This is a genomic window from Sphingomonas sp. TREG-RG-20F-R18-01, from assembly GCF_022662475.1.
In the GTDB taxonomy this organism is placed as follows: domain Bacteria; phylum Pseudomonadota; class Alphaproteobacteria; order Sphingomonadales; family Sphingomonadaceae; genus Sphingomonas.
In genome coordinates, this window is record NZ_JAKNQQ010000001.1 from 958737 (window position 1) to 1074079 (window position 115343).

Genomic DNA, 115343 nt, shown 5'->3' on the forward strand with positions numbered 1-115343 from the left:
CGTAGAACCGGCGGTCTCCCCATCCGATCGCGACGTGGTCATAACCGGCATAGCGCGGGTCAGCGAGATCTTCCGCCCGCGCAAGCGCGCGCCAGTCGACTCCGGCCGCCACTTTCGGCAGCACCAGTCCGGTATGGACGCCATTGCTCTCGACCAGAATCCGCACGCCGTCCACTGGCGCGGTCCACCCGGTATTGGCCGGGACCGCGCCGCCGACCATCCCTGCCGCACCATAGCCCGCCAAGGCGAGCATGACGACGAAAAGTCCCGTGCCGATTGAATGGATTACTTGTGGCATTCGCTTCCTGTTTCATCCCCGGCGGGCGCTATGATAGGGACGTTCCATGACCGAAGATACGCATGTTCTCGACGCCCCTCCCGAAGGCGCCAACGCCGACTGGACGATCCCGCAAAACTGGGCGCATTTCACGGCGGAAGAACATCGCGTCTGGGACACGCTGTTCGAACGGCAAGCGAAACTGCTCCCCGGCCGGGCATCGGACGCCTATCTACGGGGTCTTGATGTACTGAAGCTGTCCAAACCCGGGATTCCCGATTTCGAGGAATTGTCCGAACGCCTGATGAAGCTGACCGGCTGGCAAGTGGTGGCCGTCCCCGGTCTGGTACCCGACGACGTCTTTTTCGACCATATGGCGAATCGCCGCTTCGTGGCCGGCAATTTCATCCGCCGCGCGGACCAGCTCGATTACCTTCAGGAGCCCGACGTCTTCCACGACGTGTTCGGCCATGTGCCGATGCTCGCCGATCCGGTCTTCGCCGATTATCTGGCCGCCTATGGCCGCGGCGGGCAGCGCGCACAGGGGTTGGACGCGCTGAAATATCTCGGCCGACTCTATTGGTATACGGTGGAGTTTGGCCTGATCGCCGAGCCGGAGGGCCTGCGCATCTACGGGGCCGGCATCGTGTCGAGCTTCGCCGAGAGCCGCTTCGCGCTCGACGATGCCAGTCCCAACCGCATCGCCTTCGATCTGAAGCGCGTGATGCGGACCGAATATCGCATCGACGATTTCCAGCAGAACTATTTCGTGATCCCCAGCCTGGAGGAGTTGCTCCGCGTCACGGTGGAAACCGATTTCGGCCCGCTATACCAGGAGCTGGCAAGCGTTCCCGACGTGCCGGTGGCCGATGTCTTGCCGCAGGACAGGATGATCACGAACGGAACCCAGGCCTATGCGTTGTGCAAGCGGTAGACGTTCTCGAAAGGAATCCATCGTGATCATCGTCAGCATCCTGTACGAAAAGCCCGATCGCTTCGACCAAGACTATTATCTTACCCAGCACATGCCGATGGTGCGCGACCGGTGGTCGCAGGAACTGACCGGTACGCGCGTGCTCAAGGGTGTGCCGGGACCGGATGGCGGCGCACCTGCTTTCGCGATCATCGCGGAACTGTCGTTCGCGTCGATGGCGGCGGTGCAGCAGGCGATGAGCGGCCCGCATGCGCAGGAGATCTTCGCCGACGTGGCGAACTTTACCGACGTCAGCCCCAGGCAACTGATCAGCGAAGTGCTGGGCTGAAGGTCACAGGTCCAGCGCCCAGCCGTCGCGCCCCTTGGGGTCGATCGGCTGGGTCGGGACATAGCGCTGCGCTGCCGCGGTCAACCGCAGAATCGTCCAGTCGCCGCGACGATCGATCTCGGTGAGCACGCAACCACACCGTTCAAAGGCCGCGACGACATCGGCGCGCTGCGTATCGAGCAGTCCGGCCAGCACGATCGTCGCCCGTGGGGCCGCGATCGCGGCAATTTCGGGTGCCATCGAGACCAGCGGCCCCGCCAGGATATTGGCGATCACCAAATCATAGGGCGCGCGCGCGGTGATCGCATCGTCCAGCGTCCCGTCCGCGACGATGAGATCGACCGCAGCGACGCCGTTCACGTCGGCATTCTCGCGGGTCACGACGATCGCGCGCGGATCGATGTCGGTCGCGAGGATCTCGGCGTCGGGCCAAAGATGCCGCGCCGCAAAGGCAAGCAGGCCAGTCCCCGTGCCGATGTCGATCGCACGGGTGAATCGTGCATCCGCCATGCGGTCGAGCATCGCGAGACACCCCGAAGTGGTCGCATGGTGCCCCGTCCCAAATGCCTGCCCGGCCTCAATCAGAAAGGCGCGACCACCGGCTGGCACGTGGACGGGATGCGCACTGGTGTGCACGAGGAACCGCCCTTCGGCGATCGGCTCCAGCCCCTGCTGGCTGAGCGTGACCCAATCCTCGTCCGCAAGCATCTCCACCTGGGGTGACACGCTGGTCGCGCTCGGCACCAGAGCGTGGATCAGCGCGATCGTCTCCGGGGCGGGCTCCGCCTCGAGATAGGCGTCGAGGCGCCAATGCTCCCGGTCGTCCTCATAAAGCTCGGTCGTCATCAGCACGACGCCTTCGGCAATATCCTCGCCGGCGTCGATCGCCTCGGCCTCGGCGCGAGTGCAGGGAAGGCTCAATTTCCAGCTGGTCATGGTCCCGCTCCTGCCCGCCTACGCACCGACGCGCAAGCGTCCTACAAACCCCTTCTTCTCTTCGTGGCTTTGTGGCTTCGTGCGATTCCATTCTGCCTTCTTCAGAAGAAGATGGACTCGCACAAAGGCACAAAGCCACGAAGGTAGAAGTAGATGTTATTGCGCTGCGCGCGACTATTCGTGGCGCAGCGCGTCGATCGGGTTGAGCGCGGCGGCACGGCGGGCCGGGAAATAGCCGAAGACGACGCCGATCACCGCCGAGATCGCAAAGGCGATCATGTTGATCTGCGGATCGAACAGATAGTCGACCTTCATCACCCCCGCGAGCGACAACACCGCCATCTGCGCGACCACCAGCCCGATCAGCCCGCCCAGCATCGACAAGGCGATGGCCTCGACGAGAAACTGGAGCAACACCTCCCGCGCGACCGCGCCGATCGCCAGGCGAATGCCGATCTCGCGTGTCCGCTCGGTCACCGAGACGAGCATGATGTTCATGATCCCGATCCCCCCGACGATCAGGCTGATCGCCGCCACTGCGGTGACGATCCCCGTCAATAGCGTGGTCGACTGGGTCAGCGTTGCCGAAATCTGGGCGGTGTCGAAGATGTTGAAGTCATCGTCCTTGCCGCCGTTGATGTTGCGGCGTTCGCGCAGCAGGTCCTCGATCGAGGATTGCACCGCTGCGCTCGAATAGGCCTGATCGACGCCCACCAGCATCAGCTTGAGGTCGGTCGAACCGGTGAAACGACGTTGCACAGCCTTCAACGGCATGATCACGACATCGTCCTGATCGCCGCCAAAGCCGGCCTGTCCGCGTGCCGACAGTCGCCCGATCACGTCGCACGAGATTCCGCCGATCCGCATCCGCGTGCCGAGCGGGGATCCGCCGCGATACAGGTTCGTGTTGACCGTATTGCCGATGATGCAGACCGATTTGCCCGCGCCTTCTTCGGCGGGCGTGAAATAGCGGCCCTCGGTCAGCGGCCACGGCTGAACCTGGAAATAGGCGTTGGTCGTGCCGTTGAGCGTGGTCGACCAGTTGGCGCCCTCGTAGATCGCGGTCGCGGTGGTGCCCGCCTGTGCGGCGACGGCGGTGACGCCCGCGATCTGGTCGCGGATCGCGATCGCGTCCTGCGGCTTGAAGTCGGGCGGACGCGGGCCCCCACCGCCGCGCCCGAAACCCTGCCCAGGGCGGACCTGGAGGATGTTGGTGCCGAGCGAGGAGATCGACTTCTGCACCGCAGCGGTGGTCGCCTTGCCGAGCGTAACCATCGTCACGACGGCGGCGACGCCGATAATGATCCCGAGCGTGGTGAGAAACGAGCGCAGCTTGTGCCGCGCGATCGAGCGCAGCGCGAGGAGGAGGGTCGTGCCCAGCATTACTCTAGCCCCTCCCCTTCAGGAGTGTCGGGTCGGCCATGCCCCCGGCATGGCCTGAAGGATGCGGGGCATCCTTCACCCGACACTGGGCTGGGGTGGGGGCGTGCAGCAGAAGTAAGCTCTCTGCGAGGCACGGCCCCACCCCCAACCCCTCCCCTGAAGGGGAGGGGCTTTTGGGTTACGCGCGTCACGACGCCACCTCGCCCTGGTGATGCTGCGTGTCGATCCGCTCGACAAGCCCGTCCTTGAAATGTACGATCGTCCGCGCGAACGCCGCCATGTCAGGTTCGTGCGTCACCATGATCACCGTGATCCCGCTGTCGCGGTTCAACCCCGACAGCAATTCCATGATCTCGACCGAGCGTTCCGAATCCAGATTTCCCGTCGGCTCGTCCGCAAGCAAAACCGCCGGGCTGGTGACGATCGCGCGCGCGATCGCGACGCGCTGCTGCTGCCCGCCCGACAGTTCGGCGGGCGTATGGTCCCACCAGTTCGCCAGCCCCACCTTATCCAGCGCCGCCATCGCCGCCGCCCGCCGCGCGCCCTTCGCGTCGCCGCGATACAGCAACGGCAGCTCGACATTCTCGAGTGCGGTCGTGCGCGCGAGCAAGTTGAACCCCTGGAACACGAAGCCGAGATACTTGCGCCGCAACAGTGCGCGCTGGTCGCGATCGAGCGATTCGACATGGACGCCCTTGAACGCGAACGTGCCGCCGGTCGGCACGTCGAGACAGCCGAGAATGTTCATCGTGGTCGACTTGCCCGATCCGCTCGCGCCCATCACCGCGACGAAATCGCCCTGCGTGATGTCGAGGTCGATCCCCTTGAGCGCGAGGAACGCGGTCGCGCCTTCGCCATAGCTCTTGGTGACGCTGCGCAGCGAGATGATCGGGAGCCCCGGCACCGCCCCGTGAAGCGGCAGGGGCGCGGGGTTACTGGCCACCGCCCTGCCCGCCCGATCGCCGCCGTTGCCCCCCGCCGCTGCCGGAGCCTGCTGCCGCACCGGACGAACCCTTCGCGAGTTGCCCGGTGATGACCTTGTCGCCAGGCTTGAGCGCACCGCCGATCACTTCGGTCATCGTCCCGTTGCTTTCGCCGGTGGTGATCGCGACGGGTTGCGCGGTCCCCTCCGCTCCGAGCGTGTAGACGGTCTGCGATCCCCCGCGCTTGACCGTCTCGCCCTTCCCGCTGCCCGCGCCACCCCGCCGCGGCCGTCCGGGAACGAGCGCGCCCGCGATCCCCTTGTTCGCGGTCGCGGTCGTATCCACCGGCTTGAAGCGCAGCGCTGCGTTGGGGACGAGCAGGACATTGGGCTTTGCCGTGGTGACAATGTCGGCGGTCGCGGTCATGCCCGGGCGCAGCTGCAGCCCGGAGTTGGCGACCGAAAGCGTGGCGCTGTAGGACACGACCTGCCCCGCGGTAGTGGTCGTCGTCGCGCTGGTTGACGCCGTGGTCGACGCACTGAGGTTCGACCCCAGATCGACCCGCGTGATCGCGGCGGGGAATGTCTTGCCCGGGAACGCGTCGACCGTGAAGGTCGCGCTCTGCCCTTCCTTCACCGAGCCGACGTCGGCCTCGTCGATCGCGACCGCGAGTTTCATCCGGCTGAGGTCCTCCGCGATCACGAACAGGGTCGGCGTGCTGAACGACGCCGCGACGGTCTGACCCGGCTCGATCTGACGCGCGAGGACGACACCGTTGACCGGGGAACGGACCACGGTCTTCACCAGCTGCGTCGCATTCGACGACAACGTTGCGCGCGCCGAAACCACGTTGGCCTGCGCCGCGCGCACATTCGCAATGCCGCGGTCCCGGTCGGCGCGTGCCTGGTCGAGCTCGGTCTTGGCGGGAACACGACCGCCCGACAGGCGGCTTACCTCTTGGTAGCGCGCGAGTGTCGCATTGGCCTGCGCGAGCGTCGCCTGATTCTGCGCCACCGTCGCGACTGCCGCATCGAGCGCCGCCTGGCTCTGGTTGACCGCGTCCTGAAAGCGCGACGGATCGACCAGCGCAAGCGGCTGGTTCTTGGTCACGCGATCGTTGACGTCGACCACGACCTTGGTGACGAGGCCGGACAGTTCCGAGCCGACCTGGACCTGGTTGGTCGGCTGCAGCTTGCCGGTCGCCGAAACGCTGACCGAAAGCGCGCCGCGCTCTACCGCCGCCGTTGCATAGTCCGGCTTGTCCGACCCGGCGAAACAGCTCTTCAACAGCAGGAGCAACAACAGCACGCCGACTGCGACAAGCACCCACTTCGCCCAGCGCCGCCATGCCGGGACAGGCTTGGCGCCCAGAAAGGCGTCCAGATCGGTATTGGCGGGAACAGAGGTCGGGGGCGTGCTGGCCATTTAGCGTTCCTGGCGGACGATGGGGTTTGACGCGGGCGCGGCGATCACAGCGGTCGGATCGGCAGTGCTGTCCCACCCGCCGCCCAGCGCGAGGAACAATTGCACCAACGCGGTCGCCCGGTCCGACTGCGCCTGGCTCAGACCGTTGCGTGCATTGAGCAGGCTGGTTTCGGTGGTGTTCAACGTGACGAAGTCGGTCAGCCCCGCGCGATACTGGGTGCGCGAAAGGATCGCGCTGTTGTTCGCCGCATCGAGCGCGATCGCGAATTGCTCGGCACGCCGCTTGGCGGAATCGAGCGCCACGACCGCATTCTCGACATCCTCCAGTCCCTGCAGGACGGTCGACTTGTAGGCCGCGAATGCACCATCGGCGGCGGCTTCGTTGCTGCGCACCTGCGCCCGCAATCGACCGCCGTTGAAGATCGCCTGCGTCAAACCGGCAAACACCTGCCCCGCGATGGTCTGGAACAGGCTGCCGAGCTTGGACGCATCGGTCGACAGGCTGCCGCTGATCGCGAGCGCTGGATAGAGTTGCGCCTTGGCCACACCGATCTGCGCGGTCGTCGCGGCGAGCTGGCGCTCGGCCGCCCGGACATCGGGGCGCTGGCGCAGCGTATCGAGCGGCACGCCGATCGCGACGCTGTCGGGCCCGGCGGGAATCGGTCGTGTTGCCGCAAGCTCCCCCTTGAGCGCTCCGGGAGCCTGCCCGGTCAGCACACCGATCCGCGAGACCGCGGCGTTGTAATTCTGTTCGATCGTCGGGATCGTCGCTGCGGTGCTGGCCCGCTGCGAGCGCGCCTGTTCGACATCGAGCGAGGAGACCAGCCCGGCCTGCACACGGAATCCCGCGATCTCGAGATTGTCGTCCTGCACCCGCAACGACGCGCGCGCATTGGCAAGCTGCGCCTGGTAGAGCCGCGCGAGCATGTAGTTGCGTGCCGCCTCCGCCTCGGTCGAAAGGAGCACCGTCGCCAGATCGTAGCCCGACGTCTCATATTGCGCGCGCGACGATTCGATCGTGCGGCGGATCTCGCCGAACAGCCCGACCTGATATTGCACGTCGAGCCCGAGCGATAACGTATCCCCCGATCCGCGCCCGGTCACGATCGTCGCACCGCCCGGCAACGTCGTCGTCCCGCCAACGATGCTTTGCGAGCGGGTATAGCCGGCCGAGCCGCTGAGCGTCGGCAGCAGCTGCGCGCGCGACTGGACCAGGGCCTCGCGCGCCTGCCGCAACCGCGCGAGCGCTTGCGCGATATCGAGGTTGTTGGCGCGCGCACGCTCGACCACGCTGGTCAGCAGCGGGTCGTCGAACCGCGTCCACCAGGCCGTGAGATCGCCGCGCGCCTGCGCCGGGAGCGGCACCGAATAGGCATCCGGCACGCCAAGCGCGGCTGGCGTAGCGGGATGGTAATTCGGTCCAACGGTGCAGGCGACCAGCGGGAACGTCAGGGCGAACGACAGGATCGGGCGGTGACGCATCGCCTCTATGTGGCTAACACACCGCGCGCGGTCCACCGATTTCTTGTTACAAGCTTTTGCAAAGGTGCAATCGCGGGTTATTCCATTTCAAGAATGATTGCATCGACCGCGAGACTATCCCCGGTCCTGGCGTTGACCGCCTTGACCGTGCCGGCCTTTTCGGCGCGCAGGATGTTCTCCATCTTCATCGCCTCGACCACCGCGAGCGGCTGCCCCGCCTCGACCTTGTCGCCGACGCCGACGTCGAGCCGCATCAGCAGGCCCGGCATCGGGCACAGCAGGAACTTCGAGAGATCGGGCGGGACCTTGTCGATCAGATGCTGCGCGTAAGGCGCGACATGCGCGGGGAGCACGCGCGCGTCATGGCTCGCGCCGCGCGTGGTCAGGCGGAACCCACCGCGGGTGCGGACGATCTTCACGCTGAGGTCGGCGTCGTCGATCTCGGCGTGGACCATCCGGTCGCCGGGGGTATATTCCAGCCCGATGTCGAGGTCCTCGCCATCCACGATGACGCCATCGGTCGAGATATCGACGACATGCGTGGCATCGCCGATCCTGACCGACCATTGCGCTGGCGGACGCAACCGCTTGCCGAGCTGGCCATCGATCCGGCGCGCGCGATCCGCCTCGGCGGTCGCGGCGAAGGCGGCGATCGCGGACAAGTCGCGGATCAGCTCGGGCGATGCCGGAGCACCGTGGAAGCCGTCGGGATATTCCTCGGCGATGAAGCCAGTGGTGATGTTGCCCGAGCGGAAGCGCGGGTGCTGCATCAGTGCGGAGAGGAAGTCGATGTTGTTGCCGGGGCCAGTGATCTCGAACGCGTCGAGCGCGGCGATCTGCTCGTCGATCGCTTCCTCGCGGGTGGGGGCCCAGGTGATCAGCTTCGCGATCATCGGATCGTAGAAGATGCTGACCTCACCGCCTTCGCGGACGCCATCGTCGACACGGACGTAAGCTACTTCTTCTTGCCCCTCCCCTTCAGGGGAGGAAAGGAAGGCCCCTTTTTCTTCTTGCCCCTCCCCTTCAGGGGAGGGGTAGGGGGTGGGGGCGGTCTCACCGAGAGCAACATCGGTTGAGTCCGCTGCACGGCCCCACCCCAACCCCTCCCCTGAAGGGGAGGGGCTAAGAGAAGTGTACGGCGTCCCCACACTCTCCGGCGGCTGATACCGCACCAATCGCCCGGTGCTCGGCAAGAACCCGCGATACGGATCCTCCGCATAAACCCGGTTCTCGATCGCCCACCCCTTGAGCACCACATCATCCTGCCCAAACGGCAGAGCTTCACCGTAAGCAACCCGAATCATCAGCTCGACCAGATCCAGCCCGGTCACCGCCTCGGTCACCGGATGCTCGACCTGAAGCCGCGTGTTCATCTCGAGGAAGTAGAACCCCTCCCCCGTCGTATCCGCACCCGAGACGATCAGCTCGACCGTCCCCGCCGAAAAATACCCGACCGCGCGCGCCAAGGCGACCGCCTGCTCCCCCATCGCTTTCCGCATCTTGGGCGTCACGAACGGCGACGGCGCTTCCTCGACCACCTTCTGGTGCCGCCGCTGGATCGAGCATTCGCGCTCGCCGAGATAAACGATGGTGCCGTGCTGATCCCCCATCACCTGGATCTCGATATGGCGCGGGCTTTCAATGAACTTCTCGATGAACACGCGGTCGTCGCCGAACGACGCCAGCCCCTCGCGCTTGGTCGCCTCGAACCCCTCGCGCACGTCCTGCTCGGAGTAAGCGAGGCGCATCCCCTTGCCGCCGCCGCCCGCGCTCGCCTTCATCATCACCGGATACCCGATGCCGCTCGCGATCCGCACCGCGTCCTCGGTATCCGCGATCTCGCCAAGGAATCCGGGAACGACGTTGACGCCCGCGGCCTTGGCGAGCTTCTTGGACTCGATCTTGTCCCCCATTGCGGCGATCGCTTTCGGGGGCGGCCCGACGAACGCGATCCCCGCGTCGGCGCAGGCGCGCGCGAAGCTCTCGCGCTCGGACAGGAAGCCGTAGCCGGGATGGATACAGTCCGCGCCCGTCTCCTTGGCCGCGAGCAGGATCAGGTCGGCGAGCAGATAGCTCTCCCCTGCAGGCGGCGGCCCGAGCCGGACGCTTTCGTCCGCCATCAGCACATGCGGCGCGCGCGCGTCCGCGTCGGAATAGACCGCGACCGTCGCGATCCCCATCTTCTTCGCGGTCCGCATCACGCGGCAGGCAATTTCGCCGCGGTTCGCGACCAGGATTTTCTTGAACATCGCTCGCCCTAGAGTGTGCCGTCTCCCCGACCGGATGCCGGGTGCGGACTGATCGTTATTGGTACCAGATCATCGACTTGAGTTGCGCCGTCCGCGCCCGCGTCAGGCTCGTCCGGCAAGACGCCGTCGTCATGCCCTGCGCCGACCCGCCCGCATATTGCCCGCCCTCGATCACGCACTGCGTATCACGGAACTTGAGCCACGCGCGCTGGCTCTCGAGCAGCGCCGCCGCATAGCCGAACCCGCCGCCGCGCGACGTGTCCTGCGCGTCACGACCCTTCATGTACGCATAGCTCCGCTTCCACTGCGCGGCCATCGCGGCATCGGCGGCCGTGTAGCTCGACCCGGCAGTGCGGTTCATATCCGCCTGGGTCTGGACCGGGGCCGCCGCAGCGACCAGCAGCGCGATCAGCAGCATGTCTTTTCCTTCCGCATCGGTTCCTCGCCGACCATCGGGACCAGCCCGAGCTTGGCCAGCAGCGCGGCGTCCTTATCGTCCCCGGCATTGCCCGTGGTCAGCAGCTTGTCGCCGGTGAAAATCGAATTCGCGCCCGCCATGAAGCACAAGGCCTGCGTCGCCTCGGACATGCTCTCGCGCCCCGCGGACAGCCGCACCATGCTCAACGGCATCGTGATCCGCGCGACCGCGACGGTGCGGACGAACTCGATCTCGTCGATCGCGGCAAGCGGCGTATCCGCCAGCATGTTGCCGAGCACCGTGCCCTTGACCGGCACCAGCGCATTGACCGGCACGCTCTCCGGGTGGCGCGGCAAAGTGGCGAGCGCATGGATGAAGCCGACGCGGTCGCCGCGCGTCTCGCCCATCCCGACGATCCCGCCGCAGCACACGTTGATCCCCGCCTCGCGCACGTGCTCGAGCGTATCGAGCCGGTCCTGGAAGGTCCGCGTGGTGATGACCTCGGCGTATTTCTCCGGCGAGGTATCGATGTTGTGGTTGTAATAATCGAGCCCGGCGTCGGCGAGCTGCCTGGCCTGATGCGGCGCGAGCATCCCGAGCGTCATGCAGGTCTCCATCCCCATCTGGCGGACGCCCTGCACCATCTCGATGATCGCGGGCATGTCCTTGTCCTTGGGGTTGCGCCACGCCGCGCCCATGCAGAACCGCTGCGACCCCGCATCGCGCGCCTGCGCGGCGGATTGCAGCACCGCGCGGACGTCCATCAGCTTGGAGGCCTTCAGCTCGGTGTCGGCGCTGGCGGACTGGTTGCAATAGCCGCAATCCTCGGGGCAGCCGCCGGTCTTGATCGAGAGGAGCGTGCACAGCTGCACCTGCCCCGCGGCGTGATGCGCGCGGTGCGTGGTCTGCGCGCGGAACATCAGTTCGTCGAACGGAAGATCGAACAAGGCGGCGATTTCCTGGCGCGTCCAGTCGTTCCGTACGCGCCCCTCCCCTTCAGGGGAGGGGATGGGGGTGGGGGAAGTCTCACCGAGCCCGACGTCGGTTGAGTCCGCTGCACGGCCCCACCCCAACCCCTCCCCTGAAGGGGAGGGGCTTTGCACGGCGGTTAGTCCTTCAGTCATTCCACATTTCCCTCAACCGGGGGCATATTATGCCCGAGCAATCGCAGCACTTCGCCCGCCGCCTCGACCAGATTGGTCCCGGGCCCGAAAATCCCCTGCACGCCAGCATCGCGCAGCGTCTGATAATCCTGCGCGGGGATCACCCCGCCAGCGATCACCTTGATGTCGCCGCGCCCGGCCTCGCGCAAATGCCCGATCAGCTCGGGGATCAGCGTCTTGTGCCCCGCCGCGAGCGACGACGCGCCGACCACGTCGACATCGCGTGCGATCGCGAGTTCAGCGGCTTCGGCGGGCGTCTGGAACAACGGCCCCGGCACCACCTCGAACCCGAGATCGCCGAACGCGGACGACACGAGGTTTGCACCACGGTCATGCCCGTCCTGCCCCATCTTGGCGACGAGCATCCGGGGCTTGCGCCCGTTGCGCGTTTCCAGAGAAACGACGCCTTCCTTCAGCCCCTGCCACGCTGCGTCGAACTCATGCGCGCCGCCGTAGATGCCCGACACCGGCGTCGGCACGGTATCATAGCGTCCGAACACATCCTCCATCGCGGAGGAAATCTCGCCGAGAGTGGCGCGCTGCCGCGCACACTCGACCGCGAGCGCGAGGAGATTCGTTTCCATTCCTCCCCCAACGGGGGAGGGGGACCGCCCGGCTTCTTCAGCCGGGTGGTGGAGGGGTTCTGCCGCAGGCGCTGCGCCCGGATCGCCCCCTCCACCGTTCGCTGAATGCTCACGGTCCCCCTCCCCCGCCATGGCGGGGGAGGATTTGCGCGCACCCTCGCGCAACGCGTCCAACGCCGTCTGGCACTTCGCCTCGTCCCGCCCGGCCTTCGACCGCGCGATCCGCGCGATTTGCGCCTCGCGCACCGCGACATTGTCGACGTCGAGAATGTCGATCGGGTCCTGCTCGGCGAGCTTATACTTGTTGACGCCGACGATCACATCCTCGCCCTTGTCGACTCGCGCCGCGCGGCCGGCAGACGCCTCTTCGATCATCGCCTTGGGCCAGCCCGCCGCGACCGCCTGCGCCATCCCGCCCTCGGCCTCGACGCGCTGGATGATCTCCCACGCCTTGTCGACGAGCTCCTCGGTCAGGCTCTCGATGTAATAGCTGCCGCCCAACGGATCGACGACCTTGGTCATCCCCGTCTCTTCCTGGAGCACGATCTGCGTGTTGCGCGCGATCCGTGCCGAGAAATCGGTCGGCAGCGCGATCGCCTCGTCGAGCGCGTTGGTGTGGAGACTTTGCGTCCCCCCCAGCATCGCCGCCATCGCCTCGACCGTGGTGCGGATCACATTGTTATACGGGTCCTGCTCGGTCAGCGACACGCCGCTCGTCTGGCAATGCGTCCGCAGCATCTTGGACCGCTCGTCCTTCGCACCGAGATCAGTCATCACGCGGTGCCACAGTTTCCGCGCAGCGCGCAGCTTCGCAATTTCCATGAAGAAGTTCATGCCGATCGCGAAGAAGAAGCTCAGCCGCCCCGCGAACGCATCAAGATCGAGCCCGGACGCCATCGCCGCTTTGGCGTACTCGCGCCCGTCCGCGATCGTGAACGCCAGCTCCTGCAGCTGCGTCGCCCCCGCTTCCTGCATATGATAGCCGGAAATCGAGATGCTGTTGAACTTCGGCATGTGCGCCGAGGTGTACCCGATGATGTCCGAGATGATCCGCATCGAAGGCTTAGGCGGGTAGATATAGGTGTTGCGGACCATGAACTCCTTGAGGATGTCGTTCTGGATCGTCCCGTCGAGCAGATGCTGTGGCACCCCCTGCTCCTCGCCCGCGACGATGAAGAAGGCGAGGATCGGGATGACCGCGCCGTTCATCGTCATGCTGACCGACATCTTGTCGAGCGGGATCCCGTCGAACAGGATCTTCATGTCGTCGATCGTATCGATCGCCACGCCTGCCTTGCCGACATCGCCGGTCACGCGCGGATGATCGCTGTCGTAACCGCGGTGGGTCGCGAGATCGAACGCGACCGACAGGCCCTTCTGCCCCGCCGCAAGATTGCGCCGGTAGAAGGCGTTGGACGCTTCCGCAGTCGAGAACCCCGCGTACTGCCGGATCGTCCACGGCCGCCCCGCATACATCGACGCGCGCACGCCGCGCGTGAACGGCGCAAAACCGGGGAGGCCGGGGTCGATGTCCGCCACGTCCGCCGCGGTATAGAGCGGCTTGACGTCAATCCCTTCGGGGGTGTGCCAGGTCAGGTCCCTGCCCTTGACCTCCTTGGCGGCGGCGGCGGCCCAGGCATCCAGCGTCGGACGCGTGCTCGGCTCGGGAAGATCGCGTGGGGCCGGCGTGCTCCCGGCGTCCTCACCCGTATTGGTTTCAATCTCTACCATCAGGTTCCTGTGAACTGTGGCTTTCGTTTCTGCAAGAAGGCCATGCCGCCTTCCATCGAATCGGCGGTGCCGCGAACGTGCCGCTGGTTCTCCGCCTCCTGCAGCATGGCGGCGGCGTAATCCGCCTCATAGGCATGGCGGATCTGGCGGCGGATCAGCCCCATCGCGACGGTCGGCCCGGCGGCGAGCCGTTCCGCCAACGCGATCGCTTCCGCATCGAGCGAGTCGTCGGCGACGACCTTGTGGATCATCCCCCAGTCGAGCGCCTTGGCGGCGGGAACGCGCTCGCCAAGCAGCATCATCTCGGTCGCGCGCGCCCGGCCAATGAGGCGCGGGAGCATCCACGATGCACCGCCATCGGGAACGAGACCGATGTTGACGAACGCCTGGAGGAAATAGGCGGTCTCGCTCGCGACGCAGAAGTCGGCGGCGAGCGCGAGGCTGCACCCGATCCCCGCGGCAGGCCCACGCACCGCGCTGACGACGGGAACGGACAGGTCCGCGATCGCCGCGATCGTCGGGTTATACGCCTCGGTCAGCGCCTTGAAGGTGCTGTTGCCCGGGTTGTCGCTGCCGAGCGCCCCGCCGCCGACGTCCGCCCCCGAGCAGAACCCCCGCCCCGCTGCCGCGATCAGCACCGCACGCGCGCCGTCGAGCGTGGCGAGCGCGTCGCGCAGGTCGTCGAACATCTGCGGCGGCGCGGCGTTGAGCCGGTCGGGGCGGTTGAGCGTGACGATCAGCACGTCGCCGCGCCGTTCGGTCTGGATCATGGGGTCGGGCATCACTTGGTCCTTGGAAACGTGCTTCGGAAAGACGGGATTCACTATCAAACGGTGCCACCCCCGGCAAAAGCATGGCCTCCGCGAAACCATAATTGTTCTCCCGCGAAGGCGGGAGTCCAGGAGTCGCACAAGCCATAAGACGTTGACTTGCTCGGCACTGGATTCCCGCTTTCGCGGGAAAGCAGCAAGTGGAAAGCTCGTGAGCCCAATTCCGCAGAGGGTTCGCTTTTGCCGGGGTGGAGACGCGGGGCTACCCGCTCCCCCCTCACCCCGCCGCGAGCGCCGCAAGCAGCAGCAACGCCACGATGTTGGTAATCTTGATCATCGGATTGACCGCAGGCCCCGCCGTATCCTTGTACGGATCCCCCACCGTATCCCCCGTCACCGCCGCCTTGTGCGCCTCGGACCCCTTGCCACCATAATTCCCATCCTCGATGAACTTCTTGGCATTGTCCCACGCGCCCCCACCCGAGGTCATCGAGATCGCAACGAACAACCCCGACACGATCACCCCCAGCAACATCGCCCCAAGCGCCGCAAACCCCTCGGCCTGCCCCGCGACGAAGGTGATCACGAAATACACCAGGATCGGTGACAGCACCGGGAGCAGCGACGGCACGATCATCTCGCGAATCGCCGCGCGCGTCACGAGATCGACCGTCCGCGCATAATCGGGCCGGCTGGTGCCGAGCATGATCCCCGGATTGTCGCGGAACTGCGCGCGGACTTCCTCGACGACAGCGCCCGCCGCACGCCCGACCGCGGTCATCCCCATCGCGCCGAACAGATACGGCAGCAACGCGCCGAGCAGCAGTCCGACGATGACGTACGGGTTGGACAAAGCGAAATTGACCGTGAGCGTCGGGAAATCGCGCGCCAGATCGGACGTATAGGCATTGAACAACACCAGCGCAGCCAAAGCCGCCGACCCGATCGCATAGCCCTTGGTCACCGCCTTGGTGGTATTGCCGACCGCGTCCAGCGCGTCGGTGCGATGCCGCACGTCGTCGGGCAGCCCCGCCATCTCGGCGATCCCGCCCGCATTGTCGGTCACCGGCCCGTAAGCGTCGAGCGCAACCACCATCCCCGCCTGCGCGAGCATCGCGGTCGCGGCGAAGGCGATCCCGATCACCCCCGCCAATTGATACGCCGCGATCACCGCGACGACGATGACGAGCGTCGGCAGCGCGGTCGATTCGAGGCTGATCGCAAGCCCCTGGATCACGTTGGTCCCGTGCCCCGTCTCGGACGCCTTGGCGATCGAGCGGACCGGGCGGAAGTTGGTGCCCGTGTAATATTCGGTGATCCACACCAACAGGCCGGTGACCGCCAGCCCGATCATCATGCACCAGAACAATTGCATCCCGGTGAAGCTCGCGGCGGCCACACCCGCGATCGCCTCGGGGCTCGCGCCATCCAGAAACGCATTGCCCCCGATCCGCGCATCCATGTCGCCGAGCGTATAGCGCGTGACAAGGTAGATCGCCGGGATCGACAGCCCGACGCTCAGCCAGAACCCCTTGTACAGCGCGCCCATGATCGTGCCCTTGCCGAGCCGTACCGCATAGGTACCGAGAATCGAGGTCAGGATACACACCCCGCCGACGATCAGCGGCAGCGTCATCACATTGAGCAAATGGTCCGCATTCTTGAGCGCGAGCGCGACCGAGATCATCGTCACGCCGATCGTGACGACATAGGTCTCGAACAAATCCGCCGCCATGCCCGCGCAATCGCCGACGTTATCGCCGACATTGTCCGCAATGGTGGCGGGGTTACGCGGGTCGTCCTCGGGGATTCCCGCCTCGACCTTGCCGACCAGATCCGCGCCGACGTCCGCCGCCTTCGTAAAGATGCCGCCACCCAATCGCGCGAAGATCGAGATGAGCGATGCGCCGAACGCCAGCGCGGTCAGCGCCTTGACCACCACCGGCGCACCCGCGTCGGCACCGTTCGGTCCCGCGAGATACAGGAACGTCCCCGAGATCGAGAGCAACCCGAGCCCCGCGACGAGCAACCCCGTCACCGCACCCGAGCGGAACGCCATCGTCAGCCCGCCCTGGAGCGACGTCCGCGCGGCCTCGGCGGTCCGCACGTTGGCGCGGACCGAGATGTTCATCCCGACATAGCCCGCCACGCCCGACAGCACCGCCCCCAGCGCGAAGCTCAGCGCCGAGACGGGGGTGCGCATCCCGTCGAGGAACACCCACACCAGCAGCAGGACGATGACGCCGACAATCGCGATCGTGCGATATTGCCGCCCGAGATAGGCCTTCGCCCCCTCCTGGATCGCGGCGGCGATATCCTGCATCTTTTCGTTGCCCGCGGGCGCGCGGAGCACCTGCTGGCTGGTGATCGCGCCGTAGGCGACGGCGATCAGGCCACAGATGATGGCGGCATAGACGATCGTCATGCTGTTCCTTTCCTGAAGTCCGGCAAGGATCGCGACACGCGGTCTCGTCCCCGCTCTTGTGTGGTATCCTACAGGTGGAGGATGGGTTGGCAAGCACGCGTGGCGCTTACGCGTTGTGCTGGAAGCCGAGATTGCCGGGGAGCGGAACCGCCTCGCCCGCGTCGACCAGCGTCAGTCCGGTACCGGACGCGAACCACCCCACGCGGGTCGCCGCACAGGGGAGCACGACGTCGGGCGCGGCGGCGAACAGAAGCTGGTAATCGTCCCCCGCAGTCGCCGCCACAAGCCGCGCCGCGCGGTCATCCCCCGCGAAGGCGCGATAGGCGCCGGACAGCGGGATATCGGCGAGGTCGAGCGTGACCGACAGGCCGCTTGCCGCCGCCATCCGCTGCGCGTCGATCAGCAACCCGTCGGACACGTCCATCATCGCGCTCACGACCCCCGCCAGCACGCGCCCCTCGGCGAGGCGAGGCTGCGGGCGGCGGTACGCGGCGAGCAGTTCGGCGGGGCCCGCCTCCCCCTGCGCGATCGTCAGCCCCGCGCCCGCATCGCCGATCGTCCCGGTGACATAGAGCGCATCCCCCGCGCGCGCACCCGTGCGGATCGGCGCGGTTGTGGTCGAGCCGATCGCGGTGAGGGTGATGACACGCGGCGCGTGCGCCGGGAGCGATACGGTATCGCCGCCGAGCAGCGGGACGCTGAAGGTGGTAAGCGCGTGGCCGAAGCCTTCGAGAAAGAGGGCGTCCCAGCTTTCCCCATCCTCCCCCTCTAGTCGCTTCCCCGGCGAAGGCCGGGGCCCAGTCGATGTGGCCGAGGTAACGTCTGGCTGCCCTTCGCCATGAACGTCCCGCGACTGGGCCCCGGCCTTCGCCGGGGAAGCGGAAAAAGAAGAAGCCGGTATCGCCCGCAGCGGATAGTTGAGCATCACCCCCACCGGCACCGCACCCTTCGCCGCCAGATCCGACACATTGGTCGCCACCAGCTTCCACGCCACATCCCCCGCCGGATCGCCGGAAAGATAATGCACCCCCTCCACCAGCGTATCGGTGGTGAGCACCAGATCCCCCAACCGCGCCGCATCGTCGCGCAGGTCGAGCGCACCGGGATGGAGCGGCAGCCGCCGCAGAGCGACGAGGAATTCGGCTTCGGTCATACTCTGGGGTCTAGCGGGAGTGGCAGCCCTGCGGGTACGAATTTTTCGGGGTAGTCGCGCCCCGCCCCGCAATTAGGGTCGTCGCCATGACCATGACCGCACGAGACGGAATCGGCACGCTGACCGAAAAGGAAAAGCAGACCCTTCGGCTGATCGTCCGCGGGCACGATGCGAAGTCCACCGCGCGCAGCCTCAACCTCTCGGTCCACACGATCAACGAACGCCTGCGCGATGCGCGCCGCAAGATGGCGGTGTCGAGCAGCCGCGAGGCCGCCCGCATCCTCTTCGAAGCCGAGGGCGAGCGGAGCGCGCCACCCACCCCCGAATTGTCCGGGGACACGGAAATCGGGGAAGACGCGCCATCCTCCGCGCCGGATCAGGAAGTCGCGCCCGGCAAGGGCGTCGGGCCGGCTGATCGCCGCTCCGCAATGCTCATCGGAGTCCTCGTCATGACGCTTGCCCTCGCGCTTCTTGCACTTCTCATCGTGCCGCAAGGCGCGTCTCCCGTACCCTCCCCGGCGGACAGCGCCACCACGGCCAACCCGGCGGTGGTCGAGACGGCGCGCAACTGGCTCGCGCTGCTCGACCAGTCCCGCTGGGACGAGAGCTATCGCCTGACCGGCAAGGCGTTCCGCAAGGTCAACTCGGTCCAGATGTGGACGGCTGCGTCGAACAAGGCGCGGGTGCCTTTAGGCGGAATGGTTTCGCGTGTTCTGGAGAGCCAGCAATATTTCCCGGCGCCGCCGGAGGGCTATCAGGTGGTCAAGTTCCGCACGGCCTTCGCCAACAAGGACAATGCGGTCGAGACGGTCACGCTCGAACAGGAAAGCGGCGCCTGGCGCATCGTCGCGGTGATCGTCGAGTAGCGATGGCTGGCGGATCGGGCGCGAGGGCTCAATCCTCGCGCTTCGCTCCGTCGAGCAGCCGCGCCTGCCGCTCGGCGTCGGCCGCCGCAGCGTCGCGCTCGGCCTTGCTCCGGCCGAACGCCGCGCGATTGACCGTTGCAGCATCCGCCGCGGCATCGCGCGCGCGGGCCTTGCGGGCGCGGCGGAGGTTGATGACCTCCGCCATGTTCAGCCGCGCACGTCCTTGGCGATCGCGTCGAGCAGGCCGTTGACGAACCCCGACTCGCGCTTGTCGAAGAAGGCGTGCGCGACGTCGACATATTCGGTGATGACCGCGCCGGTCGGCACGTCCGCGCGTGCGAGCAGCTCGTAGGTCCCCGCGCGCAGGATCGCGCGCATCGCCTTGTCGAGCCGCGCGAGGTTCCAGCCCTTGGCGAGCTTGCCCGCGATCGCGGTGTCGATCTCGGACAGTCGCGCGCTGGTGCCCTTCACCACGTCGTCGAAGAAATCGACCTCGGGCTCGGCATATTCGGCATCCTCGATCGTCGCGCCGAGGCGGTGGTTGTGGAATTCGTGGAGCAGCACCGGGATCGCGGTGGCTTCCATGTCGTGCTGGTACAGCGCCTGGACGGCGGCAAGACGAGCAGCGGCGCGCGCCTTGGAGCGCGGGGCGGTGCGGGGGGTAAGATGGGAAGACATTGCGCGGGCCTTAGGGGAAAATGCCGCGGACGGGAAGCTGGGGCGATCCTTCTTAACCCCTCCCCCTCGGGGGAGGGGTTGGGGTGGGGAAGTCCAGAAGGGGTGTGCTCTCTGCGAGGCACTGCCCCACCCCAAACCCCTCCCCTGAAGGGGAGGGGCTTTAGAATAGGACGCCCTCCCCTGAAGGGGAGGCTAAGAGACTAAAGCCGCAACGCCACCGACCGCGCATGGGCCGGCAACCCCTCGGCCTCCGCCAGCGCCACCGCCGCCGGCCCGATCGCCGCCAACCCCTGCGCCCCAAGCTCCAGGAAACTCGTCCGCTTCATGAAATCGAGCACCGACAACCCGCTGGAGAACCGCGCCCGCCGCCCGGTCGGCAACACATGGTTCGGCCCAGCCACATAATCCCCGATCGCCTCGGGCGTATGCCGCCCCAGGAACACCGACCCGGCATGACGCACCCGGTCGAACAACGCCTGCGGATCATCGCACGCCAGCTCGAGATGCTCGGGCGCAAGCCGGTCGACCAGCGGCAATGCCTCCTCGAGGCTAGCCGTCACGATGATCGCGCCATTCGCATCCCACGCCGCCCGCGCGACCTTGGATGTCACAAGCGTCCCGATCTGCAGATCCACCTCGTCCGCCACCGCACGCGCGAAAGCGGCATCGTCGGTGAACAGGATCGACTGGCTCGTCGGGTCATGCTCGCTCTGCGACAACAGATCGGCGGCGATCCAGTCCGCGCGGTTCTTCCCGTCCGCAACGACGACGATCTCGGATGGCCCCGCGACCATGTCGATCCCGACCACGCCGTACAATTGCCGCTTGGCCTCCGCGACCCAGGCGTTGCCCGGCCCCGTCACGACATCCACCGCGCCGATCCGCCCGGTCCCATAGGCCAGCGCCGCCACCGCCTGCGCGCCGCCGATCCGCCACATCTCGTCAACGCCCGCGACATGCGCGGCGGCGAGCACGAGCGGGTTGACCTCGCCCTTGGGGGTCGGCGTGACCATCACCAGCCGGTCGACGCCCGCGACCTTGGCCGGAATCGCGTTCATCAGCACCGAAGACGGATAGGCCGCACGCCCGCCGGGAACATACAGCCCCGCGGCCGCCACCGCATTCCACCGAGCGCCGAGCCGCACACCCGCCTCATCGGTGGTGTCGCTGTCGGCGGGCTTCTGCTTCTCGTGATAGGTCCGGATCCGCGCCGCCGCGAGATCGAGCGCATCGCGTAATTCGGGGGTCAGCGCCTCATAGGCAGCGAGCCACTCGGCACGTTCGATCCGCCAGCCGGTTTCGTTGAGATCATGCTGGTCGAACTTGCGCGTGAACGCGTGGAGCGCGGCATCGCCTTCGTCACGGACGCTGGAGATGATCGTACGGACATCGCGCGCGACATCGGCGTCGGCCTCGCGACGGGCGTTGACGAGGGTTTCGAACGCCCGGTCGAAGCCGGGTTCGGAGGTGGAGAGACGGATCATATCTCGCTCCCCTCCCCTTCAGGGGAGGGGCTGGGGGTGGGGCAGTGCAGAATTCCGATGCTGTGTTGGCTGGACGGCCCCACCCCAACCCCTCCCCTGAAGGGGAGGGGCTTAAGAAGAGAAATCGTCTTCACGCCGCCATCTCCTGCGAAACCGCCCGCCGAAACGCCTCGACCAGCGGCACGATCTGCGCCCGCGTCTTGAACGCCGCGCGATTGACGATCAGCCGGCTCGTCACCTCGCAGATCACCGCCACCTCGACCAACCCGTTCTCTTTGAGCGTCCGCCCCGAAGACACCAGATCGACGATCCGCGGCGCGAGCCCCAGCAAGGGTGCCAGCTCCATCGCCCCGTTCAACTTGACGCATTCGGCCGACACACCCCGCGCCGCGAAATGCGCCTCGGTGACGTGCGGATATTTGGTCGCGATGCGGACATGGCTCCACCCGCGCGGGTCGTCGTGCGCCGCCAGATCGGCGGGTTCGGCGACCGACAGACGGCAATGCCCGATCCCCAGATCGACCGGCGCGTACAGTTCGGAATAGTCGAACTCCGCCAGCACGTCCGACCCCACGATCCCCAATTGCGCCGCGCCATGCGCGACGAAGGTCGCGACGTCGAACGCGCGGACGCGGATCAGGTCGATCCCGGGGTTGTTGGTGGTGAAGCGCAACGCGCGCGACTCCGGGTCGCTGAACGCGGCTTCGGGAACGATTCCGGCGCGTTCCAGCAACGGAACCGCCTCGGACAGGATCCGCCCCTTGGGGACGGCGATGATGATCGGATCGGCCATATGGGTCGGGGCTTTACTTGGGCGGGGGGGTGGGCGCAACAACGCCCGGACGAGCACCAAACGCCGCGCAAAAAGGATTGGTTCAATGGCCGACGAACAGACCAATCGCGGTGCCTTCCTGATCCAGCAGCATTATTGCGAGCGCAACGCCGCGCCGATCTATGCCCGGATGTGCGCGGCGGTGGCGGCAGGGGTCACGCGGGACAGCGCGATCGGCGCGCGCGTGCTCGACTGGCCGGGCGAGCCGACCCGCGACGCGCTGCCGCTGCGGCTTTTCGGCGGGCTTCATGCGCTGGTGCTGGCAGGGGCGGATGCAGGGCTCGCGGAGGTGTACGCGGGGCGCGTCACCGATCCGGGCGCGATCAGCGCGACCCTTGAGCGCGTGTTCGCCGACCATGCGGCGGCGCTGCTCCCGTGGCTCGATGGGCCGCCCCAGACCAACGATCCGGGGCGCTCGGGCGCACTGATGCTCGGGCTCATCGCGCTGGCACAGCGGCATGGGCCGAAGATCGAACTGCTCGAGATCGGGTCGAGCGCGGGGCTCAACCTGTTGATCGACCGCTATCGTTTCGATCTCGGCGGGACCGTCTATGGCCCGGCGGACTCGCCCGTGACGATCCGCCCCGCTTGGAGCGGTCCCCCCGCCGCGTCGGTCCCGCTCGACATCGTGTCGGTTCGCGGCTGCGACATCAACCCGATGGACGCGACAGATCCGGCGGTCGCTGCGCGGCTTGCGGCCTTTGTCTGGCCCGACACGCCCGAACGGCTCGCGCGCGTGCGGACCGCGATCGCGATGCTCGGCGAGCGCGGCGTCGATCTGGTCCGCGCGGATGCCGCCGACTGGGTCGAGGCGCAGCTCGCCGAACCGCAGGCGGCAGGGGTGACGCGGGTGCTGATGCATTCGGTCGTGTGGCAATATCTCCCCGAGCCGGTCGCGCAGCGGATTCGCACGGCGATGGCAGCGGCAGGCGCCCGCGCGACCGCGGACCGTCCGCTCGGTTGGGTGATGATGGAGCCGGACCGTTCGGTCGGCCACCAGAATATCCGCGCGCGAAGCTGGCCGGGGGATGGCGCGTGGGAATTGGTGGCCACCGCTCATGCGCATGGCACCTGGGTGGATAGCGGCGGGGGGATTGGGGATGCGCCGCTGGTGGCGTTGCCGGAGGGTGCCAGGGTCGCGGTGTAAATTTCCCTCCCTACTCTGCTTCCCCGGCGAAGGCCGGGGCCCAGTCGTGGAACAGATGTAAGAGAGCTCTGCGCGCGGTAACAAAAACCTTCGCTACTGGGCCCCGGCCTTCGCCGGGGAAGCGTGTTATTGGGGAAGCACGCGCCGCCGAATTCAGCTATCCCCCAACCACCCCCGGATCGCCGCGAACACCGCAGGCGCATTCTCCCACGGCACGAAATGCCCCGCATCGACGTGCCGCACCGTCAGATCCGGCACCAGCGCATCCAGCCCCTCGAGCTGGCTCGGCAACAACGCGGCGTCCTTCATCCCCCAGATCACCAGCGTCGGCTGCCGCACCGGCGGGAACGGCGCATCGAGGAACGCCGGGCGTTCGGGCGTCTCGTCCATCGCGGGGACGATGATCGCGCTCGCGCGATACCAGTTGAGCATCGCGGTCAGCGCGCCGGGCTGGCTCCACTGGTCGAGATAGACCGGCTTCTCGTCCGCAATCTTGTCGAAATCGGTGTGCTTCAGGAAGCTGCCGTCGAAGAACGCCGACAGGCCGATGCTGTCGATATGCTGTTCGAGATCGGGATTGCGGAAGGCGCGGATATACTGGCTCGCCTCGCGCTGCGCCATGTCGTCGAAAAGCGTCTTCTGGAAGACGAAGGGGTGCGGTGCGTTGATGATGACGAGGCGCGTGATCCGGCCGGGGTTCTGCAACGCCGCCATCCACGCGATCGCGCCGCCCCAGTCGTGCCCGACGAGCGTGAACTGGGCGATCCCGAAATGGTCGGCGAGCGCGAGCAGGTCGGCGACGATCTTGTCGGGGGTATAGTCGCTGACCGCCGTCGGCTTGGACGACCGCGCGAACCCGCGCTGGTCGGGCGCGATCACGAAATGGTCGCGGGCCAAGTCGGGCATCACCGCGCGCCAGGTGCGATGCGATTCGGGGAAGCCGTGGAGCAGGATGACCGGCGGGTTGGCTGGGTCGCCCGCGGTGGCGACGTCGAGCGTCACGCCGGTGGGCAGGTCGATCCGGTGCAGGTCATCAGCCATTGTCTCTCTCCCTTTTATTTTTTTCTAAGCCCCTCCCCTTCAGGGGAGGGGTTGGGGGTGGGGAAGTCCAGCAGAACTTAGCTCTCTGCGAGGCACTTCCCCACCCCAACCCCTCCCCTGAAGGAGAGGGGCTTTATATTGCATCACGGATAACTCACCGTCTTCGGCACCGCCGGGATCGGGATCCACTCCTTCTCGTCCCCGGGCACCCGCGCGAATTCGCCCGCGGTCCACGCCCGCTTGGCCTCGTCGATCCGGTCGCGGCGCGACGAGACGAAATTCCACCACACATGCCGCGGCGTCGTGAACGCCTCGCCGCCGCACAGCGTGACGCGCCCGCCATCTGCCGAACGAAGCGTCGCCGCGATGCCGGGGCGCAGCACATAGAGCATCATCGGCTCGAGCCGCATCCCATCGAGGCTCGCCTCCCCCATCGCGACGTAGAGCGCGCGTTCGTCGGCGGCCGCGTCGATCGGGACCGACCCGCCCGGCTCGAGCAGGATATCGGCATAGATCGTGCTGGCATAGGTCGTGGTCGGTGCGGTCACGCCCCACAGGCTCCCCATCACCACCCGCGCCTGTGCCCCCGGCGTCTCCACGGTCGGCAAACGATCGCGCGCGACATGCTCGAACGCCGGGTCCATCTCCTCGTCCTTTTCGGGAAGCGCGATCCATGTCTGGATCCCGGAAAGCTCCGGCCCATGCGCGCGCTCGGCCGAGGGCGAACGCTCGCTGTGGACGATCCCGTGCCCGGCCGTCATCAGATTGACCGCGCCGGGCTCGATCGTCGCGAGGCTCCCGATCGAATCGCGATGGTCGATCGCGCCCGCGAACAGATAGGTGACGGTCGCGAGGTTGATGTGCGGATGCGGGCGGACGTCGATCCCCTCGCCCACGCTCAGCACCGCCGGGCCCATCTGGTCGAAGAAGATGAACGGCCCGACCATCGTGCGCGGCCGCGACGGCAGCGTACGATGCACCTTGAATCCCCCGAGGTCGTGCGTCACCGGGGTGATCGTCTGGAGGATCAGATCGTCATTGGTCACAGGTCAGGCTCCAGAGCCGCAAGGATCTCGCCGAGATCGCCAGGAAAATAGGGTTCATCGAGCGCCGAGAGCTCGGCGGGCGTGAACCAGCGCCAGCGCGTCATCACGCGTTGTTCGAGCGCGGTATGCCCGCTCGTGTCGATCGCGTCCGCATCGGTCCGCACATGGAAATAGCGTTCGTCCGCGCTGACCGGCACGCCTTCGATCGTGATGAATTCGACGTCGCGTTGCAGCACTTCGGGACCGGGGTCGGCAGGGAGTCCCGTCTCTTCAAGGAGCTCGCGCCGCGCCGCGGTCGCATAATCCTCACCCGGGTCGAGCGCGCCGCCGGGGGTGCACCAGAAGGGCGGGCGGTCGTCGGGGTCGAAGCGGAACAGCAGCACGCGGTCGGCCGCATCGCGCAACAGGATTCGCGCCGCCGGGCGCAAGGCGCGCCCGCTCATTCGCCGTCCAGCTCGGGATAGTGGCGGAAGATGCCTTCGGTCGAGAACGGCAAGCGCCGCTCGCTCTTGAGATAGGCACGGATCCCCGGCAATTCGGCGACCTGGTCGCGGATCGCGATGACACGCGGATAGTCCGCTTCGATCGACGCCATCCGCTTCGGGAACATGTAGCGCAGCCCCTCGACCAGCTGGAACAGCGACGTGTCGGCATAGGTCCAGCGATGGTCGACCAGCCAGTCGCCGTTGTGCGACGCCGCTGCCTGTTCGAAATGTTGGAAGAATTTCGGCATCCGCTCGTCGCGAAACGCATCGGCCGCGCCCAGGGCGGCGGTCTTCTGGTCTTCGTAATAGGCCATCATGTCGACCGGATGGTGGACGTCGTGGACCTCGGCGATCATGTCGGACATCGTCAGCTGCAGCTGGTTGAGCCACAACCGGTCCGCCATGTTCGACGGCGCAATCTGATGCCGCTCGCCGAGATACAGCAGGATGTTGGCGACCTGCCCGATCACCATCCCGTCGAGCTCGAGATAGGGCGGCGCGAACGACCCGCGCTTCGCGGCGTGCTTTTCGAGATTGGCCACCAGCGCCTCGACCCCCTGGTCTCGCGCGCAATCGACATAGTCGATCCCGGCGGCTTCCATCGGCAACCGGATGAATTCACCGCGTCCCTGGATACTCGGCCAATACCACAGCCCGTAGCGCAACGTCATTCTCCCGGCGCCGTTGCGCGGATCGCAAGGGCGTGGATGCGATCCCGCAGCAGATCCGCCAGCGCCTGGTTGACCAGCCGCTGCCGCTGCACCCGGGAGACGCCAGTGAAAGCGGGCGCCTCGATCGTCACCGAGAAGTGCGATTCGCCCGTACCGTCGTCCCCCATGTGTCCGGCATGCTGCGCGCTGTCGTTGCTGACGTCGAGACGCGTCGGGGAAAGCGCTGAATTCAGGCGGTTCTCGATCTCGACGACGAGCGGAATGGCGGGGGCGGCTGTGCTGGAAGGTTCAATCATCGCGCCTATATAGGGCGCTTTTGCATCCTCAGGGAGCCTGCGTGGCGCGCGAATCCGAAAAGAAAGACCGACCCAATGCTCGTTTCCACGGTCGCGTGGAGGGGACCGGACGCCCGTGCTCGCACCCCGGCTGCCCCGAACCGGGCGAATTCCGCGCGCCGCCCGAAGAGGGCCCGGCAAACGGGTTCGAAGGGCCGCGGCCGTATCGCTGGTTCTGCCTCGAGCATGTCCGTGCGTTCAACGCGCGCTACAACTTCTTTTCCGGCATGAGCCCGGACGAAATCCAGCAACAGCAACGCCCCTTCTCCGGATGGGAACGCGAGACCCGCGCGTTCGCGCATTCGGGCGCGGACGTGCCGCCGAAATGGTCCGACTTCCATGATCCGCTCGACGCGATCGGTGCGCGCTTCCGCCGCGCGGCGGAGGCGCAGCGCAAGGACGGCCGTCCGTTATCGGAGGCGGACCGGCGCTCGCTCAAGGTGCTGGGTCTCGCGACCGACGTCGACCGGCGCGCGCTGCGCGAACGCTATGCCGAGCTCGTGCGGCGCTATCACCCGGATCGTAACGGCGGGGACCGGAGCTTCGAGTCGAAGCTGCAGGAGGTGATCGGTGCCTATACGCAGTTGAAGGGCGCACCGGCGTTCGCGTGATTGCGCAGCGCTCGCCCATCCGCCGTCATCCGGGGCCTGTTCTGGGGTGCACCGCGGCGCCCAAAGGCTTCCGTGGATCACGTGGCTCGGTCGATCCCGGCACAGCGGCAGGATGACGGGCGGGTGATGAAAGGCGCTGCCGGGCAGCAGACCCCGAGCGCAACGTCACGTGTCGGGCCATCGGGATGCTTGCCGCCTACGCAACCGCCCCCGGTGCGACGACCCCGAAGGTAACCCCGTGGGGATCGGTCGCCAGGATGATCCGGTCGCCGCCGGGGACATCCTGCGGCCCCATCAGCACCGTCCCGCCGCCATCCCGGACCGCCGCCGCCGCTGCGTCGATATCAGGCGCGCGGAAATAGAAATTCCAGCCCGGCGCCGGCTCGCCGTTCCGGCAGGGCATGGTAGCGCCGATCTGGCCACCGCCGGCGTCAACGAAGACATAGTCGCCGCGCCCCTCGGGCATCGTCATCTTGTCGGGATAGGTCCAGCCGAACAGCTGTGCGTAGAAGGCGTTGGCCGATGCCTGGTCCGGCGTAACGAGTTCGTTCCAGCTGCATTTGCCCATGCCGGTCCGATCGAACACACCGCTCTCGCCGACCGGCTCGGGCTGCATGATGTACAGCGGAATGCCCTGGGGATCGTTCGCGAGCGCGATTCGGCCAATGTCGGGGATGGTCCACGGTTCCATCAGGATCGTACCACCGGCGGCGGTCACTTCCGCCGCCTTCGCATCGACGTCCGCGACATTGAGGTAGAACAGCCAGCGCGGCTTCGCCCCTGCCGCGGCCATCTCGTCGGTCAGCCGCATCACGCCGCCCACAGTATCGGTGCCACTCGTAATCATGCGGTAATCCATCGCGCCCGTTGGTTCCGGCTCGATGCTCCAGCCAATCACCGCATCGTAGAAGACCCGCGACGCGGATGGATCGGGGCTGACCAGTTCGTACCAGATTGGCATGCCATGACCGTTCGCCATCATTCCCTCCTGCTGTCCGGCGCGATCAGACGTCGAGTACCGCCTGAAAGCCCCCGAAGATCATCCGCGCGCCGTCGATCGGCATGGCGGCGCCGGCGGGCACCATGCGCGGGTCCTCACGGACCAGCGCCATTCCGGCGTCGCGGGTCGCCTTGTCGGGCCATTCGATCCATGACAACACCACGGTCTCGTCGTCGGCGGCCTGGACCGCCCGGCGAAAGTCGGTGACTTTGCCATCGGGCACGTCATCGGCCCAGCCCTCGACGATCCGGGTTGCGCCATGGTCCTTGAAGATCGGCGCAATCGCCTCGGCGAAACGGGCGTAGCCCGCGCTGTCGGTTCCTGCCTTCACCGGGATGACCAAGCCATCGATATAGATCATGCCGTCACCTCCGCCCGCTTGTCCGCCGGCGCATACAGCGCGAGCCGATCCGCAAGCGCCTTGCGAAAGGCCGGACGCGCGGTGCAGCGGTCGAGATAGGCCAGCAGCGTGGGATAGGCGGCGAGGATCTCGTTACGCGGCACGCTCCGCAGCACGCATGCCATGATGAGGTCCCCGGCGCTGAACGCATCGTCCAGAAACGTCTTGTCGCCCAGCGCAGTGGCAAGATCGCCGAGCCGGGCGCGCAACGCCTCCACCACCGCGGGGCGCCGCGTTGAAGACCAGGGCTTGTCCGCCTGGAACAGGTCGACCGTGACCAGATCGGTGACGAACGGTTCGACCGAATTGAGCGCGGCGATCACCCATTGCTCGGCGCGCGCCCGCCCGGGCGGATCGGCCGGCAGCAACCCCGGGGCCTGTCGCGCGATATGGAGCACGATCGCCCCCGATTCGAACAGCTCGACCCTGTCGTCGCGATAGGTGGGAACCTGCCCGAACGGCTGGAACGCACGATGTTCGGGAGTCTTGGCGCTTTCCACCAGATCGACGTGATAGGCGACCCCGGTTTCCTCGAACGCCCAGCGCGCGCGGATGTCGCGGACATGGCCCCGCGCGAACGGTGGTACCCATCGGAACGTCGTGATGCTGGGGATCATGCCGCCATCTCCCGATCCCATCGTGCTTCAGGCCACCGCCTCGCCTTCGGCCATGGCAGCGACAGCTGCCGTTTCGTCCATCCACATCGGCCCGAAGCCATGCCCGTCGGGATCCTCGACCCCGCGCGAATACATGAAGCCTAGGTCTTCCGCGCCATGCACCTCGCGCCCGCCGGCGGCGACGGCCGCGGCGGCGAAGGCATCGACCGCCGCACGGCTTTCGCACGACAGCGCAAAAAGGGCGGCGCTCGTCGCTCCGACATCGGCGACCGGTTTGGGCGTCAGCGTCCGATAAAAATGGTGGCTCGCCAGCATGAAGGTGATCGTATCCGACCAGGTCATCGCCGCCGCCTGATCCCCCGACATGCGCGGGTCGCGGGTGCACCCGATCGCTTCGTAGAACGCCGTCGAAACCGCCACGTCGGCCACCGGCAGGCTGATGAAGATCGTCTTGGCCACGGCGCACTATCCCCTTTGCGACTCGTCGTTTGCAAAGACTGCTCCGACTGGTTAGCAAAAACAACCATGAAGTTAGAAAAGATAACCACGGAGCGCTGGTATGACGACGCCTGCGGGACCGCGCTGGCGCTCGAGTTTCTCGGCGAACGCTGGGCGCTGCTGATCGTGCGCGAGCTCCTGCTGGGCCCGCGCCGTTTCGGCGAGATCCGGAGCGGCCTGCCGGGCGTGAGCGCCAACGTCCTGACACAGCGGCTGCAAACGCTGGAGGCCGCCGGGGTGTTGACGCGGGAAACCGCGCCGCGCCCCGCGCATGTTCAGGCCTATGCGCTGACGCCGTGGGGCCGCGAGGCAGAACCGATCGTCATGGCGCTCGGACGCTGGGCGCTTCGCTCCCCCGCGCATGATCCGTCGCTGCCGTTTTCGCCCGTCTCGGTGATGCTGGCGCTGCGCATGATGCTCCTGCCCGAGCGTACGCGCGGCTTCGACGCGACGATCGGCTTTCGCATGGGCAACGACGGCTATTGCGCGCGGGTCGTGAACGGCATGGTGCTGATCGAACGTGGCGCGCTCGACCGCGCCGGTGCCGTCCTTTCGGGTGAGCCCAACGCGTTCCTGCCCGCGCTGTTCGGCACCACGCCGCTGCCGGACGTCGTTGCCAAAGGCAGGCTAGACGTCACCGGCGACGTCGCGCTGGCCACGCGTTTCTGCACGTTTTTCGAGCTTCCGCCAAAGATCGGATGCAACTGACGGCTCGACTTGGCGCGCCGCAAACGTCTAGGGAGGGATGACCTTCTGTAAGAGCGCCCCCCTCATGACCGATCTCCCCAACACCCAGCCCGACAGCCGCGAGACGACGATCCTCGACGCGCCCGATCGTATGGTGAAAGTCCGCGACCTGTTCGGGATCGATTCGGACATGGAAGTCCCCGCGTTCAGCGAAGCCGACGAGCGCGTTCCCGATCTCGACCCGGCCTATGTGTTCGACGCGCCGACCACGCTCGCGATCTGTGCTGGCTTCGCGCACAACCGCCGCGTGATGGTCCAGGGCTATCACGGCACCGGCAAGTCGACGCACATCGAACAAGTCGCGGCACGCCTCAAATGGCCGTGCATCCGCATCAACCTCGACGCGCACATCAGCCGCATCGATCTGGTCGGCCGCGACGCGATCGTGCTGCGCGATGGCCAGCAGGTCACCGAATTTCGCGAAGGCCTGCTCCCCTGGGCGCTGCAGACCCCGACCGCGCTCGTGTTCGACGAATATGACGCGGGCCGCCCCGACGTGATGTTCGTGATCCAGCGCGTGCTCGAGACCGAGGGCAAGCTGACGCTGCTCGACCAGAACCGCGTGATCCGCCCGAACCCGTATTTCCGCCTGTTCGCGACCGCCAACACGGTCGGCCTTGGCGACACGTCGGGCCTGTATCATGGCACGCAGCAGATCAACCAGGGCCAGATGGACCGCTGGAACATCGTCGTCACGCTCAACTATCTGCCGGCGGCAGTCGAGGCGCGGATCGTGCTCGCCAAGTCGGGCGAATATGACAAGCCGACCGGCAAGGCCGAGGTCGAAAACATGGTGCGCGTCGCGGATCTCACCCGCCGCGGCTTCATGAACGGCGACATCTCGACCGTGATGAGCCCGCGCACCGTCATCACCTGGGCGCAGAACACGCTGATCTTCGGCGATGTCGGCTTCGCGTTCCGCCTGTCGTTTCTCAACAAGTGCGACGAGACCGAGCGGTCGCTGGTCGCGGAATATTATCAGCGCGTGTTCGGCAAGGACCTGCCCGAGAGCGTCGTCGGCGCTGGCGTCAAGTAAATGCTGCTGCTCGCCCTGCTCCTTCAGGCCGCCACATCGACTCCGGTGCCGTGGGCGGTGACGACCAAGGTCAACGGGGCGAGCACGGCAACCTCGGCGTCCGTCTGGTCGCAGGACGGCGCGGCGCGGCTGGTGGTGCGGTGCGACGCCGCGAACGAGAAGATCGTCTCGATCCAGTTCATCCCGCGCGGCGGTTTCCCTGCCGCGCAGCCGCGCCCGGTGTCGATGAACATCGACGACAATGGCTGGCTCGGGTCGAACTGGCAGTTTCCCGGAAGTGGCGCGTTCACCAGCCAGGATGCGATCGTCACCACGCTCGCGGCGCAGATCGCGCACGGCAAGGCGATCAAGGTGCGGGTGATCAACCCGGACAATACGCCGGTCGACGTGACCTTCACCGGCCCGGCGACCGATGCGCCGGTCAAGCGCGTGCTGAGCGCGTGCGGCTATGAACTGGGGGTGGTCCCGGCGCGGTCGGCAGTGCCGGTAGCCGCACCTGCCGCCAAGCCGACGCCCGCAGACGAGGAATAAGCCATGCAGCTCGGCCGTCTCAACCATGTCGGCATCGCGACGCCGTCGATCGAGAAGTCGATTGCGATCTACCGCGACCTGATGGGCGCGACACGGATCGGCGCGCCGTTCGATCTCCCCGCACAGGGGGTGAAGGTCTGCTTCATCGATACGCCCAACACGCAGATCGAGCTGATCGAGCCGTATGACGACAGCTCGCCGATCGCTGGCTTCCTGCGCAAGAACCCGGCGGGCGGGCAGCATCACGTATGTTTCGAGGTTCCCGACATCCACGCCGCGGTCGCCGATCTCACGGCGAAGGGCGCGACGATCCTGGGCGAACCGCGCATTGGTGCACACGGCACGCCGATCGTTTTTATCCACCCGCGCGACATGGGCGGGGTGCTGGTCGAGCTGATGGAAACGCCCACGGGCGACCACGACTGAGGCGGGCAATTCGCCCTCTCTTGATCTGTCATTCCTGCGAGGGCGAAACCTCTCCAAAGCCAAAGGTGTTCTCCCGCGAAGGCGGGAGCCCAGGAGTCCCGAGAGCTGTGAACCGTTGTTCTGCTTGTCTCTGGATTCCCGCCTGCGCGGGAAAACAGCAAATGACGCGTCGTGACCCAACTCTGGCAGAGGTCTCTCCCCCGCGGAGATGACGAACCGAAAGCATCCTCCCCGCCCCCCATTCCGCCCGCGCTTTCCTTTTGGCGCACCTTCGGCTAAGGGCCGCGTTCCCATATTTCCGCAACATCGCTAGAGGTTTGTTTGGCCAAGGAAGAACTGCTCGAAATGCGTGGACAGGTGGTGGAGCTTCTCCCCAACGCCATGTTCCGCGTAAAGCTCGAAAACGACCATGAAATTCTCGGTCATACCGCTGGCAAGATGCGCAAGAACCGCATCCGCGTCCTGGTGGGCGACGAAGTGCTGGTCGAATTGACCCCCTATGATCTCACCAAGGGTCGGATCACCTATCGCTTCAAGTGATGGGTCGCTTCAACTGACGGCGTCGCTTCCGCAGGCGGAACCGTTCGGGAAGACACAGTAATGACGCTCGTCCTCGCCTCCGCCTCGCCGCGCCGCCGTGATCTGCTCGCGCGGCTCGGGGTGACGCCTGGCCGCATCGCCGCGCCCGACATCGACGAAAGTCCGCACAAGGCCGAACCGCCTCGTGTCTACGTGACGCGGATCGCCGAGGCCAAGGCGCGCGCGGTGGAGCGTGCCGCGGGCGAGGTGATTCTCGCGGGCGACACGACGATCGCGCTCGGCCGCCGGATCCTCGGCAAGGCCGAGGACGCGGCCACCGTCCGTACGATGCTCACCGCACTGTCCGGCCGCCGCCACCACTGTCTTACCGCGGTCAGCGTGGTGGACGCTACCGGCAAGCTCCGCACCCGGCTGTCCGACACCATCGTCGCGTTCAAGCCGCTCTCCCCCGCCGAGATCCAGGCCTATGGCGATTGCGGCGAAGGGCTGGGCAAGGCGGGCGGTTATGCGATCCAGGGACGTGCCGAGGCGTTCGTGCGGTTCCTGTCGGGGTCGCATTCGGGCGTGATCGGGCTGCCGCTGTTCGAGACTCGCGCCTTGCTGCTCGCGGCGGGCGTACCGCTTGACTGAGTGGCTCCACGAGGGCGGGATCGGCGAAACCCGCGCCGCACTGGTCGTCGACGGCGCGATCGTCGAGGCGCGGATCGAACTGGATCGCCCCGGCGCCCACCCCACCCCCCGGCTCGGCGCGGTGTTCCCCGCCAGGCTGGTCGAGATCACCGTCAAGGGCCGCGAGGGCCGGGTCAGCTTCGACGGCGGCGAGGCGGTGCTCACGCCGTTGCCCCAGGGCATCACGCAAGGCGCGACGCTGACGGTCGAACTCGTCCGTGAGGCGATTCCCGAGGCAGGCCGCACCAAGCTTCCGCGCGTCGCCCCCGCCGAGGGCCCGCCGCGCGACGGGCCGGACCTGCTCGCGCGAATCACCGCCAGCGGCATCCCCGTCCGCACGCTCCATCCGCACGAACCCGATCTGCTCGAGGCGGCGGGCTGGTCCGAGCTGCTCGAGGAAGCGATGACCGGCGACATTCCCTTCCACGGGCCGGTCGGGGGCGCGCTGCGGATGAGCCCGACGCCCGCGATGACGCTGTTCGACGTCGACGGCTATCCCCCGCTCGAACCGCTCGCGCTCGCGGCGGCAAAGGCGGTCGCGGCGGCGATCGTGCGGATGGACATCGGCGGGTCGATCGGCATCGACTTCCCGACGCTCACCGGCAAGGCGGCGCGCGCCGCGGTCGATGCCGCGATCGACGCCGGCCTCCCGCAACCGTTCGACCGGACCGCGATGAACGGCTTCGGTTTCGTCCAGATCATCCGCCGCCGCCCGCGCGCATCGCTTCCCGAACTGCTCCGCGCCGATCCCGCCGCGGCACAGGCACGCGCGCTGCTCCGCCGAATCGAGCGCACCCCGCCGCCCGTTCCGGCGAATCACCGAATCGCGGCGCGAGTCCACGCGGCCTTGCGCGCGCACCCGGACTGGACCGCCGCGCTCGCGAAGCGTACCGGCGTCACTCCGATCTTCGAAAGCGTCTGATGCCTCGCACCAAACCCTGCCCGCTGTGCGGAAAACCGCCGTCCGCGGCGCATGCGCCCTTCTGCAGCCAGGGCTGCCGCGACCGCGACCTGCTGCAATGGCTGGGCGAGGGCTATGCGATTCCGGTGACAACGCCGCCCGGAGATGAAGAAGACGGGCTAGACAGCACGAAATCAGCCGACTAAGAGGCCGCTTCCCAGACGGCCCCGGCGGGTCGCCCGGTGTGCCCGAGTAGCTCAGTTGGTAGAGCATGCGACTGAAAATCGCAGTGTCGGTGGTTCGAATCCGCCCTCGGGCACCATTTCTTCACGGTGGTGATCCCCCTGTTCGATGTGGCGTCCTGCAAGGCCGAGCCGCAGCACGGGATATCGTCCATTCCACCCAAGCCCTCGCGTAGGACAGGACGATCATCGGCCAGCGACGCCGATCGTTTTGTTGCCCGCCGCCCTGCCAATCCAGCCCCTTGCAAGTGTCTAGGCCTTGGGCCCTGACAACACGCACCGCGCGGCGTTGCCGGACAATTCCGTTCGGGGCGGCCCAAGGGAGAATGGATGTCCTGGCGGAAAAAAGTGGAAGCCCACATCCTGAAGCGCCTGCTCGCGCTGGTCACCAAGGATTCCCGGCCGAACCTCAACGCGCTCAACGACGTCGTCAAAGACATTCGCATCATCGAACTCAATATGAAGGCCTTTGGCTACGACTTGGCACGCCGGATGGCGACCGCGCTGCCGCCGCGATCGGGCACCGGCGCGCAGTTCGTCGGGCTGGCGTCCAAGGCAGCCGTGCAAAACGACATCGAAAGCGACTGGACCGCGCATTGGGCCGCCGAGCTCAAGACCAGCGTGATCTATCACCGCAAATTGTGGGAACTCGCCTATGTCTTGCAGGCGATCTTCGAACACGGCCTGATGGAACCCGGACGCCGGGGCCTTGGCTTCGGTTGCGGGGCGGAACCCATTCCGAGCTACCTCGCTTCGCGCGCCGTCCTGGTAACCGCCACCGACACCTCGACCGAGAGCGCGCATGCAGCCGGCTGGATCGACAGCGACCAGCATCTCGGATCGGCCTCGAGCCCCTTCCTTTCGCACCTCGTCGATCGGGACACGTTCGATCGATTTGTGGTCACCGATACCATCGACATGAACGCCGTGCCCGACACGTTTCGCGACTATGACTTCTGCTGGTCGATCTGCGCGCTGGAACACCTGGGCAGCATCGAACGCGGGTTCCGCTTCATCGAACGGTCGCTGGCCACCCTGCGCCCCGGGGGCCTTGCCGTCCATACGTTCGAACTCAACGTCGAGAACGACGGGCCGACGCTGGACAATTGGATCACGGTTCTGTTTCAACGCAACCATATCGAAGCGTTCGCCGCCAGAATGGCGGCGCAGGGCCATGTCGTTTCCCGCCTGGATTTCGACTATGGGACCGGCGCGATGGATACGTTCATCGACCTGCCGCCGTGGTTGCACGACATGTCCGCGGAAGACCGTACCCGCCTGGGAGCGCCGCTGCACCTGAAGCTCGCGATCGATGGCTTCATCTCGACCTCCTTCGGTCTGATCATCACCAAGGGGGCCGAGGACCGCTAGCGCCGCCGACCGCGAGCGACTGCGCAGCGGATCCGCACGGCGCCTGTGCGCGCCGCCCGGCGAATTCGTCCGCGCCCTCGGGAAACCCGCAGTATAGCAGAAATAGACCCGCTCCGCCGCATCTTGCCTCGCCTTGGAAGAATGTCGACGTGACTCTGCGCTTTGCATGAACGTGCTTTGGTCCTGGCGGTATGAAGACGAAGCGGCGACGAGACGAGCCTTGCGGGCGTTGGACGCTCCTGACGGTGCGAATGCCGTCGTCCGGAACCGCAGCACCGGGGTCGTGGAGCTCGGAACCTCTCCGGGCAAAGTCCTGGACTGTCCGGTTTGCGATGGCGCATTGCCCGTCACCGGACCTATGCTCCTGCCGACCCGCATCCTTGCCGGCTGCTGGAACAACCGTTCGACGGAAGCATTCCGATGAGACCGTGCCCAAGGGCAGTATTGACGATGGCCGCGAACAAGGTGCTCGGGTCCATCGCGACCCGGCTGCCCCCCTCCAAATCTCGATGGATCCAACACGCATGACCCAGACCAAGCGCACTGCCTTCATCACCGGCGGCACTGCCGGAATCGGCGCGGCCGCCGTTCACGCGTTCGTCGCCGCCGGCTGGCGCGTCGTCACCACCGGCCGTCGCGCGGACCGGCTCGCCAAGCTGCGCGAATCGCTGGGCGCGGACAACGTGCACACGCTGACGTTCGACATCCGCGACAAGGCCGCACTGGACAGCGCGATCGCCGGCTTGCCCGCGGCCTTCGCCGACATCGACCTGCTGATCAACAACGCAGGGCTCGCGCTCGGCACGTCGCCCGCCGATGAAGCGAAGCTCGACGACTGGCAGACGATGATCGACACCAACGTCACTGCGCTGGTTACCGTGACGCGGCTGCTGCTCCCCGGGATCGTCGCGCGCAAGGGGGCGATCATCAACTTGTCATCGGTCGCGGCGACCTACCCCTATGCGGGCGGCAACGTATATGGCGGGACCAAGGCGTTCGTGCGCCAGTTCAGCCTCGGGCTGCGCTCGGACCTGCACGGCAAGGGCGTGCGCGTCACCTCGATCGAGCCCGGCATGGTCGAGACCGAATTCACTACGATCCGCACCGGCGGCGACAAGGCCGCGTCGGACAAGCTGTACGGCGGCGTCAACCCGATGACCGCCGAGGACATTGCGGCGACCATGCTATGGGTCGCCGAACAGCCGAAGCACCTCAACATCAACACACTGGAACTGATGCCGGTCAACCAGTCGTTCGCCGGCTTCGCGGTCGCGCGCGAGGGATGATATCGCGGGCGTAACGCCTTTTTAGGGGGCGGTGGGGCACAAGGCGCGGGACCATTCCCGAGCCAGGCGGCCCCATTCGATGCAGCGCTACCCCCTGATTGCCCCCAATCCCCCGAGGCTGAGCGAGCGGGTCGCCGCGCTCCGCCGGGTCGAAGCCTCGGGCATTTACAGCAACCACGGCCCCGAAGTCTGCGCGTTCGAGGCGGAGGCGACCGAACGCATGTTCGGGGGGCGGGGCGCGTGCCTCGCGGTTGCCAATGCGACGCTGGGCCTGATGATCGCGCTGCGCGAGGCGGCGGGCGACAAGCCCGGCACGCGCTACGCGCTGATGCCCGCGCTGACCTTCGCGGCGACCGCGCAGGCGGCGCTGTGGGCGGGGCTGACCCCGCTGATCTGCGACATCGACCCGTCCGACTGGACCGCCAGCGCGGCCGAGGAGGAACGGTTGCTCGCCGATTATGGCGACCGGATCGCGGTGATGCTGCCGTATGCCACCTATGGCACCGCGATCGACCTCGACCGCTATGCCTGGTTGCAGCGGCAGACCGGGGTCGGCGTGGTGATCGATGCCGCGGCCTCGCTCGGCACGATCGACGACAGCGGCGCGGGGTTCGGCAGCGGTGCCCCCTTCGCGGTCGTCTATTCGATGCATGCGACCAAGACCTTCGCGGTCGCCGAGGGCGGGCTGATCCATGCGGGCGACGCGCGGCTGATCGACCGGTTGCGCGCGATGACCAATTTCGGGTTCGAGACCGGGCGCAGCGCGACGCTCCCAGGGATCAACGCCAAGCTGCCCGAGGTGATCGCGGTGATGGCACGCGCCAAGCTCGCCGAGATCGATGCCGTGTGCGATCATCGCGCGGCACTGGAAGAAGCGTATCGCGCACAGTTACGGGGCGTCACGTTCCAGCAGGGCGAAGGCCGCCGCCGCGCGAGCCAGTTCATGCCGGTTTTGCTACCCGAGCATCTCGCGGGGCGGCGTGATGCGATCAGCGCGGCGATCGAGGCGGCGGGTGTTGGCGTGGGCCGCTATTTCAGCCCGCATCTCGGCGAACAACCGCTGTTCCAGCGCTGCGCCACGATCCTGCCGACGCCGCACGCCGATGCGATCGCGGCGCGCTCGCTGTCGCTTCCCGTCACCGATGCAATGACGGTCGAGGACGTCGCGGTGATCGCCGAGCGCGTCAACCGCATCCTCGCCGCCGAAGAACGCGTGCCGGCGCGCCCGCGTGGCCAGGCGGTCGCGTCGGTGCTGATCGTGGGCGGCGGGCCGGCCGGCACCGCCTTGCTCACCGCCGCCAGCAAGCGCGGACGCCTGCCCGATCTCGCGGCTTCGGGGCTGGTCGTCGTCGAACGCGGGGGCGCCCTCGGCGAGGGGCGGATCGGGCGCTATGCAATCACGTCGGACAGTACGGCCGAGACCTTCCTGAGCGCGGTAAAGGACAATCCGCACCCCGAGATCGCAGCGCTGGTCGATCACCCGACCGGCCGCGTGGTCGGGCAGCATATCGGGGCGCTTGGCGTGCCGCTGATCGAGGCGGGACCGTTCGTCCGCGCCACGGGCGAGCGGCTGCACGGCCTGATCGGTCAGCACGGCGGGACCGTGCTGACCGGACATGAGGTGTTGCGCTCGACCCGGACCTCCGGCGGCCTGTGGTCGAGCCGGCTGCGGCGGCTCGCCGACGGGCAGGAGTTCGACCAGCTGTCGCGCGCGCTGGTCGTCGCGACCGGCGGGCATCAGCCGCTCGATCGGCTCGCGGCGCAGCGGGTCGGCGGCGTGTCGCTCGTCAGCGACGTCGGCGACCGGCTGATCCAGTCGGACGAGGCGCTGGCGCTCGGCGGCCCGGCGCGGATCATCGACCTGCTCACGCGCAAGCGCGATCCGAAGATCGTGGTGATCGGCGGCTCGACCAGCGCGCTCGCGACGATCGTGCTGCTGCTCAAGACCAGCGCGATCCCGTTCGGGGCGAACGCGATCACCCTGTTCCACCGCCGCCCGCTCCGGCCCTTCTACCCCACGCCCGAGGCGGCGCATGCCGAGGGCTTTACCGATTTCGGCCCGGACGACATCTGTCCGGTCAGCGGGTTCGTCTATCGCCTGGCGGGGTTCCGGCTCGAGGCGCGCGACCTCGTGCTGCGGATGCTCCGCGTCGACGGGCGCACCCCCGACCCGCGGGTATTCGCGCACCGCGTCTCGGCCGAGAACGATGCGGTAGCGCGTACCGCGCTTTCCGAGGCCGACCTGGTGATCGCGGCGCTCGGCTATCGTCCGCGCGCACATGACCTGCGCGCGGCCGACGGCAGCGCGATCACGCTCGCCGCACAGGACGGGCGGGCGATGGTCGACCGGCATTGCCGGATCGTCGACGCAGCCGGCGATGCGATCCCCGGGCTGTACGGGATCGGGCTCGCCGCGGGGTTCGTGCCATGGGGGCACCTCGGCGGCGAGGCGAGTTTCTCGGGCCAGGCCAATGGCCTATGGCAATGGCAGAACGATGTCGGCGCGATGATCGTCGATCAGGTGCTGGGCGAAGCGCAGCGGGCGGTCGCATGATTGATCCCGTCGTCAGCGTCCTCATCCCGACCTACAATGGCGCCGCGCTGATCGGGGAGACGATCGCGTCGCTGCAGGCGCAAACGCTCGGCGCGTTCGAGGCGATCGTGATCGACGATTGTTCGCGCGACGACACCGCCGCGGTGGTCGCGGCGATCGACGACCCGCGGATCCGCCTGATCCGCGCCGAGCAGAACCGCGGCGTCGTGCTGACCCGCAACGCCGCGCTGGCGCTGGCACGCGGGCGCTGCATCGCCGCGCTCGACCAGGACGACCTGTGCCATCCCGAACGCTTCGCGCGGCAGGTCGCCTATCTCGATGCACATCCCGGCATGGCGCTGGTCGGCACCGCGACCAACGTGCTGCAGGATGGCGCGATCCTGCCGTCCGCGCTAGCGCCGGTCTCGACCCCGCTGCTGATCCAGTGGCTGATGCGGATCGAGAACCCGCTGGTGTGGTCGTCGGTGATGATCCGCACCACCGCGGCACGGCAGCTCGATCCGTTCAATCGCCCGGCGCTGCAATATGCCGAGGACTTCGACCTGTACCACCGGATCGCCGCGATCGGCGGGGTCGCACGGCTCGATGCCGAATTGCTGACCTACCGGCGGCATGGCGACGGTGCATCGCAGCGGCAGGTGCTGGCGATGCGCGACAGTGCCACGCGGGTGCTGGCGGAGGTCTATGCGCCCCTGTTCGGCGAGACGGCGGCGGCGGTCGCGGGGCTGATCGTGCGGCATGTGATGGGGCAGGAACCGGTCGGTGATCGCGCGACGCTTGAGCGGATCGGCGATGCGCTGGTGCGATTGCAGGAGGACTTCCTCGCCACGCACCGCCCGGACAAGGCGAGCAGCAAGCTGATCCGCTGGGAAACCGCGCGCCGCTGGGCACGGATCGGGCGCGCGGGGCTGCGCACCGGGGGGTTGCGGCTGGGCGACGCGACCGGGGTGCGACCGAACCATCTCGGGCTGGGCTATGCCGGGATCGAGGAGCTGGTGCTGTCCCGACTGGTGGGAACGGTCCGCTCGGTGCAGCGCCGGCGCGCGGCGCGATCGGCGGCGCGGTAGGGCTCGGTTGGGTGAAGCGCCGTCACCCCGGCGTAGGCATGGCCTCTGCGAAAGTCGCACTGTTGCTCCTTCCCGTCACCCCGGCGCAGGCTGCGGCCGCCATGCAAGGGGGCAAAACCGGTGATACCGCAAGCAGCCGTCTCGCCGCGCCCGGATAACCACACGGCCCCGGCCTTCGCCGGGGTGACGGATGCGGGATCGAGCGACTTTCGCAGCGGTCGCGCGTACGCGGGGGTCGCCATGCAACAGCAGCCGACGGACAGACCGGATGCCACACCCCCGGCGGCCCCTGGCTGCGCCGAGGTGACGGCTGGTCAGCCCGCACGCTCGTCCCGCTCGCGCGCGGAAAGGCTACGGAACGTCACCGACCAGCGCGTTTCTTCAATTGGGGCGATGCTATGCTCCCAATCCCAGCGTGCCTCGCCCGAGAGATGGTAGATCGAACGCGGCTCCAGCGGTTGGGTCTCGCGGCGATATTGGATCCGGCCGTCGCGTTCCCCGGTCCGCCGCCGGAACCGCATCGCCGCCGGCGCGCCGAGCGACAGGCCGACCACATGGTCGAACATCGGGCGGTCGCGATGCCAGCCGATCCCCGCGCCCGGATCGTAGCGGATCACCAGCGCCTGGACGAGCGCATCCGCTTCCAACCCTGCAAAAGCCGCCGCCCGCGCGCGGATCGGCAACAGCGCGTCCGGCATCGGCTCGGCCGCGGCGAAAGTCCCACGCTCGAAATCATAGTGCCAGCCGAACGACGCGGTCAGCCGCTTGCCCAGCCATTGCTGGAAGCGAAACGGAGCAAGCGGCGCGGAATCGACCAGCGCAATCAGCGCCGCCTCCTCCGCAGCGGCAAGGAACCGCTCCGCCGCCGCCAGCCCGGGCAGCAGCGGCGTCGCGAACAGATCAATCTGAGACGAAGCCATGCGCCCGATATAAGGACGCGACGCCGCACACCAAACCCGCCCGCCCCAGGCTGCCCGGATCAGTCGTGCGCCGCGCCCGATCGAACATGCGGGATCGCGATGGTGATCGCGCTGCCCTGCTCCGCGATCGCCAGCGTGAACCCGTGGAGGTCGGCGATCGCGCGGACCAGGCTGAGCCCCAGTCCCGTGCCCGGCACGTTCTGCAAGCCCCGCGCACGGAAGAAGCGCTGGAACACCCGCTCGCGGTCGGCTTGGGCGATGCCCGGCCCGGCGTCCGCCACCGTGATCCAGGCCCCGTCCGCGCCGGTACGCAGCGACAGCGTTACGCGGCCGCCCGGCGGACCGAACTTGACCGCATTGTCGATCAGGTTGGACAGGGTCTCGCCCAGCAGATCGCGGTCCGCTGCGACCGTGGCGGCCCCCTCGATCTCGATCGCGAGGGTTCGTCCGCTGTCCTCGGCGACCGGGGCGTAGAGCTCCCCGACATCGCGTACCAGCGCGGCCAGATCGACTGTCGCGAACCCGGCGCATTTGGCGCGGTGTTCGATCTCGTGGATGCGCAGCAGCGCGGCGACGATCGCCAGCGCCTGGTCGACGTCCGCCAGCGTCGCCGCGCCCGCGCGGGCAAAGTCCTCGCGCGTCTCGGCGTCGTCCATCTCGCGCTCGACCCGCGCGCGCAGCCGGGTGAGCGGGGTGCGGAGCTGGTGCGCGATATCGTCGCCGATCCCGCGGACCTCGCCTACCAATGTCTCGGTCCGATCCAGCATCGTGTTGATGTGCGCGCACAATTGCCCGAAACTGTCCGGATGCTCGCCGACCGGCAGGCGCTTGGTGAGTTCGCCGCGGCTGATCTGTTCGGCGAGCCGGCGGACCGCGTCGATCTGGCGTCCGGCGCGCCGCGCGGCGAACCAGCCGCCCAGCATCGCAAGCAACAGCCCCGGCACCAGCGCGAACAGCAACGTCCGCTCGACGATCCGCTGCGCCTGCTCGCTGTCGTCGAGATCGATCCCCGAGAACAGCAATTGCGCGCCCGGCAGCCGGCACAGCCGCGCGCGCGCGACATCGGTCGACTTGCCCGGCAAGGCGGTGGGGGTAACAGTGGCGGTGCCGATCCCGCCGACCGAAATATCGGCAGGCAGAACCGCGACATTGCCGTACAACACGCGGCCGCGCTCGGTTGCGATCGCAAGGAACCGGTCGCGGTGGATGTCGAGCTCGAGCTGGCGATGCAGTTCCATCGGCCGCGCGCCCGGCGCGAGCGCGGCGAAAGCGGTGCAATCGTGTCGAAGCGCCTCGTCCAGCTCGCCGCGATGCCCCTCGCGCGCCGACACCCAGAACAGCGCCGCCATCACCAGCGACTGGACCGCGAGCAACATCGCGATCGCGACGCCCCACCGAACCAAGGCGCCGCGACCGATCACCCGTGCCATCACCTCACGCAGGGGCATCGAAGCGATACCCTTCCCCGCGCACGTTGCGTATCAGCGGCACGTCGCCCTCGCCATCGACCTTCCGGCGGAGGCGGCTCATGTGGACGTCGACGACGTTGCTGCGCGGGTCGAAATTATAGCCCCAGACGTCCTGCAACAGCATCATCCGCGTGACGACCCGGCCGGGCCGGCGCACGAGATATTCGAGCAGCAGCAGTTCGCGCGGCAACAGCTCGAGGTCGCGCCCGTTGCGCATCGCGCTGCCGCCGAGCAGGTCGATGTCGATCGGCCCCGCGAACAGCCGCGTCTCGCGCCCCTCGACCGGGCGGCGCAGCAATGCCTCGATCCGCGCGAGCAATTCGATCAGCGCGAACGGCTTGGGCAGATAATCGTCGCCGCCCGCGCGCAGGCCGCGCACCCGATCGTCGAGGCTTCCCATCGCGCTGAGCACCAGCGCGGGCGTGCGGATCCCCTCGCTGCGCATCGTCGCGATCAGGTCGAGCCCCTCGCTGTCCGGCAATTGCCGGTCGACGATCACCAGATCGTTGCCATTCGCGCGGATCGCGGCAAGCCCGCCTTCGCCGGTCGCCTCGCGCACCGCAACATAGCCCGCGCGCGTCAGCCCGAGCAGGATCTCCTGCGCGGTACCGTCGTCATCCTCGATCAGCAATATTGTCGCCACGCGCCTGCGTCCCCGGTCGATCGCTGCCTAACGCGTCGCGTAGCACAGCGGGTGCGGCGCGGGACTGTGAATTGGCGTTCATTTTGTTGCGATGATTTAACCCGATCCGGCCGGAACTGTGAGGGGCTTGCCCCGGTTCATGGGGTCTTCCCAGAGTATGAGGACCGAGTATGAAGCTTCTTCAAACGAGCGCAGCAATCCTGCTCGCCACGATCGTAACGCAGGCGCCGGCGTCGGCGCAGGACCTGTCGATCTACCGTTCGGCGCAGGCCCCGCGGCAGGTGCCGCTGACCGCCGACAAGGCGCGCCCGACCGCCCAGGCGCTCCAGGCGACGTTGTACGAGCTGATCGGGCTGCAGCAGAACATCCAGCAGTTGCACTGGAACGTCACCGGCCCGACCTTCTATTCGACGCATGAGATGCTCGGTGAGTTCTACAAGACGGTGGCCGGCTATATCGACACGGTCGCCGAGCGGAACCGGGCCCTTGGCGTGCCGGTCGACGGCCGTCCGTCGGCAGTCGCGGCGAATGCGCAGTTGCCCGAACTGCCGTTCGCCGAGACCAAGGACGCCGAAGGGCTCAAGATGCTGACGGTCGCGTTCAAGACCGAGAACGACCGGATCTACGCCCGCATCAAGGCGACCGAAGAGACTGATCCGGTGACGTCGAACATGCTGCAGGAAGTGGCGCATGACATCGACAAGCAGCTGTGGATGCTGCGCGCGCATCAGCTGTAATCGACGGCGGCGGGTCGCGGTTTGAGCGGCCTGCCGCGCCCGTGCGTCATTCTCGCGGGGACGAGTTTCCATAATCGCAACGGTCGGGTCTCGTTCGGTCCGCCAGCCGAAGTGGATCCCCGCCCCCGCGAGATCGCCGAGAAAGTCGCTCTCCCCCCGCCCGTCACCCCGGCGCAGGCCGGGGCCTCCATGCTAGCCAGACGCAGCCGGGGATACAGGACTCGATCGCACCGCCTCCCCCGGGCAACTAACCGGTCCCGGCTTTCATCCGCGTAACGGGAGGAGTTGGCGCGGCTTGCGCAGAAGGCTTGCGGAGACGGGGGAGGACACGGCGATGACCTCAGTCTGCCGCCACCACCAGGTCGCTCGGCGCAGGACGGCGCGTCAGCCAGATGACACCGATCATCACCACCGCCATCCATCCGCAGATCCAGAACAATTCGAGCGACGACAGCAGATACGACTGGTTGACGATCTGCCGCATCACCGAACCGGCGGCCTGCTGCTGCGTCATTCCGGCATTCTGCAACTGCCCGATCGCCTGCCGGTAGATTGGCGAATAGTCGGTCCCGACCTCCGTCAGCCGCGTCTGGTGCAGCGCCTCGCGCCGGTCCCACGAGGTCGTGATGATCGACGCGGCGAAGCTTCCCGCGGTGATGCGCGCGAAGTTCGAGATTCCGCTTGCCGAAGGCACCCGATCGCCCGGAATGCCGTCGAACGAGATGGTGACGAGCGGCACGAAGAACATGCTCATCGCCAGCCCCTGCAACAGCAGCGGGAACATCAGCGTCCAGAAACTCGCGTCGGGGGTATATTGCGAGCGCAGGAAATACGAGCCGGCAAAGGCGAGGAACGCCATCGTCGTCAGCCAGCGCGGATCGATCTTGAGCCGCCCGACGAACGGCGTCGCGATCACCGCGACGATCCCGCTGGGCGCGGCGACGAACCCCGCCCAGGTCGCGGTGTACCCCATCTGCTCCTGCAGCCACAGCGGGAGCAGCAGGTTGTTGGCGAAGAACAGCGCATAGCCGAGGCACAAGGCCAGCGTCCCGAACGCGAAGTTGCGCCGACGGAACAGGCTGAGGTCGACCGCGGGATTGCCGTCGGTGATCTCCCAGATCAGCCATGCGACGAACCCGACCACCGCGCACACCAAGAGAATCACGATCAGCGGGTTGTTGAACCAGTCGCGATCCTTGCCGAGATCGAGCATCGTCTGCAGGCTGAACACCCAGAAGGCGAGCAGGATCAGCCCGACCGTATCGATCGGCAATTTGCGGGTCGGGGTCTCGCGGCTCGCGAGCGAGCGCCACGACACGAACGCGCAGGCGATGCCGACGGGGACGTTGATCAGGAAGATCCAGCCCCAATGGTAATTGTCTGAGATATAACCGCCCAGCACCGGCCCGAGCACCGGCGCGGTCAGCGTCGTCATCGACCAGATGCTGAGCGCGGTGCCGCGTTTGTGCGCAGGGAAGATCGCGATCAGCAGCGCCTGGCTACCCGGGATCATCGGCCCCGACACCGCGCCCTGCAGGATGCGGAAGCCGATCAGCGACGACAGGTCCCACGCAAGGCCGCACAGCAACGACGCGATCGTGAACAGCACCACCGACACGGTAAAGGTCCGCACCACGCCGAACCGCTGCATCAGCCAGCCGGTCAGCGGGACGGTCACGCCATTGGCGACCGCGAACGACGTGATCACCCACGTGCCGTTATCGGTCGAGACGCCGAGGTTGCCCGCGATCGTCGGCAGCGAGACGTTCGCGATCGTCCCGTCGAGCACCTGCATGAACGTGCCGAGCGCGAGGGCGATCGAGGTGACGGCAAGCGCCGCCCCCCGCAGCGGGGCCGCCCCCGCGCCGGCGGATGCGCTCACCGCGCGCGTCCGGATGTCTGGGTCCCCAAATTCTGCGCGATGATCCGGCGGACCAGCGCATCGACTTCGGGGCCACCGTCGAGGCTCTGCTGCACGCCGCCCGCGGGCGCGGTACTCCCTGCGACCATCGGGCCGGACAGGTTGGTGGTCGAGACGATCGCATTGACCGACAGCCCGATGCGCAGCGGATGCGCGCGCAGTTCGGCGGGATCGAGCGCGATCCGCACGGGGACGCGCTGGACAATCTTGATCCAGTTGCCCGAGGCGTTCTGCGGCGGGAGCAGCGAGAAGGCGTTGCCGCTCCCTGCCCCGAGCCCGAGCACCTTGCCGTGGAAGGTGACGGCCTTGCCATAGACATCGGCGGTGATCGTCACCGGCTGCCCGACGCGGAGATGCTGAAGCTGCGTCTCGCGGAAGTTGGCGTCGATCCACAGGCTGTCGAGCGGCACCACCGCCATCAGCGGGGTTCCGGCGGCAACACGCTGACCGAGCTGGACGGTGCGCTGCGCGACGATCCCCGCGACCGGCGCGACGATCTTCATGTGGCTGCCGTCGATCGCGGCGCGGCGCACGTCGGCGATTGCGGCAAGGACCTGCGGGTTGTTGGCGATGTCGGTGCCGGCGACCGTGCTCGCTGCCTGCGCCTGACGGGCACGGGCGAGCGCAACGGCGGCGCGCGCGGTGGTGATCGCGTCGGACGCGTGCGACAGTTCCTCGCCCGAGATCGCGCCGTCGCGTGCCGCGCCCTGGCGGCGGGTGTAGTCGTTCTGCGCGCGCGACAGGTCGGCCTGCGCCTGCGCGATTTCCGCACCCGCCTCGTCGACCTGCGCATGCGTCGAGCGGACTGCGCGGACCGCACGGCCGAGCGCCGCCTCGGCCGCATCCATCTGGACGCCGACCGTGGCCGGGTCGAGATCGATCAGCGGCTGGCCGCGCTTGACCGACTGGGTGTTGTCCGCGTGGAGCGCAAGGACGGTCCCACCGTCGCGTGCCGTCACCGAGACGACGTTGCCCGCGACATAGGCGTCGTCGGTTTCCTCGGTCGCCGGCGCGGTGAAGACGCTGATGCCGTACAGGATCAGCCCGATCAGCACGACCAGTGCGAGGATCAGGAACCCGATCCGCCGGATCCGCGACCGCCGCTTGATCGCGGGGTCGACCGGCGTGGGGGGCGGTTCGGCGGCGATCGGCTCGGGGCCGACGACGGGGTCGATACGCTCGGCGGTTTCCGCTTCGCGCTTCCAGTCGGTGGGGGTCTGGTCGTTCATGATGCGCTGTCCGCAAGGGCCGCTGCAGGCGGCGGGGAAGGTTCGAAACCACCGCCAAGCGCGGCGATGAGCTGGATGCGACGGGTCAGCGCATCGGACTGGAGCCCGACCAGCGCCTGTTCCGCCTCGAGCAGGCGGAAGCCCGCGTCGATGCTGTCGAGCTGCGAGCCGAGCCCGGTCGAGACACGGACCTGATCGAGCCGCACCGTCTCGCGCAGACCCGCGACGACGCGGCGTTGCGCGAGCGTATCCTGGTCGGTCGCGCGGACTTGCGTCAGCGCATCCGCCGAGTCCCGCACCGCGCCGAGCACCGCATCGTCATAAGCGGCGACCGCCTCGTCGAGCGTCGCGGTCGCGCCACGATATTGTGCCTTGAGCTTGCCGCCCTCGAAGATCGGCACGTGGATCGCCGGGCCTGCGCCATAGGTTCGCGCGCCGAGATCGAAGAAGCTGCCGAGCCCGAGCGCGGCGAAGCCTGCGAGCGCCTGGATGCTGACGTTGGGCAGGAAGTCCGCGCGGGCGACCTTGCGGCCCGCGGCGGCGGAATCGATCCGCGCCTGCCCGGCGAGCAGATCGGGACGCCGCCCGAGCAGGTCGGCCGGAAGTACGTCCGGGACCACCGGCGGCGCATCGAACGCCAGTTTGGGACTGCCGACCTGCGGGTAGAAATCCGCGCCGCGCCCGACCAGAGCGGCGATCGCATGGACGAGCAATTCGCGCTGCGCGACCGCGCGGGTGCGCGCCTGATCGGCTTCGGCGAGCAGCGTCTCGGCCTGGCGCAGCTCGAACTGGCTGGCGAGCTTGTTGCGGATCCGCGAGTTGACGAAGCCCAGCGCCTGCCGCCGCGTCGCGACGAAGCTGTCGGCGACACGGATCAGCTGGTCGGCGCGTGCGAGCCCGACCCAGGCCTGCGCGATCGAGGTCGATACCATCAGCCGCGCCGCCGCCGCATCGAGCGCCGCCGCCGCCACATCGGCGCGCGCGCCAGCCACCAGCGCGCGCTGGCGGCCGAACAGGTCTAGGTTCCAGTTGAGGTTCGCCTGCACCGACGTGGTCGGATAGGCGTTGCCCGCATAAGGCGGCGGGTAAAGCGAGCGCTCCGGGAAGCGCTGATACGTCGACTGGCCGTCGAGCGTCACCTGCGGCAACTGGTCGCCACGCCGCACCCCGAGCGTCGCCTGCGCCATCCGCACCCGCGCAAGCGCGCGGTCGAGCGACGGATTGGCGGCGAAGCCCATCGTTACCAGCGTATCGAGCTGCGGATCCTTGAACGCGGTCCACCAGTCCGCCGCGATCGGCGTGGCGGTGTCGCTGAGACCAAGCGTCGTCGGCTGGACCTGTGCGACCTGCGGCGGATCGTGCGGGACCGCGGCGCAGGACGACAACAGCACCGCCGCGAGCGAGACGATGCCGGTCGCGCGCATCACTGCACCACCTCCGCCATCGGCGCATCGCCCGCAACGCGTTCCGCGACCGCGAGGACACGCGCGAGCATGTCGACGAATGCTTGCGCCTCGGCCTGGGAGAACTCGGCCATCACTTCGTTCCAGGCGCTGACGACATTGTCCTGCAACTTTGCGACGGTCGCGCCGCCGAGATCGGTCGATACGAGGCGAACGACGCGGCGATCCTCGCCGCTGCGGTCGCGCGCCATCAGGCCACGCGTCTCGAGCACGTCGATGAGTCGTGTGGTCGCTCCGGTCGTCAACCCGAGCTCGCGTGCGAGTTCACCCGCGTTGCCGACCATCCCATCGCGCACGACCTTGATCGCGACCCATTGCTGATAGGTCAGCTCGCGCCCCTCGATGCGCGATTCGACATAGGCCGACATCGTCTTGTCGAGCCGGCGCAGCAGCCGGCCGGGCGCACGGCTGGCCGCGCAATCCTCGACGTTGAACACCGCCATCTATCTTAGTCCTCATTAGCTGCAGGTGCAGATACATCGTGCGAAGGTATTTGCAAGGTGTTGTAAGGAAATGTTGCCGAGTTTGTTGCGGGAGGTGCCCTTGGCGGGCCCGTCGCCCCGTCCCACGCCGGAGCGGCTGCATTCGCGTCACACCGTTTGCCCGTTGCCCGACGGCCCCGGCCTTTGAAGGATTACGGGCGGGCGGAGGATGAACTCGCGTTCACTATATTACCGCCAATTAACACGACCGCGCGCGGTGATCCCGATAGGAGAGCGCCTTCCCGCGACGGGTTGCGGGGGACAGGATACCGATGCTTCCCAGATCCGAACCGTTTCGTCGCCTGTTCCGAAGCCGCCTGCGCAGCGCCGGACTGATCGGCACCGCGCTGGCGTCGATCGCGGCGACCGTGCCCGTCGTCCACCTCACCCCGCAACAGACCAAGGCCCTTGCGATCCGCACGGCGCGCGCCGAGCCAGCCGCCGACATGCCGGTCGCGATCGTCCCGGCCACGGTCCAGCCGCCGCTCGGCGCGCGGCGGGCGGTCGCCGCGCCGTTCCAGGGAATCGTGCGACAGATTTTCGTCGTCCAGGGCCAGCGTGTGCGCGCGGGCCAGCCGCTTGCGGTCGTCGCGAGCCGCGAAGTGCTCCAGACCGGCGCCGAACTCGCCCGCGCCCGCGCGCGCGCGCAGCTCGCCGGATCGACCGCCGCGCGCACCGCCGCGCTCGCACGCGCCGGCGTGATCGCCGAAGCCCGCTCGGAAGAGGCCAAGGCCGCGGCTTATGAAGCGCGCACCGTCGCGACCGAGAACGCGCGCATCCTCGCGCTCGGCGGCGCGGACGGGCGGTCGGGCACCTATACGCTCCGCGCGCCGATCGCGGGAACGGTCAGCAGCATGGCGATCCAGGCGGGCGGGACGCTCGACGGGATGGCCGCGCCGTTCGTGATCGATGCCACCGGCCAATATGCGCTGACCGCGCAACTTCCCGAACGCTATGCCGGGCAGGTCCGCAGCGGGATGCGCGTGGTCGTCGCGCCCAACATTTCCGGCAAGATCGTCGCGGTCGGCACCACCGTGGATCCCGCGACGCGCTCGCTGTCGATCGGCGCCACCCTTCCCGGCGGCCCCGGCATCGTGCTCGGCCGCGCGCTGTCGGCGACGATCCTCGCGCCGCCCCCGACCGGTGCGGTGCAGATCCCCGCGGGCGCGCTGACCAGCTATCAGGGCCGCTGGTACGTGTTCGTCGTCACGCCGCGCGGCTATGTGCCGCGCCGCGTCGAGATCGCCGGGCGCAATGCGCAGCGCGCGGTAATCTCCACCGGACTGCAGCGCGGCGAGACGGTCGCCACGACCGGCGTCACCGAACTCAAGTCGCTGGTCACCAAGCGCTGATGCTGCGGACGCTGGTCGCCTGGGCGCTGTCGGCGCGGCTCGCGGTGATCGCGCTCGCGGCGATCCTCGTCGCGCTCGGGGTGATGGCGTATCGCGCGCTCCCGATCGACGCCTATCCCGATATCTCGTCGACCCAGGTCAAGATGATCCTGAAGGCGCCGGGGATGACCCCGGAAGAAGTCGAGACCCGCGTCGTCACGCCGATCGAGACCGAGATGCTCGGCATCCCGAAGCAGGCGATCCTGCGCTCGACCGCCAAATATGCGATCGCCGACGTCACGATCGATTTCCAGGACGGCACCGACATCTACTGGGCGCGCCAGCAGGTCGCGGAACGGCTGACCGGGGTGATGGCGGACCTGCCGCCCGGCGTCACCGGCGGCCTCGCGCCGATCTCGACCCCGCTCAGCGACGTCTACATGTTCACGATCGAGGGACCGCTTTCGCTCACAGAAAAACGCACGCTGCTCGACTGGACGCTGCGGCCGGCGCTGCGCACCGTCCCCGGGGTCGCCGACGTCAATTCGCTCGGCGGCCTTGCCGAGAGTTTCGAGATCAAGCCCGATGCCAATGCGCTGGCGGCGGCGGGGATCACGATCGCCGATCTCAAGACCGCGATCATGAACAACAACCGCAACGACGGCGCGGGCCGCCTGACCGAGGGCGAGGAAGCGCTGATCGTCCGCGCGACGGGCGCGGTCGAGGCGCCCGAGGACGTCGCGCAGATCGTCATCAAGTCAGGCCCCACCGGCATCACCCGCGTCGGCGACGTCGCGCAGGTCGTGACCGGATCGCTGACCCGCTACGGCGCCGTCACCCGCTCGGGTCGCGGCGAGGCGGTCGAGGGGCTGGTCATCGCGCTGAAGGGCGCGGACGCGAGCAAGGTGGTCGAGGGCGTGCGTGCCAAGCTGGCGGGCGTCACGCTGCCCAAGGGCACGCATCTCAACGTCTTCTACGATCGCTCGCAGCTGATCCACAGCGCGGTGTCGACGGTCGAGGAAGCACTGCTCGAGGCGACGGTGATCGTCATCGTGCTGCTGCTGATCTTCCTCGGCGACTGGCGCGCGGCGTTGATCGTCGCGTCCACCTTGCCGCTCGCCGCGCTGATCACCTTCATCCTGATGCGCGCGTTCGGCGTCACCGCCAACCTGATGAGCCTCGGCGGACTCGCCATCGCGATCGGGCTGCTGGTCGACGGGTCGGTCGTCGTGGTCGAGAATATCGTCGAGCGGATCGCCGATCCCAAGCTCAAGCCCGAGCGCCGGCTGCACCGCATCTTCGTCGCGGTCGGCGAGGTGATCGTTCCGGTGAGCGCAGGCATCGTGATCATCGCGCTGGTGTTCCTCCCGCTGCTGTCGCTGCAGGGGCTGGAGGGCAAGTTGTTCGCGCCGGTCGCGCTGACGATCGTGTTCGCGCTCGCCGGGTCGCTGCTCGTCGCGCTGACGCTGGTGCCGGTGCTTGGCTCCTACGGGCTCAAGGCGCATTCGGCCGACGACAAGGAACCGTGGGTGATGCGCCACGTCCGCCCTGCTTATACCAGGGCGCTGGATGCGGCATTCGGGCACAAGGCAATCGTCGGGATCGGCGCGGGCGTGCTGCTGGCGATCGCGGTCGTCGCCTATCTGATGGTCGGCAAGACCTTCATGCCGACGCTCGACGAGGGTTCGGTCGTGATGCAGCTCACCAAGCTGCCGTCGATCGGGCTCGACCACAGCCTCGCCGACGACATGGCCGCGCAGCGCGCGGTGATGCGCGCGGTGCCCGAAGTGACCAACATCGTCTCGCGCACCGGATCGGACCAGATCGGGCTCGATCCGATGGGGCTGAACGAGACCGACAGCTACGTCACGCTGAAACCGCGTGGCGACTGGCGCAAGGGCGACAAGGAATGGCTCGTCACGCAGATGCGCGACGCGATGAACGGGCTCCCGGGCGTCCAGCCAAGCTTCACCCAGCCGATCGAGATGCGCGTGTCGGAAATGCTGACCGGGTCGCGCGGCGATCTCGCGCTCAAGATCTTCGGGACCGACAATGACCAGCTCGCGCAGATCGCGGGCAAGATGAAGGCGTTGATCGCCGCGACCAAGGGCGCGACCGACGTCCAGACGCTGGCGGAGGATCACGTCAATTATCTCGAGCTCGGGATCGACCGGCTTGCCGCGGGCAATGCCGGGATCCCGGTGTCGGACGTGCAGGACGCCCTGCGCGCGCAACTCGAGGGGCTCGACGCCGGCGTCGCGCGGATCGGGCAGCGCCGCGTGCCGATCACGATCCGCGGCAGCGACGACATCCGCCAGAGCCCGACCGCGTTCGAGGACCTGCTGGTGCGCTCCCCCACCGGTACGCTCGCGCATGTCAGCGACCTCGCGCATGTCTCGCGCAAGGATGGTCCGGTGCTGATCACGCATGAGGACGGGCAACGCTATGCGCTGGTGCAGGCCTCGGTCACCGGCCGCGATCTCGTCGGCTTCGTGCAGGAAGTGCAGCAGAAGGCGCAACAGCAGGTCAAGCTGCCGGGTGGCTACCACTTCGTCTGGGGCGGGCAGTTCGAGAACCAGCGGCGCGCGTCGCAGCGGCTGATGATCGTCATCCCGATCGCACTCGCGCTGATCCTGCTCGTGCTGTTTGCCACGCTGCGGTCGATGCGGGCGGCGCTGCTGATCCTCGCCAACATTCCCTTCGCGATGGTCGGCGGGATCGTCGCCTTGCTGATCACGTCCAGCTATCTTTCGGTCCCCGCTTCGGTCGGCTTCATCGCTTTGCTCGGGATCGCGGTGCTCAACGGGCTGGTGATGGTCTCGCACATCCGCGACCTGCGCGACGACGGGCGCTCGCTGCACGATGCGGTCCGCGACGGCGCGGAGCGGCGGTTGCGGCCGGTGCTGATGACCGCGACGATCACCGCGGTCGGGCTGGTGCCCGTGCTGTTCGCGACCGGACCGGGGTCGGAGATCCAGCGGCCGCTCGCGATTGTCGTGATCGGCGGGTTGATCACGTCGACGCTGCTGACGCTGATCCTGCTGCCGATCCTGTACGAACGCTTCGGGGAGGCGAAGGAATGACCCTGCTGATCGAAATCCTGTGCCTTCCCGACGATGCCGACGACCTGATCGTTGCCCTCTGCGAGGGCGGGATCGACACGTGGATCGCGACCTATCCGATCGAGATCGCCCCGGAGCACCTGCGCGACGCGAGCGTCCGCGAACAGGTAACCGGTCGCCAGAAGCGGACCGTGCTGCGCTTCACCGCCGAGGAGTCCGCGGTCGATGTCGTTCGTGACGTGGTCGAGGACGGCACGATCTGGCACGCCGTCGCGCTGGCGGCAAAGGCATGATCGGGCGCTTTGCCCTGCTGCTGTGCGTCGCGACCCCGGCGCTTGCGCAAAGCACGACGCCCGCAATGCCGACGCAAGTGATCGACGCGGCCGATGCCGCGCTTCCCCCGCTCGCCGCGGTGTCCGAGGCGCTCGACAACAGCCCGTCGGTGCGCGAAGCAGCGGCGCGCGTCGACGCCGCGCGCGGCCATGCCGGCGTGCTGAGCGCGGGCCCGCACGAGTTCACCGCGACCGGCTCCTACGTCCGCCGCCGGGTGACGGGCGAGACGACCTACAACGAATTCGACATGACCGTGCTCAAGCCGTTCCGCCTGCCGGGCAAGGCCGCGCTCGACCGCGCGGCGGGAACCTATGAGATCAAGGCGGCGCGCAACATGTTCGCCGATGCGCGGCATCAGGCCGCTCTGACGCTGGCGTCGGGGTGGTTCGACTGGCTGGCCGCGCACGAACGCGTGACGATCGCGCAGCGCGCGCTCGACGTGCAGCAGCGGATTACGACCGGCATCGGACTACAGGTCCGCTACAAGGATGCGAGCCGGCTCGATGCCGACCGTGCAACGTTGGAACTGGAGACCGCACGGAGCGAACTGGCCGACGCAAGTGGCGCGGAAGCGGCGGCAGCCGCGACGCTGCGCGCGATGTTCCCCACGCTCGAACTGCCAAGCGAGATCCCGTCCCCGCAACCGATCCGCGCCACCCCGGAGCAGCTCGCCGGCTGGCGCGACGACATTCTCGGCGACAGCCACGAGATCCGCGCGGCCGAGGCGACCGCGCAGCAATATCATGCGCTGGCGACCCGCGCCCGGCTGGACCGGCGCGCGGATCCCTCGGTCGGGGGGCGCGCGTTCAGCGAGCGCGGCGGCAACGAGGTCGGCGTCGGCGTGGTCGGGGTGTTGCCGTTCGGCGGGCGCTTCCGCAAGCCGGCGGCGGACCAGGCGCTGGCAGAGGCGGGCGCGGCCGACCAGGCGCTCGCGCGGGTTCGGCGCGAGATCCTCGCGACCGCCGATACCGATCTGGTCCAGGCGCGCGCGGGATATGCGCTGCTGGAGTCGGCACAGCGCGCGGTGGTCGCGGCGCGGGCGGCGATGGCAAAGCTCGAGGAAGGGCGGCGGCTGGGCGGGGTCGATCTGTCCGCGCTGCTGTACGCGCAGCGGCAGGTGCGCGATGCGGAGAAGATCGAAGCCGAGGCGCGGGCGCGGGCGGCGCGGTCGGTCGCCAAGCTGCGGATCGACGCGCATCGGCTCTGGGCGCCGGCCGAGGCCGACGACTGAAGGGGATTTGCGGGTTTTCGCCAGGGAACAGGCAGGTTTGTGCCGGTTCCCGCCCACCGGCAACGCAGGAAAGCCTTTACGGCGCGCTACCGCGTATAGGCCACGGGCGTCACAACCGGGCTGGTATCGGTGCCCCCATCATCGCCCGCACCGTCAACCGGCATCGCCAGTTCGACCGATTCATCGGTCACCGTGACCCGCGCGCCAAGTCTGGTGATGCCGTACAGCCGCTTGGCAAAGGCGATCGGCACGCGAACGCATCCGTGCGACGCCGCATATCCCGGGTCGCGCCCCGCATGGATCGCAACGCCGTCCCACGTCAGTCGCTGCATGAACGGCATCGGCGCAGCGTCATAGATACTTGATGTGTGATCGACCTCCTTCTGCAGGATCGTGAACTCGCCGGTTGGCGTCTCATGCCCTTCCTTGCCGGTCGACACGGCAGACACGGCGATGAGCCGGTTGCCGCGATAGACGAACAGCTTCTGGTCGAACAGGCTAACCACGATCCTGACTCCGGAGGCTTCGATCGCGGCGTTGCTCCACAGGTAATCCCCCGCCGTCATGGTCGCGATAGCGTCGCTGGTCGGCACGGTAGTGCGCGCCTGCACCGCTACGGGCAACACGGCCAAGCCGACAGTGATCACCGCGACGGCAAGGCCGCGGCGCGGATGGATCGAGACCATGTCGCACCTCTGGATCAGGATTGAAGCCGGAAATTCTCGCGAAACCGCAAGCGACTCGTTGATGGATCTCCAACGCGACGGGTTGACTTTTGCTCCGATCCAAAATCCGTCCCACTTTGCGACGAAGTGCCCAGGACTCACGATGGAACCCGGTCAAGAACGGGATCTAATGGTGTCGGTTAAGACACCGATACCCATTTCCATGCTATAGAATTTACCATCCAACGTTGAGGGACATGTTCCAAACCGTGCAAGATCAACCTCTTATGCTTACGCGCCGGGCTTTCGGCGGCTCTGCGCTGGCGCTGCTCGGCGCCTCGACCATCGTTCCCGCACGGGCGCAGGCGCCCGTTTTCGCGCGCGGCCCGGCGCCCGCGACGATCCAGCCGCTCGCCTCACGGCGGGTCGTGCGTCCCGATCTGCTTCGCCATGCGCTCGCTGCCTTGCAGCGCCATGGCTCGCAAATTCCATATCACGATCGTATCGCTATCGCGGATTTCTCGCTGCCGTCGTCACAGCCGCGCTTCTACCTCGTCGACATGGCAAACGGCATGGCCACGACCCTGCTCGTCGCGCATGGCAGCGGCAGCGACCCGTCGCACACCGGTTATCTGCAGCGCTTTTCGAACAGCCAGGGTTCGAACGCATCCAGTGAAGGCGCGTTCGTCGCGTCCGATTATTACGTTGGCAAGCACGGTCGTTCGCAACGGCTGGTCGGGCTGGACTCGACCAACTGCAACGCGCTCCAGCGCGCGCTGGTCGTGCACTCGGCGTGGTATGCGGACCCCGACATGGTGCGTACGCATGGCCAGCTCGGTCGCAGCCAGGGCTGCTTCGCGGTCAGCGAAGGCGATCTCGACCAGGTGTTCGCGCGACTTGGCCAGGGGCGCATGATCTACTCGGCGAAGGTCTGAGCCAACCGCGCCGGTTTGACCGTAGCATGACAGGAAGTTCATGCGGGTGATGGTCCGTCGTCATCGATGCCGGCGCAGGATTGGAATCCACCAGTGTTGAGGGATTTCATGTACAAGATCTTTGCTCCAGCGCTCGCTGTCGCCGCCCTTGCCGTCAGCGGCGTGGCACTCGACGCGCCTGCCTCTGCCAAGGGCTGCATCCGCGGCGCGGTCGCCGGCGGCGTTGCGGGCCATTACGCGCACCATCACGCCATCGCCGGCGCCGCGGCGGGCTGCGTGACCGCGCATTATTACTACAAGCACAAGGCCAAGGCCGCCGCCGCCGCACAGGCCAACGCGGCGCACCGCTAAGGTCCGGCATCGTCCCCACGCCCGTTTCGTCCAATTCGCTCGCGCGGGGAATACGGAGCCGGCGTGGGGCCGCTCCTACGCTATCCGGAGGCTGACCATGGCGCGCAAACGGACGATCCGCAGTGGCTTGCGGATGATGACAGCTCTTGCTCTCGGCCTGAGCACGGTCCCCGCGTCGGCGGGCACCGTCGCGCTGACGTTCGACGACCTTCCGGTGTTCGGCAAGATGACCTCGGCCGCAGATGGCGCGGTCGTCACCGATACGTTGCTCGCCGGCCTCAGGCGCAACCATTTCAAGGCAACCGGCTTCGTCAACGAGGTCCAGCTCGCCGCGCCCGACCATGCGCAACGCGTCCAGCTGCTCGTGCGCTGGCTCGATGCCGGAATGGACCTCGGCAATCACAGTTATTCGCACCTGTCGCTCAATGCGGTCCCGGTCGAGGCCTATATCGCGGACGTCGCGCACGGCGCGCAGGAAACGTCCGCGTTGCTCGGCGCGCGCGGGCGGCAGGAGCGGTGGTACCGGTATCCCTATCTCGAAACCGGGCTGACGATGGCGGCGCGCCAACGGTTCGAAGGCTGGCTCAGGACGCATGGCTATCGCGTCGCGCCGGTGACGATGGAGAATTCCGACTGGCGCTTCGCCGCGCCATATGACGACGCGATGGCGCGCGGCGACCATGCCGAGGCGCGGCGGATCCAGCAGGCCTATCTCGCTTTTACCCGCCGGATCGTGGCCTGGTATCAGCAAGCCGGGCGCGCGCTGCTCGGCCGCGAGCCCGCGTTCGTCTTTCTGCTTCACGCAAGCCGGCTCAACGCCGCGAGCATCGACTCGCTCGCCGCGATCCTGCGCGCGCAGCATCTGCGGGTCGTCCCGCTCGATACCGCGATGCGTGATCCCGCCTATGCGATTCCCGATACCTATGTCGGGCCCAATGGCGACGGATGGCTCGACCGCTGGGCGCTGACGCTCCACCGGTCGTTGCCGTACGGCTCGGTCCCGACCGTACCGCAGACGATCGCGACCTACGATGCGCGGCTCGAGGGCGCGACCGATCCCCGCGCAGCGGCGGCGTCATGAGCGGGCGCGGTCTTCTCGTTGGCCTTATGCTGACGCTGGGCGTGGCAACCGTATCGGTCCCGGTACAGGCAACGCCCTCCCCCTGGCCGGCGGGTGTCGCGCTGCCTGCCGGCGAACCGCTCGATGAATCCTATCGCCAGGAATTCGGCGTATGCGACCGTGCCGACCGCTTCCACGGCCATGCCGTCCATGGCTGCCGCAACGACCCGAACGCGGTCACCGCGCTCCGCCGCCTGCCGGGCGGGGCGATCGCCTATGTCGCGAAGCTCGCGGTCGATCTCGACGGATCGCCGTTCGCATGCAGCCCCGATCATGGCGCGATGGACCAATGCCCGACGTCGCTGATGCTCCCCGACGGCAAGGGTGGCGAAATCCCGGTCGATGCGGACAAGATCCCCTATGTGGTCATTCCATGGGAGGGGCCGCATGACGAAAAGGGACGCTTCACCAAGCTGACCGGGGTCGATGTCGGCGATTTCGGCGTGGTGATCGCGCATGGCCGGACGATCCCGGTGATCGTCGCGGATACCGGACCGTTCGAGAAACTGGGCGAGGGATCGCTCGCGCTGCACCGCGCGCTGGGGCGTGAACTGTGTATCGCGCGGAGCAACGCGGGAACGTGCCGCCGCGTGATCGAGCGGATGGAGAGCATCGGCGGCGACGTCACCACCGTGCTGTTCCCGCACAGCGCGCGCGAGGGAGTCACCCCCGCCAATATCGCGCAGATCGTGCGCGAAGAAGGGCTGCGACGCTGGCAGGCGTTTCAATCCAACGGATAGCGCATCGAATGGCGGGTAACAGCCCGTCACCCCGGCAAAGGCCGAGGTGACGGCAGCGTTCGCCACCCCGACCGAGGACATCGCGCTCTACCCCGTTACACTTCGATCCCGATCTTGCCGAAGTGCCCCCCGCTCGTCTCGTAGCGGAAGGCCTCCGCCAACTGCTCCAGCGGGAAGCGACGATCGACCACCGGCCGGATCCCGCTGGCGTCGAGCGCGCGGACGAATTCCTGTTGCTCGCGACGGCTACCGACGATCAGGCCCTGCAGGCGTGCCTGCCTGGACATCAGCGCCGCGGTCGGCACCTCGCCCGCACCGCCCGTCAGCACGCCGATCAGCGAGATATGCCCGCCGACGCGCACCGCCTCGATCGATTGCGCGAGCGTACCTGGGCCACCGACCTCGACGACATGATCGACCCCGCGTCCGCCGGTCCAATCGGCGATCGCCTTGCCCCATCCCGGCGTGGTGCCATAATTGAGGCAGAAGTCCGCCCCCAGCGCCTTCGCGCGCGCGAGCTTTTCGTCGGAGGAGGAGGTGATCGCGACCACCGCGCCCATCATCTTGGCGATCTGCAGCGCCCAGATCGACACCCCGCCGGTGCCGAGCAGCAACACGGTATCCCCGGCCTTTAGCTTGCCGTCGACGACCAGCGCGCGCCATGCGGTCAGCCCGGCGGTGGTGATCGTCGCCGCCTCGACCGCGTCATAGCCCTTGGGCGCACGAGTGAATGCGGTCGCCGGCAATACCACCGCGTCGCGCGCGAAGCCGTCGATCCCGTCACCGGGGGTGCGGCTGAAATCGCCGACGGTCGGCGTACCGTCCTGCCAATCGGGGAAGAAGCACGACACGACCATATCGCCGACCGCAAATTCGCTGACGTCCGCGCCGATGGCCTCGACCGTGCCCGCGCCATCGGCCAGCGGAATCCGCCCCGATGCCTCGCCCATCCGTCCGGTCACCACGCCGAGGTCATGGAAGTTGAGCGAGCTGCCCTGCACCTTGACGCGGATCTCGCCCGGTCCCGGCTGCCCCGGATCCTCGCGTTCGCCCGCTGCCAGCTGGTCGAGGTTCATCGGGTTGCCTACAATCATCGTCCGCATCATGATCTCCTTTGCGGGCACACCGGCCCGTCGCTGGGCGCTCAACGCCCCGGGACTGGGACCGCTCCCATAAAAGCGGTGAACTCCCGGGCGGATCGGCCGTTGTGTCGCCGAACCCATTCTGCATCAGCAAGAGTATCTGCGCATGACCTTCTCCCCATCCCCCGTCTGGCTGGTAACGGGTTGCTCGACCGGTTTCGGACGTGATCTCGCCAAGCTGATCGTCGATCGCGGCTGGCGCCTCGTCGCGACCGCGCGCGACGCCGACCGTGTCGCCGACCTCGCCGACGCCGCCCCCGACCGCGTCCTCGCGCTGGCGCTCGACGTGACCAAGCAAGACCAGATCGACGCGGTGGTGCAGGCAGCGGCCGAGAAGTTCGGGCGGATCGACGTGCTCGTCAACAATGCCGGCTATGGCTATCAGAGCACGATCGAGGAAGGCGTCGAGGCGGAGATCCGCAACCAGTTCGACGCCAACGTCTTCGGCCTGTTCGCGATGACGCGCGCGGTGCTGCCGCACATGCGCGCGCAGAAGAGCGGGCATGTCATCAATATCACCTCGGTCGCGGGGTTCGTCGGCTTTCCGGGGTCGGGCTATTATGCCGCATCGAAGCATGCGGTCGAAGGCTTCTCGGACGCGCTGCTCGCCGAGGTCGGCCCGCTCGGGATCGACGTCACCTGTGTCGAGCCGGGGCCGTTCCGCACCGACTGGGCCGGCCGTTCGCTCCAGCAGACCGAGAGCCGCATCGCGGATTATGCCGACACCGCCGCCAAACGCCTTGCGGATACGCGCAGCGGGAGCGGCAAGCAGGCGGGCGACCCCGTCCGCGCGGGCGAGGCGATGATCGCGCTGACGGTCGATCCCAACCCGCCGCGGCACCTGGTGCTCGGCAAATGGGGGTATGACATGGTGACGGACAAGCTAAAGGCGCGCCTGACCGAGATCGAGCAGCATCGCGACGCGAGCCTGGCAGCGGATTTTCCGGAAGGCTGAGCGCGGCTACTTGCCGCGCATTCGTGTGATGACAGGAACCCAGGGTTGAGGACGGTGACAGACGTTGCGTCCGGAACGCCCGGGTTCCTGCCCGCGCAGCAACTGGGGGGAATGCGTCAACCGCCGCCACGGTGTTTTACGTCCGTCTCCGTCCCCCCGCAGGTCAGTGACAGCCGGCCCGAAATCCGCGGCCGTGGCGGCGCGCGCCGGGCGTGATCATCCTCCTGCTCCGCGGGGCGACGCGGCAGCAGCAGCCGCACCCGCTTCATCACGCCGCACGCCGTGGCGCGACCGGCGCCATCCAGAACGGCAGACGCTGGTGCCCGAGCATCGCCTCGGGCGACACGCGTTCCGCCACCACCGCGAACCGGTCGCCATCGACCAGCACCTCGGGCACCAGCGCGCGGCAATTGTAGGTCGACGCCATCGTCGCGCCATAGGCCCCGACCGTCTTGAACACCGCGAGATCCCCGGCACGCACGCAGTCGATCTCGCGCGCGGTCGCGAAGGTATCCCCGCTTTCGCAGACCGCGCCGGCAATGTTCGCGGTCATCCGTCCCCCCGTCGGCACGACGCTCGCGAAATCGTGGAACGCGTCGTACAGCGCGGGCCGTGCGAGGTCGTTCATCGCGGCGTCGACGATGACGAAAGGATGCGTCGCCCCCGGCTTGACCCAGGTCACCTCGGTCAGCAGCACGCCCGCCGCCGCCGCGATGAAGCGGCCCGGCTCGAACGTCAGCGTGACGCCCCAATCGCGCGTGACGCGCTCGACGATCGCTCCATAGGCTGCAACGCTCGGCACCGCGTCCGCAGGTGCATAGGCAACGCCGAGCCCGCCCCCCAGATCGACATGGTCGATCCGGTGCCCCGCCGCGCGCAGCGTCGCGATCAGCGTACCCACGCGCCGATAGGCAATTTCGAGCGGACCGAGGTCGCTCAACTGGCTGCCGATGTGGATCGCGATCCCACGCAGGTCGAGCCCATCCAAGGCCGCAAGCCGCGCGTAGATCGCGGGGGCATCCTGCCAGGCGACACCGAACTTGTTCTGCTTGCGTCCGGTGGAGATCTTGGCGTGCGTCCCGGCATCGACGTCCGGGTTGACGCGCAGCACTGCGGCCGCGCGGATCCCGCGTGCCAAGGCGAGCGCGGCGAGCATCTGCCCCTCCTCCTCCAGCTCAAGGTTGAACTGGCCGATCCCGGCATCCAGCGCGGCGGCGAGTTCGTGGCGAGTCTTGCCGACCCCTGAATAGACGATCGCGGCGGCGGGCATTCCGGCCGCGAGCGCGTGGAGCATCTCGCCGCCCGAGACGATATCGGCGCCATAGCCCTCCGCCGCGAGCAGCCGCAGCACCGCCAGATTGGGGTTGGCCTTGACCGCAAACGCCAGCCGCTTGCGCGGAACGCCGGCGAGCGCCGCAGAAAACGCGCGCGCAGCGGCCCGCATTGCGGCACTCGAATAGACATAGGCCGGTGTGCCAACCGCCCGCGCGATGACCGGCAGCGGAACGCCCTCGGCATGGAGCACGCCGTCGTGCAGCGCGAACGGCTCCGCGGGCCGACTTGGTTTATCCACGGCGCCCGTCCATCCGGCGGGACCGGCGTGCATGAATCGACTGGGGCAGGCTGCGGTGGCGGCTGCGCTCGACCCGGAAGGCGGCGGGAACGCGCTTGCCCTGCACGACCAGCACGAACCCGAACAGCGCGAGGAGGAACCCGGCCAGTCCCGGCACCGAGCTTTCCCCGAGCCGGCTGCTCACCCCGATCGCCGCCCCCGCGACGAACAGCGCAACCCCCAGGCTGCGCCACGCAATATCGCGCTGGGTCATGCCACCATCCCCAAGGCGCCGACGTCCGTGGGAGCGGGGTCCGCGATCAACGTCCGTCCAGCGCAAGCGACCGCGCGCTCCGCCGCGACGTCGCCCGACGGGCCGTGCCACAGCACGATATCGGCAGGCAGCGCGCATTCCGTCTCCAGCGCCGCGACGAGATCCCCCGTCTCGAACGCAATGCCAATGGCGGGATCGTGCAATCGTGCGGCCGTCACCCGCGCCCGCGCGACGTCGCGCGGCGCGGTGTCGATCCCGCGTGCCTCGATCGCGGTGAAGCCGAGCGCGCGGGCATGACGCACCGCGCACAGCAACAGCGTACCGCGGCCGCAGTCGGCATCGACGATGCGCACACTCCGGCGGTTGCGCGCGCGCAGCGCGGACAGCGCGGCGGACACCGCCGACCAGCGCGGATCGCGCGACGGCGCGGAATGCCGCGCGAGCGACGTCCGACGCGGTCCTGGGACGGCGCGCGCGCGGACGGGCGCGGCGACGCAATGATCAGCCAGATGAGTCATGGAATTGTCCTGGAATATGAGGCGTGCCGGCGCGATCAGGCGGCGTGGCGCAGATGCTGCGCATTTTCCCACGGCTCGACCCGCGCGAACGAGATCGTCGGGACGAGCGGGGTTTCGACGCGCACGATGGTCGCGCCGCGGAGCGAATGGCCTTCGCTGCGCGCAAACGCCATCGCCGCGGCCTGCGAAATGAAGCGTCCCTCGAGGCGCCCGCCGCTATCCTGGACGAGCCAGTGTCCCGCGGTATCCTGCCCGACTTTCAGCACGCACGAGGGTTGGTCGGGCTCCGGATCGATGGTCGAAAGCATGGCACGGCTCCTGCGCCCGATCCTGCCGCGCCGCCGATGAAACCCGGCGGCCACGCGATCGGGCTGGCCTTCAGATAGGCCTGCCGCGCATTAAGGTTCGAGATCGATCCGGCGGGGTCGGCATAAAGACCCCGTATAGATCAGGCGGTCGTCAGCACGCCCTGGAACACCTGGTCGTCGAGCGCCTGCCCTGCCCCGATCGCGACGCAGGTCAGCGCGTTCTCGGCGACGATCACTGGCAGCCCGGTCGCCTCCGACAACACCGTGTCGAGCCCGGCGAGCAGGCTCCCGCCCCCGGTCATCACGATCCCGCGATCGAAAATGTCCGCCGCCAGTTCCGGCTCGGTCTTCTCGAGCGCGGAGAGCACCGCCTCGATCACCTGCCCGACCAGATCGGCGAGCGCTTGCGCGATCTCGGCCTGGTTGACGGTGATCTCGCTCGGCACGCCGTTGAGCAGGTCGCGTCCGCGCACGCGCATTTCCTTGCCGACGCCGTCCTCGGGCATCAGGGCGGTGCCGATCGCGAACTTGATCTGCTCGGCGGTCGCTTCGCCGATCATCAGATTGTGCTTGCGGCGAATGCTGGAGGCGATCGCATCGTCCATCCGGTCCCCGCCGACGCGGACCGAGGTGCTGTACGCCAGCCCGCGCAGCGACAGGATCGCGACTTCGGTCGTGCCGCCGCCGATATCCACCACCATCGCGCCGATCGGCTCGGCGACCGGGAGCCCCGCGCCGATCGCGGCGGCCATCGATTCCTCGATCAGATGGACCTTGCGCGCGCCCGCGTTCATCGTCGCCTGGCGGATCGCGCGGCGTTCGACCGGGGTCGCGCCCGACGGGATGCAGATGACGATCTCGGGCCCGCGCGACAGCCAGTTGCGCCCGCCGTTCACCTTCTCGATGAAATGCTTGATCATCTGTTCGGCGACATCGATGTCCGCGATCACACCGTCGCGCATCGGGCGGATCGTGCGGATCGCGTCCGGGGTCTTGCCGAGCATCAGCTTGGCCTCCGCGCCGATCGCGCGGACGCGCTGCACACCGTCGAGCGTCTCGAGCGCGACGACGGAGGGTTCGTTCAGGACGATCCCCTTTTCGCGCAGGTAGATGACGGTATTCACGGTGCCGAGGTCGATCGCCAGGTCGCTGGAGGAAGGTGACAACAGGCGAGACAAGCGCATGGGCATACAATCTTCAAAACGTCGGGAAGTACAGGCCCCCCGGAGCGAACGGAATGTCCTTCGCCGTGGTCCCCAGTACGCGGGCGGTCAAGCCCGTCTGCGTCAAAACGACCGTTGCCGGCGTTCCGTCGTCTTCGCCGGGCCGTTGGTCGCGACGATGCCACCGTTCATCCGACGGCGCAATCGGATCGGCCTCGTCTCAGCTGCGCAGCGGGGGGGGTACGGTCATGCACCCCAACGGATCGACGAACATTGGCACCCCGTGCGAGATGTTAGCGGACCTCCCAAACCATCGATCCTGCGCTCTTCCGCGATATTCCCCGATCCCTGTGTGTTAGGCAACTGGCACACTAATCGCATTGCCATCGGCAGCGCCCCGAATGGTCGGTGCGCAATGTCGATCGGGGCCTGCATGAAACATTTCGCACTGGTTGCCGCCGCAAGCGTGGCGCTGGCATGGTCTGCAACGGCGTCGGCCGCGCATCAGCGCAGGACTGTCACCGATGCCTACCGGGTCCAATACGCCGGAACGCGCGACGTCTATTGCCTCCGTGCGTTTGCCGATCCGGCGCCGGCCGATCCCACGCCGCGGAACGCTGGCGATCCTTGCCGCGCTCGCGCGACGTGGGCCCGGGACGGGATCCAGATCCACGATCCGCAGCGCGACCCGGTCGCGACGGTACGCCGCTGACGGCATCACGCCCGGGTCTCAGGCGGCGATCGCGTCGTCCTCCAGCAGCGCCAGGAACTGCGCCAGCGGGACCGGACGGCTGATGAAATAGCCCTGGATCACATCGCATCCGCAGGCCTTGAGGAACGCCAGGCAGTCGGCATCCTCGACGCCTTCGGCCACGACCTTGAGGCCGAGATCGTGCGCCAGTTCGATCGTCGAGCGGACGAGCACGCCGTCGTTGCGGTTGCGGTGCGCATGCTGGACAAAACTGCGATCGATCTTGAGCTCACTCAACGGCAGCTGGCGCAGGTAGGTCAGCGTCGATTGCCCGGTCCCGTAATCGTCCATCGACACTGCGATGCCGAGCGCACGATAACGTTCGAGCGCGGCGATCGCGCTGGCCGGATCCGACATGGCGGCGGACTCCGTCACTTCGAAGATCAGCGCCGTCGCGGGGACGCCCGACGTGCGCAGAATGTCCGCGACCGTGGCGTTGAACGCCGCATCCGACAACAGCTTGGCCGAGATATTGACCGCTGCGGTGATCGACCCGTGGCTCACGCGCCAGTCCGCCAGATCGCGCACCACGCTGCGCAGCACGTGCAGCGTCAGCGGCCCGATCCGGTTGGTCCGCTCGGCCAGCGGAATGAACGTGTCGGGGCCGATGAAACCGTGGTCGGGATGCCGCCACCGCACCAGTGCCTCGGTGCTGGTGATGCGGCCAAGCGCAAGGTGGTATTTGGGTTGATAGAACACCTCGACGTGCCCCGCCTCCAGCGCAGCGTCGAGATCGCCCATCAGCGAGATCGACCGTTCCAGGTCCTGGTCGTCGACCACGCTGTGCCGCCACAACACGCCCGCGCGCGACGCCGCGTCGGCCGCGAGCGCCGCATCAACCAGCAGGCGTTCGCGGCTGGCGCTCTGGCCGGTGGCGACCCCGATCGACACGGCAACGTCGACCCGGCGCCCAGCCACCTCGACCGGCTGGAGCAGAAGCGCGCGCAGACCATCGAGGCTATCGTCGACCGGTTCGCCGGACGGGAGCAGGAAGGCCAGGTGCCGGTCGGCCGTGCGATACAGCCGCTGCTCCTGAGCGATCAGCGCAAGCCGCTCGGACACGCGCAGGATGACGTCGCCAACGCGTTCCGACCCGAGCACCGCGAGCAGGCTGTCGTGATTGTCGAGCTGCGCCACCACCAGCGTGGTTGCCATGTCCTGCGCAACCGGCGCCAGCAACGATCGCGCATTGGGCAAGCCGGTCGATTCGTCGAACAGCCGCTGGGTGCGGAAACGGCCGGCGATCTCGCGCCCGCCACAGGCCGCACCGGTCAGCGCAACCATCGTGAGCGCCGCGCACAACGGATAGGTGACTTGCACCCAATGCTGCGCGATCAATACGATGGCAAGAATGCCCGCTAGCGCCGCGATCGTGCCGATCAGCAGGGTGATGCCGGAACGCAAACGCACGATCCCCAGCGCACTCAGCAGGGCCAGCGCGAAGGGCACGATCCACGATCCCCGCACGGGCACGCCGCGCAAGAGCGTCTCGGCGGCGATGGCCTGGACGATGACCCCGGGAATGACCCCCCATTGCGGGGTCGCATAGCGGTCGCCCATCTCGATCGCGGTCGCACCGATCAGGATGTTGCGGCCCCGCACCGCTTGCGGGTCGAACCGTCCGTCGCGGACATCGATGAAGCTCAGCCGCGGGATCGTTGCAGGATCGATCGCCATGTCGATCGGGAAATCCGCGCCCGCGGTTCCCGAGCGTTGCGCGATATAGGCCGATAGTGACGGGCGGGGCGTTCCCACCGTCATCGTCGCAAACGGCATGGATCGCACCTGCCCGTCCGGGTCGGGCGCGATGCTGACCGACGCCAGCGCGACGTGTGGCCGCAACGGCGCGATCGGCAGCGCATCGACGATACGGTCCTGCCGCGAGTTCGCCGACTGACCGAACGTGGGGAGCGCGACCTTACCGTCAGCCCGGGCCAGCGCCGCGGCGAGCGCCTGGTCACCGGCAGCGTCCGATGCGGAGGAAAAGTCGACGTCGAACACGATCGAGCTCGCGCCCGCTGCGCGCAAATGGTCGACCACGGCGGCATAATTGGCGCGCGACCACGGCCAGCGCTTGATCGCCGCGGCGCTCTGCGCATCCATCTCGACCACCAGCACGCGGCCGCTCGCCGCGCGGTGGACCACGCCGAAACGCGCGGACGACAGGATCCGGTCGAACGCCGCGCCCGTCGGGCTGAACGCCAGAACGATTCCCACGAGCAGGACGACTGCCAGGATCACCGCGCTCGACCAGCGCCGCCCCTCCCGCACGAGCACGCGTTGCATCAGAACACCCGGGACAGTCGAAAGGACAGGCGCGGATTGCGGTTGCCGGTATCGAACCGGTCTGCGTTGAGCGGGAACGCCAGTTCGACCATCCCGTCGACGCGTCCACGACCGAGCCGCAGCCCCGTCGCCGTCGACAGCAGGGCGCCCCCGCCCCGCCCATCGCGCAGGTTGCCGACATAGCCGCCATCGATCGATCCGTAGAACTGCAACCGGTCGATGATACCGGGCAGCACCGCACCGGCATCCGCCCGAAGCTCCCCCGCCCCAAGGATCCCGTCGTCCCCGGTGCGCTCCGCATAGTCATAGGCACGCCCGAACGCAGGGCCGCCCGCCCCGATCTCCATCGTGGCAAGCAACGGACGCGACGCGAGTTGCGCTTCGGACGACAGGACAAGGCTGATGTGCCGGGCCAGCGGCCTGGCCCAGTCGAGCGCATAGCCCCAGGTGACGAAGCGGGCATCGCCGTCGCTTCGCGACGTTCGCGCATCGCCTTCGTGCGTCACGCCGGGGATCGGCAAGCCGACCACCATCGCCACTTCGCCGGTCAGCACGCCCCCGCCCGCAGCGGTCGAGCCGTTCACCGAACCCGTCAGCGTTGCCAGCCGGTCGTTGCGGAACGCGCTGCCGAGCAAGGTCTGGTCACTCCGCAATCCGCGAAACTCGACGTTCGCCCAAAGACTGCGCGTCCGGCTTCGCACCAGCGGCGTGGATGCGCGCACCGCCGCATCGATGCTTTCCCCCACGACGTTCAGCGCGGAAAGCGCCGCCCCGGGGTTGGCGCGGCCATAGGAGGCGGAGGCGGACAGCACGTTGCCGTCCGCATCCACCGGCGCGCTGTAGCGCGCCCGCACGAAGACGAATTCGGACGGCTGAAACGGCGTCTGCGACGACAGCAGGCCCAGTTCGTCGCCCGGCTGAAACACGCCGCGCGCGTTTGCCAGCAGCGTCGTCCGGATCGGGCCGATCTCCTTGCTGCCGCGATTGTCGACTTGCGCATAGGCGCTCAGACGGTCCTCCGCGATCGTCACCAGCAGGATCCCGAAGCCGTCCTGTCGAATGAGCTGGCTGGTCTTGACCGACACCCCGGGAATATCGCCGACGAGCAGGATCGCGCGCTCCAGGGCTTCGCGCCGCACCGGCTGCCCGGTCACCAGCGCCCGCGTCAGGATCCGGTCGGCAAGTGCGTTGACCGCGCCGATCACGCGGACCGCCGAGATGGTGCCGGCGTCCAGGCGGACGTGCAGAACGCCGCTGGCGAGAGCCTGTGGGGCGACATATGCGCTCGCGAACGGAAACCCAGCCTTGCGCGCCGAATCGGCAACCGCGCGGGACAACGCGGCGAGATCGTCGCGCGCCAGATTCCGCCCGATATACGGCACGATCGCGGAACTGAACGCGCTGCGCGGGACCTCCGGCGCACCATCCACGACGATCGCGGCCGCGACCCATGGCGCGGCCTCGAGCGGCGGCGCGGCATGTGCCGCGGGGCCGGTGATGATGGGTGTTTCGGGGGCGCTCTCGGGTTGACCGGGCCGTGGCAACGCCCGCTCGAGGATCGACGGGTCCGCCTGATTCAGCCGTGTCTGCGCCTGGGCCACCGCCCCCGGCCACACGACGGCCGTCACGCCAACAAATCCGCAAGCTGCCCCAAAACGCATTCGAAATCCTTCTCTGATCCCCCGTCGATATCGGCCAAGCCTTTGCAAAAGGTTGATTTCTAAAAGGGATAACGCCGGATTCACCGCATTTTTGAACGCAATCGCAAAGCTCTGCGTCGTTATCGGACGGTGTCAAAGGTCTGGTTGGAGTGACGTGTGCGCAAGCGATTGATCGCGATTTTGGTGGCGGGTTGCTCGTCCGCAGCGCTGGCCGGGGAACCCGGCTGGACCGTCAGCGAAACCAGTGGCCCGGTGCAGATCGGGCATGGCGGTTTGTCTAAGATCGCGACGCGTGGTCTGTCGATCGGTGCGGGCGACACGGTGACGACCGGGCCCGGCGGCCGTGCCGTCCTCGTCCGCGGGACCGAATATATGATGGTCGCCGCCCGCTCGCAGTTGCGCCTGCCCGAAGCGGTGCAGGCCAACGGCTTTACGCAGATGGTCGAGGATTTCGGCAACGTCGTCTTCATGATCAAGAAAAAGATGACGCCGCATTTCGAGGTGAAGACGCCGTATCTCGCCGCCGTCGTCAAAGGCACGACCTTCTCGGTTGGCGTCACGTCGGCCGGGGCATCGGTCCAGGTGCTGGAAGGCGCGGTCGACGTTGCGACCAGGGATGGCGGCGCACACGACCTGTTGAAGCCCGGCTCGGTCGCGATGGTGGGCGCGGGCGACCGTTACCGGATGCGTGTCGAAGGGAATGGCGCGGCCCGGGTGATCGTCTCCCCCGCGGCCCCCGCCGCCGTCACGCCGACCGCCCCCGCAACCGCACCCGCCGCCGAAAACGGATCCGCCGCGCCGGCCGCAGCGCCGAGCGCCGCCGCCGCGACCGTGGTGGAAACCGCGCCGGTGATCGCCGCTGCCGTCTATGAGGCGCCGGTATCGCTCGCAACCGTGACCGGCGGGCTGGTCAACGGCACGATCGGTGGCCAGGCCGCGGCGACCGACCTTGCCGAATTGGCCAGCGCAACCCGGATCGCGACCGAAGGGTCGACCACGACCGTCAAGGCGGTGGAAACCGCCAACCGCGCGATCGCGGCGGAGGACGCGCGCGACCAGGCCAACGCCGCCGCGCAACGCCAACGCGACGCAACGATCGCCGCGACACAGGCCAAGGCCGATGCCGACAAGGCGGCCGTCGATGCCGCCTCTGCCGCGCAGCGCGCGGCGGAGGCTTCGGCCCGCGCCACCGCGGACAAGGCGACCAGCATGGCCGATGCGGCGTCGTCCAAGGCACTCGCCGACCAGGCCGCACGCGACGCCGCGGCAGCGGCGGACCAGGCCGCGCGTGCGGACGCCGACCGGGTCGCCAAGGCGGCGATCCAGGCGCAAGCGCAGGCGGCCGCCGCCGCCGCCGCTCGCCTGTCGGACGAGGTCACCCGCGCCGCCGCCGATCGATCGGCGCAGGACAGCGCCACTGCGGCTGCCACCGCCGCGGCCGCCGCAAGCACCCTGGCCGACGCGCAAAAGGCAGCCGACGCCGCGGTTGCGGCGGACGCCGAACGCGCCAGCAAGCAGGCCGAAAAGGCCGCGGCCCAGGCGGCATCGGACAAGGCGGCAAGCGACGCCGCCAAGGCCGCGCGCGATGCAGCGAGCGCCCCGTCCGATGCAGCGGCGCAGGCTGCGGCGGATCAGGCCGCGCGCGACGCGGCCAAGGCGGCCGACGACGCCACCAAGGCCGCCGCAGACGCCGCGCGCGCGGATTCGGACAAGGTCGCGAAGGATGCGGCGAAGGCCGTCGCCGACCAGGCCGCCGCCGCATCGAAGGCCGCGGAGCAAGCCGCCAAGGATGCCGCCGACAAGGCCGCGAGCAACGCGGCCGCCGTGGCGGCACAGGCGTCCAAGGCGGCGAACGACGCTGCCCAGGTCGCGGCCAAGGCCGCCGCCGATGCCGCACAAGCCGATGTGGACAAGGCGGCCAAGGACTCCGCGAAGGCCGCCTCGGACAAGGCCGCCGAAAAGGCTGCGAAGGACGCGGCAAAGGCCCAGCAGGACGCCGCCAAGGCCGCCAGCGATCAGGCCGCGAAGGCCGCCGATGACGGCGCCAAGGCGGCGGCCAAGGACGCCGCGAAAGCCGCCGCCGACCTTGCCAAGCAACAGGAACAAGCGGCGCAGGCCGCAAAGGCGACCGCGGATGCCGCGGCGGCTGCGGCCGCCAATGCCGCCAAGACCGTCGTCGACGCCGTCTCGCAGGCGGCGCAGGGTCTGCTCAAGGGCAATGGCAAGGGCCTTGCGCTCGGGTTGTTCAAATGACCCGGGACGACGCGGGGCGGATGCGAGCGATCTCCCCGCGTCACCCTAGACGACGTGCGGGTCGCCCCATCGATTGAGGCCGGGCCGTTCGGGATCGGGTGCCGGGCACCGTTCAGTGGGGAGAAACGCCTTCTTCTCCACCGCGCAACTGCACAGCCCGCACATCTTGCCCCCTCTGCCCGCCACGGCCTTTTGCAGGATCTGGCCCGGCTCGGCGAGGTGCGGACATCGCCGGCATGCCGCGACGCGCGCCTCCAGCGTCGGCACGTCGACCGGTCGGAACCCCACGGCGGCCCATCGCGCGATCGCCGAGCTCAGGTGCCGGATCGCGACACCGGTCGCCGGGGCGGTCCATTTGGGAAGCGCTCCGGTTACCGTCGCCATCATGGATCGTACGGCGGACGCGTCGTCACGGACGGCCATCATCCGATTCAGGAACAGCGGATCGGCAGCGGCCCGTTCCACCACGGTGTCCGCAATGTCAGGAAGATCGAGGATCCGCTTCAGCGCGGCGGAAAGCATCGCCAAGTCGGACGCGCGATCTTCCTGCACGAAACCGGCCCTCAAACGTCGACCAGGATCGTTTGCTCCAGTTTCTCCTGGGTCAGACAGCCTTCGATGGCGTTGTTGAGCTGGCTGTTGATCGTGCTGCACGGAACGAACCAGGGACTGTCGGTACATTGGACCGACAGCGTCGATGCACCCGGATTATAGTTCCACGCAAAAGTAAAGCCGCTGACCGTTACACTACCGCTGTTGGTGTTGATGGTCACGCCGTGCGACGCGGCCGCGCTCTTGATGCATTGCCACGCTGACGCCGTGACATTGCCATATGATAGCATTGCACACGCTGACATGATGCGATCTCCGATCCTATAATTGATGTCGATTGATTTCGACACCGTCATGAGGTCTCAAAGGCACCATATGGTCAACACCATGGCATCAGATCGGATGCGACTGTTCTAGTTGCGGCTTCAAACGCGCCATTTGCTCGATATTGGAGCATTCCGTAGGCCGGCGACGCGGCGCCACGGCCGTGCGCTCGACGACGCCGCTTGGGCGAACGTCGTTCGGACCGTCGGCTGACCAGCCGCCAGCCGCGAGTCGGGGTGGAAGCGCCGGAACGCTCCCACCCGTCGTCTTCAGAAGTTGGCCGTGAAACCGACGGCGATGTTGCGTCCCAGCGAGTCGTACCGCTGCGGGATGGTGTTGCTGCGCGCGAGACTGATGTTGTACGAATCCGGTACGATCGGCGGAGTCTTGTCCAGCAGGTTGTTCGCGATCAGCCGCATCGAAAGCTTCTTCGTCACCGCGAAATTGAGCGCCAGATCGAAATAGCTGATCGGTGCCACGCGATAATAGCTGGTCAGGACCCGGTCGGCGGTGCCACCGATTGCGGGATCGCCGGAATTGTTGGCGTTGGTCAACGACCCGACGTAGCGCCAGTTGAACGACGCGGCGAAAACCTTGTCGAGCGTCGTGTAGGTGGTGCGCAGGCCGTGGCTCCACTTGGGGATCAACTGACCACAGCCATTGCCGTAATAGCCCGCGCAATTGCGCGACGGCTGCAGCGGGGAATCCTGACCGCCGGCGAACGTGGTCAGCGAGCCGTTGAAGCTCCAGTCGATCTTGCCGATGGTTTTCAGGGACAGCGAATATTGCGCCTGGAAATCATAGCCGCGCGCAATCGACGTGTAATAGTTGGTCGTGCCCTGCCGGATGAAGCCGGTAGTCGGATTGGAGGCCGCCGAGGAATAGAGCGTGCCGGTGCCGGGATTGCGCACGATGCCTTGGCAGAAGAACTGGTCGCCGCCCGAGCGCAGGCAACCATCGGTATAATAGCTGTAATCATTATAACCGAGCGAGTTGTCGATTTTGATCCGATACCGGTCGACCGAGAAGACCAGGCCGCGGACGAAGCGCGGCTTGACCACGATACCGTAGGTCTGGGTGTAGGCCGTCTCCGGCTCGGACGTGAACCCGCCCGAGCGGACCGTACAGGCGCTGGTGCCGTTCGGCGTGGTCCCGTTGGTGCAGAGCAACGTCTGGCTGCCGTACAGCGCGTCCGAGAGGCCGGTCGCGCGGCAGACGTCGCGCGAGGCGATCGGTGCGCCATAGGTGGTGCCGTTGGGACCATTGGTGACGGTGGGTGCGCAGAAATCCTGGAAGGAGCCCGAACCGCCAGAGGCAAAGTCGATGTTGGTGGCCTGGCGGATCTCGACCACGGTCGGCGCGCGCTGCGCCTTGTTGAACGACGCCCGGAAGGTCAGATCCTTGATCGGCGCATAGATGCCCTCCGCCTTCCAGGTGTTGAAGGTGCTGGAATTGCTGCTGTACTTCGAGATGCGATAGCCGCCGTTGACCTGCACCAGTTCGGCGAAGCGCTTGTGCTCGACCAGCGGGACCTGCGCCTCGATATTGCCTTCCCAGACGTCCTGGCTGAGGAAGGAATCGTTGCCGCCGAGCGCAGCGCGATAGGCACTGTCGGCGCTCGATTTCAGCGTGTCCTTGCGATACTCGGCACCGAGCGCAATCGCGACGCCCTGGTCGGCGAACGGCGATGTGATGCCATATTTGCCGAGATCACCGCTGACGTTGGCAAGGACGTCGTACAGCGTGCCGGTGGTGACCGACGTGCCGGTACCGAACAGATAGTTGATCAGCGCGGGATCGGTGTTGCCCGCGCTGAAGGCGTCGAAGGGCACGCAGGCAGGATCGCTCGTTCCGGCACAGGTCGGCGCGGCGCGCGTCCCGGCGACGTTGATCGCATTCTGCAGGTTGGTCGCGTTGACGAAGCTCGGCGTGTAATCCTGATGATTGCGGGCATAGACGCCGCCCAGATCATAGGTCCACGCCGAGCCGATCTTGCCGCGGACGCCGCCGGTCAGACGGACGCCGGTGTTGACGTACGTGTCCGGCCGGTCCGTATTCTCGCCCAGGCGATAGTTCAGGCCGATCGGGACGCTCGTGGTACCCGCGCCGCAGCCGATTGCCGTGGCCTGCGTGCCCGACAGGAACGGATTGTTGCAGTTGACCTGCACCGTTCCGCTCGCGATCGTGGGATAATTGTTATACGATTTGTCGCGGAACCAGATGCCCGAGGCGTAGAGTTCGACATGCGGCGCGACGTCGTAGCTGACGAAGCCGCCGGCGTTCACCCGCTCGGACGGGCGCTGGTAGGCGTAGCCGCTGAAATAGTTGGACGCGTTGCCGACCCCTGCGCCAAACGGCACGAAGGTGCGCGTGCCGTTCGGATTGTTGACATATTGCGCGCCTTGCGTGGCACCGGTCTGCGACGTGATCAGGCCGCTGGTCGAGCTGCTCGGCGTCAGGCCGCAGGACAGCGGACCGTTGGCCTGCAACTGGGTGATGTAGCAGCCCGAGTTCGAGCGGTCGGTCAGCCCGACTTCGTCGGTCTTGCGGTAATTGACGAAGCCGTTGATCCGCAGAGCGCCATCGAACAGCTTCTTTCCGACGGTCAGGGTAACGTCACCACGTCCACCGTCGTTGATCAGGCCGCGTGGGCTGGAGAAGCCCGCCGCGCGCGCCAGCGGCGAAACCACCGTGTCCTTGTTCTCGTGGTTGTAGAAATTGTAGTTGCCGTCGATCTGCACCCCTTCGAAGTCCTTGCGGAGAACGAAGTTGACGACACCCGCGATCGCGTCCGATCCGTAGACCGACGAGGCACCGCCGGTCAGCACGTCGACCCGCTCCAGCAACGAGGGCGGGATGATGCCGACGTCCTGGCCGTTCTGCGTCCCGAGCCGCTTGCCATCGATCAGCACCAGCGTGCGTTCGAACCCCAGGCTGCGCAGCTTGATCCGCTGGCGGCCATCGGAATCATTATAGGTCTGCTGGCTGTCCGGCGCGACCTGCGGGAGGCGGTTGAGCACGTCCTCGACGTTGGTCGGTGCCTGGGCCTTGATGTCCTGCGCCGTGACCGACGTGATCGGCGCGGCCGATGCCATGTTGGGACGGGTGATGCGCGTACCGGTTACCGTGATATCGCCATCGTTTGCCGCAGGTGCCGGCCGGCCGGCGATGATGTTCGCCTTGGTTTCCGTGGCGACGCTCGGATCGGCCGCGGCATCGGGCGTACTGGTCGTGGGCGCCTGCACCGCCGCGGCCGGATCCGCCTGTTGCGCATGGGCCGGAACCGCGAAGGCGAGCGCAACGCCCATGGCGGTTACTGAAACGGAATTCTTGAACGGCATAAATTATCCCCGCCTGATGCAGACGCCCGCTTTTTGCGTGACTGCCAGATGCCATAAGGTTCCATTTAAAAAATGATTTGGTCAACACCTAAACAATACCAAATAATACCTCTTGTGGCATTTTCGCGACGTGTGGCATGATCGCATCAGTAGGATGTATCGGGGGGCGCCATGACCAGTAGACGTTCGTTGCTCGCGCTCGCCTCTGGCATGATCGGGGTGCTGCCCGCAGCCAAGGCGTTGGCGCGCACGACCGCGGCGGGTGCCGGCGGAGCGCGCGTCCTGTCGACATGGGACTTCGGCGCGGCGGCAAACGATGCCGCCTTCGCGCGGCTGTCGGCCGGCGCCTCGCTGATTGACGCGGTCGAGGCGGGCGCGATGGTCCCCGAAGCGGATCCGACAAACCATTCGGTCGGGTACGGCGGGTATCCCGACCGCGACGGCCACGTCACGCTGGATGCGGTGATCATGGACGATGCCGGCAACGTCGGTGCGGTCGCGGCGCTGGAAGATACGGTGCATGCCATTTCCGTCGCCCGGCGCGTGATGGAGCAGACGCCCCATACGATGCTGGTCGGCGAAGGCGCGACACGGTTCGCGCGGGCACAGGGCTTCCCGCAGCGTAACCTGCTCACGCCCGAGGCCGAGAAAGCGTGGCGCGACTGGCTGACGACCGCGCAGTATCGCCCCGAGGCGAACAGCGAGAACCGCCGCGCGCGGACGCCGGGGGGCGCGCTCGACCATGACACGATCGGCCTGCTCGCCCGCAATCCCGACGGTCGTCTCGCCGGCGCCTGCACGACATCCGGCATGGCGTTCAAGATGCGCGGTCGCGTCGGGGATTCGCCGCAGGTCGGCAGCGGGCTGTATGTCGAGGCTGGCGTCGGTGCCGCGACCTCGACCGGGCTCGGCGAGGAAGTGACGCGGATCGCCGGAACCGCGCGCGTCGTCGCGTCGATGCGCTCCGGGAAGTCGGCCCAGGCCGCGTGCGAGGAAGTGGTCAAACACATCGCCAGCCTGCGCGGCAACGCCATTCGCGGCGTGCAGGTCGGGTTTCTCGCGCTGGATCCGCGCGGTAACGTCGGAGCATTCTGCCTGCTGCCGGGATTTACCTACGCGGTCACGGACATGGCGGGACGGACCACGATTCACCAGGGAACGTCGCTATTCCAGGCATAGCCGCAGGCTCGCGGCGCCGCCCGGGCGCCACGCTGGAGGTCTGCGTCGAAACGATCGCGGGACTGCAGGCGGCGGCAGAAGGCGGCGCGGACCGGATCGAATTATGTGCCGCGCTGTCGGTTGGCGGCCTGACGCCGCCGGGATCGCTGATCCGGGCGGCCGCCGCGGCGCCACTGCCGGTGCACCTGCTGGCCCGCCCCCGCGCCGGGGGCTTCCAATACGACGGCGCCGAACAGGCGCTGATCGCGGACGACGTGCGCGCCGCCGCGGAAGCGGGCCTCGCCGGGGTCGTGATCGGTGCCAGCACGCCGCAGCGAACGCTCGACGCCCCCGTGCTCGCGCGGCTGATCGAACACGCCAGGGCGCTGGGCGATGCGCGGGGCGAGCGCATGGCGGTGACCCTGCACCGCGCCTTCGATCTCGTCCCGGACCCGCGTGACGCGCTCGAGCTGGCGATCACATTGGGCTTCGACCGGATCCTGACCTCCGGTGGGATGCCCCGCGCGATCGAGGGCGTGGCGACCCTGGCAGCGTTGCATGCCCAGGCCGCCGGAAGGATCACCATCCTGGCGGGAAGCGGGATCAACAGCGAGACCGCCCCTGCCATCCTCGCCGCCGGGATCGGCGAACTCCACGCCTCCTGCCGAACCGTTCGCCGCGGTGCGGACGACACGCCGGAACGCCGCTTCGGGTTTGTCACCGCGGACAGCGGCGAAACCGATGCCGATCGCGTCGCGGAACTCGCTCGCCTCATCCATTTCCTTGCTTGAGCAGTACCAATATATAACCTACGCTCAGAGCGAATTGAACGGACGGGCCATGTACGACACCAATCCTGATGCAGCGACCGCCCCCGGGGCACCCACGCTCATGTTCCGGGAAGCCGCGGAAGCCAGCGCCGCGGTCGAGCGGATGCTTGCCGCGAACGGCCCGGCGTTCGTCCGCCTCGGCAAACTGCTGCGCGATGCGCCGCCGTCGGTCGTGGTCACTTGCGCCCGGGGGTCGTCCGACCACGCTGCAACCTACGCGAAATATCTGATCGAAACGCGGATCGGCATTCTCGTCGCCTCCGCCGCGCCGTCGGTCGCGTCGGTCTATGCGGCACCGGCGGCACCGGGGAACGCCTTGTGCATCGCGATCTCGCAGAGCGGCCGCAGCCCGGACCTGCTTGCCACGGTCACCGCGCAAAAGGCTGCCGGGGCGCACGTCGTCGCGATGGTCAACGACACGACGTCCCCGCTCGCCGGGATGGCGGACACGCTGATCGCGCTGTCGGCCGGCACCGAGCGATCGGTGGCCGCGACCAAGTCGTACATCACGTCGCTGGCCGCGATCGCCGCGCTGGTCGCCGAATGGTCGCTCGACGAATCGCTCGCCGATGCCGTCATCGCGCTGCCCAAGTTGCTCGACCGGGCCTGGGGGTTCGACTGGCAACCGGTCGGGGGCACGCTGCAGGATGCGACCAACCTGTTCGTCATCGGGCGCGGCCTGAGCCTGGCGGTGGCGCAGGAAGCGGCGCTCAAGCTCAAGGAAACCTGCGGCCTCCATGCCGAGGCGTTCAGTTCGGCCGAAGTGCGGCACGGACCGATGGCGATCGTCGGCCCGGGCTTTCCGATCATCGCGTTCGCGACGTCCGATGCCGTCGGGGATGACGTTCGCGCCGTCGCGGCGGAATTCGCCGGTCGTGGCGCCAAGGCGTGCCTTGCCGATGCCCGCGCCGACGGTGCGACGCAGACCCCGACGGCCGTTCCAGCCGCCAAGGCCGATCCGGCGATCGAGCCGATCCTGATGATCCAGAGCTTCTACCGAATGGCAGATGCCCTTTCCCGTGCGCGCGGCTATGATCCCGACGCGCCGAGCCATCTCAGCAAGGTAACCCGGACGCTATGACTTCGTACAGTTTCGTGAACGGCCATATCGTCACCGCGGGCGGAGTCCGCGATGCGGTGACGATCGACGTCGAGAACAGCGTGATCGTTGGCCTGCGCGACGGCGCGGCGGCGGGCGCAACCGATCTCGATGGCGGGTGGATGATGCCCGGGTTCATCGACACGCAGGTCAATGGCGGCGGCGGCGTGCTGTTCAACGATGCGCTGACCGTCGCGGGCATTGCGGCGATCGGCAATGCGCATCGCCCCTATGGGACCACCGCCTATCTGCCCACGCTGATCAGCGATTCGACCGATGCGATCGCGCAGGCGCTAGACGCGACCGACGCGGCGATCGCGGCGGGCGTGCCCGGTGTCGTCGGCGCGCATATCGAAGGCCCTGTGATCAACGTGACGCGCAAGGGCATCCACGACCCGAAACACTTCGGGACGCTCGACGACCGGCTGATGGACGTGTTGCTCAAGCCGCGCCGTGGCCGCGTCATGGTCACGCTCGCGCCGGAGATCGCGCCGCTCGACCGGATCACCGCCCTGGCGCGTGCGGGCGTGCGCGTCAGTCTCGGCCACAGCGATGCGACCCATGCGCAGGCGCGGGACGGCTTTGCCGCGGGGATCACCGGGGTGACGCATCTGTTCAACGCGATGTCGCCGCTGGTGCATCGCGCACCGGGCGTGGTGGGCGCGGCGCTGGATGACCAGCAGGTGTATTGCGGGCTGATCGCGGATGGCTTCCATGCCGACGATGCCGTGCTCCGCGTCGCGCTGCGGGCGCGTCCGCTCGACCGGATGATGCTGGTGTCCGACGCGATGCCATGCGTGAATGCGCAGGTGAAGGACTTCGTCCTGCAGGGTCGCGCGATTCACGTCGAGGGCGGGCGCTGCGTCGGGGCCGACGGGACGCTGGCGGGATCGGATCTCGACATGGCGCGCGCGGTGCGCAACACCGTCTTGAACCTTGGCGTAGCGCCGGAACAGGCAGCGGCCATGGCGGCGACCAACCCGGCTGCGTTCCTCGGGCTGTCGGCGGTACGGGGCAGCCTTGCGCCCGGCCAGCGCGCGGATTGGGTCATCCTCGACACGGGGTTCCAGCCGCATACCACGACGATTGGCGGCGCGGTTGCCGCAACCGCCCGCCGCGACATCGTTCCAGCCTGATAACGGCGCGTGCCGCCTGCGGCACGCTCCCCCCCCCGATCGAGGAGACACCATGGCGCCGATCATCCTGTCAGCACCTTTGGAAGGTTGGGTCACCCCGCTCGAAGCGGTGCCCGATCCGGTGTTCGCGGGACGGATGCTCGGCGACGGTATTGCGATCGATCCGACCGGGGACACGCTGCACGCGCCCTGCGCCGGGCGCATCGTCGGCCTTCAGGCGACCGGCCACGCGATCACGATCGAGGCCGAGAACGGCGCCCAGATCCTGATGCATCTCGGGATCGACACGGTCGCGCTGGACGGGCGAGGCTTCACCCCGCTGGTCGCGATCGGGGATCAGGTTGCTTCGGGGGATCCGCTGATCCGGTTCGACCTCGACCTGCTGGTCCAGTCGGCGCGGGCGGTCATCACGCCGATCCTGCTGACCGAAACCGGCGGGACCGTCGTGTCCGATATCGCCGCGCCGGGACCGATCGCGGTGGGTGCCGCGCTGATGACGTTGCAACCGACGGCGACATCCGCCGGCGCGCCGCAGGAACCGCACGATGCGAGCGGCATCAGCACGACGCGGACGCTCCGGATCGACCTGCCGCATGGCTTGCACGCCCGTCCCGCCGCGCGCATCGCCGCGCTGGCGCGCGAGCGCGATGCCACGGTGACGATCGCCAAGGGGGATCGCTCTGCCTCCGCGCGCAGCCCGACCGGAATGCTTGGTCTCGGCATCGCGTTCGGCGACAAGATCACGTTGAGCGCGCACGGGCACGATGCCGACCAGGCGCTGGACGCCCTCGTCGCGCTGATCGCCGGCGGCATGGGAGAAGCGCCAGCGACACCGGCGATCCCGTCCCCTTCCCTGCCCCCGTCGCCGGTCCCCGACGATCTGGCGCCCGGCACGATCGGCGGCGTCTGCGCGGCCCCCGGACTCGCGGTCGGGCCGGTCCGCCAGCACCGGACCGCGGATATCGAGGTTCCTGTACATGGGCGCGGCATCGCTGCGGAGACCCAGGCCTTCGACGACGCGCATAGCCAGCTGGTGCAGGATGTCGCGCGCCAGGCGCTCGCAGCGCGGGGGCCGGCGCAGGCCATCCTCCAGGCGCATGCAGCGCTGCTCGACGATCCGGAACTGCGCGAAGCGACCGATGCGGGTATCGCGCGCGGCGAAAGCGCAGGCCAGGCGTGGCGCATGGCGATCCGGCAGCAGGCGTACATCCTCCGCACGGGCGGCAACGCCCGGCTGGCCGAGCGGGCGGACGACCTGCTGGACCTGGAACGACGCCTGCTGGCGCTGCTCGTTGGCGCAGCCCCGACCGTCGACCTTTATGCCGTCGGCACGATCCTGATCGCGGACGATCTATTGCCGTCCGATCTGATCGCCATTCCGGAAGGGCTGGCGGCCTTGTGCATCGCCCGTGGCGGACCGACGTCGCACGTCGCCATCCTCGCGGCGTCGATGGGCCTGCCGACGCTGGTCGCTGCCGGTGCCGCCGTCCTCGACATCGCCGAGGGCACGCGGATCATCGTCGACGCGAACAAGGGCCGGCTATTGTCGCATCCGACCGCCGACGAGATTGCCGCCGCCGAAGTGCAACAGGCCGCGACCGCGCGCAGGCGCGCCGATGCGCTCGCCACGGCGGCGGTAGCATGCCACACTGCCGATGGCACGCGGATCGAGGTGTTCGCCAATCTGGGCGCGGCATCCGAAGCCGCACCGGCGGTGGCCAATGGCGCCGAAGGCTGCGGCCTGCTCCGCACCGAATTCCTGTTCCTGGACCGCGACACCGCCCCCAGCGTCGCCGAGCAGCATCGGGATTATCAGGCCATCGCCGACGGGCTCGCAGGACGCCCGCTGATCGTCCGGCTGCTCGACATCGGGGGCGACAAGCCCGCCCCCTATCTGACGATGGCGGCCGAGGAAAACCCGGCGCTGGGCTTGCGCGGCATTCGCGTCGGGCTGGCGCATCCGGCATTGCTGGAGGATCAGTTGCGCGCGATCCTGCAGGTGCAGCCGATCGGGCAGTGCCGCATCATGCTGCCGATGGTCGCGCGGGTCGAGGAACTGCGCGACGTTCGGCGCGTGCTGGACCGGCTCCGCGCCGAGATGGAGATCGCGACGCCGATCGCGCTCGGCATCATGGTCGAAACGCCCGCCGCCGCGGTCACCGCCGACACGCTCGCGCGCGAGGCGGATTTCCTGTCGATCGGCACCAACGACCTGACACAATATACGCTCGCGATGGACCGCGCGAACCCCGCGGTCGCCAGCGCGCTCGACGGATTGCACCCGGCGGTGCTGCGCCTGATCGCGCAGACCTGCCGTGGCGGTGCGATGCATGGGCGATGGACGGGGGTGTGCGGCAGCCTCGCTTCCGATCCGCTCGCGGTGCCGATTCTGCTCGGGCTTGGCGTGACCGAACTCTCCGCCGCGCCCGCAATGGTCCCGACGATCAAGGCGCGCGTGCGCGAAATATCCCTCGAGGCCTGCCGCGCGCATGCACAGGCGGTCCTCGCCTGTGCATGCGCGCCGGAAGTCCGCACGCTCGCCCGACGCTTTGCCTCCGAGGAGACCCCGGCATGAAACCGAACCTTGGCGGACTGCAATCGCTGGGTCGCGCGCTGATGCTGCCGATCGCGGTCCTGCCGATCGCCGGGCTGCTGCTCCGCCTGGGCCAGCCCGACCTGCTCGGCATCCCGTTCATGGGCGCGGCGGGCCAGGCGATCTTCGACCATCTCGGTCTGCTCTTCGCGCTCGGCGTCGCGACCGGTTTCGCGCGCGATGGCAATGGCGCGGCGTGCCTCGCCGGTGTCACCTGTTTCCTGGTGACGACCGAGGCGGGCAAGACCCTGCTGGTCGTGCCGCCGTCCGAACTCGCCGGCTTCACCGGACCCGCGGTCGATCTCGCGACCGCAGCGTGGAAGGCGAAGGTCATGGCCCGCCTCGACGTACCGATCGGCATCCTGTCGGGACTGGTCGGCGGGCTGTTCTACAACCGCTTCTCGGCAATGAAACTGCCCGAATATCTGGCGTTTTTCGGCGGCCGGCGGTTCGTGCCGATCATCAGCGGGCTGGCCGGACTGGTGCTCGCCGCCGTCGTCGGCTTCGCGTTTCACGGGATCAGCGCGGCGATCGACGCGATCAGCCTTGCGGCGACCGGCGCCGGCGCCCCCGGCGTGTTCGTCTTCGGCCTGTTGAACCGCCTGCTGCTCGTCACCGGACTGCATCACCTGCTCAACAACATCGCGTGGTTCGTGGTGGGCGACTTCCACGGCACGACCGGCGATCTGCGCCGCTTCTTCGCGGGCGACCCGAACGCGGGCAGCTTTATGGCGGGGTTCTTCCCGGTGATGATGTTCGGCCTGCCGGCGGCGTGCCTCGCCATGTACCATGCGACGCGGGCCGATCGGCGCAAGGCGGTCGGCGGGATGCTGTTCAGCCTCGCCCTCACGTCGATGCTGACCGGCGTGACCGAGCCGATCGAATTCAGCTTCATGTTTCTCGCGCCCGTGCTGTTCGTGATCCATGCGGTGCTGACCGGATTGTCGATGGCGATCATGGACCTGCTCGGGGTCAAGATGGGGTTCGGCTTTTCGGCGGGGCTGTTCGATTATGTGCTGAACTTCGGCAAGGCGACCCGCCCGCTGATGCTGCTGCCGATCGGCGCGATCTATTTTGCGCTCTACTACGGCCTGTTCCGGTTCTTCATCCAGCGGTTCGACTTGCCGACTCCGGGCCGCGAACCGCTGTCCGAAACGCCGGTCGCGGTGGCGCCCGTCGCGCCGGGCGGGCGGGGGCAGGCCTTCGCCCAGGCGCTTGGCGGCGCGGGCAATCTGGCATCGGTCGGGGCGTGCACGACCCGGCTACGATTGGTGGTACGCGACCAGGCACTGGTCGATGACGGCGCGTTGAAGGCGCTTGGCGCGCGCGGCATGATCCGTCCTTCGGCGACCGCGCTACAGGTCGTGCTGGGGCCGGTCGCGGACATCGTTGCGGTCGAAATTCGCGATGCGCTCGCCGCCGGAATTCCCGACTCCCCCGCCGCGCCGCGCGTCGAGGCTCCGGTCGCAATCGCGGATCTGGCGCTGGCCGTACCGCTCGTCGCGGCGCTCGGCGGGGCCGCCAATATCACGGGCAGCACGCGCCATCACGGCCGCTTGAGGATCGCGCTGCGCGATGCCACGGCGGCCGACGATGCGGCGCTCGGGGCGTTGCAGTTCCACGGGGTGGCGCGCCCCAGCCAGAACGTGCTGCATTTGCTGGGCGATGACGAACTGCTGGGGCGCCTGGCGAACGGCTGAGGCTGGCCGGGCCGCCCGCGAGCGATCTCGCCGGCGACCTAGGGTGCGGAGCGGCGGCCTCCTGCGCCTTCGGCCCATCGAGACCGGCCGCAAAGGATCGCAGCCGCGCTACGCCGCCGAAAGCGTCACCGAGCCGACGATGCCCGAGGCGGCATGACTGTCCGCCTCGAGGATCAGGACGATCTGTCGCGCACCCGCGCCCGGGGCGATCCGCGCGTCGATCGGTGCCGCCGCAACCTCCGCCTTGGTCGCGATGCGCTGGCCGTCGACCCATAGTTCCCCGCGCCCGACGACGGACGCGAAGTGAATCCGCCCCCCGCCCGCACCGATCGCGCGCCACGGGACGATCGCGGTCCGATAGATCCGCCACCGCCCCCCATCACCGCCGCCGCCGTCCCCGCCGGGTGTTGCCGTTCCGCTGGCGACGAACGCCCAGCTGTTATTGTCGCCGTCGCGTGGCGCGAGGTCGGGCGAGGGCCGTGCGTCGAACGGCATCGATCGCCGCCACTGCGCGATCCGTTGCTGCGGCGCGGTGACCGCCACCTGCGCGGGTGCCGCGATGCCAAGCCGATCGATCGTGATCCGGGCCGGCGCAAGCCCGGGGGCCCGCGCCTCGATCACGATGCGTCCCTTGCCGGTGTCCGCCCGGACGATCACCTGCGCCAGACCGTTGAACAGCGAACGCGCGCCCGCGTCCGCGGCCGACTGTTCGGGTTCGTGACAATTGGGATCGCCATTGCCCAGACCGATGATCGCCGCGCCGGACACCGCGAAACGCACCGGCAGGTTGGCGGTCGGGACATGCCGCCCGCGCGCGTCGATCGCGTCGACCGAAACCGGCTGCGTATCCTCGCCGTCCCCCGCCATCATGCTGCGCGCCGGGGTCAGCCGCAGCGCGACGGGTGCGCCCGTCGTTTCCTGGACGGCGCTGGCCACCGTCCGCCCGCCGCGCGTCGCAACCACTTCGATCCGCCCGGCGACATAGGGAACGCTCCAGCTGTTCCCCATCATCCGGTCGACCGGTTGCGTGCCGAGGACGCGACCGTTCAGGCGAAGCGTGACCTGCTCGGCATTGCTCATCACGAAAACGACGATTGGTTGCCCCTCGCGTCCCGGCCACGTCCAATGCGGTGCCAGGCTGACGACCGGAGCATCGTCGACCCAATGCGCGCGATGGATGTCGAACGCGGTCTTGGGGAATCCACACAGGTCGAGAATGCCGAAGAAGCTGGAGATGGTCGGCCAGGCATACGGCGTCGGTTCGCCATGATAGTCGAAGCCGGTCCAGACGAACCCGCCCGCGACGAAGGCACGGTCCGCGATCTTCTTCCACGTCGAGCGATGCGTGTCGCCCCAGCTCGTGACCTCGACGTCGTAGGACGAGGCGATATGCCGCGCCGGGTCTCCGCTGAAGGCGCCGCGCGTCTCATAAGCGCTGGTATCCTCCGAACTGGTCATCGCGCGGGCCGGGAACATCGCGTGGAAGCGGTCGTAATCGTTCTGATAATAATTGAACCCGGTGACATCGACGACGTTCGCGACCGTGACCGGATCGAAGAACGACCCGTTGAGCGCGGCGGTCACGGGGCGGCTGTCATCGAGCGTGCGCACCGCATGCGCCATCCGGCGCACCATCTCGACCCCCGCCTCGGTCGCCTGCATCGGTTCCTCGTTGAACACCGACCACAGGATGACGGAAGGGTGATTGCGATCGCGCCGCACCAGCCATTCGAGCTGCGCCAGATAATCGGGCGCGGGGTTGAACTGGCGGTTCTCGTCCATCACGACGAACCCCATGCGGTCCGCCAAATCGAGCAGTTCGGGCGCGGGCGCGCCGTGCGAACAGCGGATCGCATTGCATCCCATCGCCTTCAGCCGCTCGAGTCGCCAGCGCAGCAACGCATCCGGCACTGCCACGCCCACGCCGGCATGATCCTGATGCAGGCAGACGCCTTTGATCTTCACGTGACGTTCGTTGAGGAAAAACCCCTGGGCCGGATCGAACCGGATCGTCCGAAACCCGATCGCCACGCGGCGTTCGTCGACCACCGCGCCGTCGCGGCGCACGCGGGCGACGAGCGTGTATAGCTTGCTCTGCTCGATCGACCAGAGATCGGGGGACGGGACGTCCAGCGTCAGCGTCGCGACCGAGTCCTCGAGCGCGCCGACCACTGCGGACACCGCGGCACGAGCGATCGTATGCCCCACCGCATCCAGCAGCATTGCCTCGACCGTGACCGTCGCCGGCGCATGGTCCACGCTGGTGAGCGTGGCCACGACCGGCACGTGCCAGCGCCCGTCACCATCGCGGCGCGGGTCGGCATGCAGGCCATCGCTCGCAATCGCGACCGCGGCGCGACGGACGAGCCAGGCATGGCGATAGATCCCCGCGCCTTCATACCACCAGCCCTCCATCGCCTGCGCATCGACCCGCACCGCGATGACATTCTCCGCATCGCCAAAGCGCGCGAAAGGGGTCAGGTCGACCACGACGCCGGTGTAGCCCGACCAGCTATGCGCCGCGACGCTGCCATTGACCCAGATCGTCGCATTGGTTGCGATCCCGTCGAACTGCAGCTCAATCTTCTTGCCGCGATCCGCCGGATCCAGACGCAGCGTCCGCCGGTACCAGCCGATCCCGCGCGGCCGATACCCTTGGGAGATATTGGCGGTTTCGACGAACGGTTGTGCTGCAGCCCAGTCGTGCGGAAGGCGCACCGGCAGCCAGTCGGAATCGTCGAACGCCATCGCAGCGGCACCCTGCGCGTTGCCGGCCTTGACGCTGAGATAGGTCTGTTCGTGGTTCGCGGGCGCCACCGCAACGACGTCGCCCTCATGAAACTGCCATCCGCGCTCCAGTCGAACCCGCGCCGGATCGGACTCCGGCAGAACCGGGGGGAGCGCATGGGTCGGGCGCGGCATCGGGAGTCCGCCCGCGTCGCCGGAGACGGCAGGCCCGGGAAGCCGCGCCAGGCTGCCGCTCGCCACCCCCGCGGCGCTGGCGGCGGAGGCAAGCAGAAGCTGGCGACGGTTCATGACCCTATTCCTTTGGAACGGCGTCGACGGCAACGCTCAGAGATCGGATAGCTCCGCGACGAAATCATAAGCGTCCCCGCGATAATAGGACCGCGTGAACTCGGCCGCGCGGCCGTCCTTGAGGAACCCGCGTCGCTCGATCAGCAGCCCGGGATGGCCGGCATCGACGCCCAGCATCCGCGCATGTTCCGCCCCGAACGGGATTGCGCGCAGCCGCTGCAACGCGCGCACCGGGCGGCTCCCGGCCTTGTCGAGCGCGGTGTAGAGCGATTCCTCGACCGCACCGATCGTCGGCAGGCAATAGCCGGCGATGGTCGAGAATTCGAGCGCCATCGGCTGCTCGTCGGCAAAGCGGATGCGATGAAAACGATAGACCGGCGTACCCGGGGAGAGACCCAGCGACATCGCTTCCTCGGGATCGACCGTCCCCGTCGTGCGACTGATCCAGCTGCTCGACGCGGTCTTGCCGCGCGCCGCCATGTCCTCGGAAAAGGACGACAGCTTCGAGAAACTCTTCTCGACGCGCCCGGTGACGAACGTGCCCGCTCCACGCCGCCGCGTCAGCAAGCCTTCCTCGACCAGCCCGCCGATCGCCTTGCGCACGGTGATGCGCGAAACGTCATAGTCGGTCGCAAGGTCGCGTTCGGCCGGAATGGCATCCCCCTGTGCCAGCAGGTCCTGCCCGATCGCGTCGCGGATCAACTGCTGGAGCTGCAGATACAATGGGGCGGGATTGCCCTCCCTGAACGTGCCGATCTGATGCGTAAATGCCAATGCCCATCCCCCTGGCGAGCATGCGATGCCTCTCCTCGCCCGCATGTCCCTCTTGCCGGGCAGCCTAGTCAATGTCCCGGAGGTGATCAATCGGGATAGTCCCTCCTCAGATTGGTATTCTCGCCATTGGTGGAACCCGGCGATTGCAACACCACGGATACCGCCGGACCGCTTGCAAGTGGACTTATATTGGTTACACCCCGTAGCGGGATGCGTTGTAGCGTGACCGAGCGGAGGAACGAGGCATGGCAAATTCTGCGCGCACGCTGGGGCGGTGGCTCGGCGCGATCAGCGCGCTGTGTGCCTGCTCGGCGGCGGTTGCCGCCTCCGCGCCATTCGTGCCGGCCGCGATGCCGCTACTCCCGCTTCCCGCCGAAAGTGCGCCAGCGTCGGGATCGGTCACGGTTGCGACGGGCACCGGCATTGCCACGCCCCCCGGCGATGCGGAAGCCGCATCCGCCGCGCGATTGCTGATCGATCGGGTCGCGACGACGCGCGGGATCGCGCTACGGACGGTGTCGTCGGCAGCGACGATCCGCTTCGTCCGCGACCGCACCATCACGGGACCGGAGGCATATCGGCTCGAGATCGACGCCACCGGGATCCGCATCGCGGCGGCGACCCGCAGCGGCTTTTTCTACGGTGCAATGACGCTGGCGCAGTTGCTCAGCCCGGACCAGGCGTTCGGCCAGCCGGTGACGCTCGCGGGGGTCACGATCAAGGACGCGCCGCGCTTTGCGTGGCGGGGGCTGATGGTCGACGTCGCGCGGCATTTCCAGCCGCTGCCGTCCTTGTACCAGATCGTCGACCAGATGGCGGCGGTGAAGCTCAACGTGCTGCATCTGCACCTGACCGATGATCAGGGCTGGCGCTTCGAGGTCAAACGCTACCCGAGGCTGACCGCGCTCGGCGCGTTCCGGACGCCGCCGTCCGCCGGCGGACCGGCGCCGACGACGCGGATCGGCGGCTTCTATACCCAGGACCAGTTGCGCGCGCTCGTGCGGTACGCCAGCGAGCGCGGGATCACGATCGTTCCGGAGATCGATCTGCCCGGACACGCGCAGGCGCTCGTCGCGGCCTATCCCGAGCTCGGCGTACTCGGCGACCAGCCGGCGGTGTCGCACGATTGGGGGGTGAACCCCTATCTGCTCGACCCCGGGCCAAGGGGCGTCGCGTTCGTCGAGCATGTGCTGGACGAACTGATCGCAGTATTCCCCGGCAGCTATGTCCATCTCGGCGGGGACGAGGCGGTCAAGGACCAATGGGAACGCGCGCCGAAGGTCCAGGCGCAGATCAAGACGCTGGGACTGAAGAACGAGAATGCACTGCAAAGCTGGCTGATCGACGCATTCGGCCGCTACCTCGCCACCAAGGGACGACGGTTGATCGGCTGGGACGAGATCCTCGAGGGCGGGTTGCCGCCGTCCGCTTCGGTCATGTCGTGGCGCGGCGAACAGGGCGCGGTCGATGCGGCCAACGCCGGGCACGATGTCGTGCTGTCGCCAGCCCCGACGCTCTATCTGGACAATCTGCAAAGCGACCAGGGCGACGAACCGCCCGGCCGGCTCGCCGTCCAGACGCTCGCCGACCTTTACGCCTATGACCCCCTGCCCAAGGGGATCGACGCGGCCCGCGCCAGGCATGTGCTGGGCGCGCAGGCGAATGCCTGGAGCGAATATCTCGTGACGCCGTACCAGATGCAGCATGCGCTGTTTCCGCGCGCGGCGGCGCTGGCGGAAACGACATGGTCCCGCGCGCCGCGCGACTTCGCCGGCTTCACGAACCGTCTTGCCCGCCAAGTCGCGCGCTGGCGGCGCAGCGGGATCGAGGTGGCGGACAGCGCCTTTGCCGTGACCTACGCCGTGCAGGGCACGCGCGGCGACGCGCTGCGCAAGGGCAAGGTTGCCGTCGCGCTGAGTACGCAGGCGCCGGTGGGAACGATCCGCTACACGCTCGACGGCAGCGCACCGTCCGCCAGGTCGCCAGCCTATCGCGCACCGCTGGACCTGCCCCCCGGCGCGACCATCAAGGCCGCCGCGTTCGATGCCGACGGGCGCGCCACGGCCCGCGTGCGCGATTTCGCGACGAGCCGGGCCGCCTTGCTGAACCGCACCCCGGCGGACCTAGTCGCCTGCCCTGACCAGACGCTCGCGCTGCGGATGCCGTTGACCCCGGATGCCGAAGCCAATGGTCCCGCTTTCCATGTCGCCCTGTTCGACACGTGCAGCGTCTATCCGGCCGCCCCGCTCGACGTGGCGACGGGCTTTACGGTCGACGTCGCGCGGTTTCCGCGCAATTTCGGGCTGGCGCACGAGACGGCCGATGTCCGGCAACACTATCGCGTCACCGCGTTCGGCGAATTGATCGTGTCCCTCGGCTGTCCGGTACAGCAAAAGGGGCCGGCCGGTCCGAGTAGCCCAGCGCCGGTAGTCGTGGCGAGTTTTCCCTTGCCTGACCCGGCGAAGACACCGACGCGCATGACATTTTCGGGTACGCTACCCCGAACGAGGGGGGATCAGGATCTATGCTTCCAATTCACATCGCCGGCCGCCGGCCCGAACTACGCGCTCGCGTCCGTGCAACTGAGCGAGCCCCACTGATGCGCCGGTCGCTGCGTACCGCTTTGCTCATGGCCCTTCTGACCGGCATTGCGGCGCCCGCCGTCGCGGCCCCGCGCTCGGCAATCAGTCTTGACGATGGCTGGCAGGCGCGCATCGCGCCGTCCGACGGTACCGCCGTCGCGGCGCATCGCAGCGAGGCGCGCTGGTTCCCGGCCAAGGTGCCCGGCAGCATCCAGCAGGACCTGATCGCGCGGCACCGCGTGCCCGACCCGTTCCTGTCGACCAACGAAGCCGCGATCCAGTGGGTCGGACGGACCGACTGGCAATATCGGCGGACGCTCCAGGTCACGCCGGCGTTGCTTGCGCGGGACCATCTCGACCTGGTGTTCGACGGTCTGGACACCTTCGCCACGGTGACGATCAACGGCCAGACGGCGCTCAGCGCGGCGAATGCGCATCGCCGCTTCCGCATCGACGCCAAGCGCTTCCTGAAAGCCGGCGCGAACGAGATCCTCATCACCTTCGCCGCACCGATCAGGACGCTGCAGCCGATGGTGATGGCGCAGCAGCAATCGCTTCCGGGCGAGTATGACTCGGCGTTCGGCGACGAGCCCAAGGGACGGCAGACCTCCCCCTACATTCGCAAACCCAAATATCATTACGGCTGGGACTGGGGTCCCCGAATCCTCAACGTCGGACCCTGGCGCCCGGTGCGGCTGGAGGCATGGGACAGCGCGCGGATCAATACGCTGCGCGTCGAGCAGGACGCGCTGTCGGACGCCGAGGCGCGGCTGTCCGCCAAGGCAACCATCCAGGCGGATCGGCCGGGCATTGCGCAGGTCCGCGTCACCCTGACCGCTCCGGACGGGGCGCGGCAGGACGTCGTGCAGCAGATCACGCTGGCGGCGGGCGCGAATGCCGTATCGCTGCCGATCACCGTTGCGCGCCCGGAGCGCTGGCAACCCGTGGGCTATGGCACACAACCGCTGTACCGCGTCACGGCCGCGCTCACCCAGGACGGTACCGCGACCGACACCGCCGAACGCCGCATCGGATTGCGCACGGTCGAGCTGATCCGCGGTGGCGGCGCGATGGGGTTCCGCGTCAACGGCATCCCGATCTTCGCCAAGGGCGCGAACGTCATTCCATTCGACAGCTTCCCGACGCGCGTCACCCCCGCATCGATGCGCCCGCTGCTCACCGCGGCGCGCGACGCCAACATGAACATGCTGCGCGTCTGGGGCGGCGGCTATTATCTCGACGACGCCTTTTACGACATGGCCGACGAAATGGGCCTGATGGTGTGGCAGGACTTCATGTTCGGCGGTTCCGTCACGCCGCCCGACGCCGCCTTCCGCGAGACCGTCCGGATCGAGGCGGAGGAACAGGTCGAACGCATCGGCAATCACCCGTCGATCGTCCTGTGGTCAGGCGGCAACGAGATCCTGGCCGGCTGGGAAAACTGGGGCGATCGCAAGGCGTTCAAGAAAGCCGTCGGCGCGGACGAGCAGGAGCGGATCGGTGCCGGCATGGCGGTGCTGTTCGACCGCGTCCTGCGCGATGCGGTGCTGACCCGTGCGCCGGGCACGCCCTATTGGCCGGGTTCGCCCTCGACCGATTACGACGGCCCGGTCGATACGGATGCCGCCGGGGATCGCCATTTCTGGGACGTCTGGTCCGGGTCCAAGCCGGTCGAGCGCTATCTCGATTCGTGCCCGCGCTTCATGTCCGAATATGGCTTTCAGGCGATGCCCGACATGGCGACGGTCCGCGCGTTCGCGGGCAAGGGTCCGCTGAAACCGGACAGCGTGGTGCTGAAGGCGCACCAGAAATTCCTGGCGGGCGAAGGCAATGACCGGCTGTTGCTGTACATGCGGGACCGGTTGGGCGAACCCCGGGACATTGCCGACTTCGTCTATCTCAGTCAGGTCAACCAGGCCGAGGCGATCGCGCTGGCCGCGCTCCATCACCGTTCCTGCCGCCCGGTGACCATGGGGTCGCTCTTCTGGCAGGTCAACGACGTATGGCCGTCGATCTCCTGGTCGAGCATCGATCATGACGGTCGGTGGAAGCTGTTGCAATTTGCCGCGCGCCGTTTCTTCGCGCCGCAGGTGATCGTCGCCGAACATACCGAGTCGACCACGCGGATCGCGCTCGTGTCCGACGCGACCACGCCGACACCGGCGCGCTGGCGCGTTCGGGCATTCGACATGGCGGGCAAGCCGCTGGCCGAGCAGGGCGCTGCGGCGACCATGCCCGCACTGTCGGCGACCGACGTGGCGAAACTCGACGACGCCACGCTGTTCGCCGGGGCCGATCCCGCGACCAGCTATGCGATGGCCGAGCTGCTCGTCGGCGATGCGGTCGTCAGCCGCGCGATGATCGAGCGCGGGGTTCCCAAGACGATGCACTATCCCGACCCCGGGCTCAGCGCGACCTGGGACGGAAACAGGGTGACGGTTCGCGCCACTGCCTTGGCGCGCGCGGTCATGCTCGACTTCGGCGACGTCGGGGCGCATCCTTCGGATGACGGGTTCGACCTGTTGCCGGGTGAAAGCCGCACGATCAGCGTAACCTCCAAAGCCTCGCCCAAGGCGCTTGCCGCCGCCCTCACCCTCCGTTCGCTGGGATCCCGTCGATGATCTGGCTCTTGCTCGCGGCCGAAGCCGCTCAAGTCTCGCCCAACCTTGCCACCATGACGCCGGAGCAGAAGGCGGCGCAGCTCCAGAGCAGCGCCCCCGCCGATCCCGCGGCCGGGCTTCCGGCATATGACTGGTGGAGCGAAGGGCTGCACGGCATCGCCCGCAACGGCTATGCCACGGTATTCCCGCAAGCGATCGGCATGGCCGCGACGTGGGATGCGCCGCTGGTCAAGCGGATCGGCGATGTCGTCGCGACCGAAGCCCGCGCCAAGTTCAATGCGCAGCCGGTCGGCGCCGATCGCAAGATCTACGAGGGCCTGACGATCTGGTCGCCCAACATCAACATCTTCCGTGATCCGCGCTGGGGCCGCGGGCAGGAAACCTATGGCGAGGATCCGTATCTGACCGGGCGGCTCGGCGTCGCCTTCGTCACCGGGCTGCAGGGGCCCGATCCCGCGCACCCGAAGGTCATTGCGACGCCCAAGCATTTCGCGGTGCACAGCGGCCCAGAGGCCGGGCGCGACAGTTTCGACGTCGACCCGTCCCCACAGGATCTGGAAGCGACTTACCTGCCCGCGTTCCGCATGACGGTGACCGAGGGCAAGGCGCAGTCGCTGATGTGCGCGTATAATGCGATCCTCGGCGTCCCCGCCTGCGCCAATGCCCCGTTGATGATCGACCGGCTCCGGCGTGCGTGGGGCTTCACCGGCTTCACCGTCTCGGATTGCGACGCGGTCGCCAACGTCCACATGTTCCATCATTACCGGCTCGATGCAGCGGGCGCGGCGGCGGCTTCGCTCAAGGGCGGGACCGATCTGAACTGTGGCACCACCTACGCGGCGCTGCCCGAAGCGCTGAAGCGCGGGCTCGTCACGCAGCAGGAGATCGATACGGCGCTGGGCCGCGCCCTGTCGGCGCGTCGTGCGCTGGGCATCGCTTACGGCGCGACCAGCCCGTGGTCGCGGATTTCGCCCAAAGAGGTCGGCACGCCCGATCATCACGCGGTCGCGCTCGAAGCGGCCCGCAAGGCGATCGTGCTGCTCAAGAACGAAGGCAACCGGCTGCCGCTCAAGGCGGGCACGCGAATCGCCCTGATCGGTGCCGATGCCGACGATGTCGGCGTATTGCAGGGCAATTATCACGGCACCGCGATCACGCCGGTCACCCCACTGGAGGGGCTGCGGCGTCAGTTCGGCACGGCCAACGTGCGCTATGCGCAGGGATCGCTGCTGGCCGACGGCGCACCCGTGCTGGTGCCGGAAACGGCGTTGCGCGCCAACGGCGCCGCGGGATTGCAGGCCGACTATTTCGCTGCGCCGGGCTTCGCGGGCCAGCCCGTCGTGTCCCGTCTCGAACGCACGATCGATCACGATACCAACCGCGCACCACCCGCCCCCGGGCTCGGCGCGCAGTGGAGTGCCCGCTGGACCGGCGCGCTCGTTCCCCCCGGGGCGGGCAGCTATCGCCTCGTCATCGATGCGCCGGCGTGCTGGAAATATTGCAAGTCCCACGACGCTGCGCGGTTGTGGATCGACGGCAAGCCCTTGGCGGAAGGCGAGATCAAGAAGGGCCAGATCGACGTGCCGTTCACCAGCGACGGACGCGCGGTCTCGTTCAAGCTGGAACTCGACCACGTCAGCGACGATAGCGGCGTGCGGTTGATGTGGCTGCCGCCGGCAGAACCCTTGATAGCCGAAGCCGTTGCTGCCGCCAAGGCGTCCGACGTCGTGGTCGTCTCGGTCGGCCTGTCGCCCGACCTCGAGGGGGAGGCGCTGTCGATCAGCGTTCCCGGCTTCGTCGGCGGCGACCGTACCGACATCGCGCTGCCGTTTGCGCAGCAACGGCTGATCGCGGCGCTCAAGGCGACCGGCAAGCCGCTCGTGCTGGTGCTGACCAGCGGCAGCGCGGTCGCGCTCGACCCGAACGACGCCGACGCGATCCTCGCCGCCTGGTATCCGGGTGAATCCGGCGGCACCGCGATTGCCGAGACTTTGGCCGGGCGCAACAATCCTTCGGGGCGCCTGCCGGTCACCTTCTACGCGCGCACTACCGACCTGCCCGCCTTCGTCGACTATGGCATGAAGGAGCGGACCTATCGCTACTTTACCGGCACGCCCGCCTGGGGCTTCGGCCATGGGCTCAGCTATACGCGCTTCGGCTATACCGCGCCGGTCACGACCCTCCGGGTTGCGGCCGGTCAGCCCGCGACCGTCCGCGTCCGCGTCGCCAATACCGGACCGCGCGACGGCGAGGAGGTCGTGCAGGCGTATCTCGTCCCGACCATAAAGCCGGTCGGCGGGATGACGTCCCCCGTGCTGCAGCGTCAGTTGGTCGGGTTTACCCGGCTTGCCATCGCCAAGGGCAGGAGCCGCGAGGCGGCCTTCACGCTCGATCCGCGCAGCCTGAGCCTCGTCGCGCACGATGGCACGCGGACCGTCGAACCGGGCAGCTATCGCCTGTTCGTCGGCGGCGGCCAGCCCGACACCGCACCGGGCGCATGGATCGACCTGACGATCACCGGGACTCGCCAGGAGCTGCCGAAATGATCCTCACCCGGCGCGAGGCGCTGGTCGGTGGCGTGGCTGGTGCCACCCTGGCGGCATCCCCGGCGCTGGGGACTGTCCCTTTTCCGAGCCAGCGCCCCGATGCCAGCGCGCGCCGCTTCACCAGTCGCGCGGTCGAACGCGAGATCGCGCGCGTCTCGGCGAAGATCGGCGACGCGAAGCTGCGCTGGATGTTCGCCAATTGCTACCCCAACACCCTCGATACGACGGTGCGCTTGCGCACGATCGACGGCGCGCCCGATGCCTTCGTCATCACCGGCGACATTCCCTGCCTGTGGCTGCGCGATTCCTCCGCACAAATGACGCCCTATCTCCACCTCGCACGCGAGGACGCGCCGCTCCGCACGGTGTTCCGCGGCCTGATCGCGCGACAGGCGCGCTCGATCCTGATCGATCCCTACGCCAACGCCTTCATGGAGGATCCGTCCGCCAAGACCACGCTCAGCTGGGCGCTAACCGACAAGACCGAGATGAAACCCGGCGTCGCCGAACGCAAATGGGAGATCGATTCCCTGTGCTATCCGATGCGGCTAGCCCATGGCTATTGGCAGGCGACCCGCGACCCAACCCCGTTCGACGCGCGCTGGGCGGCGGCAGCCCGGCTGAGCATCGCGACCTTCCGCGCGCAGCAGCGCAAGGACGGTCCAGGCCCCTACCGTTTCTTGCGCGTCAGCGACCGCAATATCGAGACGATGCCGCTGGAAGGCCTTGGCAACCCGTCGCGCTCCGTGGGGTTGATCCACTGCGGTTTTCGCCCGTCGGACGATGCCTGCCTCTACCCCTTCCTGATCCCGGCCAACCTGTTCGCGGTGACGGTCCTGCGCGAGCTTGCCGTCGTCGCGCAGGGTGCGCGCGGCGACGCGGCGCTGGCGCAGGAGGCCACCGCGCTGGCCGACGAGGTCGCGCGGGCGCTCGCCGAGCACGGCCGGATGCGGCTGCGCGACGGCAGCGACGTGTGGGCCTATGAGGTCGACGGCTTCGGCAATGCGATCTTCATGGACGACGCCAACGTGCCGTCGCTTTCGGGACTCGGCTACCTCGGCTGCGTCGCGCCGAACGATCCGCTATGGCTGCGCACGCAGGCCGCGGCGTGGAGCCCGGCTAACCCGTATTTCTTCAAGGGCAAGGCGGGCGAAGGCATTGGCGGCCCGCATGTCGGTCTGCGCCAGATCTGGCCGATGTCGCTGATCGTCCGCGCGCTCTCGAGCGATGACCCGGCGACGATCCGCGCCTGCCTGAAGACGTTGCGCGATACCGATGCCGGCACCGGCTTCATGCATGAGACGTTCGATCAGGACGATCCCGCGCAGTTCACGCGTTCCTGGTTCGCTTGGGCCAATGGCCTGTTCGGAGAGCTGATCGTTCGCATCGCCCATACCCGCCCCGCCTTGCTGGAAGCCCCGCTGTGACCATCGACCGCCGTACCCTGATCGGAAGCTCCGCCCTCGCGCTGCTCGCCGGCGCGCTGCCCGCACGGGTCGTCGGCCGCCCGACCGTGCCGCGCACCGCGCCCAACCTGTTCGTCGGCACCGGCGGTGACGGCCATACCTACCCCGGCCCGACGCTGCCGTTCGGCATGGTGCAACTGGGGCCGGATACCGATGTCGAGCGCTGGGCGACGTGTTCGGGCTATCACCACGGCGACGGCTCGATCATGGGATTCAGCCACACCCATCTGTCGGGCACGGGAATCGGCGACATGCTCGACGTGCTGGTGGTGCCGACGACCGGACCGGTACAGTTGCTGCCGGGGCCGCTCGACAATCCGGATGCGGGCTATCGCCAGCGCTATGCGAACGAAGCCGCCGAGCCAGGGTCGTACCGCGTGCACTTGGAATCCGGAGTCGCCGCCGAGCTGACGACGACCGAGCGGACCGGCTGGCATCGCTACACTTTCCCTCGCGGGGCGGGGCACGTGCTGATCGACCTGTCACATCTGGTCCACGATACCTCTGACTCGGCGCCGCTGATCGACGACGCAACGCTTGCGATCGATGCGGACGGGACGATCACCGGCGGCCGACGGGTGTTCCGCTGGGCGAAGGGCCGGCGGATCCATTTCGCGCTGCACTGTTCGCGGCGGCCGGACCGTGTCACCTTCTACGCCGACGGCGATACCGAGCAGCCCGCTGGGACGCAGCGGATTGCCGGCAAGCGCCTCAAGATGGTGCTCCACTGGACCGATGCGGGGGCAGCACCGATCGTGCTGCGCTGTGGCATCTCGGGCGTCGACGTCGCGGGCGCACGCGCGAACCTGGCGGCCGAAGCGCGCGACTGGGATTTTGACCGGGTCTTGCGGACGGCGCGCCAGCGCTGGGCAGAGGCGCTCGGCGTGGTACAGGTCACCGGCGGCAGTGCCGACCAGCGCACGATCATGGCGTCCGCGCTGTATCACGCGCAATTGGCCCCGACGCTGTTCTCCGATGTCGACGGTCGCTACGTCGGGCTGGACGGGCAGATCCACACCGTTCCGCGCGGCGGGGCGGCCTATAGCAGCTGGTCGCTGTGGGACACCTACCGTGCGCTCCACCCGTTACTGACGCTGATCGCGCCGGAACGAACCAAGAGTTTGATCGACGACCTGATCCGCCAGACCCAGCAATCGCCGTTCGGCCCGCTCGTCTGGCCATTGCAGGGGAAGGAAACCGGCACGATGATCGGCTGGCACGGCGTCGTCCCGCTGGCCGAGGCGCAGGCGAAGGGCATCCCCGCCGATTACGCCGCCGCCTGGCCCGCGATCGCCAGGCGCAGTTTCGATGTCACCGCCCCCGACAAGGACAACAGCCTCGGGCGCGATCTGTATGACCGGCTGGGCTACGTCCCGGCGGACGCGGTGTTCGAAAGCGTCAGCCGGACCCAGGAATATGCCTATGACGACTGGGCATCGTCGCATCTCGCGCGCACCGCGGGGGCGGGCGCGGCGGCCGATCGGCTGCTCAAGCGGTCCGGCAATTGGCGCAACGTAATCGACCGCGAGACCGGCTTCGCGCGCCCGCGCTTTACGGACGGCAGCTGGTGGACGCCCTACGATCCGATCCAGCTTGGGCACATGCCCAAACCGTGGTGGCGGGATTATACCGAGGCGAACGGCTGGCAGGCGACCTTCCTCAACCAGCACGACATCTATGGCCGGATCGCGCATGTCGGCGGCGACGCGGCGTTCGCGGCAAAGCTCGACGCGTTCTTCTCGGCACCCTCCACGCTGCCCAGGAATGCGCCACCCGACATTTCCGGCATGCTCGGGCAATATGCGCACGGCAACGAACCCGACCAGCATGCCGCGTATCTTTATGCCTATGCCGGCCAGCCGTGGAAGACGCAGGCGATGGTGCGGCGGCTGTGCGCCGAAATGTATCGCAACGCGCCCGACGGCATCATCGGCAATGACGATTGCGGCCAGATGAGCGCATGGTTCGTCTTTTCCGCGCTCGGCTTCTATCCGGTCGACCCGGTCGAGGCGGCCTATGTGTTCGGTGCCCCGCTGTTCGACCATGCGACGGTGCGGGTCGGCGCGGGTCGCACGCTGACGATCGAGGCACCCGGCAATCGGGCCGATACGCCCTATGTCACGGCGGTCACGTGGAACGGCAAACCCTGGACCAGGAGCTGGATCGACCATCGCACGCTGAGCGCGGGCGGCACGCTGCGCTTCACCATGTCGGCCACGCCCAACCGAGATTTCGGCGCCGCACGCGCCGATCGCCCCCCATCCTTCGGCCATTCGGCCTGATCCCGGAGATCCAGATGCCTCATCCCTCGCGCCGTGGCGTGATCGCCTCCGGCCTCGCCGCCACCGCCCTGCCCGCGCTCGCCACCCCCGCGCTCGCCAAGGCAACGGCGGGCGCCCCGGCGGCGTGGGGCGCAACGCCCTCGGCGCGCCAGCGCGCATGGCACGAGCGCCAGCAATATGCCTTCATCCATTTCTCGATCAACACCTTCACCGACAAGGAATGGGGGTATGGCGACGAGGATCCGGTGCTGTTCAACCCGACCGATTTCGCGCCCGACCAGATCGTCGCGGCGGCCAAGGCGGGGGGGATGACCGGGATCATCCTGACCGCCAAACATCATGACGGCTTTTGCCTGTGGCCGACGTTGCTCACCGAACGCTGCATCCGCAACACACCGTACAAGCACGGCAAGGGCGACATCGTCGGCGAAATGGCAACGGCGACGCGGCGCGCCGGGCTCGCGTTCGGACTGTACCTGTCGCCATGGGACCGACATCATCCCGACTATGGCCGCCCAGCCTATGTCGACTATTTCCGCAAGCAGATCGTCGAGCTCTGCACGCGCTACGGCGCATTGTTCGAATTCTGGTTCGATGGCGCGAACGGTGGCGACGGCTATTACGGTGGCGCGCGCGAAACCCGCAAGATCGACGCGCCGGCCTATTACGACTGGCCCACGACGATCGCGCTGGTGCACAAGCATCAGCCGATGGCGTGCACCTTCGATCCGCTCGGCGCGGATATCCGGTGGGTCGGGAACGAGGACGGCGTTGCGGGTGATCCGTGCTGGCCGACCATGCCCAACCATCCCTACGTCCAGTCCGAGGGCAATAGCGGCGTACGCGGTGCCCCCTTGTGGTGGCCTGCCGAGACCGACGTGTCGATCCGTCCCGGCTGGTTCTACCACGCCGACGAGGACGGCAAGGTGAAGACTCCCGAACGCCTGCTGAAGCTGTTCGACGAATCGGTAGGGCGCGGCACCAACCTCAACCTCAACCTGCCGCCCGATCGGCGCGGCCGGATCCCGGACACCGACGCCGCCGTCCTCAAATCGTTCGGTGCGGCCCAGGCGACGACCTATGCCACGAACCTGGCGCTCGGCGCGGTCGCGCACGCGAGCGCGGAACGCGGCGCGGCGTTCGCCGCCGCGCATGTGCTCGACGGAAACAGCGACAGCTACTGGTCCACGCCCGATGCAATCCACACGCCGACGCTGACGCTGGACCTGCCGCCGGGGCGGAGCTTCGACCTGATCCGGTTGCGCGAACATCTGCCGCTCGGCGTCCGCGTCACCCGCTTTGCCATCGATGCCGAGGTCGATGGGACGTGGCAGACGCTGGCCGAGCATCAGGGCATCGGCGCGCAACGCATCATCCGCCTGCCCCGCCCGATCGCCGCGCGTCGGCTCCGGCTGCGGATCCTGGAGGCACCCGCCTGCCCCGCGATCCGCGAATTCGCCCTGTTCCGGCAGGCCGCGCCCGTCGCCGTCGTCCCGAGCACCAGGACCGACCCGACGATCCTGTCGACCGCCGGCTGGCGGATCGTTGCCGCCTCGGCCCCCGGTGCCGAGGCGCTGCTCGACGATGACGCGGCGACGCGCTGGACGACGCCCGCCCCCGGCGCCGGCAAGCCGGCAAGCGTCACGATCGACATGGGGCAGCAGGTCCGGCTCGGCGGGATCAGCATCACGCCATCCCGGACGCTCGACACGGGCGTTGCCCCCCCGCGCGACTATAGCTGCGAGACGAGCACGGACGGGACGCATTGGGAAGCGGCCGGCGCGGGTGAACTCGCCAACATTGCCTATGCGCTGGCCACGCAGCGCCTCGCCTTCGCCAGGCCGCGCCCCGCACGGTGGCTGCGCCTGTCGTTCGGGGCGACCGCGGTTCCTGCGGCGTCCCTCGCCCTGGCAGGCGTCGGCGGCTTCATCGCGCCGCGATGACGTTGCCGGGGCGCAGATGCCGCGGCAGGGTGACCCAGCGGAATGCGGTCACCCGGTTCACAAGGCGCCTTGCGGTGCCGGAATGACCGCGGATGTTGCGCCCCGGTCCGCGTTGGCGCAGGGGAACGGTCCCTCTCCGGCGGACCTGTGATGCCTGTGTTGACGACCTGCCTGCGCCTGATCGCGACCGCATTGCTGCTCCTGAGCGGCAGTGCGGCGGTCGCTCAAACCCCGTCGGTCGCGGCGCTATCCCTGCAACTGCGGCAGGCCGAGGTCGACTTGCGCGCGGTCGACGCATCGCTCGACGACCGCGTCGATGCCGATGCGCAGAAAGCACTGCGCAGCCGCGCGCTCGCCGCGCAACAGGTCGCGACCGATGTCACCAGCCAGCTCCAGCAGCAGGAAACCCTGATCGATGCGCGGATCGCGGGGCTTGGGCCGATAACACCCGGCGTCAGCGAACCGCTCGAGATCAGCGTGCAACGCAAGAGCCTGGCCCAGCAGCGCAGCGTGATCGATTCCTCGATCAAGCGCGGGGGCCTGGCGAATGTCGAGGCAGGGCAGCTGCTCGACGAGATCGACCGCAGTCGCGCGGAACAGTTCAACGAAAAGATCACGGCCCAGGTCGCTTCGCCCGTCACGCCCGCCTTCTGGCGCGCGATCGTCCAATCGTTGCCGCGCGACCTGCGCCGGACCGGGCTCTTCGTATCGCAGGGGACGCAGCAGATCCGTGCGCAATGGCATGGTAGCCTGCCCTGGCAGATGGTGCTCGGCATCATCCTGGGTCTCGTCTTGCTGTTCCCCGTGCGCGTCCGCGCGCGCAGCATCGGTCAGCGCCTGCTGGTCGAAAGCGCGCCGGGACACCGCGTCCGACGGTCCGCCAATGCATTGTGGCGGGTCATCGTGGGAACGCTCGCGCCGCTGCTCGCGGCGGCGGCGCTGGCACAGGGACTCCGCTGGTCGGGATTGCTCCCGACGCGGTGGAGCAGCTTGCTCGACGCCTTCGTCTCGGCAACGGGGTTCTGCGCGTATACCGCCGCCGTCAGCGGTGCGTTGTTGATGCGCAACGGCGCGTCCTGGCGTGTCGCGCCGATCGACGACGAAACGGCCAGCGCGCTACGCCCCTTGTCCTGGGTCCTCGCCGGCCTGTCCTTTGCCAGCATCGTGGTCGGTGCATTCAATACAGCAATCGGCGCCAGCCAGGCCGCCCTGATCGCGACACAGGCGCTCAACGCGTTGCTGCACCTGTTGCTGATCATCGTCTTCCTGGTCGTCCTCGGACGCCTGCGCGCCAAGCGGGCTGAAACCGAAGAACCTCAAAACGTCAAGACCAGCGCGGGGATCGGGCTCGGGACGCTGCTCGCCTGGGTGCTCGTGGCGACCGCGCTGGTCGGACTGCTGCTGGGCTATATCGCGCTCAGCCTGTTCGTCGCCTGGATGATCGCCTGGGCCACCGTGCTCGGCACGACGCTGTACCTGCTGACGGCCGCCGTCGACGACGTCGCCACCAGCATGTTCGTGCGCGACAGTCGGCTGGGAGTCACGCTGACCCGTGCCCTCGGCGTCCGTCCGAGCATGGTCGATCAGTTCGGCGTGCTGCTTTCCGCCTTCCTGCGCGTCGTGCTCGTGCTCGTGGCGCTGAGCCTGCTGGTCACGCCGTTTGTCGGCACGACCGGATTCGGCACGGTGTTCGGCCGATTGGGCGTGCTTGCCCAGGGCGTCGAGTTCGGCGGCGTCTCGATCGCGCCGGCCAACATCCTGCGCGGCATCGTCGTGCTGTTCATCGGCCTCGCACTCGTGCGCGGGTTCATGGGTTGGCTCGAGACGCGTTACCTGCCGATCACGGATCTCGATGGAAGCGGTCGCAATTCCGTCAGCCTCGTCGCGCGCTACGTCGGCATCGCGGTCGCCTTCATCTGGGCGCTCGCCTCGCTGGGGATCGGGGTCGAGCGCGTCGCGCTGCTGTTGTCGGCCCTGTCGGTCGGGATCGGCTTCGGCCTGCAGGCGATCACCCAGAATTTCGTCTCGGGGCTGATCCTGCTCGCCGAGCGTCCGATCAAGATCGGCGACCTCGTCCGGGTGGGGAACGACGAAGGCGACGTGAAACGGATCAGCGTACGCTCGACCGAAATCGAGCTTCCCGATCATTCGACGCTGATCGTACCGAACTCGGAACTGATCACCAAATCGGTCCTCAACAAGACCTTGTCCAATCCGCTCGGGCGGATCCAGATCAAGTTTTCGGTACCGCTCGAAAGCGACGCGCCGGCCGTGAAGGCAATGGTGCACGAAGCCTTCGCCGGGGAAAGCGCCGTACTGGACGATCCGGCCCCGGCGGTGTTCATCGATGCGATCATGGACGGGCGGATCGAATTCAACTGCTTCGGCCACGTCGTGCACCCGCGGGCCGCTTATGCGGCGCGGAGCGCGGTGCTGATGACGCTGCTGGAACGCTTTCGCAAGGAAGGGATCGACATCGGGACCGTGCCGCAGCGGATCGAGTGGATTTCGCCGCAGACCCTGGCACCCCCCGCCACGGACTGACGGAAGCACGGGCGGCGCGAAGGCGGGAGCAAGCGCAGCAACGCCCGATTGGCCGGCCGGAGCCGGCTACGGCCACGGGGGATCAGGAAGATTGCCGCGACAGGCGCTGGGGGTTGAACCCCAGCGTTGCGGATATGGCATCGGCGGCGCCGCGCAGCAGCGTTTGCCCCGTTTCGAAATCGACCTTCTGCGACCCGTCGATCAGCTCGAGAAACGGGATCGTCAACGCGCCCATCGCCATGCCGTCAAACCCGAAAACCGGGAAACTGATGTCGGTCACGCCATGCGTGATCGGGCTCGTCCGCCGGTCGAACCCGCGGGACCGGATCGTCGCCAGTCGTTCCGTCAGCATGGCGCGATCGATCGCGGCATCCTGCAACGCCTCGGCCTGTGCAATGACGGGATCCACGCGGTCCGCCGCAAGGAACGCAAGGATGACATGTCCCGAACAGCTGCGCAGGATATCGATCGTCGCGCCAAGCCGAAGCGAAAACCCGCGCGTACCGGGGTTTTCCTCGCGCGCGATCACCAACCCCTGTGCGCCGTTGAGCACGACCAGATGACAGGACTGGCCGGTATCGAGCGCCAGCCGCCGCATTTCCGGCATCGCGGCGTCGACCAGATTCTGTGCCGGCGTGGCGCGATAGGCCAGATCGAGCAGCTGATAGGCGACCGTATACCGATCCGACTTTGCGGACTTCTGCAGATAGCCGAGCTGTTCCAGAACGATGACGATGCGGAACAGCTCGCCAACCGAGCGATCGAGATACGTCGCCATCTCGCTGACCAGCGCGCCGTCGGGGTGGCTGGAAAGCATGTTGAGGATCTCGAACGCCTTTTCGATCGCTGGCGCAGCGTAAGTGCCCTTCGGGCCCGGTCGGATCATCGTGCTACCTCGGTCATGCGCCGAGCATGACGGCGAACGGGGACCGCGGTCAATCCGGCAAACCCGCCAAAGCCGACAACGCGACCGTCCGTGCAGGCGCAGCAATCGGCCCAGGCGCGGCGAGGCGGGCCCGCGGACGTCCGGTTAGCGCGCACCGAGACCCGCGAGACGCGCGCGGACCTCGTCTTCCGACACGATCTCGATGACACCCCCGCCCCGCCGCAATGCGTCGACCCGCCGGTATTCGGCATGTGCCGTCACATATTGCCCGAATGGCTGGTCGTTGCTGATGACGAGCTGCGTCGTGGTTGTTCCAACGGATGCCACCACGCGCGCGCCGGCCGCCGCGAGCAGCCTGGCCAACGCTCCGTCTCGCGGCGCGCCGAGAATCGCGACCCGCTCCCCCTTCAGCGGGCCGCCCGCCGCCGCCTTGGGCGCGGGTCCGGCGCGCGTCCGGGACGGTGCCAGCCAACCGGCGAGATCGATGCCCGTATGCTCGATCGCCCGGACGATCACCATGCCCGCCGCCCGCGCGTCGCTCAGCGCATCGTGATGCTTATGGCGAACCCCCAGGAATTTCGTCAGCACGTTGAGCCGGTGGCTCGGCAGTTCGGGCCACGCACGCTTCGCCACGCGCACGCTGTCCAGCCAGGTCGTTTCAATCTCCGCGCGGTCATGCACCCGACAGGCCGCCCCCAGCGCCCCCTTGTCGAAAAACGAGTGGGCCACGGTGATGCGGCCGGAAAGATGGCCATCGATGGTGGCGTGAACGGCGCCGAAGGTCGGCGCGCCTGCGATATGATCGCCGGTTATCCCGTGCACTCGGATATTGAACGACGAGAACCGGTCGAGGGGATCGATCAACGTCTCATACTCGAAGACCTCGACCCCGTTCTTGAAACCGACGATGCCGATCTGGCAAATGCTGCTGACGCTGGAGCAGGACGTCTCGACGTCGACGACGACGAAATCGGCGTCGGACTTTCCCAAGGGTGTCGGGAGGACGGCAGGAAGCGGGTTTTCGATCGGACGCATGGTTGGCGCCATATCCTGCCCCGGCGCAAAACACATCGGGTGATTGCGGCCGCCGGGCATCCGATCGGCCCGGCCTAGCGCCGGTAGTCGCGCCATAGCCACGCGAGCGCGTCCGGCAGCGTCTGCATGATGACGTCGCCGTCGACGTGCCCGGCATCGGCCGCAACGACGTAGCGGTAATCGTAGCGCCGGGCCTCCAACGCCGCTGCCATGCGGTCGTTCGCGAGCGGCCAGTTATGAAACGTGCCTTCCGGATCCTGCCAGTGGAGATCGTGCGCCCCCACCTCCATCCAGACGCGGATCGGCTTGCGGGTGGTTTCCGGAATGAGGTGGGTCGCATAGTCCCACGCTCCATGCGGAGTCCGGGGATCGACGGGCGCGGCCTGGTTCACGAACGTGCCCGAATAGGACAGCACCTTGCGATACCATTCGGGGTGATACCACGCCATCGCGAAGGCCGCCGCCGCCCCGGAGCTGCCGCCCATGGTCGCACGGCCCTCCGGGTCGCGCGTAAAGCGGACGCCGTAGAGGCGCGTGACCTGCGGCAGGACTTCCTGCTCCACGAACTCGGCATAGCGGCCCGACATGGTGTCGTATTCGAGACCGCGCTCGGACCCCTGCGCGTCTCCGCCACCGGACTGGATCAGGACCACCACGATCGACGGCACGCGGTGCGCAGCGATGAGGCCGTCGAGCGCCGCCGCCACGCGCGCCACATAATCGCGCCCGTCCTGCACAACGAGCAACGGCGCTGCGGTGCCCGGACGGTAGCCGGCCGGCGTATAGACGAAGACCTCTCGCCGATAAGGGCCAGGCTCCGACTGCTGGTCCGCGGGCGCGGCCAGCCGATTGCCATAGGCGTCGCGGCGGCGTGTGGTCGCGGTGTCGAGCTGCCGGATGCCCGGATAGATCCGGCTATCGGCCGATCGCAGGATGAAGCTCCTGATCGTGCCGTGCGGAATGTCCGCGCGGGCCGTGCGCTCGGGTGCGTCGTGGTAGGGCAGCGCGATATGGCGGGTGTCGGCCTGCGCCGGGACGGTGCCCGCCAACAGCAACGCCAGGATGATCGCCGGTCGCTTGCGCATCGATGCCGCTCCATGATCCATGCCGTCGCCCGGCACGCCTGCCGATGTGCATCAAGTCTGCGGCCGCGCCAATGGCCGGTTGGCCAGTGGAGCAAAAAGCCGCTGCCCGATCCGTGTCGCGCGCCTGCGCGTCGAGGACCGTCTCAGTCGGATGAGGATGCCCGGATCGCGTCGCCGGCATGGGCTGCGGCCCGGTTGATCAGCTCGACCATCGCGGCATTGCCTTGCCCGGCCGCGATGCTGGCAAGGCTATTGCCCCCGGCATCGACCACGTCGGCTTCGGCGCCCGCCGCGACCAACATCTCGACGATCGCGCCATGGCCGAACATGACCGCGTTCATCAGCGCGGTCTGGCCGGCCAGATTGCGCATATTCGCGTCCGCACCCGCATCGAGAAGAAGCCGGGCGATGGCGGCATAACCCTTGAACGCCACGCCCATCAGGGCGGTATTGCCGCGCGCGCCATCTCCCGCATCGGCATCCGCACCATGCTCCAGCAGCACCGTCGTGGCGGCAGGGTGCCCGTTATAGCTTGCCAGGATCAACGGCGTGTACCCCTTGGCATCCCGCGCATCCACGTCGGCGCCGGCCTGCAGCAGTGCCGGGATGACGTCGTCCCGTCCGAGGCGTGCAGCCTGATGCAACAAGTCCTGGAGCCGCTCGGGGGATGGCAAAGGCGGCAGTTCGGCCTTCGTATGTGCGTCTGACACCGGAATTCCTCGTAAGTTCGATTCCGGGAACGATCCGCACGGCCGAGCGGCTCCCCCGACCGCCAAGAAAATCGCCGGGACGCAGCATGCCCTCGTGCCGGAACCCTAATTCAGTCGCGCGATCAGATGGCGGTTGCCATGATGGCACGGCTCCTCGCAAGATGCAGGCATGCTCATATCCCTCGTCGCGCTCGCCGCTGCCGTCTCCCCGATCTCGGCCGATCGGATCAAAACCGATGTCAGGACGCTGTCGTCCGATCCGTTCCTCGGCCGGGGGCCGGGCGAAGCGGGTGAGGACAAGACGATCGTCTACATCGCCCAGCAGTTCGCGGCGGCGGGACTCGAACCTGCCGGCGACCATGGCAGCTGGTACCAGGACGTGCCGTTGGTCAGGCTCGACCGTCGCCCGGGCGCCACCTTGACCCTGCAGTTCGGGGACTGGCACCGATCCTTGGCACTGGGTCGCGATGCGACCCTGGGTTTCCGCAATCCGGGCGACACGAAGCTCTCGGGCGCGCCCCTGGTGTTCGCGGGGTACGGGATCGTCAACGCGCGCCTGGGATGGGATGCTTACGCCGGCATCGACATGCACGGAAAGGTTGCGGTCGTGCTGGCCAACGATCCCGACTTCGAGGCCGGGCGCGATCTCGGCTTCGAGGGGCGCAGGCTCGCCTTTGAAGGCCGCGTCGGCGAGAAGTTCGCGGCCGCGGCCAAAGCAGGTGCGGCAGGCGTCCTGGTGATCCACGAGGATGCGGCGGCGAGCTATCCGTTCCTCCAGCTGGCCAGCGGCGACGCCTTGCCGACCATGGTGATCGCACCGCTTCAGCCCTCTGCCGGCTTCATGCTGTCTGGTTGGCTCAGGAATGACGTCGCTGTCGAAATGCTCAGCCACGCGGGGCTCGACCTCGCGGCGCTGAAGGTCCGGGCGCGCGATGCGGCGTTCCGCGCCTTCCCGCTCCGCGACGGCAGCGTCACGGCAAGCGGAAGCGCCACCGCAACGTCGATCGTCAGCCATAACGTGCTCGGCAAATTGCCCGGGGCAAGCCGGCCTGACGAGACTGTTCTCTATGGCGCGCATTGGGACGCAAACGGGCAGAACGGTCCGGTCGCAGGCGACGACATTCGCAACGGCGCGGTCGACAATGCCACCGGCACGTCGGAACTCATCGAGGTTGGCCGCGGGATCGCCCGAGGGCGGCGGACCGCGCGGACCGTGGTCTTTGCGGCCTGGACCGCCGAGGAAAAGGGGCTGCTCGGGTCGGAATATTACGCCGCCCACCCGATCTACCCGCTCGCCACGACTGCGGCGGTGATCAACCTGGACCCGCATGTGGTGCTGCCCGCGGCACGGGACATCGAGCTGATCGGCGGTGGCCGCGTGTCGCTCGAAGCCGATCTGCGTCGCGTCGCGGGCGCCCATCGTCTGAGCATCGTCGACGAGCCGGCGATCGAGGCCGGATGGTACTTCCGGTCGGACCAGTTCTCCTTCGCCAAGCGTGGCGTCCCCGCCATCACCTTTCGTGCAGGTCGAAACCTAGTCGAAGGCGGGACCGCGAAAGGCGCCGCCCTTGTCGCCGACTACAATGCCCGCCGCTACCATCAGCCGAGCGATGCGTTCGAGCCGTCATGGTCGTTCGCGGGCACCGTCCAGGAAGCGACCGTCGCCTACGAACTCGGCGTACAGGTGGCGAATGCCGCCACGTGGCCAAGCTGGAACACCGGCACCGACTATGCGACGCTTCGTGCGGCGACCAACGGCGACCGCAAGGGTTTGCAATAGGGTTTGAAAACCGGTTCACGCCGGTCCGCCGCGAGGATCCCCCCGCCCGTGCCGCGCGCAGCGCGAGCCGTTGCCCGTCCTCCGGCCACCGGAAGCACCTGCTGATCCGCTGCCGTCGCCGACAACGCCGACGCGTGAACCTTGGCTGCACAGTGCATTCAGGCCGTGCGCATCGGCTCGGCTGCATATCATCGTCATCGGCCGTTTGCCGATGAGGAGAGAGTTCATGTTTCGCAAGCTGATCCTGACCGCGTCGCTTGGCGTTTCGGCGCTGGTCGCGGTCGTTCCAAACGTCGCCGCCGCGCAGAGTTACGGACGCTGGAACGCGCAATATTATTCCGGCGATGGCTATCGCGATCGTCACGACGACGACAGGCGCGGTTACGACGATCGCGGCGGGTATCAGGAGCGCCAACGGTGGATTGCCCATCGCCGCTGGGAGCAGGAACATCGTCGCCGGGAATGGCAGCGCGAGCACTGGCGCGATGGCTACGACCGCCACGATGGCTGGAACCAGGGTCGGGGCCGCTGGGAAGGCCGCGAGGACTATTGAGTTCCCTCGATCCGACGAAGGTGCGCCCGGTCAGCAATGGCCGGGCGTTCCCGTATCGGGCGCGTTGCCCTCAGTGGCCCGGATGCCGCCAGCGGACTCGATGGTCCGCCCGACAGACCGCTCAGACCGAACGCACTTCGACCTCGGTCTCGGCACCGTCCCACTTTCCCGTGAGTCCAGGCACTTCATCGAGCTGTCGCAGGGCATCGAAGCGCCCGCGTTCCTCGCGATACCGAACGATCTCGAAGCCGTGGCCCTTCAGTTGCGAGACGGCGTCCAGTTCCTGGGCGGAGGCGGTGTTGAGATCGATCATTTCTCCCTGATGCCGCAGTAGCCAGCGATCGGCAACGCCTGTCGGAATCTCACCGATGCAGAGCGCTCCTTCGCGTACGCCGCAGGCACCAGGCGGCATCGAACGGGGACGTGTCGGGCCGATGCGTCTGGCGTGCCAGATCGTACGGACGCATCGTACCATACCATCGCCGGCCTCGCGCAACGAGCGCACAGCGATCCTTGAAAGCGGCGTGTAGAGGTGGCAAGCGGTTGCGATGGAGCGCGACAGAACGTTCATGCGGGAGGGGATAAGCGTCGACGGTCCGGGTTCGGATCGCCGCGTGGTGCTCACCCGCCTCGCGCATGTCTATGAGCGTGCGCTCAACCGCTACTTCGCGCGCCGCGTCGCTGCGAAGGAGGACGTGCCCGATCTGGTGCAGGACGTCTATCTCCGCCTCAGCCAGATGGCGGACCCGACCGCGATCGAGAAACCCGAGCATTTCCTGTTCGTCACCGCGGCGAACGTGCTGAAGGACCGCGCGCGTCGCGCCGCGGCGCGCGGCTCCGGGCTGCATGACGCGCTTGACGAGAATTTTGCCGGTTCGGAGATTCCGCCAGACCGCGTCTTCGAAAGCAGGGAAGCAGCGGATCGCCTGCAGGCAGTGCTGCTCGAGCTTCCCGAACGGACCCGCGACGTCTTCGTCTTGCGGATGCTGGAGGGATTGCGGATGGCGGACGTTGCCCATGCGATCGGCATTTCCACGCGCGCGGCCGAGAAGCATCAGGCCAGGGCGCTTGCACGCGTTGCAGCGGCGCTGGAGGACTGGCGCCATCACTGAACCAGCGCTCCTGATCGAAGCTGCCGAGTGGCACGAGCGGATGCGCGACGCCGATGCGGCGACGCGCGTTGCGTTCGCGCGGTGGCAGGGCGAAAGCATCGAGCGAGCGGTCGCTTACGATGCGGTGCGCGGCGCGCACGACCGCGTGCGGTCGCTCGCGGAGAAACCCCCATTGCTGTCGCTACGCCAGCAGACTCTGGCGCGGACCATGCTCGCGCGGCGGCCGCCCCGGGTCCGGTGGCGGGTCGTCGCGACCGGCGCGGTGCTGCTCGCCGCCGCACCGCTCGCCGCCTACGGTATTCGCGCCTGGACCGCGCCGGTCGCGCCGCCGCCCGCCGAGACGTTCCGAACCGGCATCGGTCAACAGGCCGACGTCACGCTCGCCGACGGGTCGATCGTGACGCTCGACACCGCGAGCACGCTCCAGGTCCGCGTATCCGAGGGCGTGCGGCGGGTAACGCTCGACGGACAGGGCTGGTTCAAGGTCAAGCCTGCGGCTGCCCCGTTCGAGATCGGCGTGCGCGGTCGCACCTTCGTCGCGACAGCGGGCGAGTTCGACGTGCGGACCGATCCCGATCGCCTGCGCGCCTTCGCCGCGAGCGGCACGCTCAGGCTGGTCGGAGACAGCACTACGCTGGCGCTGCCGCCCGGCCGCGCGATCACGGTCACCGACGAGGACGTCACCCTTCGCACGCCTGCCGATGCAACGCGTTTCACCGGCTGGCGGACGGGCGCTCTGCAGCTCGACGACGTACCGCTTGCCGAGGCGGTCGGCGAGTTCAACCGCTATCGCCGCCACCCGATTCGGCTTGCCGACGGGCGCGTCGGGGCGCTGCGCGTATCGGGTGCGTTCCGCACGACCGGTGCACTTGCGTTCGTCGATGCGCTCGCGGTCGGCTTTCCGGTGCGCGTGAAGCGGGATAGCGATGCGGGTATCGTCATATCCGCGCGCTGAGGCGCCAACACCTTTGAGAAAAAGAATGCGATCGCGGTTCGGGTTTTGCCGGGGCGCGCGTCTTGTCTGTCGAAAGCCCCGCGCATGATGGGGCTACCGAAGGGGGGATGGTTTCGATGGCGTGCGCATGGCGTACAGTTGGGGGCGATCGCCGCAGCCATCGCCGTGCCGACCGCCGCGATAGCCGCGACTGCCATCCCGTTCGACATTCCTGCCGGTTCGCTGGGCGATGCGCTGATCGTGTTTGCACGGCAGAGCGGACGCCAGATCCTGTTCGCCCCGGGGCAGGTGCGCGGTTTGCGCGCGCCCCGGGTGCACGGGCCACACGACCCGGATCGCGCGCTGGCGCGATTGCTGGCGCAAACCGGCTTCCGCGCGCGTGCCGCGCCCGGCGGCGCCTGGCTGCTGGAGGTCGTTCCAGTGGCTAGCGCTGCACGACGCCCTTCCCTTCCGCAGGCGGACCTCGCGCCCGCCGATGTCGCGCAGGACGCCGACATCGTCGTGGTCGGCACGCCGGGTGGCGGCCGTCGCCGCCAGGATGCCGCGTTCGCGGTCACCTCCGTCAGCCGTTCCGCGATCGACCGACTGGGTGCTGCGAGCACCGCCGACGTGCTCAAGCTGGTACCCGGCCTCACCGTCGAAACCTCCGGCGGCAAGAACGGCGCGAACATCTTCGTGCGGGGTTACCCGTCCGGGGGCGATGCCGAATATGTGACGTTCCAGAGCGAGGGCGTGCCGTTCTTTCCACCGGCCACGCTCTCCTTCCTGGAAAATTCGCAGCTCTATCGGATCGACGAGACCGTACAGCGCGTCGAGGCAGTCCGCGGCGGTACCAGCGCGCTGCTCGCCTCGGGTCAGCCCGGCGCGACCGTCAACGTCATCCAGCGTGAGGGCGGCGACCACCTTGCGGGTGAGATCAAAGGAAGCGTGATCGACACGGGCGAGGTGCGTACCGACGCCTATGTTGCCGGGCCGCTCGATCAGGACACGCGGTTCATGATCGGCGGCTATGCCTCGCGCGGCACTGGTATCCGCTCGCCGCGCTTCGCCGCGGATCGCGGGGGGCAGATCACCGCCAATCTGCGCCGGAACGTCTCCTCCGGCTCGGTGCTGCTGTTCGCGCGCTACCTCGATGATCGCAGCCAGTGGCTCTTGCCGATCCCGGTCGTGCAGACCGGACGGCGGATCACCGCCTACCCCGGTTTCGATGCGGGAAGCGGTACGCTGGCGGGACCCGATACGCGGACCGGCATCCGCAACGATGGCAGTCGCTACGATCTCGACGACGGGCGCGGCGCGCGGATCGTCAACCTGGGGACCAATATCGAGCTACGCCTCGGCAACGTCCTGACGCTGCGCGACAAGGCGAGCTGGCTGAGCGGCCACGCCGACACCACGGGGCTCGTTTCGGACAATATAGCGCCGCAAAGCGCCACAGCTTACGCCGCATCCCTGGTCAGCGGGATCGCATCACTCGTCACCACCGCGGACGGCCGCACCGTGTCGCCCGATCAGGCGGTCGTGCGCGCGGGCATCTGGACGGTCGCCAAGCGGATCGACGCGCGCGTCAACGATGCCACGCTGGAGTGGAAGACCGGGCCGAGCAAGGCGACCGTCGGCGTCTATGCGGCGGACTATGGCGCGCGCGACCATTGGGACATCGGCAATGCGCTGCTGCTGACCGCGCAGCCCAACGCGCGTCGGCTCGACCTGACGCTGACCAACGGCGACATCGTCTCGCGCGACGGCTTTGCCAGCGGCTCCAGCTTCCTGGTGGACGCGCGCTATCGCGGGAGCGATCTCGCTTTCTACGCGGTCGAGGAGCTGACGGTGGCGGATCGCCTGCGGCTCGACGGCGGGATGCGCCATCAACGCCACGCGGTCGACGGTTGGGCCGTTGACACCAAACCCGCCGGTCCCGGTGGCCCCGACGGCAACCCGTC

99 protein-coding genes and 1 tRNA gene (2 of these 100 cut by a window edge) are annotated in these 115343 nt (G+C 67.9%); 48 read left to right on the top strand and 52 right to left on the bottom strand.

Annotated elements, in window-relative coordinates:
• Nucleotides 1-298, bottom strand: partial view of a TIGR02117 family protein gene (locus L8K25_RS04850; protein ID WP_242137746.1) — the start only. It extends 365 nt beyond the left edge of the window; the window shows 298 of its 663 coding nt (coding positions 1-298); the start codon lies at nucleotides 296-298; its stop codon lies off the left edge, out of view.
• Between the two features lie 46 nt (nucleotides 299-344).
• Here L8K25_RS04850 and phhA point away from each other — a divergent pair, with 46 nt between their 5' ends.
• Together phhA and L8K25_RS04860 are read left to right on the top strand one after the other, a co-directional pair.
• Nucleotides 345-1211, top strand: a complete 867-nt coding sequence (phhA, locus tag L8K25_RS04855) for a phenylalanine 4-monooxygenase (protein WP_242137747.1) — start codon at nucleotides 345-347, stop codon at nucleotides 1209-1211.
• A 22-nt stretch (nucleotides 1212-1233) separates the two neighbouring features.
• A complete protein-coding gene (locus L8K25_RS04860) occupies nucleotides 1234-1539 on the top strand; it encodes an EthD family reductase (protein WP_242137748.1) in 306 nt (101 codons plus the stop codon).
• A gap of 3 nt (nucleotides 1540-1542) precedes the next feature.
• Here the strand turns inward: L8K25_RS04860 and L8K25_RS04865 are convergent, their stop codons facing one another.
• The 12 genes from L8K25_RS04865 to L8K25_RS04920 all read right to left on the bottom strand — a co-directional run bounded on the left by L8K25_RS04865 (nucleotide 1543) and on the right by L8K25_RS04920 (nucleotide 18181).
• Nucleotides 1543-2475 (bottom strand): 50S ribosomal protein L11 methyltransferase, encoded by a 933-nt coding sequence (locus tag L8K25_RS04865; protein ID WP_242137749.1) that lies wholly within the window; start codon nucleotides 2473-2475, stop codon nucleotides 1543-1545.
• Between the two features lie 174 nt (nucleotides 2476-2649).
• A complete protein-coding gene (locus tag L8K25_RS04870; RefSeq protein ID WP_242137750.1) occupies nucleotides 2650-3858 on the bottom strand; it encodes an ABC transporter permease in 1209 nt (402 codons plus the stop codon).
• A 187-nt stretch (nucleotides 3859-4045) separates the two neighbouring features.
• Entirely contained in the window at nucleotides 4046-4762 is a 717-nt protein-coding gene (locus tag L8K25_RS04875; RefSeq protein WP_242137899.1) for an ABC transporter ATP-binding protein, read from the bottom strand.
• Nucleotides 4763-4790: 28 nt separating this feature from the next.
• A complete protein-coding gene (locus L8K25_RS04880) occupies nucleotides 4791-6206 on the bottom strand; it encodes an efflux RND transporter periplasmic adaptor subunit (RefSeq protein WP_242137751.1) in 1416 nt (471 codons plus the stop codon).
• A complete protein-coding gene (locus L8K25_RS04885) occupies nucleotides 6207-7688 on the bottom strand; it encodes an efflux transporter outer membrane subunit (RefSeq protein WP_242137752.1) in 1482 nt (493 codons plus the stop codon). It abuts the gene before it with no gap.
• 77 nt (nucleotides 7689-7765) lie between these two features.
• The gene (locus L8K25_RS04890; protein ID WP_242137753.1) at nucleotides 7766-9937 is read right to left on the bottom strand and encodes an acetyl/propionyl/methylcrotonyl-CoA carboxylase subunit alpha; all 2172 of its coding nucleotides are present in this window, start codon (nucleotides 9935-9937) and stop codon (nucleotides 7766-7768) included.
• Between the two features lie 55 nt (nucleotides 9938-9992).
• On the bottom strand, nucleotides 9993-10355 hold the full coding sequence (locus L8K25_RS04895) for a lysozyme inhibitor LprI family protein (RefSeq protein ID WP_242137754.1): 363 nt from the start codon (nucleotides 10353-10355) through the stop codon (nucleotides 9993-9995).
• A complete protein-coding gene (gene bioB, locus L8K25_RS04900) occupies nucleotides 10346-11479 on the bottom strand; it encodes a biotin synthase BioB (protein WP_242137755.1) in 1134 nt (377 codons plus the stop codon). Before bioB ends, L8K25_RS04895 begins: the two co-directional genes overlap by 10 nt.
• The gene (scpA, locus tag L8K25_RS04905) at nucleotides 11476-13833 is read right to left on the bottom strand and encodes a methylmalonyl-CoA mutase (RefSeq protein WP_242137756.1); all 2358 of its coding nucleotides are present in this window, start codon (nucleotides 13831-13833) and stop codon (nucleotides 11476-11478) included. The genes bioB and scpA overlap by 4 nt, the downstream gene beginning before the upstream one ends.
• The gene (locus tag L8K25_RS04910) at nucleotides 13833-14615 is read right to left on the bottom strand and encodes an enoyl-CoA hydratase-related protein (protein WP_242137757.1); all 783 of its coding nucleotides are present in this window, start codon (nucleotides 14613-14615) and stop codon (nucleotides 13833-13835) included. The genes scpA and L8K25_RS04910 overlap by 1 nt, the downstream gene beginning before the upstream one ends.
• A 265-nt stretch (nucleotides 14616-14880) precedes the next feature.
• Nucleotides 14881-17028 carry a sodium-translocating pyrophosphatase gene (locus L8K25_RS04915; protein WP_242137758.1) on the bottom strand — a complete coding sequence of 716 codons (2148 nt, stop codon included), beginning with the start codon at nucleotides 17026-17028 and terminating at the stop codon, nucleotides 14881-14883.
• Between the two features lie 106 nt (nucleotides 17029-17134).
• Nucleotides 17135-18181: a thiamine-phosphate kinase gene (locus L8K25_RS04920; protein WP_242137759.1), complete on the bottom strand. Its 1047-nt coding sequence runs from the start codon at nucleotides 18179-18181 to the stop codon at nucleotides 17135-17137.
• A gap of 86 nt (nucleotides 18182-18267) precedes the next feature.
• Here L8K25_RS04920 and L8K25_RS04925 point away from each other — a divergent pair, with 86 nt between their 5' ends.
• Nucleotides 18268-19047, top strand: a complete 780-nt coding sequence (locus L8K25_RS04925; protein WP_242137760.1) for a DUF4019 domain-containing protein — start codon at nucleotides 18268-18270, stop codon at nucleotides 19045-19047.
• A 28-nt stretch (nucleotides 19048-19075) separates the two neighbouring features.
• On the opposite strand, the gene L8K25_RS04930 is transcribed toward L8K25_RS04925, so the two are convergent.
• The 4 genes from L8K25_RS04930 to hisG form a co-directional block, all read right to left on the bottom strand.
• The gene (locus L8K25_RS04930; protein WP_242137761.1) at nucleotides 19076-19252 is read right to left on the bottom strand and encodes a DUF4169 family protein; all 177 of its coding nucleotides are present in this window, start codon (nucleotides 19250-19252) and stop codon (nucleotides 19076-19078) included.
• A gap of 2 nt (nucleotides 19253-19254) precedes the next feature.
• A complete protein-coding gene (gene nusB, locus L8K25_RS04935) occupies nucleotides 19255-19725 on the bottom strand; it encodes a transcription antitermination factor NusB (protein ID WP_242137762.1) in 471 nt (156 codons plus the stop codon).
• Between the two features lie 200 nt (nucleotides 19726-19925).
• Nucleotides 19926-21209: a histidinol dehydrogenase gene (gene hisD, locus L8K25_RS04940; protein ID WP_242137763.1), complete on the bottom strand. Its 1284-nt coding sequence runs from the start codon at nucleotides 21207-21209 to the stop codon at nucleotides 19926-19928.
• A gap of 130 nt (nucleotides 21210-21339) precedes the next feature.
• On the bottom strand, nucleotides 21340-22002 hold the full coding sequence (gene hisG / locus L8K25_RS04945; protein ID WP_242137764.1) for an ATP phosphoribosyltransferase: 663 nt from the start codon (nucleotides 22000-22002) through the stop codon (nucleotides 21340-21342).
• 85 nt (nucleotides 22003-22087) lie between these two features.
• Here hisG and L8K25_RS04950 point away from each other — a divergent pair, with 85 nt between their 5' ends.
• Entirely contained in the window at nucleotides 22088-23188 is a 1101-nt protein-coding gene (locus tag L8K25_RS04950; protein ID WP_242137765.1) for a DUF2332 domain-containing protein, read from the top strand.
• A gap of 153 nt (nucleotides 23189-23341) precedes the next feature.
• On the opposite strand, the gene L8K25_RS04955 is transcribed toward L8K25_RS04950, so the two are convergent.
• From L8K25_RS04955 to L8K25_RS04975, 5 genes are all read right to left on the bottom strand, one after another.
• Complete coding sequence (locus tag L8K25_RS04955; protein WP_242137766.1) at nucleotides 23342-24229, bottom strand: alpha/beta hydrolase; 888 nt, start codon at nucleotides 24227-24229, stop codon at nucleotides 23342-23344.
• Nucleotides 24230-24372: 143 nt separating this feature from the next.
• Nucleotides 24373-25275, bottom strand: coding sequence for a pirin family protein (locus L8K25_RS04960; RefSeq protein ID WP_242137767.1), 903 nt, complete (start codon nucleotides 25273-25275; stop codon nucleotides 24373-24375).
• A complete protein-coding gene (locus L8K25_RS04965; protein WP_242137768.1) occupies nucleotides 25272-25718 on the bottom strand; it encodes an NUDIX domain-containing protein in 447 nt (148 codons plus the stop codon). The genes L8K25_RS04960 and L8K25_RS04965 overlap by 4 nt, the downstream gene beginning before the upstream one ends.
• Entirely contained in the window at nucleotides 25715-26431 is a 717-nt protein-coding gene (locus L8K25_RS04970) for a glutathione S-transferase (protein WP_242137769.1), read from the bottom strand. Before L8K25_RS04970 ends, L8K25_RS04965 begins: the two co-directional genes overlap by 4 nt.
• Nucleotides 26428-26727 carry a BolA family protein gene (locus tag L8K25_RS04975; protein WP_242137770.1) on the bottom strand — a complete coding sequence of 100 codons (300 nt, stop codon included), beginning with the start codon at nucleotides 26725-26727 and terminating at the stop codon, nucleotides 26428-26430. The genes L8K25_RS04970 and L8K25_RS04975 overlap by 4 nt, the downstream gene beginning before the upstream one ends.
• 41 nt (nucleotides 26728-26768) lie before the next feature.
• Between L8K25_RS04975 and L8K25_RS04980 the strand changes: the two genes are divergently transcribed.
• Nucleotides 26769-27377 (top strand): J domain-containing protein, encoded by a 609-nt coding sequence (locus tag L8K25_RS04980; protein WP_242137771.1) that lies wholly within the window; start codon nucleotides 26769-26771, stop codon nucleotides 27375-27377.
• Between the two features lie 196 nt (nucleotides 27378-27573).
• On the opposite strand, the gene L8K25_RS04985 is transcribed toward L8K25_RS04980, so the two are convergent.
• The 4 genes from L8K25_RS04985 to L8K25_RS05000 are packed head-to-tail and all read right to left on the bottom strand — an operon-like array spanning nucleotide 27574 to nucleotide 29853.
• Entirely contained in the window at nucleotides 27574-28338 is a 765-nt protein-coding gene (locus L8K25_RS04985) for a VOC family protein (RefSeq protein ID WP_242137772.1), read from the bottom strand.
• A 43-nt stretch (nucleotides 28339-28381) separates the two neighbouring features.
• On the bottom strand, nucleotides 28382-28738 hold the full coding sequence (locus L8K25_RS04990; protein ID WP_242137773.1) for a DUF1428 domain-containing protein: 357 nt from the start codon (nucleotides 28736-28738) through the stop codon (nucleotides 28382-28384).
• On the bottom strand, nucleotides 28735-29394 hold the full coding sequence (locus tag L8K25_RS04995) for a glutathione S-transferase family protein (RefSeq protein WP_242137774.1): 660 nt from the start codon (nucleotides 29392-29394) through the stop codon (nucleotides 28735-28737). Before L8K25_RS04995 ends, L8K25_RS04990 begins: the two co-directional genes overlap by 4 nt.
• Before the next feature lie 27 nt (nucleotides 29395-29421).
• The gene (locus tag L8K25_RS05000; protein WP_242137775.1) at nucleotides 29422-29853 is read right to left on the bottom strand and encodes a VOC family protein; all 432 of its coding nucleotides are present in this window, start codon (nucleotides 29851-29853) and stop codon (nucleotides 29422-29424) included.
• 15 nt (nucleotides 29854-29868) lie between these two features.
• Between L8K25_RS05000 and L8K25_RS05005 the strand changes: the two genes are divergently transcribed.
• The 13 genes from L8K25_RS05005 to L8K25_RS05065 all read left to right on the top strand — a co-directional run bounded on the left by L8K25_RS05005 (nucleotide 29869) and on the right by L8K25_RS05065 (nucleotide 41262).
• Nucleotides 29869-30600, top strand: a complete 732-nt coding sequence (locus L8K25_RS05005; protein ID WP_242137776.1) for a helix-turn-helix domain-containing protein — start codon at nucleotides 29869-29871, stop codon at nucleotides 30598-30600.
• A gap of 64 nt (nucleotides 30601-30664) precedes the next feature.
• Nucleotides 30665-31675: a cobaltochelatase subunit CobS gene (gene cobS / locus L8K25_RS05010; protein WP_131526712.1), complete on the top strand. Its 1011-nt coding sequence runs from the start codon at nucleotides 30665-30667 to the stop codon at nucleotides 31673-31675.
• Nucleotides 31676-32206, top strand: a complete 531-nt coding sequence (locus L8K25_RS05015; RefSeq protein ID WP_242137777.1) for a hypothetical protein — start codon at nucleotides 31676-31678, stop codon at nucleotides 32204-32206. It begins immediately after the preceding gene.
• 3 nt (nucleotides 32207-32209) lie between these two features.
• Nucleotides 32210-32632: a methylmalonyl-CoA epimerase gene (mce, locus tag L8K25_RS05020; protein ID WP_242137778.1), complete on the top strand. Its 423-nt coding sequence runs from the start codon at nucleotides 32210-32212 to the stop codon at nucleotides 32630-32632.
• A 321-nt stretch (nucleotides 32633-32953) separates the two neighbouring features.
• Nucleotides 32954-33172, top strand: coding sequence for a translation initiation factor IF-1 (gene infA / locus L8K25_RS05025; RefSeq protein WP_010162480.1), 219 nt, complete (start codon nucleotides 32954-32956; stop codon nucleotides 33170-33172).
• 60 nt (nucleotides 33173-33232) lie between these two features.
• Entirely contained in the window at nucleotides 33233-33802 is a 570-nt protein-coding gene (locus L8K25_RS05030) for a Maf family protein (protein WP_242137779.1), read from the top strand.
• Nucleotides 33795-34763 (top strand): ribonuclease, encoded by a 969-nt coding sequence (locus tag L8K25_RS05035; RefSeq protein WP_242137780.1) that lies wholly within the window; start codon nucleotides 33795-33797, stop codon nucleotides 34761-34763. Before L8K25_RS05030 ends, L8K25_RS05035 begins: the two co-directional genes overlap by 8 nt.
• Nucleotides 34763-34948 carry a DNA gyrase inhibitor YacG gene (gene yacG, locus L8K25_RS05040; protein WP_242137781.1) on the top strand — a complete coding sequence of 62 codons (186 nt, stop codon included), beginning with the start codon at nucleotides 34763-34765 and terminating at the stop codon, nucleotides 34946-34948. The genes L8K25_RS05035 and yacG overlap by 1 nt, the downstream gene beginning before the upstream one ends.
• Nucleotides 34949-34988: 40 nt before the next feature.
• A tRNA-Phe gene (locus tag L8K25_RS05045) sits at nucleotides 34989-35064 on the top strand.
• 250 nt (nucleotides 35065-35314) lie between these two features.
• Nucleotides 35315-36355 (top strand): hypothetical protein, encoded by a 1041-nt coding sequence (locus L8K25_RS05050; protein ID WP_242137782.1) that lies wholly within the window; start codon nucleotides 35315-35317, stop codon nucleotides 36353-36355.
• Nucleotides 36356-36879: 524 nt separating this feature from the next.
• On the top strand, nucleotides 36880-37641 hold the full coding sequence (locus L8K25_RS05055) for an SDR family NAD(P)-dependent oxidoreductase (protein WP_242137783.1): 762 nt from the start codon (nucleotides 36880-36882) through the stop codon (nucleotides 37639-37641).
• Nucleotides 37642-37720: 79 nt separating this feature from the next.
• Nucleotides 37721-40195 (top strand): DegT/DnrJ/EryC1/StrS family aminotransferase, encoded by a 2475-nt coding sequence (locus tag L8K25_RS05060; RefSeq protein WP_242137784.1) that lies wholly within the window; start codon nucleotides 37721-37723, stop codon nucleotides 40193-40195.
• The gene (locus L8K25_RS05065; protein ID WP_242137785.1) at nucleotides 40192-41262 is read left to right on the top strand and encodes a glycosyltransferase family A protein; all 1071 of its coding nucleotides are present in this window, start codon (nucleotides 40192-40194) and stop codon (nucleotides 41260-41262) included. Before L8K25_RS05060 ends, L8K25_RS05065 begins: the two co-directional genes overlap by 4 nt.
• 314 nt (nucleotides 41263-41576) lie before the next feature.
• Here the strand turns inward: L8K25_RS05065 and L8K25_RS05070 are convergent, their stop codons facing one another.
• Genes L8K25_RS05070 through L8K25_RS05080 form a run of 3 tightly spaced genes read right to left on the bottom strand, consistent with a single transcriptional unit; the run spans nucleotide 41577 to nucleotide 44294 of the window.
• Nucleotides 41577-42182: an alpha-ketoglutarate-dependent dioxygenase AlkB gene (locus tag L8K25_RS05070; RefSeq protein WP_242137786.1), complete on the bottom strand. Its 606-nt coding sequence runs from the start codon at nucleotides 42180-42182 to the stop codon at nucleotides 41577-41579.
• A 59-nt stretch (nucleotides 42183-42241) separates the two neighbouring features.
• Nucleotides 42242-43630: an ATP-binding protein gene (locus L8K25_RS05075; RefSeq protein WP_242137787.1), complete on the bottom strand. Its 1389-nt coding sequence runs from the start codon at nucleotides 43628-43630 to the stop codon at nucleotides 42242-42244.
• Entirely contained in the window at nucleotides 43617-44294 is a 678-nt protein-coding gene (locus L8K25_RS05080; protein WP_242137788.1) for a response regulator transcription factor, read from the bottom strand. The genes L8K25_RS05075 and L8K25_RS05080 overlap by 14 nt, the downstream gene beginning before the upstream one ends.
• 170 nt (nucleotides 44295-44464) lie before the next feature.
• Here L8K25_RS05080 and L8K25_RS05085 point away from each other — a divergent pair, with 170 nt between their 5' ends.
• Complete coding sequence (locus tag L8K25_RS05085; RefSeq protein WP_242137789.1) at nucleotides 44465-45031, top strand: DNA starvation/stationary phase protection protein; 567 nt, start codon at nucleotides 44465-44467, stop codon at nucleotides 45029-45031.
• Between the two features lie 340 nt (nucleotides 45032-45371).
• Here L8K25_RS05085 and L8K25_RS05090 read toward each other — a convergent pair whose 3' ends face one another.
• From L8K25_RS05090 to L8K25_RS05105, 4 genes are read right to left on the bottom strand one after another with little or no spacing between them, the layout of a single operon-like run.
• Entirely contained in the window at nucleotides 45372-46913 is a 1542-nt protein-coding gene (locus L8K25_RS05090) for a DHA2 family efflux MFS transporter permease subunit (RefSeq protein ID WP_242137790.1), read from the bottom strand.
• Entirely contained in the window at nucleotides 46910-48181 is a 1272-nt protein-coding gene (locus L8K25_RS05095; RefSeq protein WP_242137791.1) for an HlyD family efflux transporter periplasmic adaptor subunit, read from the bottom strand. The genes L8K25_RS05090 and L8K25_RS05095 overlap by 4 nt, the downstream gene beginning before the upstream one ends.
• Nucleotides 48178-49605, bottom strand: a complete 1428-nt coding sequence (locus L8K25_RS05100; RefSeq protein ID WP_242137900.1) for an efflux transporter outer membrane subunit — start codon at nucleotides 49603-49605, stop codon at nucleotides 48178-48180. The genes L8K25_RS05095 and L8K25_RS05100 overlap by 4 nt, the downstream gene beginning before the upstream one ends.
• A complete protein-coding gene (locus tag L8K25_RS05105) occupies nucleotides 49605-50087 on the bottom strand; it encodes a MarR family transcriptional regulator (RefSeq protein WP_242137792.1) in 483 nt (160 codons plus the stop codon). The genes L8K25_RS05100 and L8K25_RS05105 overlap by 1 nt, the downstream gene beginning before the upstream one ends.
• 311 nt (nucleotides 50088-50398) lie before the next feature.
• Here L8K25_RS05105 and L8K25_RS05110 point away from each other — a divergent pair, with 311 nt between their 5' ends.
• The 4 genes from L8K25_RS05110 to L8K25_RS05125 are packed head-to-tail and all read left to right on the top strand — an operon-like array spanning nucleotide 50399 to nucleotide 56083.
• A complete protein-coding gene (locus L8K25_RS05110; protein ID WP_242137793.1) occupies nucleotides 50399-51478 on the top strand; it encodes an efflux RND transporter periplasmic adaptor subunit in 1080 nt (359 codons plus the stop codon).
• A complete protein-coding gene (locus L8K25_RS05115) occupies nucleotides 51478-54540 on the top strand; it encodes a CusA/CzcA family heavy metal efflux RND transporter (RefSeq protein WP_242137794.1) in 3063 nt (1020 codons plus the stop codon). The genes L8K25_RS05110 and L8K25_RS05115 overlap by 1 nt, the downstream gene beginning before the upstream one ends.
• Nucleotides 54537-54812 carry a hypothetical protein gene (locus L8K25_RS05120; RefSeq protein ID WP_242137795.1) on the top strand — a complete coding sequence of 92 codons (276 nt, stop codon included), beginning with the start codon at nucleotides 54537-54539 and terminating at the stop codon, nucleotides 54810-54812. Before L8K25_RS05115 ends, L8K25_RS05120 begins: the two co-directional genes overlap by 4 nt.
• On the top strand, nucleotides 54809-56083 hold the full coding sequence (locus L8K25_RS05125; protein ID WP_242137796.1) for a TolC family protein: 1275 nt from the start codon (nucleotides 54809-54811) through the stop codon (nucleotides 56081-56083). Before L8K25_RS05120 ends, L8K25_RS05125 begins: the two co-directional genes overlap by 4 nt.
• Before the next feature lie 86 nt (nucleotides 56084-56169).
• On the opposite strand, the gene L8K25_RS05130 is transcribed toward L8K25_RS05125, so the two are convergent.
• Nucleotides 56170-56769, bottom strand: a complete 600-nt coding sequence (locus L8K25_RS05130; protein ID WP_242137797.1) for a L,D-transpeptidase family protein — start codon at nucleotides 56767-56769, stop codon at nucleotides 56170-56172.
• A gap of 266 nt (nucleotides 56770-57035) precedes the next feature.
• Here L8K25_RS05130 and L8K25_RS05135 point away from each other — a divergent pair, with 266 nt between their 5' ends.
• The 4 genes from L8K25_RS05135 (at nucleotide 57036) to L8K25_RS05150 (ending at nucleotide 59894) form a co-directional block, all read left to right on the top strand.
• The gene (locus tag L8K25_RS05135; RefSeq protein WP_242137798.1) at nucleotides 57036-57683 is read left to right on the top strand and encodes a murein L,D-transpeptidase catalytic domain family protein; all 648 of its coding nucleotides are present in this window, start codon (nucleotides 57036-57038) and stop codon (nucleotides 57681-57683) included.
• Between the two features lie 108 nt (nucleotides 57684-57791).
• Complete coding sequence (locus L8K25_RS05140; protein WP_242137799.1) at nucleotides 57792-58034, top strand: hypothetical protein; 243 nt, start codon at nucleotides 57792-57794, stop codon at nucleotides 58032-58034.
• Nucleotides 58035-58131: 97 nt separating this feature from the next.
• Complete coding sequence (locus L8K25_RS05145; protein ID WP_242137800.1) at nucleotides 58132-59115, top strand: polysaccharide deacetylase family protein; 984 nt, start codon at nucleotides 58132-58134, stop codon at nucleotides 59113-59115.
• Nucleotides 59112-59894, top strand: coding sequence for a glycoside hydrolase family 75 protein (locus L8K25_RS05150; RefSeq protein ID WP_242137801.1), 783 nt, complete (start codon nucleotides 59112-59114; stop codon nucleotides 59892-59894). The genes L8K25_RS05145 and L8K25_RS05150 overlap by 4 nt, the downstream gene beginning before the upstream one ends.
• Nucleotides 59895-59989: 95 nt before the next feature.
• Here the strand turns inward: L8K25_RS05150 and L8K25_RS05155 are convergent, their stop codons facing one another.
• On the bottom strand, nucleotides 59990-60997 hold the full coding sequence (locus L8K25_RS05155; protein ID WP_242137901.1) for an NAD(P)-dependent alcohol dehydrogenase: 1008 nt from the start codon (nucleotides 60995-60997) through the stop codon (nucleotides 59990-59992).
• Nucleotides 60998-61142: 145 nt separating this feature from the next.
• Between L8K25_RS05155 and L8K25_RS05160 the strand changes: the two genes are divergently transcribed.
• The gene (locus L8K25_RS05160; RefSeq protein WP_242137802.1) at nucleotides 61143-61991 is read left to right on the top strand and encodes an oxidoreductase; all 849 of its coding nucleotides are present in this window, start codon (nucleotides 61143-61145) and stop codon (nucleotides 61989-61991) included.
• A 268-nt stretch (nucleotides 61992-62259) separates the two neighbouring features.
• On the opposite strand, the gene lysA is transcribed toward L8K25_RS05160, so the two are convergent.
• The 5 genes from lysA to L8K25_RS05185 all read right to left on the bottom strand — a co-directional run bounded on the left by lysA (nucleotide 62260) and on the right by L8K25_RS05185 (nucleotide 65827).
• Nucleotides 62260-63564, bottom strand: coding sequence for a diaminopimelate decarboxylase (gene lysA, locus L8K25_RS05165; protein ID WP_242137803.1), 1305 nt, complete (start codon nucleotides 63562-63564; stop codon nucleotides 62260-62262).
• Complete coding sequence (locus tag L8K25_RS05170; protein WP_242137804.1) at nucleotides 63557-63817, bottom strand: hypothetical protein; 261 nt, start codon at nucleotides 63815-63817, stop codon at nucleotides 63557-63559. Before L8K25_RS05170 ends, lysA begins: the two co-directional genes overlap by 8 nt.
• Complete coding sequence (locus L8K25_RS05175) at nucleotides 63814-64335, bottom strand: SAM-dependent methyltransferase (RefSeq protein ID WP_242137805.1); 522 nt, start codon at nucleotides 64333-64335, stop codon at nucleotides 63814-63816. Before L8K25_RS05175 ends, L8K25_RS05170 begins: the two co-directional genes overlap by 4 nt.
• 35 nt (nucleotides 64336-64370) lie before the next feature.
• Nucleotides 64371-64643 carry a hypothetical protein gene (locus tag L8K25_RS05180; protein ID WP_242137806.1) on the bottom strand — a complete coding sequence of 91 codons (273 nt, stop codon included), beginning with the start codon at nucleotides 64641-64643 and terminating at the stop codon, nucleotides 64371-64373.
• A 140-nt stretch (nucleotides 64644-64783) separates the two neighbouring features.
• A complete protein-coding gene (locus L8K25_RS05185) occupies nucleotides 64784-65827 on the bottom strand; it encodes a rod shape-determining protein (RefSeq protein WP_242137807.1) in 1044 nt (347 codons plus the stop codon).
• A gap of 412 nt (nucleotides 65828-66239) precedes the next feature.
• On the opposite strand from L8K25_RS05185, the gene L8K25_RS05190 reads away from it, so the two are divergent.
• Nucleotides 66240-66518, top strand: coding sequence for a hypothetical protein (locus tag L8K25_RS05190; protein WP_242137808.1), 279 nt, complete (start codon nucleotides 66240-66242; stop codon nucleotides 66516-66518).
• 18 nt (nucleotides 66519-66536) lie between these two features.
• Here the strand turns inward: L8K25_RS05190 and L8K25_RS05195 are convergent, their stop codons facing one another.
• Together L8K25_RS05195 and L8K25_RS05200 are read right to left on the bottom strand one after the other, a co-directional pair.
• Nucleotides 66537-68843: an EAL domain-containing protein gene (locus L8K25_RS05195; protein WP_242137809.1), complete on the bottom strand. Its 2307-nt coding sequence runs from the start codon at nucleotides 68841-68843 to the stop codon at nucleotides 66537-66539.
• Nucleotides 68843-70471, bottom strand: a complete 1629-nt coding sequence (locus tag L8K25_RS05200) for a ShlB/FhaC/HecB family hemolysin secretion/activation protein (protein WP_242137810.1) — start codon at nucleotides 70469-70471, stop codon at nucleotides 68843-68845. Before L8K25_RS05200 ends, L8K25_RS05195 begins: the two co-directional genes overlap by 1 nt.
• Nucleotides 70472-70660: 189 nt before the next feature.
• Between L8K25_RS05200 and L8K25_RS05205 the strand changes: the two genes are divergently transcribed.
• Entirely contained in the window at nucleotides 70661-72757 is a 2097-nt protein-coding gene (locus tag L8K25_RS05205; RefSeq protein WP_242137811.1) for a FecR family protein, read from the top strand.
• Nucleotides 72758-72802: 45 nt separating this feature from the next.
• On the opposite strand, the gene L8K25_RS05210 is transcribed toward L8K25_RS05205, so the two are convergent.
• From L8K25_RS05210 to L8K25_RS05220, 3 genes are all read right to left on the bottom strand, one after another.
• On the bottom strand, nucleotides 72803-73279 hold the full coding sequence (locus tag L8K25_RS05210; RefSeq protein WP_242137812.1) for a hypothetical protein: 477 nt from the start codon (nucleotides 73277-73279) through the stop codon (nucleotides 72803-72805).
• Nucleotides 73280-73320: 41 nt separating this feature from the next.
• Entirely contained in the window at nucleotides 73321-73599 is a 279-nt protein-coding gene (locus L8K25_RS05215; RefSeq protein ID WP_242137813.1) for a hypothetical protein, read from the bottom strand.
• Nucleotides 73600-73902: 303 nt separating this feature from the next.
• Nucleotides 73903-76974, bottom strand: a complete 3072-nt coding sequence (locus L8K25_RS05220) for a TonB-dependent receptor (RefSeq protein ID WP_242137814.1) — start codon at nucleotides 76972-76974, stop codon at nucleotides 73903-73905.
• Nucleotides 76975-77145: 171 nt separating this feature from the next.
• Between L8K25_RS05220 and L8K25_RS05225 the strand changes: the two genes are divergently transcribed.
• Genes L8K25_RS05225 through nagE form a run of 6 tightly spaced genes read left to right on the top strand, consistent with a single transcriptional unit; the run spans nucleotide 77146 to nucleotide 85490 of the window.
• The gene (locus L8K25_RS05225; protein WP_242137815.1) at nucleotides 77146-78153 is read left to right on the top strand and encodes a N(4)-(beta-N-acetylglucosaminyl)-L-asparaginase; all 1008 of its coding nucleotides are present in this window, start codon (nucleotides 77146-77148) and stop codon (nucleotides 78151-78153) included.
• Nucleotides 78154-78185: 32 nt separating this feature from the next.
• Entirely contained in the window at nucleotides 78186-78923 is a 738-nt protein-coding gene (locus L8K25_RS05230) for a copper homeostasis protein CutC (protein ID WP_277923512.1), read from the top strand.
• A 49-nt stretch (nucleotides 78924-78972) separates the two neighbouring features.
• Nucleotides 78973-80043 carry an SIS domain-containing protein gene (locus L8K25_RS05235; protein ID WP_242137816.1) on the top strand — a complete coding sequence of 357 codons (1071 nt, stop codon included), beginning with the start codon at nucleotides 78973-78975 and terminating at the stop codon, nucleotides 80041-80043.
• Nucleotides 80040-81197 carry an N-acetylglucosamine-6-phosphate deacetylase gene (gene nagA / locus L8K25_RS05240; protein WP_242137817.1) on the top strand — a complete coding sequence of 386 codons (1158 nt, stop codon included), beginning with the start codon at nucleotides 80040-80042 and terminating at the stop codon, nucleotides 81195-81197. The genes L8K25_RS05235 and nagA overlap by 4 nt, the downstream gene beginning before the upstream one ends.
• A 52-nt stretch (nucleotides 81198-81249) precedes the next feature.
• Entirely contained in the window at nucleotides 81250-83772 is a 2523-nt protein-coding gene (gene ptsP / locus L8K25_RS05245) for a phosphoenolpyruvate--protein phosphotransferase (protein ID WP_242137818.1), read from the top strand.
• Nucleotides 83769-85490, top strand: a complete 1722-nt coding sequence (gene nagE / locus L8K25_RS05250) for an N-acetylglucosamine-specific PTS transporter subunit IIBC (RefSeq protein WP_242137819.1) — start codon at nucleotides 83769-83771, stop codon at nucleotides 85488-85490. The genes ptsP and nagE overlap by 4 nt, the downstream gene beginning before the upstream one ends.
• Nucleotides 85491-85598: 108 nt before the next feature.
• Here the strand turns inward: nagE and galA are convergent, their stop codons facing one another.
• Both galA and L8K25_RS05260 read right to left on the bottom strand, forming a co-directional pair.
• Complete coding sequence (gene galA, locus L8K25_RS05255) at nucleotides 85599-88526, bottom strand: beta-galactosidase GalA (RefSeq protein ID WP_242137820.1); 2928 nt, start codon at nucleotides 88524-88526, stop codon at nucleotides 85599-85601.
• 36 nt (nucleotides 88527-88562) lie between these two features.
• Nucleotides 88563-89300, bottom strand: coding sequence for a GntR family transcriptional regulator (locus tag L8K25_RS05260; protein ID WP_242137821.1), 738 nt, complete (start codon nucleotides 89298-89300; stop codon nucleotides 88563-88565).
• 245 nt (nucleotides 89301-89545) lie between these two features.
• Here L8K25_RS05260 and L8K25_RS05265 point away from each other — a divergent pair, with 245 nt between their 5' ends.
• The 7 genes from L8K25_RS05265 (at nucleotide 89546) to L8K25_RS05295 (ending at nucleotide 105284) form a co-directional block, all read left to right on the top strand.
• Nucleotides 89546-91900: a family 20 glycosylhydrolase gene (locus tag L8K25_RS05265; protein WP_242137822.1), complete on the top strand. Its 2355-nt coding sequence runs from the start codon at nucleotides 89546-89548 to the stop codon at nucleotides 91898-91900.
• Nucleotides 91900-94503 (top strand): glycoside hydrolase family 2 protein, encoded by a 2604-nt coding sequence (locus L8K25_RS05270; RefSeq protein ID WP_242137823.1) that lies wholly within the window; start codon nucleotides 91900-91902, stop codon nucleotides 94501-94503. Before L8K25_RS05265 ends, L8K25_RS05270 begins: the two co-directional genes overlap by 1 nt.
• Nucleotides 94500-97049 carry a glycoside hydrolase family 3 C-terminal domain-containing protein gene (locus L8K25_RS05275; RefSeq protein ID WP_242137824.1) on the top strand — a complete coding sequence of 850 codons (2550 nt, stop codon included), beginning with the start codon at nucleotides 94500-94502 and terminating at the stop codon, nucleotides 97047-97049. The genes L8K25_RS05270 and L8K25_RS05275 overlap by 4 nt, the downstream gene beginning before the upstream one ends.
• Nucleotides 97046-98476, top strand: coding sequence for a glycoside hydrolase family 125 protein (locus L8K25_RS05280; protein WP_242137825.1), 1431 nt, complete (start codon nucleotides 97046-97048; stop codon nucleotides 98474-98476). The genes L8K25_RS05275 and L8K25_RS05280 overlap by 4 nt, the downstream gene beginning before the upstream one ends.
• The gene (locus tag L8K25_RS05285) at nucleotides 98473-100797 is read left to right on the top strand and encodes a GH92 family glycosyl hydrolase (protein WP_242137826.1); all 2325 of its coding nucleotides are present in this window, start codon (nucleotides 98473-98475) and stop codon (nucleotides 100795-100797) included. The genes L8K25_RS05280 and L8K25_RS05285 overlap by 4 nt, the downstream gene beginning before the upstream one ends.
• Before the next feature lie 14 nt (nucleotides 100798-100811).
• Nucleotides 100812-102740, top strand: a complete 1929-nt coding sequence (locus tag L8K25_RS05290; RefSeq protein ID WP_242137827.1) for an alpha-L-fucosidase — start codon at nucleotides 100812-100814, stop codon at nucleotides 102738-102740.
• Between the two features lie 150 nt (nucleotides 102741-102890).
• Entirely contained in the window at nucleotides 102891-105284 is a 2394-nt protein-coding gene (locus L8K25_RS05295) for a DUF3772 domain-containing protein (RefSeq protein ID WP_242137828.1), read from the top strand.
• Nucleotides 105285-105366: 82 nt separating this feature from the next.
• Here L8K25_RS05295 and L8K25_RS05300 read toward each other — a convergent pair whose 3' ends face one another.
• The 4 genes from L8K25_RS05300 to L8K25_RS05315 all read right to left on the bottom strand — a co-directional run bounded on the left by L8K25_RS05300 (nucleotide 105367) and on the right by L8K25_RS05315 (nucleotide 109000).
• The gene (locus L8K25_RS05300) at nucleotides 105367-106170 is read right to left on the bottom strand and encodes an IclR family transcriptional regulator (protein WP_242137829.1); all 804 of its coding nucleotides are present in this window, start codon (nucleotides 106168-106170) and stop codon (nucleotides 105367-105369) included.
• A gap of 144 nt (nucleotides 106171-106314) precedes the next feature.
• Complete coding sequence (locus L8K25_RS05305) at nucleotides 106315-107205, bottom strand: 3'-5' exonuclease (RefSeq protein WP_242137830.1); 891 nt, start codon at nucleotides 107203-107205, stop codon at nucleotides 106315-106317.
• Between the two features lie 74 nt (nucleotides 107206-107279).
• The gene (locus tag L8K25_RS05310) at nucleotides 107280-108290 is read right to left on the bottom strand and encodes an alpha/beta hydrolase-fold protein (RefSeq protein WP_242137831.1); all 1011 of its coding nucleotides are present in this window, start codon (nucleotides 108288-108290) and stop codon (nucleotides 107280-107282) included.
• 143 nt (nucleotides 108291-108433) lie between these two features.
• On the bottom strand, nucleotides 108434-109000 hold the full coding sequence (locus L8K25_RS05315) for an ankyrin repeat domain-containing protein (protein ID WP_242137832.1): 567 nt from the start codon (nucleotides 108998-109000) through the stop codon (nucleotides 108434-108436).
• Between the two features lie 169 nt (nucleotides 109001-109169).
• Between L8K25_RS05315 and L8K25_RS05320 the strand changes: the two genes are divergently transcribed.
• On the top strand, nucleotides 109170-110780 hold the full coding sequence (locus tag L8K25_RS05320) for a M28 family peptidase (protein WP_242137833.1): 1611 nt from the start codon (nucleotides 109170-109172) through the stop codon (nucleotides 110778-110780).
• A gap of 226 nt (nucleotides 110781-111006) precedes the next feature.
• Complete coding sequence (locus L8K25_RS05325) at nucleotides 111007-111333, top strand: hypothetical protein (protein WP_242137834.1); 327 nt, start codon at nucleotides 111007-111009, stop codon at nucleotides 111331-111333.
• Between the two features lie 121 nt (nucleotides 111334-111454).
• Here L8K25_RS05325 and L8K25_RS05330 read toward each other — a convergent pair whose 3' ends face one another.
• The gene (locus L8K25_RS05330) at nucleotides 111455-111646 is read right to left on the bottom strand and encodes a helix-hairpin-helix domain-containing protein (RefSeq protein WP_242137835.1); all 192 of its coding nucleotides are present in this window, start codon (nucleotides 111644-111646) and stop codon (nucleotides 111455-111457) included.
• A gap of 235 nt (nucleotides 111647-111881) precedes the next feature.
• On the opposite strand from L8K25_RS05330, the gene L8K25_RS05335 reads away from it, so the two are divergent.
• The 3 genes from L8K25_RS05335 to L8K25_RS05345 all read left to right on the top strand — a co-directional run.
• Entirely contained in the window at nucleotides 111882-112445 is a 564-nt protein-coding gene (locus tag L8K25_RS05335) for a sigma-70 family RNA polymerase sigma factor (protein ID WP_242137836.1), read from the top strand.
• Nucleotides 112446-112485: 40 nt separating this feature from the next.
• On the top strand, nucleotides 112486-113400 hold the full coding sequence (locus L8K25_RS05340) for a FecR domain-containing protein (RefSeq protein WP_242137837.1): 915 nt from the start codon (nucleotides 112486-112488) through the stop codon (nucleotides 113398-113400).
• Between the two features lie 84 nt (nucleotides 113401-113484).
• On the top strand, nucleotides 113485-115343 hold the 5' portion of the coding sequence (locus L8K25_RS05345) for a TonB-dependent receptor (RefSeq protein ID WP_242137838.1). It continues 814 nt past the right edge of the window; only the first 1859 of its 2673 coding nucleotides appear in the window; it begins with the start codon at nucleotides 113485-113487; the stop codon falls past the right edge of the window.

Coding starts and splice junctions, on each gene's coding strand:
- phhA (WP_242137747.1), top strand. CDS start 345: ATGACCGAAGATACGCATGTTCTCGACGCCCCTCCCGAAGGCGCCAAC.
- L8K25_RS04865 (WP_242137749.1), bottom strand. CDS start 2,475: ATGACCAGCTGGAAATTGAGCCTTCCCTGCACTCGCGCCGAGGCCGAG.
- L8K25_RS04870 (WP_242137750.1), bottom strand. CDS start 3,858: ATGCTGGGCACGACCCTCCTCCTCGCGCTGCGCTCGATCGCGCGGCAC.
- L8K25_RS04880 (WP_242137751.1), bottom strand. CDS start 6,206: ATGGCCAGCACGCCCCCGACCTCTGTTCCCGCCAATACCGATCTGGAC.
- L8K25_RS04885 (WP_242137752.1), bottom strand. CDS start 7,688: ATGCGTCACCGCCCGATCCTGTCGTTCGCCCTGACGTTCCCGCTGGTC.
- L8K25_RS04890 (WP_242137753.1), bottom strand. CDS start 9,937: ATGTTCAAGAAAATCCTGGTCGCGAACCGCGGCGAAATTGCCTGCCGC.
- L8K25_RS04895 (WP_242137754.1), bottom strand. CDS start 10,355: ATGCTGCTGATCGCGCTGCTGGTCGCTGCGGCGGCCCCGGTCCAGACC.
- bioB (WP_242137755.1), bottom strand. CDS start 11,479: ATGACTGAAGGACTAACCGCCGTGCAAAGCCCCTCCCCTTCAGGGGAG.
- scpA (WP_242137756.1), bottom strand. CDS start 13,833: ATGGTAGAGATTGAAACCAATACGGGTGAGGACGCCGGGAGCACGCCG.
- L8K25_RS04910 (WP_242137757.1), bottom strand. CDS start 14,615: ATGCCCGACCCCATGATCCAGACCGAACGGCGCGGCGACGTGCTGATC.
- L8K25_RS04915 (WP_242137758.1), bottom strand. CDS start 17,028: ATGACGATCGTCTATGCCGCCATCATCTGTGGCCTGATCGCCGTCGCC.
- L8K25_RS04920 (WP_242137759.1), bottom strand. CDS start 18,181: ATGACCGAAGCCGAATTCCTCGTCGCTCTGCGGCGGCTGCCGCTCCAT.
- L8K25_RS04925 (WP_242137760.1), top strand. CDS start 18,268: ATGACCATGACCGCACGAGACGGAATCGGCACGCTGACCGAAAAGGAA.
- L8K25_RS04930 (WP_242137761.1), bottom strand. CDS start 19,252: ATGGCGGAGGTCATCAACCTCCGCCGCGCCCGCAAGGCCCGCGCGCGC.
- nusB (WP_242137762.1), bottom strand. CDS start 19,725: ATGTCTTCCCATCTTACCCCCCGCACCGCCCCGCGCTCCAAGGCGCGC.
- hisD (WP_242137763.1), bottom strand. CDS start 21,209: ATGATCCGTCTCTCCACCTCCGAACCCGGCTTCGACCGGGCGTTCGAA.
- hisG (WP_242137764.1), bottom strand. CDS start 22,002: ATGGCCGATCCGATCATCATCGCCGTCCCCAAGGGGCGGATCCTGTCC.
- L8K25_RS04950 (WP_242137765.1), top strand. CDS start 22,088: ATGGCCGACGAACAGACCAATCGCGGTGCCTTCCTGATCCAGCAGCAT.
- L8K25_RS04955 (WP_242137766.1), bottom strand. CDS start 24,229: ATGGCTGATGACCTGCACCGGATCGACCTGCCCACCGGCGTGACGCTC.
- L8K25_RS04965 (WP_242137768.1), bottom strand. CDS start 25,718: ATGAGCGGGCGCGCCTTGCGCCCGGCGGCGCGAATCCTGTTGCGCGAT.
- L8K25_RS04970 (WP_242137769.1), bottom strand. CDS start 26,431: ATGACGTTGCGCTACGGGCTGTGGTATTGGCCGAGTATCCAGGGACGC.
- L8K25_RS04975 (WP_242137770.1), bottom strand. CDS start 26,727: ATGATTGAACCTTCCAGCACAGCCGCCCCCGCCATTCCGCTCGTCGTC.
- L8K25_RS04985 (WP_242137772.1), bottom strand. CDS start 28,338: ATGCCAATCTGGTACGAACTGGTCAGCCCCGATCCATCCGCGTCGCGG.
- L8K25_RS04990 (WP_242137773.1), bottom strand. CDS start 28,738: ATGATCTATATCGATGGCTTGGTCATCCCGGTGAAGGCAGGAACCGAC.
- L8K25_RS04995 (WP_242137774.1), bottom strand. CDS start 29,394: ATGATCCCCAGCATCACGACGTTCCGATGGGTACCACCGTTCGCGCGG.
- cobS (WP_131526712.1), top strand. CDS start 30,665: ATGACCGATCTCCCCAACACCCAGCCCGACAGCCGCGAGACGACGATC.
- L8K25_RS05015 (WP_242137777.1), top strand. CDS start 31,676: ATGCTGCTGCTCGCCCTGCTCCTTCAGGCCGCCACATCGACTCCGGTG.
- mce (WP_242137778.1), top strand. CDS start 32,210: ATGCAGCTCGGCCGTCTCAACCATGTCGGCATCGCGACGCCGTCGATC.
- L8K25_RS05030 (WP_242137779.1), top strand. CDS start 33,233: ATGACGCTCGTCCTCGCCTCCGCCTCGCCGCGCCGCCGTGATCTGCTC.
- yacG (WP_242137781.1), top strand. CDS start 34,763: ATGCCTCGCACCAAACCCTGCCCGCTGTGCGGAAAACCGCCGTCCGCG.
- L8K25_RS05050 (WP_242137782.1), top strand. CDS start 35,315: ATGTCCTGGCGGAAAAAAGTGGAAGCCCACATCCTGAAGCGCCTGCTC.
- L8K25_RS05055 (WP_242137783.1), top strand. CDS start 36,880: ATGACCCAGACCAAGCGCACTGCCTTCATCACCGGCGGCACTGCCGGA.
- L8K25_RS05060 (WP_242137784.1), top strand. CDS start 37,721: ATGCAGCGCTACCCCCTGATTGCCCCCAATCCCCCGAGGCTGAGCGAG.
- L8K25_RS05065 (WP_242137785.1), top strand. CDS start 40,192: ATGATTGATCCCGTCGTCAGCGTCCTCATCCCGACCTACAATGGCGCC.
- L8K25_RS05070 (WP_242137786.1), bottom strand. CDS start 42,182: ATGGCTTCGTCTCAGATTGATCTGTTCGCGACGCCGCTGCTGCCCGGG.
- L8K25_RS05075 (WP_242137787.1), bottom strand. CDS start 43,630: ATGCCCCTGCGTGAGGTGATGGCACGGGTGATCGGTCGCGGCGCCTTG.
- L8K25_RS05085 (WP_242137789.1), top strand. CDS start 44,465: ATGAAGCTTCTTCAAACGAGCGCAGCAATCCTGCTCGCCACGATCGTA.
- L8K25_RS05095 (WP_242137791.1), bottom strand. CDS start 48,181: ATGAACGACCAGACCCCCACCGACTGGAAGCGCGAAGCGGAAACCGCC.
- L8K25_RS05100 (WP_242137900.1), bottom strand. CDS start 49,605: ATGCGCGCGACCGGCATCGTCTCGCTCGCGGCGGTGCTGTTGTCGTCC.
- L8K25_RS05105 (WP_242137792.1), bottom strand. CDS start 50,087: ATGGCGGTGTTCAACGTCGAGGATTGCGCGGCCAGCCGTGCGCCCGGC.
- L8K25_RS05110 (WP_242137793.1), top strand. CDS start 50,399: ATGCTTCCCAGATCCGAACCGTTTCGTCGCCTGTTCCGAAGCCGCCTG.
- L8K25_RS05115 (WP_242137794.1), top strand. CDS start 51,478: ATGCTGCGGACGCTGGTCGCCTGGGCGCTGTCGGCGCGGCTCGCGGTG.
- L8K25_RS05120 (WP_242137795.1), top strand. CDS start 54,537: ATGACCCTGCTGATCGAAATCCTGTGCCTTCCCGACGATGCCGACGAC.
- L8K25_RS05125 (WP_242137796.1), top strand. CDS start 54,809: ATGATCGGGCGCTTTGCCCTGCTGCTGTGCGTCGCGACCCCGGCGCTT.
- L8K25_RS05130 (WP_242137797.1), bottom strand. CDS start 56,769: ATGGTCTCGATCCATCCGCGCCGCGGCCTTGCCGTCGCGGTGATCACT.
- L8K25_RS05135 (WP_242137798.1), top strand. CDS start 57,036: ATGCTTACGCGCCGGGCTTTCGGCGGCTCTGCGCTGGCGCTGCTCGGC.
- L8K25_RS05140 (WP_242137799.1), top strand. CDS start 57,792: ATGTACAAGATCTTTGCTCCAGCGCTCGCTGTCGCCGCCCTTGCCGTC.
- L8K25_RS05145 (WP_242137800.1), top strand. CDS start 58,132: ATGGCGCGCAAACGGACGATCCGCAGTGGCTTGCGGATGATGACAGCT.
- L8K25_RS05150 (WP_242137801.1), top strand. CDS start 59,112: ATGAGCGGGCGCGGTCTTCTCGTTGGCCTTATGCTGACGCTGGGCGTG.
- L8K25_RS05155 (WP_242137901.1), bottom strand. CDS start 60,997: ATGCGGACGATGATTGTAGGCAACCCGATGAACCTCGACCAGCTGGCA.
- L8K25_RS05160 (WP_242137802.1), top strand. CDS start 61,143: ATGACCTTCTCCCCATCCCCCGTCTGGCTGGTAACGGGTTGCTCGACC.
- L8K25_RS05170 (WP_242137804.1), bottom strand. CDS start 63,817: ATGACCCAGCGCGATATTGCGTGGCGCAGCCTGGGGGTTGCGCTGTTC.
- L8K25_RS05175 (WP_242137805.1), bottom strand. CDS start 64,335: ATGACTCATCTGGCTGATCATTGCGTCGCCGCGCCCGTCCGCGCGCGC.
- L8K25_RS05180 (WP_242137806.1), bottom strand. CDS start 64,643: ATGCTTTCGACCATCGATCCGGAGCCCGACCAACCCTCGTGCGTGCTG.
- L8K25_RS05185 (WP_242137807.1), bottom strand. CDS start 65,827: ATGCGCTTGTCTCGCCTGTTGTCACCTTCCTCCAGCGACCTGGCGATC.
- L8K25_RS05190 (WP_242137808.1), top strand. CDS start 66,240: ATGAAACATTTCGCACTGGTTGCCGCCGCAAGCGTGGCGCTGGCATGG.
- L8K25_RS05195 (WP_242137809.1), bottom strand. CDS start 68,843: ATGCAACGCGTGCTCGTGCGGGAGGGGCGGCGCTGGTCGAGCGCGGTG.
- L8K25_RS05210 (WP_242137812.1), bottom strand. CDS start 73,279: ATGCTTTCCGCCGCGCTGAAGCGGATCCTCGATCTTCCTGACATTGCG.
- L8K25_RS05215 (WP_242137813.1), bottom strand. CDS start 73,599: ATGCTATCATATGGCAATGTCACGGCGTCAGCGTGGCAATGCATCAAG.
- L8K25_RS05220 (WP_242137814.1), bottom strand. CDS start 76,974: ATGCCGTTCAAGAATTCCGTTTCAGTAACCGCCATGGGCGTTGCGCTC.
- L8K25_RS05225 (WP_242137815.1), top strand. CDS start 77,146: ATGACCAGTAGACGTTCGTTGCTCGCGCTCGCCTCTGGCATGATCGGG.
- L8K25_RS05235 (WP_242137816.1), top strand. CDS start 78,973: ATGTACGACACCAATCCTGATGCAGCGACCGCCCCCGGGGCACCCACG.
- nagA (WP_242137817.1), top strand. CDS start 80,040: ATGACTTCGTACAGTTTCGTGAACGGCCATATCGTCACCGCGGGCGGA.
- ptsP (WP_242137818.1), top strand. CDS start 81,250: ATGGCGCCGATCATCCTGTCAGCACCTTTGGAAGGTTGGGTCACCCCG.
- nagE (WP_242137819.1), top strand. CDS start 83,769: ATGAAACCGAACCTTGGCGGACTGCAATCGCTGGGTCGCGCGCTGATG.
- galA (WP_242137820.1), bottom strand. CDS start 88,526: ATGAACCGTCGCCAGCTTCTGCTTGCCTCCGCCGCCAGCGCCGCGGGG.
- L8K25_RS05265 (WP_242137822.1), top strand. CDS start 89,546: ATGGCAAATTCTGCGCGCACGCTGGGGCGGTGGCTCGGCGCGATCAGC.
- L8K25_RS05270 (WP_242137823.1), top strand. CDS start 91,900: ATGCGCCGGTCGCTGCGTACCGCTTTGCTCATGGCCCTTCTGACCGGC.
- L8K25_RS05275 (WP_242137824.1), top strand. CDS start 94,500: ATGATCTGGCTCTTGCTCGCGGCCGAAGCCGCTCAAGTCTCGCCCAAC.
- L8K25_RS05280 (WP_242137825.1), top strand. CDS start 97,046: ATGATCCTCACCCGGCGCGAGGCGCTGGTCGGTGGCGTGGCTGGTGCC.
- L8K25_RS05290 (WP_242137827.1), top strand. CDS start 100,812: ATGCCTCATCCCTCGCGCCGTGGCGTGATCGCCTCCGGCCTCGCCGCC.
- L8K25_RS05295 (WP_242137828.1), top strand. CDS start 102,891: ATGCCTGTGTTGACGACCTGCCTGCGCCTGATCGCGACCGCATTGCTG.
- L8K25_RS05300 (WP_242137829.1), bottom strand. CDS start 106,170: ATGATCCGACCGGGCCCGAAGGGCACTTACGCTGCGCCAGCGATCGAA.
- L8K25_RS05305 (WP_242137830.1), bottom strand. CDS start 107,205: ATGCGTCCGATCGAAAACCCGCTTCCTGCCGTCCTCCCGACACCCTTG.
- L8K25_RS05310 (WP_242137831.1), bottom strand. CDS start 108,290: ATGCGCAAGCGACCGGCGATCATCCTGGCGTTGCTGTTGGCGGGCACC.
- L8K25_RS05320 (WP_242137833.1), top strand. CDS start 109,170: ATGCTCATATCCCTCGTCGCGCTCGCCGCTGCCGTCTCCCCGATCTCG.
- L8K25_RS05325 (WP_242137834.1), top strand. CDS start 111,007: ATGTTTCGCAAGCTGATCCTGACCGCGTCGCTTGGCGTTTCGGCGCTG.
- L8K25_RS05330 (WP_242137835.1), bottom strand. CDS start 111,646: ATGATCGATCTCAACACCGCCTCCGCCCAGGAACTGGACGCCGTCTCG.
- L8K25_RS05335 (WP_242137836.1), top strand. CDS start 111,882: ATGGAGCGCGACAGAACGTTCATGCGGGAGGGGATAAGCGTCGACGGT.
- L8K25_RS05340 (WP_242137837.1), top strand. CDS start 112,486: ATGCGCGACGCCGATGCGGCGACGCGCGTTGCGTTCGCGCGGTGGCAG.